Origin of the sequence: Caballeronia sp. LZ033, from assembly GCF_031451265.1 — a bacterium.
Taxonomy (GTDB): Bacteria; Pseudomonadota; Gammaproteobacteria; order Burkholderiales; family Burkholderiaceae; genus Caballeronia.
In genome coordinates this window covers 1,132,371-1,222,748 of record NZ_JARUXQ010000002.1, presented here as the reverse complement: position 1 = coordinate 1,222,748, position 90,378 = coordinate 1,132,371, and the positions used below count along the sequence as shown (strand labels likewise).

Here is a 90,378-nt window from a genome sequence, read left to right as displayed (position 1 = left end):
CAGCAGCGTGGTCTTGCCCGAGCCGCTCGGGCCCAGCAGCGTCAGGAACTCGCCCTGTGCGACGTCAAGATCGGTCGGCGCGAGCGCGACGAAGTCGCCATAACGCTTGCACAGACCGCTGATCTGGAGATTGATGGTTGCCATGCGGATCTCTTCCTTGATGAACGATGCCAGGCCTTAAGTGAGAATCCAGCGGTTGAAGCGCTCGAGCGCCACGCTTTGATTCTCCTGCCAGTACTTTGCATCGATATGCACGCCGGTCTTCATGTTGTCCGGGAACGTCGGGCAGTTCTTCGCCTGTTCCGGCTTCACGTAGTTAAAGGATTCCGGTTGCGTGAGACCCGCCGGGAAGTACTCGACGAGCGCGGCCTGACGCTTCGGGTCGCTGGCGAACTTGATGAACTCGCGGCAGGCATCGGCGTTCGGCGTGCCCTTCAGGATCGCCCAGTTGTCGCAGCCCCAGATGTTCTGGTTCCACACGATGCCCACCGGCGCGCCCGAGGCCATCGCCGATTGCGCACGCGAGGCCCACGTCGCGACCATCGCGACTTCGCCCGAGTTGAGCATCTGCTCGACTTGCGCGCCCGTCGTCCACCACACATCCACTTGCTTCGAGATCTTGTCGAGACTTGCAAACGCGCGATCGAAGTTGATCGGATAGACCTGGCTCGTCGATGCGCCATCGGCCATCATCGCTTCTTCCAGCGTATCGAACGGATACTTGCGGATCGAGCGGCGGCCCGGGAAGTCCTTCACGTTCCAGAGATCGGCCCACGAACTCGGCGCCTTGCGGCCCTTGAACGCATCGGTGCGATACGCGAGCACGGTCGAATAGACATTGGTGCCCACGCCATATGCCGACATGTATTGCTTGGGAATCTTGGCGATGGTCGGATCGGATTCGAGGCCGTGCTTCTCGAGATATTCCTTGCCACCCGAGGTCAGCAGAAGAATCGCGGGCTGGCTGATCTTCGCCATGTCCCACGCGTAGCTGCCTGCTTCGACCATGCTCTTGATCTGCGCGGTCGGCTCGGCATTCGCCTGCACGCCCACCACTTCGATGCCGGTCTTCTCGAAGAACGGCTTGTAGTACACCGCGCCGTACGCCTTGGTGTAGATACCACCGTCGTCACGCACGACGATGCGCTTGCTGGCCGCGCGCGAAGGCGTCCAGACAAACGGGAACGCGCCGGCCACGATGCCTGCGCCTACGGTCTTGATCGCCGAGCGGCGGGCGGGGTTGAGGATCGTTTTGTCGTTATCGTGCTTGGGCTTCATATAAGTCTCCTGCGGTAAGCGAGGGGCGGTGGTGGCTTGATGAGGGGTGGATCAGAGCGGCGCGGCGGGAAAGAGACGCCCCGGGTTCATGAGGTTCGCGGGATCGAGCGCGCTTTTCACGGCACGCATGATCGACAGTTCGGCGGCGGACTTGTAGTGCGCCATTTCCGGCAAGCCCGTCTGGCCGACGCCATGTTCCGCGCTGAACGTGCCGCCGAGCGCATGCGCGGCATCGTTCACTGCACGGCGCACGGCAGCGCCCGCGGCGGCCTGGTCGGGCAGCGCGCGCCAGGCATCGAAGGTGTACATCGGCACCAGATGGATATTGCCGTCGCCCATATGGCCGACGATCACGATGCCGATCCCGGCGTCGAGCGCGAGCACCGCTTGCGTAGCCTGCTCGATGAACGCGGGCACCGCCGACAACGGCACCGCGCAATCCGTGGTCAGCCCGATGCCGGCCTTCTTGTTGGCTTCCGTCACGCTGTGCCGCACTTCCCACAGTGCAGCGCGCTGACGGTCGCTGCTCGCGATGATCGCGTCTTCGAGCAAGCCCGCTTCGGCCGCTTCTTCCAGCGTGGCCTGCAACACGCTTTCCATGTCGGATGCGCCCTGCGTGTCGCCCAGCTCGACCAGCACGTGCCAGTCGTGCGCGCCTTCGAGCGGTGCGCGGCGATCCATCACGTGCTCGACGACCAACTGCAATTGCCGTGCGTTCATCAGTTCGAACGCCGAGAGGCGCGAGCCGCAGTTGGCCTGGAACATCCCGAGAATCGTCAGCGCGGCTTGCGGGTCGGTCGGCGCAAACCAGGCGAGCGCGTGATGCGTCGGCAGCGGATGCAGCTTGAGGGTCGCCGCCGTGATGATGCCGAGCGCGCCTTCCGCGCCAATGAAAAGATGCTTGAGATCGAGGCCGGTATTGTCCTTGCGCAGCCCGCGCAGGCCGTTCCAGATGGTGCCGTCGGCCATGACCACTTCGAGGCCGAGGACGTTCTCGCGCGTATTGCCATAGCGCAGCACGCTGGTGCCGCCGGCGTTCGTCGAGAGCGTGCCGCCGATCTGGCACGATCCCTCCGCGCCGAGACTCACGGGATAGAGTCGCGCGACATCGGCGGCTGCATCCTGCACGGTCTTGAGCACGCAGCCCGCTTCCACTTCCATCGAACCGTTCGCGGCATCGATGCTGCGAATGCGGCGCATGCGCGCCAGGCTGACGATGACAGGCGGTACGCCGTGCGTCGCCGGCACCGAGCCGCCGCACAGGCTGGTGTTGCCGCCTTGTGCGAGCAAGGGCACGCCCGCCGCTGCGCACAGGCGCACGACACCCGCGACCTGCTCCGTCGATGACGGCTGCACCACGCACAGCGCCGCACCGCGAAAACGCCCGCGGAAGTCCTCGACGAAACCGCTCATGTCCTCCGCCACGGCGATGACCGCATCATCACCCAGCAGACTGCGCAAACGGCCGATCAACTCAGATTCATCAAACAAGGCAAGCTCCATTGGGGCAAGGGTTCCACCCGTCGTTTGAGGCAAGAATAGGAGCACCAAAATTGAAATAAAATCACAGTGATCGAATAGCGATTACTTTGGTCATGCTGCAACGCATTTTTGCTTAAGTTCAAGGACTTGCGAACTTAAAAACTTATTGCAAAGCCTTAGGCCGGAAAGCGCCGGGGCATTGGGTCCGGTCCGCGTTTCGTCGTACACTCGCGCATCCGCCATCACTACCAGCTCGCGCCCGTGCGCATCGCGATGACCTTCGACCCAGCACTCAACGGCAGACAGCGCGCACTGCTCGATCGTGTCGCGCGAGATGGCTTCGCGACCATCGAAGACCTCGCCGCGCATTTCCAGGTGACGCCGCAAACCATTCGGCGCGACGTCAACTGGCTTTCGGAACAGAACCTCCTGCGCCGCTATCACGGTGGCGCGAGCACGCTGACCAGTTCGGAGAACACGGCCTACACCGCGCGCCAGCAGATGTATCTGGAGGAGAAGCAGCGCATCGCGCGACGCGTGGCTGCGGAGATCCCGAATCAGGCGACGCTCTTCATCAACCTCGGCACGACCACCGAAGAAGTGGCGCGCGCGTTGTGCCAGCACACGGGTCTGCGCGTCATCACGAACAACCTGAACGTCGCGAACATCCTCGCGGACGGGTCGGACGCCGAGGTGCTGGTGGCGGGCGGCCAGGTGCGCGCGCGCGACAAGGGCGTGGTGGGCGAGCAGGCGGTCGACTTCATTCGCATGTTCAAGGTCGACTTCGGGATCATCGGCATTTCGAGCATCGAGGAAGACGGCACGCTGCGCGACTTCGATATCGCCGAGGTGCGCGTGGCGCAGGCGATCATCGAGCAGTCACGCACCGTATTCCTCGCCGCCGATCATTCGAAGTTCGGGCGCGCCGCACTGGTCAAGCTCGGGCATCTGTCGCAGATCGACGCGCTCTTCACCGACGCCCCGCCACCCGACTGGATAGCCGACACGCTGGCCGCCGCGGACATCGCCGTGCGCGTGGCGCACTGAATCCCGGTCGTTCAGACGTCCTGTATCGGCGAGCCGTCCTTGTGCACGAAGCGGCCGTCCGCGTTGGCGCTCATCATGTCGATGTCGGAACAGGTCGTGAGATCTTCATGGACGCGGCTGCCGACTTCCAGATACACCGCTACCGCGTTTGAGCGGTTGATCAGGTGATGACCGTTTCCGGTGCCCTTCGGAAAGGCCGCGCACTCACCCGCGCGCAACACGGTTTCGCCTTCGTCTTCGATCAGCACGAGTTCGCCTTCGAGCACCTGCACGAACTCGTCCTCGTGCGAATGCCAGTGCCGCTGGCTCGACCATCCGCCCGGCGGCAGGTGCATCAGGTTCACGCCGAAGTCGCGCAGGCCGCCTGCGTCGCCGAGACGCTGACGCGTGCGCGTGGCGCACGGCGCGGCGAAGGGCTTCGGATAACCCGATCCCGCGATCTTCGGAACAGCGGCGATATCGACCTTGGGCATGCTGGCTCCTTGCTTGCGCACAGGTTGAAGAGCATCGCTCAAAGAGCGGCGCATGTGCAACCACGGCTTGCCATCGGCGGCATGCTGGGTTGCAATGACGGGCCCGGCTTCAACCCTCCACCAACAAGGACGCGAACATGATGCAGGATCAACGGCGCTGGCTCACTATCGGCGGTCCGGTCGTGTTCCTGCTGCTCTGGTCGGCGGGCTTTCCGATTGCCAGGACCGGCCTGCACTACGCCTCGCCGCTGACGTTCCTCTCCATTCGCTTCGCACTGAGCGTAGGCGTGCTGCTCGCGGTCTGCGCGATCAAGCGTCCGCGCTGGCCCGCCGATGCGCGCGGCTGGCGGCATCTCATCATCGTCGGCTTTCTCGTGCAGGTGATGTACTTCGGCCTCAGCTATCTCTCGATGACCGCGGGCATCGCCACCTCGGTGCTCGCGCTGATCGTCTCGTTGCAGCCGATCCTCGTCGGCGTGCTCGCTCCGAAGCTGGTCGGCGAACGCATCGGCGCGCGCCGCTGGGTGGGCCTGCTGCTGGGTCTCGCTGGCGCGACCGGCGTGATCCTCGCGCGCGGGCCCTTGCAGGCATCGTCGCTCGGGCCGGTACTGCTGGCAGTGGGCGCGCTGATCGGCATCACGGGCGCGATGCTCTACGAGAAGCGGCTCGGCACCGCGCAGGATCCGCTCACGTCGAATCTCGTGCAGTACAGCGTCGGCTTCGTGTTCTGCGCGCCCATGGCGCTGTGCTTCGAGCACACGCAAGTTCACTGGACGCCCACGCTCATGGCGACGCTCGCGTATCTCGTGATCGGCAACTCGCTGATCGCCATCACGCTGCTGCTTGCGATGACGCGCGCGGGCAAGGTCTCGCAAGTGGCGTCGCTGTTCTTCTTCGTGCCGCCCGCCGCCGCCGTGATGTCGTATCTGATGCTCGGCGAAGTGCTGCCGGTGAGCGCATGGTGGGCGATGGGCATCGCGGTGCTGGGCGTGGCGATCGCTACATGGCGACCGCGCGCATAGCGTCTTGCGCATGAAATCGAGGCGTTGCCCACTCTGTGAGAATGCCCGATGAATAGCATGACTATATGCCTTCAATGGCCGGGAAAACGCTAATCGCACGCGTCGAAAGTGCTGCATATAGTTTGTCTATTGAAGCCGACGCGCGGCATTTCGCTTTTCCCAATTACTAGTTCAAACACGCCGCGTTTTCGCACAATCCTCTCGCGCACTGCCTGCCACGTCATGGTCTCTGGCGGCATCTTTCATCCGTGAAAGATGCCCGCTCATGACGTGCCGCTGAAACCCTGTATCTGAAAGCGATCGACGATCAGTCGACTCATCGACTCACGAAGAACAGACCGGAGGAAGACATGGCGCAGAATCGGGACGACGACACGAAAGACGGCAGCGGCTTCATCAATTCGAGCCGGCGCGGGCTCATGCAAGGCGCGGGGCTCGGCGCCGCGCTCTCGCTGCTCGGCGGCGTGGCAGGCACCGGCGCGCTGATCTCCAGCGCGCAGGCCGCCGAAGCCGCGTTTCCGCAGCACAAGAAATGGAAGATCGTGTTCGTCAATCACGTGACGACCAACCCGTTCTTCGTGCCGACGCAATACGGCATTCAGGACGCATGCTCGATGTTCGGCATGGACTATCAGTGGACCGGCTCCGCCACGTCCGATGCCGGTGAAATGGTGCGTGCAGTGAACTCCGCCATCGCCGCGAAAGCTGACGCGATCGCCGTGCCCATCGTCGATCCGAACGCCTTCGACAAGCCCATCCAGGCCGCGCTCGACGCCGGCATTCCTGTCTTCGCCTATAACGCGGATGCACCACGCGGCAAGGTCAATCCGCGTCTCGCGTATATCGGCCAGGACCTGTATCAGTCGGGCTATCAGATGGGCGAGCGCATCGCGGGCATGATCGACAGCGGCATGGTCGCGCTGTTCATCGCGACGCCGGGTCAGCTCAACATTCAGCCGCGTCTCGACGGCGCCAGCGACGCCATCAAGAAGTCCGGCAAGAAGATCGACATCCAGACCGTGGCCACGGGCGCGACCGTCAACGAGGAACTCTCGAAGATCAAGGCGTTCTATCTCGGCCACCAGGACCTGAAAGGCATGTTCGCCGTCGATGCAGGCAGCACCCAGGGCGTCGCCCAGGTAATGAAGGAATCGAACCTGCCATCGAAGGGCGTGCATGGCGGCGGCTTCGATCTGTTGCCGCAGACCATCCAGCTCATTCACGAAGGCTTCCTCGATTTCACCATCGACCAGCAGCCTTATGTGCAGGGTTTCTATACGGTCATGGAAGCGTTCCTGTTCCTCGCTTCGGGCGGGCTGGTCGGGCCGGCGAACATCAATACGGGTCTCAAGTTCGTGACGAAGGACACCGTCGAGCCGTACCTCAATACGTCGACGCGTTATGAAGGCAAGACCACCAAGCCGGAAATCGTGCCGATGAAAGGCGCAATCAAGTCCTGATGAACACGATGAACCAACCTGGCAACGCAGCGACACCCGCGCGGATTGCAGCCCCGCGCGGGGCATGGATGTCGCACTGGGCGCCCGAGCTGCGCATCCTGCTGGTGGCCGTGCTGCTCTCGGCTTACTTTCAGTTCGTCAATCACGACTTCCTGCTCAGCGGTCCGAGTCTCGTCAACCTGTCGCAGTTCATCGCGCCGGTGGCGATCATCGCGTTCGGCGAAATCATGCTGATGATCGGCGGCGACATCGATCTGTCAGCGGGCATGGTGTTCGCCTTCGCGCCCTTCATGATGGTGTTCGCCAACGACGCCGGCGCGCCGATGTGGCTCGCGGTGATCGCGGGACTCGTCGCGGCGGCGATCATCGGCTTCGTCAACGGCGCCGTGACGGTGTTCCTGCGCCTGCCTTCGTTCGTGACCACGCTCGGCACGCTGTTCCTCATCAACGGCATCACGCTCACCGTGTCGCGTGGCACGCCGGTCGCGACACCGGGCACGCCCACGTTCGCCAACGTAATGGGCGCCTGGGGCTACAGCGAGATCATCTGGACCGTGGCGATCGCCGTCGTCATGCATACGCTGCTGCGCCACACGCGCTGGGGCCTGCATACGCAGGCGTCGGGCGCGAATGCGCTGGGCGCGAGCGAGGCCGGCATTCATGTGAACAGGCTGCGGCTCGGTAACTTCGTGCTCGCCGCCGTGCTCGCGGGCTTCACCGGTATCCTCGAAGGCTTTCGCATCACCTCCATCGATCCGCAAGCCGGCGGCAACCAGATCATGTTCCTCGCGGTGGCGGCGGCGGTGATCGGCGGCACGCCGCTGACGGGCGGTTCGGGCACGATCGTGGGCGGCCTGCTCGGCGCCGCGGTGCTCGGCATCCTGAGCGACGGCTTCACGCTGATCGGCATCAACGCGTTCACCTTCAACATCATTCTCGGCGCCGCGATCCTCGCCGCGATGATCTTCAATATTCACGTCGGGCGCATTCGCCGCAAGGGAGCGCGATGATGTCGGAAGTGCAAGCGGCTCCCACTGATCTCGCGTTGCGTGGCGATCGTATCGTCAAGCGTTTCGGTGCAGTGACGGCGCTCGACGGCGTGTCGCTCACACTCGGCAAGGGCGAGATTCTCGGCATTCTCGGCGACAACGGCGCGGGCAAGTCCACGCTCGTCAAGATCCTCACGGGCTTTCATCAGCAGACCGAGGGCGCGCTGCACGTGCATGGCGAGGAGACGCTGCTCAAGTCCGTCGATCATGCGCGTTCGCTCGGCATCGAATGCGTGTATCAGGATCTCGCGCTGGCGAACTCGCTGTCCATCTATCACAACATGTTCCTCAACCGAGAGATCGTGCGGCGCGGACCCTTCCGTCTCGTCGATCACAAGCAGATGCGCGAACGCGCGGCGCAACTGCTCGACGATATCGGCGTGCATGTGCCTTCTGTTGACCTGCCGGTGGAGCGGCTCTCGGGCGGACAGCGCCAGGCCATCGCGGTGGCGCGCGCCGTGAATTCGAACGCGAGGATCCTGCTGCTCGACGAACCGCTCGCCGCGATGGGCGCACGCGAGGCCGCGCTCATCATCGACCTGGTGATGCGTTTGAAGGAGAAAGGCGGCCTCTCGATCATCATGATCATGCACAACTATGCGCAGACGCTCGACATCGCGGATCGCATCATGTTGATGCAGCGCGGACGCGTGACCTACGAGCAGCGCAGCGCGAACACGTCGGTGGCGGAGCTGATGGATATCGTGAGACGGGAATACCGGGCGATGCGCGCGACCACCGCGCATTGAGCGTCATCGACGTTTGAGCCAGTCGCGGTGAGCTGGCGGGACCAACATGGATTACCGCAATCCCAAGCAACGCAAGAGCATGCACGGACGCATCGTGCAGGAACTCGGCATGCAGATCGTGAGCGGGGTCTTTGCGCCCGGCCAGCGTCTGCCCGCCGAGCCCGCGCTCTGCGAAAGCTATGGCGTGAGCCGCCCCGTGCTGCGCGAGGCGACACGCGTGCTGGTCGCCAAGGGACTGGTGGTGTCGAAGCCGCGGGTGGGCAGCGTCGTGCGGCCTCGCGACGAGTGGCACATGCTCGATCCCGACGTGCTCGTGTGGACCATCAGCCGTCTTCCCGAAGGCGAGTTCTTCCGCTCGCTGATGACCGTGCGGCAGGTCATCGAGCCTGCCGCCGCCGCGCTCGCGGCGATCTCCGCTTCCGAGGAGGACATTGCGCGCATCAGCGCGGCCTTCGATCGCATGGAACGCGCACAAACCGCCGATGAACTGCTGGTGCCCGACCTCGAGTTTCATCGCGCGATCATGACGGCGACGCACAACGACATGCTCGCCTATATCGGCAACATGCTGTCGCTCGCGCTCAGCGAGTCGATCAAGCTGACGAGCCGCCATCCGAACACGCACGCGCTGTCATTGCCGCGACACAAGGCAATCTTTACGGCCATCGCCAACCGCGATGCGCTCGGTGCGCGGCAGGCCAGCGTCGTCCAGCTCGACAATGCCCGCGCCGACGCCAACTCGATCCTCGGCGGCGCCGCACTCGAATCCGCAGGGCCTTTCACACGTTAGGCGCTCGCGGGTTCATCGCGTGTCATTCCACGTGATACGCGTCTCAAGTTCATTTCCCTCTCGCCGTAAACCCTGACTAAGACCGGCCGCTGCTGCACGGTCTCCATCCTGCCCCTCCCTTCCCGCACTTTCTCTCGTGGAACGGCCATTGGGGTCTTGCGACGAGCACTCCACACCGTCGAGCGCCACCTCTCCGGCGCGAGATGAAGGTCCATCATCGGTCCGTCCGTTTTTACGGACGACTCGCGGAACGCGCACCTGGTTCGTGGAAATAAAAAACTGACCATCGGGTAGTGCGTTTCACATGACGAACTTTGAATCTCTTCGTTCCTCGGGCTTCCGCTTTTCGCGCGTGCGCGGAGTTGCAATGTCCGCCGCTACGCTCGCGATGAGCGTGATGCTCGCCGCATGCGGCGGCGGCGGTGGCGGCGGTGGCGGTGGCGACAATGCAGGCACGGCATCCGCCGCGAGTCCGACAGCGAGTGCCGCAGCGAGCGGCACGTCGACGTCGGCCCAGGCTTCGACTGCGAACGCATCGGCGACTGGCGGTACGTCCGGCGCGAGCACGTCCACCAGCGGCGCCGCCGTGGCTCCCACGAATGCGGCCGCCGCGACCAGTCCGGTCGTCACCACGCCGGTGCCCGTCACCAGCAACGACACGTCGACCAGCCCGGCCTCACCGTCGAGCCCTGCATCGACGGCGACGCCTGCGTCATCCCCCCCCGGCGAGGTCACGTCGCCTACCAATCCCGTGTCCACTCCGAGGCGCTTCTATGGCGTGAACGGACACAACAACGAAGGCGGCGCCTACGACATCTCCAGCCCCGCCGTGCAACTGGCGCAGTTGCAGGATCTGGGCGTCAAGTACTATCGCAACGAGGTGTACAGCCCGGGCACCGCGAGCAAGCTCGCGAACATCGCCGCGATGATGGACGCGGGCGGCGTGACCGTCTATCCCGTCCTGCTGATGGACTACAGACTCTTCGCCAACGAGACGCAGGCCTATAACGCCGGCTTTGCACTCGGCCAGCAGACCGCGACCTCGCGCCGCTATCCCTATTACGAAGTGACCAACGAGATCGAAGCCGAAGCGCTGAACGGCAATGTCGACGGCGTCTATCCGCAGCAATACGACACCGGCACGTTCAGGATCGTGCGCGGCATCATCCGCGGCATGATTGCGGGCATCAAGTCGGTGGATACGTCGGGCAAGATCATCCTGGGCGGCGGCACGTGGCTGCACTACGGCTTCGCGCAGATGCTCGCGGCCGGCATGGAACCCGATGGCAGCATCAGTCATCCGACGGTCGACTGGGACATCACCGCGTGGCACTGGTACTCGGAGCAAGGCGACATCACGAACGCATGCGGCGGCACCGGATGCCATAACGTATTGCAGGCCCTCAAGGCCTTCGGCAAGCCCATCTGGCTCAACGAGATCGGCGTGCGTCCGAACTACGGTTCCGATCAGGCGATTGCCGCCTACCTGACCGGCAACACGATGATGGCGCAGTTCGTGGCGCTTGCATCGACGTACGATATTGAATCGATCCAGACTTACGAGCTCTACGACGACCCCGTCGGCGGCGAAGGCAACTACGGCCTGCTCAAGAACGACGGCGTCACGCCGAAAGCCGCTTACTCGGCCTACAAGAACTTCGTCGCCACGCATCCGATGTGAGTCGTCTGCATGTCCGGATGCGCTAGAGGACGGCGATCCAGGCGAGCAGCGTGACGATCGAGAACAGCGTGGTCATCGAGATGACCGCGCCCACGACATGCTTTTCGATGTCGTATTCCACCGCGAGCACATATGCACTCTTCGCGGTAGGCACGGCCGCGCACACCACGGCCGCGACGGTCGCGGTGTGACCGAGGCCGGCCGCGAGACAAAGCGCATAGACGACCAGCGGCACGACCGCGAGCTTCAGGGCCGTGAGACAAGCGTAGCAGCCGAGCCGCTCGCGCAGTTCGCCGATGGTCAGATCCAGTCCGATGGCGAACAGCGCGCAAGGCGTCAGCGCTTCGCCGAGAATCGTCAGGAAGGCATCGACCGGCGCGGGCAACCGGACGCCGATGATCGACCAGAGCAAGCCGACGAGCGTCGCGAGGATCACGGGGTTGGTCGCGATCTGGCGGATCAGTGGAGCCGCGCGCAGAGTGTGTGAGCTATCGCGACGGCCCAGTTCGAGCAGCACGACCAGCATCGGAAACATGATGGCGCCGACGAACACGGTGGCCACCGCCGCTGCGAGCACGCCCGGCTGTCCATAGAGGGTCTTGAGTATCGGCAGCGCGACGAAACCCGTGTTGGTCATGGCCACCGCGGCGGCGAGCATGGCGCTCGTGCTCAGGTTCATGCGCGCGGGCCACGCGATGCGCGCGCCCGACATCATGGCCGCGAAGCAGAGCATCGAGCCGCCGCCGAATGCCGCGAGGAAGCGCCATTCGAGCAGCGAGTGCAGCGGCTCTTTCGCGATCGTCACGAAGACCAGTGCGGGCATCGCCACGTAATACGCGAAGCGCATCAGCGCGGCCGCCAGCGTGCGCGGCATGTAGCCGGAAGCGCCTGCCAGCCATCCCGTGACGATGATCGCGAAGATCGGAAGAATCATTCCGGCGAGATGCATGGCGGCTCCGACAAGGAAGGCGGACCTGCCCGCAGGCGCATGATGCCTTGCGGTGATTCGCCGCCATTATCGAAAAAAAGCCGCCTGCACCTTGCCGTGTTGCGCAATCACCGGTTTCCAGGCTTCACTGACCGCTGTAGATGTTGCAGCTCAGTCCGACGACGCATGCCTGATTCGTGCTCGGCGTCCACGCATCGCGCGAGGCGCCGCTGGCCTTGCTCGTCGACATCGTTCCGCCATAGCTCATATCGGACATGCTATTGCTTTGCGTGGTCTGCTGTTGCGCGGCGCCAGAATCCGGCGCCATCTGCATGTCCTGCGCGAAAACCGCAGCGCTCATCGCGAGTGCGCCCGCCGCCGCAGCGGCGTAGAGGAAGCTTGCTTTCATTGCCGTCACCTCATTGATCAAATCATCACATTCGGAGCCGCAAGCTTGCGACGGGCTTGCAGCCTGACCTTGCACGGCCGCGTCGAGCGGACTTCTTGTTTCATGCGTATGAGAGAACGCATTCATACGCTATACCGTCGGACGGTGAATTCAATTCCCGATCCGCCCGATTCATGACTGGCATGCACGACGTCGGGGGTGGGCGAGGGCTCGTTTAAGCAGACGATGAGTCGCACACGAAGCGCTGTCCGGCCGGCGCGCTTACGAAGCTTGCGACCGACTTTGCTATATTGGATTTCCCGCTCTGGAGTTGCTTGCAATGCGCGTCGGCAGACCTGTCAAACCGCTTCCTCACCCGGACTGCGACTATTGCGGCGCGCCCGCGACGCTCGCTCGCATGGGCGACGAGCCGTATCCCTATCGCGACGATCACGGACCGCTCTGGATCTGCGTGCCGTGCCAGGCATGGATCGGCATTTTCGCGCGCAGCACGCGCCATGTTCCGCTGGGCAGGCTCGCGGATGCGCAGCTGCGCGATCTGAAGACGAAGCTGCATGCGGCGCTTGAACCGCTCGTGCAGGCGAAGGTGCGACGCGATGGCTGCAACGTGTTCGAGGCGCGTTCGAAGGGCATGAAGTGGCTCGCGCAGGCGATCGATGTCGAGCCGGACAAGTGCAGCATCCATACGCTCGATGCGGAACAGTGCGAACGTGCTATTGCCATCGTCGAGGCATTCGAAAAAGAGCGCGGCAACCACCCTTCAGATTCTGCGGACGACGATCGTTAACCTGAAAACGATCAACCATCGGTCTTCGCATGTCACGCACCCTTCCCTTCCAGCGCTCGCCGCAAGCGACGCGCGCACGTCTCGGCAAAGCTCAGTTGCTTCCTATCCCGCGCGCCGTCGCCGACGAGCTCGCGCTCGGCGCACACATGGCGCTGGCTGCCTTGCGCTCGGGATCGCAAGATATCGCGCCCGCGCAGAGCATCACCGAGGCCATGCTTCTGGCGAAGTTTCTCGCGGAAGCGGGACATGGAGATTTCTCGCAGGAAGAGTTGATCCTTGCTGATCAGACTATGGCCTCTGTTTTCGATGATGGGCGTAAGTCGGGGCATTGGACGTTGCCCGCTGAGGGATTCGAGCGTCTTGCCGCGATCGTGTCTCTCTATGATCACCAGTTGCGTCGCGCCACACTGGGTGCGCTTTCGGTTGCTAGCGAGCGGCTGGAGCGGTGCAAGGCGGGGGAGCCATATCAGGTGGTTCAGCCTGCGCAGGCGCGCGGGGCAGTGGGGGTTTGAGGTTTTTTGGATCTGTTTAGCGGGTTCGATGCGCTTGAACGGAGTCAGGCCGGTCACTCTTTGTGCAGCTTGTCAGCCGTTGTGGGATTGCTGCCGGTTGAGTTGGCTCCTTTCGGTTTCCGTGCGCGATGAGTCGATCAGGTATCTATTGGTTCGACTTCGCGGTGGGTCGCATGTTGGGCGTGATCCAATGCGGCTCGGTGTGGGCGGTTGGCGAGTGTGAGCTTTGCCGCGATGCGGTCGGTGCGGTCGGTGCGCGGAGAGCTAGTTGGCCACTCGGCCGATCGTTTATGGTTTGGGCTCAAGTGTCTGGTTGAGCCTGGCCAGGTTGCTGGGACGCGCCACGTGTTCGCGTGTTACAGCGTGACGCTGAGAATCTACATACCAGACGCTCTTCTTGTCTTTCAGCAAAGGTCGCATAGCGTCGACGTTTTGCGTAGATACATTTCCAGTCATCCAAACCTCCGGCGCTGGACCACCATCATTACACTGGTTGTATCGTTTGATACGCTTCAGGTCAGTACCAGGCGCTCAACTACGCTTCTTGCCGCCATTAAGCGTTGTCCTCGGTCACTAGCTTGACACTCACGTGTTTTTCCGTGAAACAAGTTCAGGAATACTTTGTATCCTATTGATTTATATAGCTTTAATTGGATTCTAGTTTCTTCTTGAATGTTTCACGCGCGAACCGGTTGAATTGGATTAAGCCGGCCTTGCGGATCAGCGCGGAATGCGGATGGATTGGCTCGTTTCGTCGATTCCGGCCCGCAATACCTAGAGTCTTCTTTTTTGCCGCATCAAGCTCGGCACGAGCGATTGGGCTGCGTCGGCATTCTTGCGAATTCGGTTGAGCGACTAGCGCTCTCCTGCTGTTTGGCGTAAGGGCGTAGACTTGCTGGATTGGACCCGGACGTATGCTGCGCGTTGACTTTGAACATGGCCTGTCGTGCCAGTCCCGAGAGCGCGGACCGCTCGAATTCAGGACGCGTAATCCAAATCAGGTGCAGCATTTCAATGCGATGCTTGGTACGGAACTATAGGGCCTGACTATTTACCCCTTGGTCGGTGTCACGTCCGCGCATCAGCGGGCGAGAATAGGGTGCGTCAGATTGCGCCTGTACCGAGCCGCAGACATACTGATTTGCGTGTGGTTCTCACGCAACCCATCCGATAGGCAGATTCATAGCTAAGGCAACGCACCCCAGCCGCTTATCCGCTCCAAGGTGCTCAGACAAATGGGCGCTATCGCTGCAACTCAAAGTGAATCACCGCGCAACGCTTTTCAGCGGTTGATCAAAGCGTGAAGTATCGTTTCCGCAGCACGCTTGCTTATCGATTCAAACTTGGCAACCTTCAGGTCTTCTTTAACTCCTCGAGCGCCCTCGTCCGCGAGTCCTACGTATCTCGCTGCTGGTAAAAGTTTGGCGCCTTCATATCCCTGGACGCGCCGTTTCGCAGAATTTGGCTCTGCTGAATCCATTCGGATCTAATACAGGACGCTCCGAGCATCCGAATTCGGACACTGTTGGTTGGCGACTATGGCCTCGCATAGAGATCCAGCAGCCTTCCTCTTCGCCTTGTCCATCTAGGTCTTTTGCTGGTGTCCGAATTCGGACACTGGCACCCGCTCGCATCGGATGCGTTTCTCGCTTTTTGCAACTTGTGAACCGCGATCGTCCTCGGCCATGAAATAGAGCTAGCTCGCGCTATCTGTTCACGGTATCGTCTGTTCGCAGCGGTCGATTGCACACATCTGTCCGTCAAACCTAAGCGCCATCCAGACTTAGAAGGCTACGAGGCTCGGGACCTTTCCCCCCTAACAACCACTGATCGACAACCATCTGACGTTGTCCGAATTCGGACACTCGGTCGTGAAGCGTCTCGAAGGCGAATAACAAACCCGCCGAAGCGGGCTTTGATCATTCGAGCCGGGGCAGAGCTTTGGAGCGTCGTGGCCAATGTGTTGGCCCAATAGCGACTGCACACCCGCACTGTCCGAATTCGGACACTTAATCCTCAAACCTCTCTTGAAGACCGCCGCATCACCACTCCCTAAGACCGTCCGAATTCGGACACGCCACCGCAAAGCGTCTCGCATCCCCAATAAAAAACCCGCCGAAGCGGGTTTTGATCATTCCGATTGGATGGAAAACATCTTCCCTATGTGTTCCCTCAGCTGATTTTCCTGCTCCTCCGTAACCACACCCGCTTTGAACTTAAAAGTAAGGCCCTTGACGTCCTTCGTAATACTGCCCGCCTGAACCTTACCTGCGAAAATCTTGAGGATGCTTCTGCCGCCGGCGTCGCTTGTCGGATTTCCCCGCGTAGCTTGAGCATTCATGCTCGCTGCAACCTTCGTCTGTACCAGATCTCCAGACACAACCTGCGGCCACAGTTCCTGAAGTGCCTTCAACCCCTGCTCACCAGTCTTCTTGAGCGCGTTCGCGATATCCTGCGCCGACGACGCGCCCAGCACCGATGGCTTGAGATCCAGATCACGCTTCACGAAATCGGGCAAGGCGTCATACGCAAGGAAGCGATACAAGTCGCTCCTCGAGATTCCCATCGCCTCCGCAAGCCTTGTTCGATTGGGGAATTCCGACTCCGCTCGACGAATCGCAATCGCAATTTCATAGTCGGAGAGATCGTCACGAGTGACATTCTCCATGAGCGCCAACGCAGCCATGTCCTGATCCGTGCACTCGATTACCACCGCACGAACCGTTTCGCGATTGATCAGCTTGTGCGCTCGCCAGCGTCGTTCGCCTGCTACCAGCTGGAACGAGTCACCAACGCGACGAACCGTAACAGCCTGCAGCAGTCCCACTTCGCTAATCGAGCGAGCGAGTTCCGAAAGCTTTGCTTCACTGAACTGGCGTCGGGGTTGCCACGGGTTGGGCACAATCTCATCGACGCGAATTTCTGTTTCAACGCCTCGAGCTTCCAGCTCCTGAATCCGCAACTGTGCCGCAGCCAATGCGCTCGTAATCCCAGGCATCGTCTGCGGACCACGATTCGTCTTATCCTTTTTAGCCTCTCCCTTGAAGTCCGCAGGCTTCGGCAGATTGGCCGTCTTGGCCATGAGTTGTTCGCGTATGTTATTGCTCATGCCGACTCCTTCCAGGATTTCACAAACATGTCGTCCAGCCACTTGGCGTACTGCATCATCGGTTGCCGGACACGCTGAAGCGACTTTGCCGTCGAGTGTGTGCTGACCACGTCCAGTGCCGTCGAAAAAGACAATGCGCCGCCGCTCATGACGGAACTCGAGGGAATCTCGAACGGATCGAGCCATCGGCCATATGCGCTTTGCGCCCACTGTCGAACCACTGGCGCCGACGACGTCTTCCCATAATCCACCTTCGACAACAGGATGGAGATAAAGTCATAGACCTTGTCTTCCTCGTAGGGAAGGAAGTCCTCAGCGACATCCGAGAAGAGACGCCAGAACGCCAATGAGCTGATGAAGTCGAGGTTCTCGGGAATCATCGGCATGAGCAACGCGTCGGCGGCCAAAAGCGCGTTCAAGTTCATATATGACAGCGACGGCGACGTGTCGATCAAAATATAGTCGTACTGCGATCGAAGCGGTTCGAGGCCTTCGCGAAGCACAGCCCAGAAGCGATACCCTTGAATCGTCTTCTGCCGCGCAGGCAACAGGAACTCAGCTCCGTAGAGGAAAGTGTGGCCCGGTATGATGTCGAGTCCGTCCCAGTACGTCGATTGAACGCTGGCGCCGAGACCGCCTTCCACGTTCTGGTCATATATATAGGGCAGCACGGTGTCGTCGCCCGAAATCTCTTTCTCAGCGTAGAGTCCGCACAATTCCGAAGCCGATGCCTGCGGATCAAGATCGACGAGCAGCACCTTGCGTCCGAGCAGCGTCAGCGCCTGTGCGAGGCAAACGGTCGTCGTCGTCTTCGCCGATCCGCCTTTCAACTGAGCGGTCGTCAACACCTTGCCCCGGAATGCGCCATCGCCTTCGTCGAGACGCGTCTGATAGATATCAGAGGCCATCTTCACCCACATACGAACTTCCGGCAGCGTAAACGTTCGGCTCCGGCCCGTCCCATTCAATGTGCCCGCGGGCAACCCGCCTTCTCCCTTCGTCACGAGATATTGAATCTGCTGCCGCGTCAGATTGCACATCTCGGCCAGTTCGCTGATCGTGTAGTAGGGCGCCACTTTCCTCGGCCGGGGCGCCAGGATTTGCTCTCGCAGGTTGTCCGAGAAGGGTTCCAGGTTGTCTGCGAACTCCGCGACTTCGCGGAGTGTGACCTTGCGGTCTTCCATCGGTAGCGTGCCAACGTTAGCCATTCTGCGCTTTCTCCATGTATTGACGTCGAAGCGCAGAATACACGAATATGCGTAAACGAGGTTGTAGCGCCGCGAGATTTCAGGATTTTCCAATCCCGAACCGCCTTAAACCCTTGATTTCACTGGTGCTGCGCGTCCGATCCGGCCGCATTCAGCACCCGGAAACGGCCCTCCGTACGTATCAAATTCGCCGCATTAAGCAACCCGAAACAGTATCCGCACAAAAACCACCCCGGGGGCGGTTTTTGTGCACGGCTGTCCGAAGCTCAAATAATGATCAATTTCATAGGCTTAGCACACGTACCTCACATCAAACCTGATGATCGCCGCCTGTGTTCGTTCGGTTATTTTGTAAACCTTAAACTCGCAAACCTACAAACAGAGGGCAGTAAACCCTTTCAAATCAAGCGACCGCCCTGTGGATAGGGACGGTTTTTGTGATCAGCAGGGCGGTTTTTGTGCTGGTGTAAACGCATTTTGGGCAACCCTGGGCGATTTTTGTGTCGACCGGGGCGGAAATTGTGCGCAACGGATGCTCGCCGGGGTGTTTTTTGTGTCGCTCCGAACGAATCCGGGTTGGACCGCCACGGGGCGGTTTTTGTGTTGACACCTCTTGCTCGCCTGATAGAGTGCCCGTGGACCGCAGTCGACAAACGCATGGAAAACCGAGAACTCACCGTTACCCCTCAGCAACTGGCGCTGGACATCTACGAAGACATGTCCGCCCAAGGCTCGGCTATCTCCGAGTCGACGAGGGACATCGGTTTCCTGCGCAACAACATCTTCACGCGTGTCGGCGGGCTCGGCATCGCCGCGCGCCGCGTGCTGGACGCCGCTTACTTCATCGTCGCGACCAAGGCGCCGGAAGAGTTGATCGACGACAAGGTCTACACCTTTTCGGCCGACATCAACTACTTCAAGTGGCTGATGCGCTACGACAGCCGCAATCACAGCCACCTCATCACACAGATGCGCGCTGCGGCCCGGGCTCGCGTCGAAATCATGACGGCCCCGTCGATCGAGGAAATCACCGAAAAGGATTCGTGGGGCACCATCAGTCTGCTGGGCGATTGCTACATCGAACGCAACGTCGTGTGCATTCTGCTGGCCGGACGCGTCATCAAGTACCTCATCAGCCCCTACAAGGCTCATTGGCTCAGCTTGCGGGCCTCGACGGCCTTCTCGCTGTCGCTGTCCCGCGCCATTTACGACCGCCTGATTCCCTGCGAGGGTCACGGCGTGACCGAATGGTTCGCCTACGAAGAGGTACTCGAATGGCCGGGCAAAGTCGGCGAATCGCGCAAAGAGGTGAAGGAGTTCAAGAAGCGCTTCCTGGAACCCGCCATCGACCAGCTGAACGAGGTGTCGGATTTCGATGTCAGCTGGGAGCCCAACGCCGAGCGCGTACCGCCGGAGAAGCTCAAGATCCGTTTTCGCTTCACGAAGAAGCAGGGCGCGGATGCCGCGCGCGCCGGCATCCAGGACTCGATGTACCTCCTGCTGCACAACGAATTCGCCTTCGATACCCCTGACTTCGAGCGTCTCGCCAAGCAGCGCGACCTCTGGACCGACGAGCGCCTCGAGCAGGCGATCGAATACACGCGCTACAAGCTCAACGAAGGCAAGGTGACGGTGAGTCCGCGCGGCTACCTGTTCAAGGCGCTGGAGGGGAATTACCGGATCGGCGAAGCGGATCGCAAGATGGCGGCCGTCAAGGCTCGTCAGCTCGAGGACGATCGCAAGGATCGCCGTTCGCGCGATGCCGCGCAGGCCAAGCTCGAAGCCAGCATCCAGGTGCAGAACGACACGGCGAAAGCCAAGATGAGCGAGGAGGTCCGCGCGGGCCGCGAATACTTCGAGTCCGCCGATACCCCGTTGCGCCGCGATCTGTGCCACGCGTTCCTGAGCCAGCTGATTCCGCAGCGCCTGATCGAGAAGCAGGGGCTGTCGCGCGATGCGCTGAATGCCGACAACATCCTCACCGTGAACCGCGTGGTGTGCGATGCATTCTGCTCGCACGTGTTCGCGAAGATGAAGAAGGCGCGTCCGAGCCGTTGAAACGCGCCGGGCCGTGCGTCCCCACTACCGGCCATCCAATGGCTTCTGAAGCGCCGCCAGCACCGCGCCGACCACGAGCACCAGCGCCGAATACACCAGTCCTCGCGTGAGCCCTGCGCTGTCCGAGATCTTGCCGATCACCACCGGCCCGACGATCTGCCCGAACGCGAACACGATGGTAAAGGCGTTGATGCCGCGCGCCCACTGGGCGGACGGGAGGTTGTGCCGCACGAATGCCGTCGTCGACGCCACGGCGGACAGGAAGGTCGCGCCGAACAGGGCGCCCGAGACGAAAGCCGCGAGCGGATGCACGATCATCGCGGGAACGAGCGTCGCGACGGCGAGCAGCGCGTTGAGGATCGCGAGCGCCTGGCCGCCGCGCATGCGATCGAGCAGCGTGGACCACATGCGCGCCGAGAAAACCGTCGCCACGCCGAGCAGCACATAGAAGCTGCTCACGACCGGCGCACTCATGCCTGCATTGCGCAGCAACGCGACGATGAAGGTCATGTAGCCGATATAGCCGATGCCGAAGCACGCATACCCCGACAGCGCGAGCGCGAAACGGCGCCGCTGCACGGGAGCGCTTTGCGCCGCGTGCGTCGCATGGCGTGCCGTCGACGCGGACTGCGCGCTATCTATCCGCCGCGCGGCCGACGCCGCCACCACTGAAAACACCGCGCAGCCGACGGCCAGCGCGAACCACGCGTAGCGCCAGCCGTGCAGGGTGGGCAGGACGGTGAACGGCACGAGGATCGACGAGATGACGATGCCCCAGCCGGTGCCGCCGTAGTAGATCCCGATGACGAGTCCGGCGTCGCGCGGCGAGAGCGAGGCGAGCCGGGCCGCCAGTATACCGCCGCTCACGAAGATGAGTGCGCTGCCGATGCCGGTCGCCACGCGCAGCGCGAGCAGCGCGCGGGTGCCGGTCACGGCGCCGCTCGCCGCCATCAGCACGACCGTGGCGATGCAGCCCGCGACGAACAGCGAGCGCGAGGTGAAGCGCGTCGACCATCGGGAGAAGGCGAGTGCCCCGAGCAGGTAGCCGAACGCGTTCGCGGTGTTCATCGCGCCGGCCTGGGCGAAATTCCACGCCAGATCCTGGCGCATCGGCGGCAGCAGCAAGGCGTAGGAGAAGCGCGCGAGGCCAAGCGCGATCGCGCTGCCGAGCGATAACGCGATCGCGAGCTTCAATGCCTGCACGCGTTCCACTTCGCGCTCTTCATCGCGCGCGTCATTACGCTGGCTCACCCTCTGTCGTCCTCTTGTCGTTTTGCGCCCGCCGTATGGTATCGCGTCGAATGGTCACACTGCTTACACGAGCGATGGCTAAGCTTCGCGACGCTGCGTCGATCGGCGCGCCTCTGCCGGAGAACCCGATGTCGTTCGTGCCAGGCCGCTGCATGGCGGCGGGAGTCGTCGTATTACTGTGCGCAATCGTTTGCGGATGCAGCCGTCCGGACGCGGATGCCGCGCGTCCGGCGCCGTCGTCCACTTCCACTGCGCTCGACAATCCGGCGCCCGCCCCGACCGACACCAGCGAGCTTCAGGACTGGGCCAGACAGGCTACCGGCAGCACCTCCGTCCGCCCGGCGCAGGCAGGCAGCGCGCAGGCATCGTCGGACGCGCTTGCGACCCCCGTGATTCATACGGTGGATTGACCTTTCTCCTCACCCTCCCCGCCTACCGATGAAAAACAAGAACCGTCGTGACTTCCTGCGCGCGTCCGCCGAAGCGGCCGGCGCGGCCGCCGCGCTGAACGTGATGCCGCTCGGCATCCGCCAGGCCCTGGCGATCCCCGCCAACAACCGCCATGGCTCGATCGAGGATATCGAGCACATCGTCGTCCTGATGCAGGAGAACCGCTCGTTCGATCATTACTTCGGCACGCTGCGCGGCGTGCGTGGCTATGGCGACAAGAGCGCGGTCACCTTGCCGAACGGCAAGCCCGTCTTCCATCAGCCGACGACAGCGGGCGCGGGCGAGCTGCTGCCGTTCCATCCGGCCGCGGCCAACCTCGGGCTGCAGTTCCTGCAGGGCTTGCCGCACGACTGGGTGACCGGACACGCCGCTTTCAATGGCGGCCTGTACGACCAGTGGGTGCCCGCCAAGGGCACGACGACCATGGCGTACCTGCAACGCAACGACATCCCGTTCCACTACCAGCTCGCGGACGCCTTCACGATCTGCGACGCCTATCACTGCTCGATCAACTCATCGACGGATCCGAACCGCTACTACATGTGGACCGGCTACGTCGGCAACGACGGCACCGGTGGCGGCCCCGTCGTCGATAACGCGGAAGCGGGCTACGGCTGGTCGACGTTCCCCGAAGTGCTGGAACGCGCGGGCATCTCGTGGAAGGTCTATCAGGACATCGGCACCGGTCTCGACGCGAAGAACAGCTGGGGCTGGACCGACGACGCCTACATCGGCAACTACGGCGACAACTCGCTGCTTTACTTCACGCAGTATCAGAACGCGCAGCCGGGCAGCCCGCTGTACGAAAAGGCCCGGCGCGGCACGAACGCCGCCGCCGGCGACGACTACTTCACGCTGCTGAAGCGCGACGTCGCGAACGGCACGCTGCCGCAGGTCTCGTGGATCGTCGCGCCGGAGGCGTTCTCCGAGCATCCCGAATGGCCGGCGAACTATGGCGCGTGGTACGTCGATCAGGTCCTGCAGGCGCTGACGTCGAATCCGGAGATCTGGAGCAAGACGGCGCTGCTCATCAATTACGATGAAAACGACGGTTTCTTCGATCACGTCGTGCCGCCGTTTCCGCCGGCGTCGAGCGCCAATGGCCTTTCCACCGTCGATACCACCAACGAGATCTTTCCCGGCAGCTCGAGCTACGCGACCGGACCGTACGGACTCGGCGCGCGGGTGCCGATGCTGGTCGTGTCGCCGTGGTCGCGCGGCGGCTGGGTGTGCTCGGAGACCTTCGACCACACGTCGGTGATCCGCTTCATCCAGAAGCGCTTCGGGCGCGCGCACGGTCTCGCCGAACCGAACATCTCGCCGTGGCGCCGCGCGATCTGCGGCGATCTCACGTCCGCCTTCGACTTCCGCCGCCCGAACGCCAATCTGCCGACACTGCCCGCCACGACCGCCTACGCGCCGCCCGACAAGCTGCGTCACACGCCGTATCAGCCGGTGCCGCCCGATGCCCAGACCGTTCCGCAGCAGGAGCCGGGCGTGCGTCCGGCGCGCGCGCTGCCGTACGAGCTGTTTGTGCGCGCGAAGACGCACGCGTCGAAAGATGCCGTTTCGTTCGATTTCATCAATACCGGCAGCGCGGGCGCCGTCTTCCTGCTCTACCAGAACGCCAGCACGACGGCCCCGCGCTCGTACACCGTGGAAGCGCGCAAGCGCCTCGCGGACCGCGTCGCGGCGGAGACGGACGGCAGCTTCGATTTCGTCGTGCATGGCCCGAACGGCTTTGTGCGCCGCATTGCGGGCACGGTCGGGAAAGCGCATTCATGGTGGTCGGGCGAGCAGGCCCAACCGGATGTCGCTGAAGCTTACGACGTCGCCAACGGCAACCTGCAACTGCGGCTCGAGAACCGCGGAACGGCTGCGTGCACGTTCAGCGTCAGCAACGCCTACGCGCCGACGAAGACCGTCACGCGGCGCGTACGCGGCGGCGATACGGCGCAGGTCTACCTCGATCTGCGCGACGCGCACGGCTGGTACGACGTCGAAATCAAGGTCGATACCGACGCCAAGTTCCTCCGCCGACTGGCCGGCCACGTCGAAACAGGCCAGGACAGCATGAGCGATCCCGCGCTCGGCACGTGACCTCCGCCGCGGCGCATCCGCCGCGGTGACTCCCGGATCGTGCGTCCGTCGCCGGGCGCGCGACCGTCTCCATTTCCCCGTTTTCCGGAACTCTTCCGCTCCAATCCGTTCGGAACCACCTGGTTGCGCGCGCCGTCCGCGCTTGTCTGTCCCGCTGCGACGCGCTGGAACGCACGTCGCCGGGCGGGGGATGCCCGGATGGCCGAATGCCCGGCGGACGAAGAAAATCGATTTCGCGCCACCGCTCGAAGCTGAGAATCGTTTCGACGGCGAGGTAGGTAACGGAAAGCCGGCGCGTCGGGCCGCACCATCATGCCAACAATGAATGCAGGTGCAAACGGAGACGGGGATGAGAGTACGAGCAACTGTGCTGCTGGTTCGACACCAGGCGGTGCTTCTGGTCCGGGAACACGGCGGCCCGTGGCTGCTGCCGGGCGGGCCGGTGGGATTGAACGAGCTGGCGCTGGTCGCGGCGGTGCGGGCGCTGCATGAGGATACGGGGGTCGAGGCGAGCGCGGCCGCGTTCCTGTTCCAGCAAGTGTCCGCGCATCACCTGCATCATGTTTTCCGCGTCGCGATTCCGGACGACATGCATCCGCGCGCCGCGATGGGCGGCGGCATCGACGACGTGCTGTGGGTCGCGCCCGCCCAGCTCAACCAGGTCGCCATGACGCCCGGTACGCGGGCGATCCTGAGCCGGGCGACGGGAATCGGCATCGATCCCGCCGAAGCGCTGCACGGCCACGACGATCCGGGCGCGCGCATCGACAGGCGGCGGCGCTAACGGCGCGCGCCGCCTTATTGTGGCGCCGACGCGGCCGCTGGCTCCGGCAGGATCGGCGGCATGGTGGTGAAGACGGGCGGCTGCGTCTGCGGCTGCGGCGGCGCTTCGGTCACTTCGGCCTCCGGCTCGGCTGGCGCGCGCTTCACGCGGACGGATTTCTGCGGCGCAGTCTGTTTCGTCGCGCTCGGCTTCGGCTCTTTCGTGAAGGTCTGCGCTATCCACGCGCGCAGGCGCGTCACCGTGGTTTCCCACAGCCCCGGCGTTTCCTGCGTGTCGAAGCGGGCGCGCGCGTCGATCAGACGCGCGCGCAGCGCGCGCTGCATGAAATCGCCGACGATTGGCAACGCACTGTGCGCGCCTTGCCCCCAGTAGTCGCTGCGCAGCGTGACGCGGCTGTCGTTGAAGCCGACCCACGCGCCCGCCACCAGTTGCGGCTGCATCAGGATGAACCAGCCGTCGGCGTTGTCCTGCGTCGTGCCGGTCTTGCCCGCGACATCGCCGCGAATCCCGAAGCGCGTGCGGATGGTCGTGCCCGTGCCGCGATTGATGACGTCGCGCATCACGTCGACGAGCTTGCGGGTCGCATCGACCGAGAGCGCGCGCTCGGGTGCGTTCTCGAACTGCGCGAGCACCTCGCCGTCCTTGTTCTCGATGCGCGTGACGAGCAGCGGCTCGATATAACTGCCGTCGTTCGCGATCGTGCCGTACGCCGACACCATCTCCTTGAGCGTGACCGGACTTGTGCCGAGCGCAAGCGACGGCACGACGTCCAGATGACTCTCGCGCACGCCCATGTCGCGCGCGAGCCCCGCGACGCGTCCCGGCCCGACCGATTCCATCAGCTGCGCGGTGATGCGGTTCTTCGAATATGCGATGCCGTCGCGCAGGCTGACCGCCTTGCCGCTCGGCGGGGCATCGTCGGTCGGACGCCAGGTTTCGTTGCTGTTGACCGGAATCTCGACGGCCTGATCGACGATAGTGTCGGTCGGCTTCGCGCCGTGTTCGAACGCCGCGCCATAGACGAAGGGCTTGAAGGTCGAGCCGGGCTGGCGGCGGGCCTGCGCGACGTGATCGAACGGATCCTGCGCGAGAGCGCGGCTGCCGACCCAGGCCTTGATCTGGCCATTGCGCGGATCGAGCGCGACAAAGCCGGCCTGCACGCGCGTCTTGCTCTCGCACAGCGACTGCATGAAGCCGCGGTCCGCGCCGAGCTTCGCGAGGGCGTCGGCGTCGTTCATGCCGCCGTCACGCGCCGCGCGGTACTCGCCCGTTTCGCGGATGAACGCGTGCGCGAGATCCGCGTTCGCCTTCGCGCAGCCGCCGCGCGTGCCCCACGCCGCGTTGGCGATCGACTGCAACTGGTTGCCCTGCAACACGAGCGCGCTGGTCGCCATGGTCTGGAGACGCGAGTCGATGGTCGTGCGCACGACGAGGCCGTCGGAATAGATGTTGTAGTCGTTGTCGTCGGCCCACGCGATCAGCCACTTGCGCAGCTGTTGCGCGAAATGCGGCGCGCGGCCGGGCTCTTCGGTCTGGCGTTCGAAGTCGATGCGCAACGGCCGCTTGACGAGCGTGTCGAGCTTCGCGGCCGGCAGATGGCCGAACTTCACCATCTGGCCGAGCACGATGTTGCGCCGGTCGAGCGCGCGCTCGGGATTGATCACCGGGTTGTAATAGCTGTTGCCCTTCAGCATGCCGATGAGCGTCGCGCTCTGGAGGGCGTCGAGTTCGCCCGCCGACTTGCCGAAATACGTGCGCGCGGCCATCTCGATCCCGTACGCGTTGTAGAGGAACGGCACGGTGTTGAGATAGGTTTCGAGGATTTCGTCCTTCGAATAGACGGCTTCGATCTTGAACGCGGTGATGGCTTCCTTCAGCTTGCGCGTGAGCGTCTGCGAGCGGCCGATCTCCTCCGGAAACAGATTGCGCGCGAGCTGCTGCGTGAGCGTCGAGCCGCCTTGCCGGTCGCCCTTCAGCGTATGCAGCGCGGCGGATGCCGTGCGCTTGAAGTCGATGCCGTGATGCGTGTAGAAGCGCCGGTCTTCGGTCGCGATGAGCGCGTCGACGACCTGCGGCGAAACGGACTTGAGGCTCACCCATTCGCGATGCGTGGGCTTGAATTCGGCGAGCAGCTTGCCATCGGCGGAATAGACCTGCGCAGGCTGATCCACCTTGGCGCGGCGCAGGTCGCGGATGCCGGGCGTGAACGGAATCAGCACCAGGACGTACAGCACGAATAGCGCGGGCAGAAGCAGCAATGTACGCGGCCGCAGATGCGGACGCAGCCGAGGCAGCAGGCGGGCCTGCAACTGGCCGACAAGCTGGCCGAGAAGCGCCCGGGCCAGGGCTTTGAGATCAGACGCGGTCACGACGAAACGGGTTGCTCAGACAAGAAAACCCTGAATCCTAGCGTAATTTTTCAGCAGGCTGACCGTCGGGCGCGTGGTCGGCTCATGCCGGCCTCGTGCCGGCGGTCTCACCGATGGGAAATGCCGTGGTCGAAAGAATCTCGCGCAACACGACGAAAGTGCGAATCTGCCGCACGCCCGGCAGATAAAGCAGCTTCTCGGCATGCAGGCGGTTGAAGCTGTCGCTGTCGCGCGTGCGGATCAGCATGAAGAAGTCGAACTCTCCGGTCACGACGTGACACTCCATGCAGCCGGGCACCTTCTGCGCGGCTTTCTCGAAGGCATCGAAGGAGTCGGGCGTGGAGCGGTCGAGGATCACGCCGATCACCACCAGCATGCCGGCGTCCAGCGCCTTCGGATCGAGCAGCGCGACCGTGGCGCGGATCAGCCCCGCTTCGCGCAGCCGTTCGACGCGCCGCAAACATGCGGGCGGACTCAGATTGACCTTTTCAGCCAGGGCGACATTCGAGATCGATGCGTCGCGCTGCAATTGCCGCAGGATGGCGCGATCGACCCGGTCGGTCTGATGCGCCGTCAGAAGGGCGTTTGCGGGGGGCGGGATTTTTTTCATTGCGTTTGAAGTCGCTTAAACACCGTAAAAGTTTGCCATGACGGAAATTGGTGAATGAACGTTAGGAAAAAGCGAATTCTTTTGCAACCCATCCACTGCGAGGATTCTCTAGCATTGTTTCAAGGCAACGCTTCACGCGCGTCGGCCAGAATTCCATCATCAGGAGGATGCTCACCATGAACCTGCAACGTTTTCCCCGCTATCCGCTCACCTTCGGACCGTCGCCCATCCAGCCGCTCAAGCGCCTCTCCGCGCATCTGGGCGGCAAGGTCGAGCTCTACGCCAAGCGCGAAGACTGCAACAGCGGACTGGCGTTCGGCGGCAACAAGACCCGCAAGCTCGAATACCTGATTCCGGAAGCGCTCGCCGAGGGCTGCGACACGCTGGTGTCGATCGGCGGCGTGCAGTCCAACCAGACACGTCAGGTGGCGGCGGTCGCGGCGCATCTCGGCATGAAGTGCGTGCTCGTGCAGGAAAACTGGGTCAACTACTCGGATGCGGTCTACGACCGCGTCGGCAATATCCAGATGTCGCGGATGATGGGCGCGGACGTGCGTCTCGTCGCCGATGGTTTCGACATCGGCATCCGCAAAAGCTGGCAGGAGGCGATGGAAAGCGTGCGCGCCGCCGGCGGCAAACCGTTCCCGGTGCCGGCGGGCTGCTCGGAGCATCCGCTGGGCGGACTGGGTTTCGTCGGCTTCGCGGAAGAAGTGCGCGCGCAGGAAGCGGAACTCGGCTTCAAGTTCGACTACATCGTCGTGTGTTCGGTCACGGGCAGCACGCAGGCCGGCATGGTCGTCGGCTTCGCGGCGGACGGTCGGGCGCGGCGCGTGATCGGCATCGATGCGTCGGCGAAACCCGAACAGACGCACGAGCAGATCCTGCGCATCGCGAAGCACACCGCCGAACTCGTCGACCTGGGCCAGGATCTCACGCGCGAGGACGTCATCCTCGATACGCGCTTCGGCGGCCCCGAATACGGCTTGCCGAACGACGGCACACTCGAAGCCATCCGCCTGTGCGCGCGGCTCGAAGGCGTGCTGACCGATCCCGTCTACGAAGGAAAGTCAATGGACGGCATGATCCAGATGGTGCGCAACGGCGAATTCCCCGAGGGCTCGAAGGTGCTGTACGCGCACCTCGGCGGCGTGCCGGCGCTCAACGCTTACAGCTATCTGTTCCGCAACGGCTGAGTCGCGCTACGGCGCGGTTTCGCTGAAGGCATGGCGGAAGGCGTCGAAGAGGGCGGCGATGCGTTCGCTGGTATCGGCGTCGAAGACCGGAATGCGCGAGCCGAGCATGTGGTCGAGCAGCGGCGGCGCGGGGTCGTCCACGCGCAGGATGGCGAGCAGTTGCGCTCGCACATCGCCGGTCGCGAGCGCCGCCGTATCGCGGCCCAGCAGCGCCGCGCCGGCGATGTCGGGATCGTGGCCGTGACGCTCGACGAGATCGAAGGCATCGGAGTAAAGACGGTCGAGCTGGGCGGCCTGGGCGTAGCGCGCCATCAGGAACAACAGGTCGATGGCGTCCTTGCGGTCGGACGCGTGCCGGTCCTGCCAGGCGACGATCTTCAGCATCGCCTGCGCGGGCAGCGACGCCACCGGCACGATCAGATCCGCGGCAATGCGCACGGGCAGCGCGGCTTCGAGCGCCTGCCGGAAGCCCGCGACATTCATTCGCACCGACTGATCCGGCGGCCACGCAATCTCGCCGTGTTCGTCCTGCACGCCGCCGAAGGGCACGATGTCGAGCCAGGTGCGCTCGCCGGTATGCGGCGCGCTGAAGTCGAGTCGATGCGCCGAGCGTTTCGGCGCGTGAAAATGACCCGAGGCGATCAGCGTGCTGCGCAGCGCGTCGTGGCTGGTCCAGCTCTGGATCGAGATGCCGATGTCCACGTCAGCAGTGGCGCGGATGGCTTCGATGTCGTGCACATGCGTCAGCAACAGGTCTCGCGCGCTCGCGCCGCCGACGAACCACGCAATGCCCGTGGCCCGCGACGCCGCGACGACTTCGCGCAGCATCGCCGCGACCGGTGCGGCGAGCGGACGATGCGGCAGCAGTTCAAGCGGCAAGGTAGCGTTCACGCAGCATCCTGGCGGTTTCGAGATTGCGCGGATCGCCGCTCGCCATCAGATCGGCATAGACGAGCAGCGGGGCGACCACGTTCGGCGGCAGTCCCTCCACAGGTGCAAGCTTGACCGGCGCGCGCAGGAACTCGACGTTGCCGGCGGGATCCGGACGCAGCCGCGCCTTCATGAGCCACTCGCGCGGCACGGTCTCCGCGCAGTATGCCGTGACGCTTGCCGGCTTCAGATACTCGGTCAGGATGGCGGCCGCGGGTTCACCGCCGAACTGGCATTGGCCGGGGAGTTCGGGGACATCGCGCCACCAGTCGTTCGAATCGGCACGATAGCGTCCCAGCACGAGCGATTCGCGCAATTGCCGCGGATAGAGTGTGACCCATTCGTCGATCAGCCGTTCGCGATCCGCGAAACGCAGGCCGCCGCCGTCCGGACGTTCGATCAGATCGCGATGTTCGAGCAGCGCACGCACCGCGTTCTGCACGGTGCCGTGACTGACGCCCGCGGTCTGCGCGATATCGCGATAGGCGCGCTCCAGCAGGGAAGGATCGACGAGCAAGGCGAGCGTGACGCGCAGGGTGGATCGGGTCCAGGTTCTGGCGCGGCGCGTCCGGCTTTCGGCGACACGCGGGCGCCCCGAAACGATCACGACGCAATTGCCTTCGATGAGACTGGCGTTGCCGGCGAGATCGAGCGCATCGATATCGAGTTCCCGGCATGCCTGGATCATGTTCGGCGAAAGATGGGTGGTGACGAGCGTCAGCCTTTCAGTGTGCGCCGCGGCGGCGACCGTAAGGGCGCTGAACCGGTCGACGGTTTCGCGCACGACCACAAGTCGCCTGAAGCGCATGGCGCCGGCGCGAAATTCGATGGCGGCATCCTGCGGGCTGCCCCTGGGCGTTTTCACGCGGCGCGCCACCAGCCCGGTGGCGTTGCTGAACGCCGCCGCCGCTGCATCCGCCATGTGCTCGAGATGTTCTCGTCGAGGCTCGACACGCGCTGCCATGGAAGGTCCATTTGTCCAATTTTCAGCAGTGTACACGAAACGTGGACAGACGAAAAAATTGGACAGAGGCACTGCAGCGCGTACGGGAGACGTCAGAGATAACTACAGATGTAGTCGAGCGTTTCAGTGACGTCGATGTCGAAGCGGCTCTTGCCCGGCACCGAGAACGACTCGCCCGCGCCATAGGTTTGCCAATCCTCGCTGCCGTCCAGGCGAATGCGGCAGGAGCCGGCTTGAACTTCCATCAGTTCCGGGGCGTCGGTGCCGAAGTTGAGCTGGCCCGGGAGAATCACGCCGAGCGTCTTTTTCGTGCCGTCCGCGAAGAGGACGGTGTGCGATACGCACTTGCCGTCGAAGTAGACGTTGGCGCGTTTGATAACGGAAACCTGGTCGAATTGCGTTGCAGCCGTCATGGCGAAAATCCTCGAAGTCCAACGGGATAAGAATGAAGCACGCAGCATGCATTCGTGCGGTCCGCCATCTTACAGGCTTGCGCCATGTCGGCAGCAATCCTCCGATGAGACTCCTTGATTCGATCTTTGCGGAATGAATGTCCGCTTTGTCGGGCTGGGCAGGAACGCGATCTTCGAATGGAAATCCGCCTTCCCCGTTGTCCGGCTTCATTACGAATGGGCGTGATCGGCTAATAAAGAAAACTCGAAAAACCTCTGACAAAACATGCCTGCCCAAGAATGTGCGCGCTCGCACATTGTTAAGCTTCTTGTCCGAATAGCATTCTTTCCGACGGATAAAAGCGAGAGGGTAATTACATACCGAACGTGCGGTTCAAAAGGTTAGTAAACCGTAACAACGATTGTTCGGACGTAATAATCGCACGATGGAATCGACTGAAGTTTGATCGTCGGTGCGGCTTGCGACGATTCGAGTCAGCGCTTCCATCGAATCAAGAAATCCGATCTTCAGATCAATAACTCAGGATTCCGAACGTGAGAGAGAGGGCCATAAAACCATCGCCACTGCCCGGCGGCGCAAGCGTCGGGAAAGAGTCGCGAACCCTGCCCGCGGTGGCAGGATCGAGCCATTGCGTATCGTCGCCATGCGTTGCGACGATACATCCCGAAAGCCATGCGTCGCACGCCTCCAATCTGTTCGTTGCTGCCGGGCGGCGTTCAAACTGTCGCCGAAAACTGGGTGTCAGGAAGAAGCGCATTCACGGTGTGATCAGCAGGCTATCAATGCCTGGATAAGCTTCACCCACGGAAAGAAAAAGCTTTATTTCCAGACGTCGCTTACAGCTTCGTCGCGGACATATCGATCGTCTTTCCATCCAGAAACAGTGTTTGCCCAATCCGTATCCGGAGATGAGCTTCTTCGGCCTGGCCGATAACGCTCACTCAAAGAGATTCAGTTTTCCTATGGAATGGCAAGTCAGCAATCAGTCAGCTTGATGTCAATTTATCGATCTCAACAATAGACAGATGAATAGTGGAAAACCCAATGTCTTCACTAACGAATATGCAGGAAAACGAAATTCTTCCAACTCAGACAAATGAAAGAAATATCTGTGTGCGCTATCCCACAGTCCAGTATGGGGCGCGCCATGCAGTATCGAATAAAGGCTCCTCCGGAACCGTGATCCTCTATTCGCGTGATTTTACGTTTGCCAGTCGCCCGTGTGGTCCAAAGGGCTCGCGGGCATTATGTGCATCGAAAGCCGTACGTGTTCCGCGGGACGTGTAGCTCGTCGCCGAAAACCGAAACACGTTCTTAATTATTAATTCGGAACCCGAACTGGAAGGTTGGAGGGAAACAGATACAGGCCGTTCAGCAACCCCGCGATTTCTGAAAATAAGTTTTCACCGAATGCGAGGAACGCATGAAAGTTGCCATCGTTCATGATTGGCTCGTCGTTTCCGGCGGTGCCGAAAAAGTGCTGGAGCAGATTGTCAATTGCTTTCCCAAGGCCGATATCTTTACGATCGTCGACTTTCTGAAGGATAGAACCTGTCTGAACGGACGTCCGGTTCGTGCGTCATTCATCCAGAAACTGCCTTTTGCGCGCCGGCAGTACCGCAACTACCTGCCGCTCATGCCGATTGCAATCGAACAGCTGGACCTATCCAGCTATGATCTGGTGATATCGAGTTCTTATGCGGTTGCCAAAGGCGTGATCACCGGACCGAATCAGCTTCATGTGAGTTACGTCCATTCGCCAATACGTTACGCATGGGATCTCCAGCACCAGTATCTGAAAGAAGCCGGCATCAGCAAAGGATTGAAATCCGCGGTCGCGCGCGTATTGCTGCATTACGTTCGCGGTTGGGATGCCCGCACGGCTAATGCAATCGATCACGTCATTGCCAATTCAGGATTTGTCGCGAGGCGAATTCGAAAATTCTATGGACGCGATGCGACGGTGATTTATCCACCGGTCGATGTAAGTCATCTTCCGATGCGGCAAGACAAGGAAGATTTCTACGTCACGGCGTCGCGCTTCGTGCCTTACAAGCGTATCGATCTCATCGTCAAGGCGTTTTCCGAAACACCTGAACGGCGCCTGATTGTCATTGGCGACGGGCCTGAAATGCGCAAAGTGAAAGCGCTTGCGGGTCCCAATGTGCAATTGCTTGGCTACCAGCCTTTCGAGGTCTTGAAAGATCATCTTCAGCGAGCGCGGGCGTTCGTGTTTGCTGCTGAAGAAGATTTCGGCATTTCCGTGGTGGAAGCGCAGGCGTGTGGCACGCCCGTCATCGCGTATGGCAAGGGCGGCGCGCTGGAATCGGTGATTCCGTTGCCGGAGGATCGGCCAACGGGGGTGTTCTTCCCTGAGCAGACGTGGGAGTCGTTGCGCGGTGCCGTGGATTTCTTCGAATGCAATTCGCATTTGTTCAAGCCGGCAAATTGCCGGCACAACGCCGAGCGATTCAGCGCGGAGCAATTCAGGGCGCTGTTCCAGGCGTTCGTGACGACGCGTCTTGCACAGTTTCAGGCGGACCTGCAGGGATGCCGCCGTAACAACCGCACTCTGCTGAACGAACCGATTGTGCTTTCGGAACCGGAAATTACACCGCAAGTGTCACATCTGATCGGGTAAAACCATCGGAGCAGGGCAGGTGCAGGAGACCAAGTGCAGCGCCAGCGCAGACTCATTCAAATCGAGCGCATAAAAAACGGTTGGATCGAAACAATCGAACCCAGCCGCTTCGGTAGTGCAGTTCCCTCCTTTGTCAGTTCAAACCCAAGACGGCCAGACCTGGCCGAACAGTCGGACGTTCCTTTCTCGCGCCCTCCGCGATTCAGTTTTCTCTCCCCGCAGTGCGGATCTCTCCGAACGATCGGATTAAATTGCATTTTTTTCAGCTATTTCTTCATTCCCAAGGCCGGGTATGAATTACCTCTTAATGCTGAAACAATAAAAGCTGATCGGTATAAAAAGGTTATGTCTTTACATAGTACAAAAAGCAAAAAGCACAAAGTTCGGAAGCGGTCTCGGCCTGAAAACCTGAAATCAACTGCTGATATGAGAAATAAAGATAACTAAGTAGTGAAGGGTACGAAGCGCTAAGCGGAAGGCTACGGACGTCGTCCAGAGCCTTGCCGGGAGCGCTTCAGAAGGGTTTCAACCAAGCCGGAACGAACCTTCCGGCGGCATGTGATAACATCTGAAGAATACCTATGGAGGCCTAATAAAGGGGCCGGGTCGCCCTAAATAGCACGGGCTAACCACTACTTATAATATTATTACAGGTCTTATCATAAGTTACAGCCGGATACATCTCGGTTACGGACTGTAACGGCCAATGGTCAGTATTATTCGGACACCTGCCGTTGTCTTGGCGACTGTATTCGAACGTGTTGGGCACGTTGAACGCCCCGATGCGACATGGGACACGACTAACGCAGTCCCTGATCGTCGCGCCGAATCCTTCTCCATAGCGGATGGCATCGCAAACGTTTGCGCTGCCGGCTTCCCGCCAGGTTCGTAGGCCGGTCGCCGCGCGAACGGTCTTCCTTCGCAGGTCATGCGGTTCTTGATCTTTATCGGGGCACGACTCCCGAGGGTCTCGTTCGCGCGCTGTTTTCAATCCGATAATTGGTCATACGTAATCTCATGAGAAAGCCCGCACTACTCCTCTCATCGCTTGCCATTTCCTCCGTTGTCCTGACCTTGGCCGCATGTGGCGGCGGTTCCGATACCACCGGCCCCGACGCAGTCGCCAACGCCGCCGATTCGCCGGCAGCCGTGCAGAATCGCGCCCGCAACCACAGCACGACCAAGAGCACCCAGGCAACCGGAACCAATGCCACGCCTTCGGCCGTCACCTGCTCGACGGGCACCCGATCGACGTTCTACGGCATCAACGGCCACCTGAACATGGGCGGCGCTTATTCGAAAAGCAGCTTCGCCACCCAGATTGCGCAAGTGCAGGATCTCGGTTTTGCACTTTACCGTAACGACGTCATCGATCAATGGGGCGCCAACAACGTCGCTGCGTTTGCAAAGCAGGCCAAAGCCACTTCCGGCCCTTGCGTGACGATTTACCCGACGATCGGACCGAATAACTCGGACTGGGGCAGCAACGAAACCGATGCCTATAACCGCGCCTATGCACTCGGCAAGGCGAGCGCAACCGCGATGAAGGGCTCGGTACCCGTCTATGAAGTCGGTAATGAAATGGAAAACGCGGCGCTGGTCGGCAATGGCGACGGCAACAAGCCTTCCGACTACGACAACACGTGGTTTTCCAAGGGCCGTGGCGTGATTAACGGCACGATCGACGGCATTCGCTCGGTCGATACCACTACGCCGATTATCCTCAGCTCGATCAGCTGGCTGCACTTTGGCTTCGACGACATGCTTCTCGGCGGCACGGGTCCGGATGGCTCGAGCGGCCACCAGATTCCGAAGGTCGACGCAGTCGCGTTCCACTGGTATTCGGACATGGGCGATATTGAAAATGCCTGCGGCGGCACGGGTTGCTATAACGCCCTGCAGAAAATGGCTTCGTATGGAAAGCCGATCTGGCTGACGGAATACGGCGCACGTCCGGAAATGGGTTCGCAGAGCACGATTGCTTCGTATATCGTCGGCAACAAGATGCTGGGCGATTTCGCCACGCTGGCCGCGAAATACAACATCCAGAGCACGGAGTTGTATCAGCTGTATGACGACGCATCGAATGGCGGCGACGGCAATTACGGCGTGATCCAGGACGACGGCAAGACCCAGAAGACCAGCTACGCCAAGGTCAAGGCGTTCATCGCCGCGAACCCGAAGTAAGTTCTAATCGCGCACCGTTCCCTGAGAAAATGCGGCGTGCCCATGCGCGCCGCAGAGAATGATAAAAAGGGAACGGCTGCTTGTCTGCGCAGCCAGGCCACTACCTCCGAACCACCGGATTTTCAATCAGTACATCAACTGAATGAAAAGCTCATCCTCATTGACGGTTCAATCAAAAATCCGGTAATCGTTTCGTCGTAAGTTATGGCGCCGACGGGGTCCGTGCGTTTCGCAACATACGGACTCCATAAGTTGCGCGATGCTTTCGGATGCAATCGTTTGACGAATCGTCTCATGCGTATCGCCCGGCTCATCGAACGATACGTTCAATCTGTTCCCATTCCGGCATGACATTGCATTAAGGCAGTTTCGATGTCATCGGCCGGTGCTTCGATTGCGGCATTCCCGTGCCGCGCGCATGTTGGTTTCGCAAGCTTCGCTCATCCGCAGGCGACTCGCCGAGCGGGATAACTGTTTCGAAAGGCCGTGTGAACAGGAAAAGACGAACATGGAACAGCGAAGAATCGACGTTGGGCCCGCCTTGATGCGCGCAGGAGATGAAACATGGGCGGCCGCCGCCGAGTTGTCGCGGCTGATTACGGATAACCTCAAAGTCGTCATTCTCATCATTGCCACGGCGGTCGCAGGCGCGGCAATTTACGCCTTCCTCGCCACGCCGACGTATTCCGCGGATGCCGTCCTGCAAGTGGATATGCCCAATCCCAACGGGCTCGGCGTCACGCCGCAATCGCAACAGCAGGCACAGGTGCTCCAGGGAACCCTGCCGACCGACGCCGAGATGCAGATCATCCAGAGCCGCAAGGTGCTCGGCCCGGTGCTGGATGAATACAGGCTGTTCGTTTCGGTGACGCCGAAGAAGATGCCGGTGTTGGGCACCATCACGGAGAAATTCGCGACGCCCGGTACACCCTTGCCCGCTTTCTTCGGTCTGGACTCGTATGCGTGGGGCGGGGAGCACGTGGCGATCGATACGCTCGACGTGCCACCCAAGCTCGAAGACAAGCCGATGATGTTCGCGGCGCTCGAGCACAATCGCTATCGCCTGCAGGATGCGGCGGGCCGTGTGCTGGTGGAAGGCGAGGTGGGCAAGCAGGCCACCGGCAACGGCGTCACGATGCTGGTGACGAGCCTTGATGCGCGGCCCGACACGCGGTTCACGGTCGTGCGCTACAACGAGCTCAACGCCATCGAGCGTTTCTCGCGCCAGTTGCGCGTGACTGAACTGGGCAAGGCTACGGGCGTGGTGCAGATTTCGTATGAGACGAGCGATCCGACGCTGGCCGCTGAAGTCACGAATGCCATCGCGCAGACCTATATCACCTTGCATATCGCGCAGCGTCGGGAGGAAGCCAGCCGGATGCGCGCGTTCGTCGACAGCGAACTGCCGCGCATGCGCGATGAACTGAAGAATGCCGAAGCGGAGCTGAGTCAGTACAAGATCACCGCCGGGTCGATGCAGCCCAGCACCGAATACGCTTCTTATCTTCAGGCATCGATCGACCTGGACCGGCAGATTGCCACGCTCGGCGTCCAGCGTGCGGAACTGCTGAACCACTATGTGCCGGACGCGCGTGAAGTCCGCACCGTCGACAAGCAGATCGAGTTGCTCAAGGCCGCGAAGCAGAAGTTCGAAGCGCGCTTCACCAACCTGCCGACCTCGGAACGCAGGTCCGCGGACCTGACGCGCTCCATGAAGGTTGCCGAAGAGATCTACGTCGCGATGTTGAACAAGTCGAACGAGCTGGCCGTGACGCAGGCCGGCACGATCGGCAACGTGCATATCATCGACAGTGCGCTGCGGCCTTCCGTGCCCATCAAGCCGAAGCGTGCGTTGATCATCCTGATGGCCGCGGTGCTCGGCACGGTTGTCGCGCTGATCTTCCTGTTCGTGCGCCGGCAGGTCTCGTCGGGTGTCGAAGATCCGGATCTCGTCGAACGGCGCCTGCATCTGCCGGTATTCGGCACGGTGCTGTTCAGCAACGAGCAGGCGCGCGTGAACAAGGGCGGCAGCCCGGTTCCGCTGCTTGCGTCGAATGTCATGCCGCGCAGCCACGACGTTCAGACCATGGCCAGCGAGCTCTTCGCGAGACTCAAGTCCACGCCTCGCGAGCCCGTGACCGAGGACGCGGCTGCCGCTTCCGATGCGCGCGAAGCCGCGAAGCGTTTCGTGCTGGCGATGCAGTGGCCCGATGACCTCTCGCTGGAAGGCTTGCGCAATGTGCGCACCGCGCTGCAATTCGACATCAGCGATGCGCCCAACAACATCCTCATCATGACGGGCGCGACGCCCGGCACGGGGAAGAGCTTTGTATCGGCGAATCTCGCAGTGCTCCAGGCCGAGACCGGCAAGCGCGTGTTGCTGATCGACGCCGATCTGCGGCGCGGCCATCTTGCCGCGCGCTTCGGTCAGGAGAAGACCAGCGGCATGGCGGAATTGCTGGCGGGAAAGATAGAGTGGGATGAGGCGATCCGCCCGGTCGGCGTGAACAACCTGTCCTTCATTCCGGCCGGCGAGTATCCGTGCAATCCGTCGGAGTTGCTGTCGACGCCGCGCATGCTGGAGTTGCTCAAGCTCTTCAGCTCGACCTACGACCTCGTCATCGTCGATACGCCGCCCATTCTCGCGGCCACCGATGCGAGCATCATTGCCGCTCACGCCGGTTCGACCGTGCTCGTGATTCGTCCGTCCGTGCAGACCCAGCGCGAGTTGCAGGAGACGCTCAAGCGCCTGGACCGTACGGGTGCGCGGGTGGTCGGTGCGATCTTCAATGCGATGCCGCGCCGTCGCAGCGAGAAGCGCAGTTATGACTATGTGAGCTCGTACGCGGCGGCCACGCCGGGGCGCGCGAAGTAACGCCAGGCAAGGGAGCCCGCATCGTGGCTCCCTGCAATGCAAGCGGCGAGAACGTCTTCAGCGCCTGACGGCGGCGATTGCGCTCGTCATCTGAGTCACATATCGATCGAGGGAGAAGTGCCGCTGTGCGTCGTCGCGCGCGCGCTCGGCGAGCCGTTGCCCGAACTCCGGCGCGGCGCGAATCACGCGGATGGCTTCGACCAGCGCTGCGGGATCGCCGGGCTTGACCAGCCAGCCGTTCTCCAGATGCCGGATGATTTCCACGACACCGCCCGCCGCCGACGCAACCACGGGCCGTCCCGCCGCCATGCCTTCCACTATGACGCGGCCGAACGGCTCCGGTTCGGTCGATGTATGGAGGATCACATCCATGGCCTGCATCCAAGAAGGCATGTCGTGCTGGAAGTTCGCGAAGTGCACTCGATTCGCGACGCCCAAACGTTGCGCGAGTTGCTTGAGACGCGCTTCATACGCGTCTTCGCCGAACAGCGCCGCGCCCACCAGCACGAGATTGACTTCGGGCAGACGCGGAAGCGCTTCGATGGCTATGTGCTGACCTTTCCAGGGCGCGAGGCGTCCGAACAAGCCTGCAAGCCACGCATCGCGCGGCAGTCCGAGCCGCTCGCGCAGCGCGCCGATATCGCCGGCATCGGTTTGCGCGAAAGCCGAGGTATCGATGCCGTTGTGCACGATGGTGATGTCATCGGCGCGCAGTCCCGTCAGCGCCACGAGCGCGTCCGCGCTGGCGCGTGAATTGGCGATGATGCTGTCGACGGCATGACGCGCGATCCACTTGACGAGCATCCGCTGCACGCGCCCGAAGTGATCCGCCGACACGATGTCATGCAGATACCAGACCACCGGCCGCCGATGCAGGCGCGCCCCGAGCGCACCGAGCACGAGCGCTTTCTGCGTATTGAGAAACAGCACGTCGTGACGGCGCGCCACCTGCGCGATCGAGCGGATCTGCGCGAGGATGGCCGGCAGCGCGCGGATCCAGCCGAGGCGCATGGCTTCCCGGTCGATGCCCGAGACACGTTCGTTGCAGAGCGTCTGCACGCGCACGCCGGCCGCTTCCAGCCGGTTGCGAAACGGCCCCTCGGCAAGCAGCACGACCTCGCCACGCGAAGCACAGGCGGCGGCCAGTGGCAACAAGGCGAACTCCGCGCCGCCCAGTTCGCCGGCCTGATCCACGAACAGCACGGTCCGCGTGCGAGTGTCTTCCGGTGCGGCATCCCGTGCCGTGGGCACAAGGGGAAGGGCTAGTCGATCGAGTTCGGGCGTGTTCATGTTCGTGGCTCGAAGGGTCGGGAGGGCGCGTGCAATACGGCTTCTAAGAAGGTCATCGGCCGGGCATGTCGTGGCCATCGGCGAAGTGCGCGGCTTCCTTCATCGATGGCGTCCGGTGCAGCGCCGCTGCCCCCGCATAGATCTGCATGTATTCGTTGCATACGCGCTGAGCGGAGAAGGCATCGAGGTTCTGCGCTGCGCGCAGTTGCCATGTGCGGCGGCTCTCGTCGTCCAGCAACAGCCGCTCGACGGCGCCCGCCAAGCCGATGCGATCCGAGACCGGAACCATGATGCCGGCCGCGCCTTGATCGAGCGTTTCGGGTATGCCGCCGACGTTCGTCGCCACGATCGCGCAACCGGCCTCGCGCGCTTCCATGATGGCAAGCGACGAAGTCTCGCTGTGCGAAGGCAGCACGAACACGTCGGCCTGGGCGAGATAAGGCCGGGGATCCGCGATATAGCCGAGGAAATGCGCGCTGTCCTTCACGCCGAGTTCCAGCGCGAGCGCTTCGAGCTTCGCGCGGTCCGGCCCATCGCCAACGATATAGAGCTGTGCTTGCTCGACACGCGACTTCAGATGCCGGAACGCGTGCAACAAGTCATGAATGCCCTTGCGTTCATACAATCCCGACACGGTGACGAGGTTCGGCCGATGCAAGGCTGGCACCGGCACGGTCGCGCCTTCACGCTCGAAGCGCGGCGCACCGATGATGCCGTTGCGCACCACGCACAGCCGCGCTTCGGGAATGCCGCGCTGTGCCATCGAGCGGGCCACGGCCTCGCTCACGGCAACCACGCGATCGCCCAGTCCCATCAGGTTCGACGCGCGCTGGAATTCGTTGTGGATCGTCGTGACGAAGGTGTACGGCGTGCGCCCCCGGCCGATGCGCGCCAGTACCGCGCCCGTCATCATGTGCGCGTGGACCACGTCGGGACTCTTCTCCGCTCTCACCCTGCTTCAGCCCCTCAGCATGGCCGGCCCGCGCCTCGGCCGCGGACTTTGCGGCAGCGTCAGATGTCGCACGCCGTGTCGTTCGAGAAGCGCCTCGAAGCTCCCGCCGGAAGACGCCACGGCAACCTGATGCCCCGCCTTCGACTGGAGGCAGGCAAGGTCCACCATCACGTTCACGATGCCGTTGCCGATCTTCTCGGCATGATTCGCCAGGTGCACGATCTTCATTGCATTCGACCTCACGTTTGCGGAATGACCGCTCAGGCACTGCGCTTCATGCTCAGCTTCATGAGTACGCCGAGCACCATGTCGCGCAGCGTGGACGACTTGTAGAGCGAGAAGCCGGCGTTGGCCGCGAGCATGAGCAGGCCCGTTGCGGCGAGCAGCGCAAGGCTGCCCACGGTGTTGGCGAGAACCAGGCTCAGGACGAGGAAGACGAGTTGCGAAAGCATGTCGGGCACGACGCGTTTCGCGCCGACACGCGAGAGGAAAATCAGAATCCCGTAATCGACGAAGCCGCGTATGACCACGGTCACGCACGCGCCGATAAGACCGAAGCTCGATATGGCGATCCACAGGCAACCGACGAAGAACGGCACTTCGATCAGCCCGAGCCGCACGAGGGTCGCGGCGTTCGCCTGCGCCTGCACGAGCACGCGAAGCACGTTGGATTGCCCGACGATCCACGCCGCGAGCACCAGTGTGCGTCCGGCGGGCGACGACACGGCCGACAGGTCATGGCCGATCCACACGTCGAGAAACGGCCCGAGAGCGAAGATCGCGACGATGCCGATCGGCGTGAACAGCGCAGTGAGGAAGCTGAGCGAGTTCTGCACGATCTCGTCGGCGTGTGCGCGCTCGCAGGCGACGAGGCGGGGAAACAGCGTGCGCGTCAGCGAAAGCGGCAGCAGGCTGAGCCGTGAGACCAGGTTCTGCGGCACGGAATAGTAGGTGACGTAGCGCGCGCCCATCACCATGCCGAGGATCACCGTGTCGAGCGTTTCCATGATCGTCGCGATCACGGTGGTGAGCATGATCCAGCCGCCATAGCCGAACAGGTTGCGGATCGTCGACAGGCGCGGGCCCAGCACGCGTTTGATGTGCAGCACGCGCACGGCGGCCACGCCCAGCGCTACGAGCGTGCAGAGCCTGACCAGCGTGATGGTGGCGAGCACGGCGGGCAGGCTGGGACGCGTCAGCAGGACCACGGCAATGGGCAACAACTGCTCGACGAAGGTGCCGACCGTCTGGCTCGTGTTGAGAATCCCGAAGCGCTGCGCGCCTGAAATGGAGGCGACGAATACCGCCGAGAGATTGGCGACCGGAATGCAGAGCGCGAGCCACGGCAACGAATCGTGAAGTTCGCCCTGCAAGGCCGGCGGCAGCGACGTCATGTGATGCACATACAGCAGGGCGGCGCCGTAGATGATCGCGGCGCCCGCGATCCCCGTGCAGAGATTGGTCCACACCGCGCTCCAGAAGACGCGGTCGATGGGAAGCTCGTTATTCGACAGATGCGCGCGGGAGATGCGGTTTTCCGTCGCGATGCCCATGCCGAGATCGAGCATGGCGAAATAGGCGATATACACGCCGACGAGCGCAATGATGCCGTAGCGCTCGAGCCCCAGCAGCCTGATGTAAGTCGGAACCGTGACCAGCGAAACGAAGGTCGGCAGAATCAGTCCCGTGAAATTGATGGCGAAGTTACGAAAGATGGCTTTGTCCATCGCGTCTCCGTGGTACTTCGTCGTAGCCCGAATGCCCGCAATCAGCGTCGGGACGAGCCGCTCTGGCAGCCGGTCGAAAAGACAGCGTAGATAAAGTGATTCGTCAGCGCATTCGCTTCGCATAAAAATACTTGGCAATGCTACGTGAGCGACTTTTGGGCTTATGTGCGAGTTCGTACGAAGCGCCGGGAATAGAAAAACAACGTGCAAAGCATGCCGGTTTATTTCTTATGCATTTAATTGCGGAATGGCTTTGTCTGAATAATATGAATGCATTCAAGGCTTATCGAAAATTACTGAAACCAGATGGATTCCTGAGCAACGCGCCGTCTTTACATGTCCGCGTGAAACGGGAAATGAGTCGGTGCGAAAACGTACATAGAACCTCTGCTGAATCGCTGTACCCTTAGCCCGCGCAGCCCCGTTCATCGACACGACTCGACTTCACATTCGCTCGCCGGAACGAGGACATGAACCCTACGATCAATCGCTATTTCACCGTCTGGGCGCTGTTCATCCCGATATCGTCGGTGCTGGTGATTCCGTCCATTCAGGGAACCGTTCCAGGTTTCCTGTTCAGCTTTCTTTCTCCGCTCGTCGTGATGCTGGCGGGAGCAAACCTGCGCGCGCGCTATATCACGACGCTGGCCATGGCCTTTCTGTTATGGCTGTTCTTCTTCTCGGGCAGCCAGCTCGCCGACATGATGGTGGATTACACCATTCGCTTCAAAGGTGTGGTGCTGGTCAATCCGCTCGATCGATCGTTCGTGTTGCGCAATTCGCTCTTCACGCAATCGCTCTATCTGATGGTGATCGTGTTGTTCGGTGTTTTCGTCTCTCTCTTCTACGACAGAAGCTGGGATAAACCCTTTATCGCCGGCGGCGTGGTGATGGCCTTGTTCGGCCTGTATGAATTCGTGTACTTCCTTATCTTCGGCGTGTCCGGCGACGTCATCAGCAACCGGGGCTTCGGCTCCGATCTCGGCACCAACGACGTGATGTCGATCGCCTTCCAGACCGTGGACCTCGCGGGACACACGTTCGCCCGCATCAAGAGCCTGACCGGCGAACCGTCCATGTACGTGTTCTCGATCTTTCCCTATTGGGTGTATGCGCGCACCGTGTCCCGCTCGCCGTGGCCCGCCCGCATCATCGGGCTGTCGCTGGTCCTGACCGTGTCGACGACGGCGCTCGTCGGTCTCCTGTGCTTCGCGGCGGTCAAGGCATCGCGCATGAGGATCGATGTCCTGCGCGTCCTGCTTTCGCTGCTGATTCTCGTGCTGCTGTGCTACGTGTTCCGCAACTACATCGGCGACTTCTTCGAGCACGGCATCATCGACAAGGTGAATGGCCGCAACGACTCCGGCGCCGAACGCTTCGGCAACTTCATGGCGAGCATCGAGTTCTGGGCGTCACTTCCGCTTGCCAATCAGATTGTCGGCGTGGGCTTCGGCTATATCCGCTCCACCGACATGGCGTCCACGCTGCTGGTCAACAATGGCATTCTTGGCGTCGCGCTCTTCAGCTGGCTGTTCCTTTATCCCGCCTTCAGGCTCGACAGCTCCGAACGGTCGCAGGCGCTGCGCATCTCGCTGATTGCCGTCTTCGTGATGATGATGATGTCGGTTCCCGAGTTCGCTTACCTCGCGCCCTGGGCGTTCGTCGGCATGGCGTATCACAGGCTGCGCGAATACCGGATCGCGGGAACGTCCTTCGACAAGAGCCCGCCTCAGGCCGCGCCGCCCGTCGTGGCCCGGCACGCCGGGCAGGGATCGCGCTCATGAGGAGGGCGGTGGCAGGCTGGCGGAACGTGGTGCTGCGCGTGATCGCGGCATGGATGTGCGCGCTCGTCGCCCTGAGCGCGCAGGCGGCGGACGCCGATATCAGCTTCACCGTGCAGAACCCCGTCCAGGGCTTGCTCAGCCAGGGGGCGGGCAAGAAGAGCATCCGGTTGGCCATCGACGGCAATCAGGCGCTGACCGGCACGCACCTGGCGCTGAGCCTGCGTGGCTATCAGGAAGATGGCGTGCCGGTGCTGACGCCCATTGCATCGTGGCGGCAGATGGTGGGAAGCGTGCTGCTGTCCGCCGTGGTGACCGTGCAGGCCGATCTGCCCGCGGTGGGCTTCTATCAGCTGGACGTGCAACTGCTTTCACCGAATGGCGCCACGCTCGCGCGTCGGCAGATCAATCTCGCCGCGCTGCCGCACCGGACCACGCTGGGTCCGGCGGACTTCGGCGTGGGCGCGAACTTCGACCAGGGCGACAACGCGCCGGCCACGCTGCTGTCCATCATCAAGTCGGCCGGCTTCTCGTGGATTCGCGGCGAGCTGACGTGGGACACCATCGAGAAAAAGCCCGGTGTGTTCATGTTTCCTGCGCAATTCGATGAGTCGATGAAACTCGCGCATGAAATGGGGCTGACCACGCTCGTGCTGCTGGACTACGGCAATCCGGTCGCTTACCCCGAGCTGTTCAAGGAGAAGCTCAGCTTCCCGATGACCGCCGCCGCACGCGATGCGTTTGCCCGTTATGCCGATGCCATGGTCAAGCGCTACAAGGGGAAGGTCAATTACTGGGAAGTCTGGAACGAGCCGCGCCTGATCCTGATCGGCTACTCGCCTTATGTGGAGTTGCTGAAGCGCGTCTATCCGGTCATCAAGCAGGCGGATCGGCAGGCGGGCGTGATTGCCTGCGGAGGCGAATGGGGCGGCGTTCCCGTCGATGCCTGCTTCAACGCGATCCGCGCAGCCGGCGCCATCGACTACAACGACGGCTTCAGCATTCATCCTTATATGTATCCGGCCGCGCCCGAGGTGGGCTTCGACGGGGACAAGTCGCCGGTCAAGCCCGTCAGCATGATGACCATCTGGCCTTATCTGAGCGGTCTGACGGCGAAGAACCGTCCCAGCGACGGCCGGCGCCTGCAGGTGTGGGTGACGGAAATCGGCTGGCCGAGCGCGCCGGTGTCGAAGCAGCAGAACGAGACGAAGCAGGCCGCGTACTTTCTCCGCACCTATCTTCTGACGCGCCGCTTCAACACGGCGCGAGGGGTCTGCTGGTACGACCTGGTGGACGACGGCACCGACCCCGACGACCGGGAAAACAACTTCGGCCTGGTGCGCGCCGATCTCTCGCCGAAGCCGGCGTTCGCCGCTGCCGCCGTGTGGTCTGCGACGCTGGGCGATCGCGCCTGGAGCAAGGCATGGGTCGATAGCGCCGACATCAAGGTCTATCAATATGGTGGCGGCACCGGCAACGACAGCCCGGTGATCAGCGGATGGTCGGTGGCGAAGCGCGACTCGGTGCATCTGGCGCTGCCGGCGGGCGATTACGTGCAACGCAACTGGGACGGCCGCGAGACGGCGGTCACGGTCGCGGACAAAGGCCTCGACTGGCCGGTCGGGCCCTTGCCGCGCTATCTGTTGCCGAAGCAGCCGCAACAGCCAGGACATCAGGACCAGGAACAGAAGCATCGACCCGCATTGATGAGCGAGGAGAACAGGCGATGAACCCGAAGAGGATGGTGCGCGAGCTGATGGCGCGTTCGCTGTTATGGAGCGGCGCGTGCGCGATGGTGCGGAGGACGTTCTGGCGCGACAAGGTCGCGATCCTGCTGTATCACGACCCGAGTCCGGAATCGCTGGACCGGCATCTCAGCTATCTCGCGACGATCTGCGAGATCATCCCGCTGGCGGAGATCGACCGGCCGTCGAACGGCAGGCCGCGCGCGGTCATCACCATCGACGACGGCAATGCGGGCAACGCGAAGCTGCTGCCCGTGTTCAGGAAACACAACGTGCGCCCGACGATCTTCGTGTGCAGCGGCGTGGTGGCGAATCAGCGGCAATTCTGGTGGCAGCACGAGGGCGCGGCGCGCGAGGGCGTCGCGCGGCTCAGGCGGCTGTCGAATGCGGAACGCCTGTCGCGGCTGCGCGCACATGGCTTCTCGCCGCTCGCGGAAGGCCATGCAAGCGCATTGACGGCGGAAGACATCGCCGCGATGAAACCGTGGGTGGACTTCCAGTCGCATACGCGCTTTCACCCGGTGCTGCCGTGCTGCGACGACGCCGAATGCGAGGTCGAGATCAGCGCGGCCCGTCAGGAAGTCGAACGCCTGGTGGGCGCGGACTGCCTGCACTTCGCGTATCCGAACGGACGCTACGGCAAGCGCGAGATCGCGTATTTGCGGGCGGCGGGGTATCGGACGGCGCGAACCTGCGATGTCGGCTGGAACGATCAGCGGACCGACCGCTTTTCGCTGAAGGCCATCCCGGTGGACGACGAAGCGTCGATTCCATGGTTCGCCGCCAAGCTCTCGGGCATCCCGCTGTTCCTGCGCTACATGGCGAGCGGCAGCTTCAACGGCAAGATGCCGCAGATGTGACGGGTGAAGTGAAGGCGCGCGTCACTCGCGCGCCTTCCAGACAGCACTCAGCGCGTTGATTTGCACAGCGCCATCATCGAGACGCCGCCCAGGACGTCGGCGACCAGCGCCGCGCTGATCATCGAGAGCGCGAGCCGGGGCGCCACGGCGAGCGCTGAACGCACCGTCACGCCCGTCTTGAGCCGCTGCATGAAGGCCAGGGGCAATTGATCGTCGATGATCCCAAAGCCGCTGTCTTCGAGCGTGGCCCGCGCGCTGCGCGTCGAGAAGTAGTGCAGGTGGCCCACGGACTTGCGCAGGTCCAGGTAACCGCGCGTCAGCAACGAGGCGACGTTCATGTCCAGCGGGATATTGAACAGCCAGTAGTTCGCCTTGGGACGCGCCGTGCGCAGGAAGCCAAGATAGTCGTCGACGTGCTCGAAGACATCGAACATGATGCCCAGGTCGACGTGCTGATCGATGTCCTGGAGCTCGGTCACGCGAAACTCCAGATTGGGGTGGCGGAATTCGTTCTTCGCGTCGGCGATCGACTGCGGCGAGATGTCGATGCCCAGCGTCGGCACCTTGTATTCCTGCGCCAGCAGGGCGGTTCCTTTGCCGCCGCCACATCCTACGTCCAGGATGGACTCCGGCTTGATGCCGTTCTTGCTCAGGATCCGCACGGCATTGCTGAACTTGTACTCCGCGTCCTGATCGTGCGAGGACTTGTTGCCGGTCCAATACTCTCCGCTTTCATAGAAGTTCGCATTCGACATTCCAGTCTCCAGACGTTCCGCTTGCGCGGGAAGCTGTTTGATCGAGGGACAGCGATCGACGCACGGTCGACCGGCGCGGGGAGGATGAATGAAAGTGCCGGTCGAGCATGCCTCCCGCTTTCGACGCCGTCCGTGCGCCATCGAACGGAGTTCTGGTCGGAGGATATGCGTGGCGGTAAATCTGCCGGAAAGCGCGTCCAGCAAGGCGCTGCGGGCCATCGGTGCAAGTGTCGGTCCGCCTGAAACACGCAATCGTGTACGCAATGCAACATTTTTTGACGAACCTTGCGTTCGGTGTGAGCGGCCGGTGGCTCCGTGCACGAAACGAAATGAAATCCGCCCGGGCCCCGCCGCACAAGGCTCCCGGAACTCAGTGCGGCGACGCAGTCGGAATCTCCCCTCCAAACGGTATCCACGAATGCAACGTTTTTCGCAAAACGCTTGTTACGTCGTGAAAGGGGCTCCGGCATTCGCAATCGAGCCCGGCGGCAATTCTTGCCGGTGCCTTGATCCACCGCCTGACGGGCCATTCAGCAGACGAAAACGTTAGCGCGTTGCGGGGGTCTGTGCGCTTACGGTATGAACGTCACTGTTCACGTCTGAATCATTTTTGTTCGGCCCCTGTTCGCGCATTCGGGCGTCGGGACGCAAACACACACAGACCCCATACAGAACGTGGCCTGGCACACCTCTCGCTAATGTATGACCAAGCACGAAGGCCGCCGCGATCCAAAACCACAAGAAGCAGCGGCGGCCAAGTGCAACGGGGCTGGTCACAGCGGCTTCGACGATCGACACAGAATTGATCGCGAAGCCGCTGGGGGCCAGAAAAAAATCAGGCGCAAAGAAGCGCACAGAGAAAAGAGCATAAGAACATGTTGACACTTCAATCGGATCTGCACGGCAATCACCTGTTGGGCGCGCTTCCGGCGCAAGAATGGCAGGCCATCGCGCCGCATCTCGAACTCGTCCAGTTGCGCACCGAGCAACTCCTCTGCGACTCGGGCCAGCGCATTCATCACGTGTATTTCCCGACGACGGCAATCATCTCGCTGCTCCACACGATGGAAGACGGCGGTTCGGTCGAAGTCGCGGCAGTCGGACGCGAAGGCATGTCCGGCGTGCCGGTCCTGACCGGCGGCGACACGATGCCGACGCGCGTGCAGGTCCAGTGCTCCGGCTTCGCGTATCGCATGAGCGCGGGCGCACTGCGCGAGCACTTCGGCCGCTCCGACTTCCTGCGCCGCGTGATGCTGCTGTATATGCAAGCCCTCCTGACGCAAGTCGCACAGACGGCTGCGTGCAATCGTCACCACTCGCTGTCGAAGCAACTGTGCCGCTGGCTCCTGATCCAGACGGACCGCACCCCGTCGGACCAGCTGCGCGTGACGCAACAGATGATCGCGGACATGCTCGGCGTGCGTCGCGAAGGCGTGACCGAAGCCGCCGGCAAGCTGCATGACGCGGGCCTGATTCATCACAGCCGCGGCTGCATCAAGGTGCTGGACCGCGCGGGCCTGGAAGAGCGTGCGTGCGAATGCTACGGCATCGTCAAGCGCGAATTCGACCGGATGCTGCCGCGTCGTCAGGTCGAAGCGCTGGTGTAAGCATGAGAGACCGTGACGGAGCGGCGCAGGCCGCTCGCGTCATCGGTGGATGAAGCGGATCCGTCCGTCGTAGGGCATTGAAGCCGGCAAAGAAGCAAGCGCGCCCCGCTCAGTTCACTTCCCAAGATTCTCCATCGTCGCCGTGCCGTCGGGCCCTTCGCCTGCGCGTGCCGTCGCGCCGCGCGTAGCGGGCATGCCGCCCTTGAGCCACAGGTACAGTTCGCGCAGCGCTCGCACGATGCCGTGGCCGATCACGCCCCACGCCGAGTTGCCGATCTGCATCGACCACGCATAGCTGCGGTTGCCACGGCCCCAGTAGGTCTTGAAGCGCTCCGAGCCGACGCCGAAGTCGATGTCGTAGTGCTGCTCCAGCGCCCACTTCACCGCGTGTTCCCACGCCACCGCGCCGGCGCCGAACTTGCCGTAGGCCGGATCGAAACTGGCGATCACCGCGTTGGCGAGCGGATTGCCGTGACTCATGATGGATACGGCAATCGGCTGGTCGCCGAGCATGACGGCAATCAGACGCGCAGGCGGTTCGCCCGTGGGAAAGCCGCCGGGCTTGGTCAGCGTCGCCATCAGGTAGGTCTGGTAATGCGACGAGAACAGCCACACGCCCTGCTTGCCGGTGCGCTCGCCCCACTGGCGCTTCCACGCGAGCATCGCGCGCACGCATTGATCGATCGTGCTTACATCGGACGGCTCGATCATCCGCACGCGCAAGTCACCTTCCTTCGCGAGACGCCGTTCCAGCTGCCCGGGCTTCTTGCCGTTCATGGTGCCGAGCGATCGGCAGTACGTGGCCCAGTCGGTTTCGTCGCGCAGCTGCGCGACCCATGACTCGTGGCGCGAACGTCCCAGCACGTGCCGTTCGCGCAGCGCGATGCGATGCAGCTCGGAACCTTCGTTCACATACGGCAGATGCACGAAGTCCGCCTTGCATTTCGCGCAGGCGAGGCGCCACGCCGCTTCGATCATGCCCGCTGCGCGCGGTCCGTCCTCGACGAGCACGCTGGTGTAGTCGGCGGCATCCGGGCTGAGCGGCAGCAAATAGGTCCAGAGAAAGCGCCGCCACGAAACGAGCGGCCAGACGAGCCGCAGTTCGCCGTTCTCGCGCAGCACGATGCAATGCAACTTCCTTCCCTGAGCAGCGGCGACGTGCCGCCAGGCGAGCAGGCAGATGTCGAAGCGCTGGAAATACCGTCCGTTTGCCTTGAGCCAGAGCGCATTCCATTCGCGTTCGAGCGCGAGGAAACCCTGTTCGTCGCAAACCACTTCAAGTCGTGTTTGGTCGTGATGGTCGTTCATTGAATCCCCGAGACCCGATGCGCGGGCGCGACTGCGCCCGTCACGGATGCTCCGGCGGCGGACGTCTCGCTCGCGTCCTTTCCGCCAGTTCATGCCTTTTACGAATTTACTCGGGGTGACGGCGACTTGTCGGCCAACTATCAGTGCTTTTCACGCAGAAAGCGAAAGATAATGGCATTTTGTCTTCGGAATAAACGAATTTACGCAATTATTCGTAAGCTTTTGTTTTTCTCTGCGTAATGCGTTGGTAAAGAGCGATGTCGCATGCCGTCAGGCGCCGGCATGCGCACCGCGCAGATGAATGCCGAGCGCGCGCCGTGCGCTCAATGCGAGCAACACACAGGACAGCGCGTTGAAGAGGAACAGCCCGCTCGGGCCGACGACCGTCATCAGCGACGACGCCAGCGCCGGGCCCGCCATGCCGCCGAACGAGAACAGCGCGAGCAGCGTCGCGGAAATGGCCACCCGATGATGCGGCTCGGTCCGGTCCTGCACGTGCGACACGATCAGGCCGTACTGCGTGAAAGTGACCGCTACATAGGCGAGTGTCGCGCACCAGGTGACCACGCGCACGTCGATGCAGAACAGCACGAGGCTCAGCGTCGCCGAGATCGATGCGGTGATGTACACCAGGCGACGCCGGTCGAAGCGATCGGAGAGGCGGCCCATCGGCCATTGCGGCACGAGTGCGCCAATCAATGCAACGCCCATGAAGGTCGCGAGCTCGCTCGTCGAGAAGCCGGCGCGTTGGAGGTAGACCGGCATCATCGCGTAGAAGGCGCTGTAGATGAAACCCGCGAGCACGCAGCCCGGCACGGCGAGCGGCGCGGCGGCCATCATGTCGCGCACGCTTTCCCGCCAGGTTCGCGCCGGTACGCGGTGCAGGGATTCGTCGGCAACCTTGACGGGCCAGCCTTCGAGCAGCGTCACCGGCATCACGGCCGCCGCGAACAGCGCGGCCGCGATCGAGAATTGCTGGCCGCCCATGCCCGCGCCGAAGTTCAGCAGGAACTGCCCGCTGCCCACCGCGAGATAGTTGATGGCCGCATACGTGCCGAAGACCTGTCCGCGCTTCTCGTTCTCGACCGTACCGTTGAGCCAGCTTTCGATCGACACATACAGGCCCATGAAGGCGAAGCCGGTCAGCAGGCGCACGAGCGCGAGCGTCCACGGCGATTGCGCGGCGCCGAACGCGAGCGCGAGGATCGATGCCGCCGCCGAGTACGCGACGAACGTCCGGTGCTGTCCGATGCGGTCGATGAGCCTGCGGTTGACCATCGCGCCGAGGATGAAGCCGGCGTAGTAACACGACTGAACCAGACCGATCACGATGGTCGGATAGCCGGACTGCATGATGCGCAACGGAATCAGCGTCTGGAACAGGCCGTTGCCGACGATCAGCAGCGCGTAGCTGATGAGCAGCCCCGCAAGCGCGCGATAGCTGCTGCCCGCGCCGGGCGGATGCACATGCGGTGCGGCCTCGGGAGGCGCGGGTGCGGCGGGCGGCGTCTGCCGGCCAAACAGCGCGGCTTCGGTGAGCGGCCCGGTGCGCGTGACGGCGGGCGCTTCCGGTTCCTGGCTCGTGTCGTTCTGTGCTGCGCTTTCTGCTTCGCTTGCTGCCTCTTCCTGTGTTCCGTGCGGCGGCTCTGCGGCATCGCCCGCCGGATCTCGTGCGATTGCGTCTTCAGCTTTTGACATGACACCCTTGAAGTTCGCTATCGGGCGGCCCTCGTCTTCGGGTGACAGGACTCGCCCGCGCTTGCTCGTGCTTGCTCGTTGTTGCTATTAAGCGCTCAGACAAGAATGGTAACCGGCTCCGCCGCTGTCGATGGCGTCATTTGCTTCTTGTTACCGTGGGCGGTTTCTGTACCCCACTGTATCCGCCCGATCCGCCGACACAGTGCGTTGCACGCGCCGCGCGTCTCGACACACGGCGGATACGTACGGCGCTTCAAATGATCCCTCGCCGAATAGACCTGACAACGAGAGGAAAAGATCATGAAGGACCGCATCGATAACCGCCGCCGCCGTCTGCTCGGCACCGCCGTCGCCGGCATCGGCTTGCTTGAGATGGGGCTGAGCGGGCTCGTCGAGGCGGCGGAAGCGCGGAACGCTCCCGCACCCGCGTTGCCGGAAAGCTTCACGCACCTGAAGCATATCGAGACCCCGACGCTCAGCATCGCCTATGCCGAAGCGGGGCCGCGCAACGGGCCGGTCGTGATCCTGCTGCACGGCTGGCCGTACGACATCCACAGCTACGCCGAAGTCACGCCGATGCTGACCGCGGCGGGCTATCGGGTCGTCGTGCCGTATCTGCGCGGCTATGGCCCGACGCGCTTCCTGTCCGCCGATACCCCGCGCAACGGCCAGCAGGCCGTGCTCGCGCGCGATGTGATCGAGATGATGGATGCGCTCTCGATCGAGCATGCGGTGCTGGGCGGTTTCGACTGGGGCGCGCGCACGGTGAACATCGTCGCGGCGCTGTGGCCGGGGCGCGTCAAGGCGATGGTCTCCGTGAGCGGCTATCTGATCGGCAGCCAGCAGGCGAACCAGGCGCCACTGCCGCCGCAGGCCGAGCTGTCGTGGTGGTATCAGTTTTACTTCGCGACCGAACGCGGCCGCGCGGGCTACGACGCGAACCGGAACGATTTCAACCGGCTGATCTGGCAGACGGCGTCGCCGCAATGGCACTTCGACGACGCGACCTACGCGCGTTCAGCCGCGGCGTTCGGCAATCCGGATCACGTGGACATCGTGATTCACAACTATCGCTGGCGGCTCGGGCTGGCGCACGGCGAGCCGCAATACGACGCGCTCGAGGCGCAACTCGCGAAGGGGCCGTCCATCGGCGTGCCGGTCATCACGCTGGAAGGCGATGCCAACGGTGCGCCGCATCCCGCGCCGGCAGACTATGCGAAGAAGTTCACGGGGAAGTACAAGCATCGGACGATCACGGGCGGAATCGGGCATAACCTGCCGCAGGAAGCGCCGCGCGCCTTCGCCGATGCGGTGATCGACGTCGCTCGCATGTAACGGCCGTTCAAAGCCCGAGACACACCGCGCCCGCGGCGACCACCACGCAGGCGATCCAGCGCCGCGCGTCGACGTTCTCGCGCAGGAACACACGGCCGATCAGCGCCGCGAACACGACGCTGGTTTCGCGCAATGCGGACACGGCGCCCATCGCGCCCGACTGCATCGCCCAGATGACGATGCCGTACGCGGCAATCGAGACAAGCCCGCCCGCAATCGACGAGACGACCGACATCGGCGCGGCGAAGACGGGCTTCCAGATGGCATCGGCGCCGCGTCGCACGACGAAGATCAGCGGCATGAACCAGTAGAAGAGGAACATCCACGCCGTGTAGGCGAACGGCTGATCGCCCGAGAGCCGCACGCCGATGCCGTCGATCACGGTATAGACCGCGATGGTCACGCCGGTGGTCAGCGCCGCGAGCGCGCCCGCGCGCGAGACGTGCCGCCCGCGCAGCGCGAGCGCCATGATGCCGGCCGAGATCAGCGCGATGCCGAGCACGCGAAGCGCGCCGATGCCCTCATGCGCGAACAGCGCCGCGCCCAGGGTGACGAGCAGCGGCGACGAGCCGCGCGCGATGGGATACGCCTGCGCGAGATCGCCGCGCCGGTACGAACGCACGAGGCTCACGTTGTAGACCACGTGCACGAATCCCGACGCGATCACATACGGCCACGCTGCCGGGGCCGGCAACGGCAGCCACACCACCGCGACGAGCGATACCGCGCCGATGGCGATGCTCATCCAGGTCATCGAGAAGAAGCGGTCGCGATTGCCGTGCAACATCGCGTTCCAGCTTGCATGGAGCAGGGCGGCGAGCAGGACGACGCCGCCGGTATAACTGAGCATGAGCGTGCTTTCGGGCTGTGATTGGCGTATTCAAGAGAATAACTATCTTGTAAGCCGCTCACAAACCACTTATCTTCGGATGTCGCGTCAGAAAATCTCTCCTGAAGATGAACCGGACCTTGCCGCCGTTGAATGCGTTGCGTGCCTTCGAAGCCGCCGGACGGCTCGGCAGTTTCAAGCAGGCCGCCGCCGAACTCCACGTCACGCAAGGCGCGGTGAGCCAGCAAGTGCGTTTGCTGGAGGCGTGGCTCGGCGCGCCGCTGTTCGAGCGCCATAACCGGCGCGTTGCGCTGACGCCCGCCGCCGAGGCCTATCTCGCGCAGATCGGACCGCTGTTCGATCAGCTGTCGCAGGCCACCGCCCGCTATGGACTGTCCGAAGCCGTGAGCCGCACGCTCAGCGTGAATGCGCCCGCAACCTTCGTGCTGCGCTGGCTGGTGCCGCGACTCGAAGACTTCCGCCGCGCGCATCCGGATGTCGAAGTGAGGGTGGAGACGTCGAACGAACCGGTCGAGGCGCTGAAGGAGAGTCACGACATCGTGATACGCGGTGGTCCGGACACCTTCTACGGCTATGCGATGCAGCCGTTCCTCGCCGAAGAGCGCCTGCCGGTGTGCAGTCCGGCGCTGTTGCGCCGCGTGCCGCTGCGGGTTCCGCAGGATCTGGAACGGCACACGCTGCTGCACGCGTCGAGTCTGCCGCGCGTGTGGCCCGACTGGCTCGCGAAAGCCGAAGTGCCGACGCTGCGTCCGGCCGCCGTCATGAGCTTCGACCATTTCTATCTGACCTTGCAGGCGGCCGTCGACGGCATGGGCATCGCGATGGGTCCCACGGCGCTCGTCTCCGACGATCTCGCGTCGGGCCGGCTGATCGCACCGTTCGACGCGCCGCGCTTGCCGTCGCGTACGTACTGCACGTATGTCGCGGAAGGCCGTCAGGACGAACGGCTGATCGTGCTGTTCCGTTCGTGGCTGGAACGCGAGGGCGACGCGTGCGCGCGGGAACAGACGGCGCGTTAGCCGTAGCGCTTCACCGCGCGCCAGAACGCGGGCCACGGTTGACGCGGACCGTCGCAGACGTAAATGTCGCGCTGGCGCATCGAGCTGTTTGTAATGCCCAGCGGCGTGTCCGCATGCCCGGCGATCCGGCACGCGACGAGTTCGCGTTGTACGAAATCATCCGGCACACCGACGACGATCAGCGGTTGCGGCGGCGGATCGCCGTAGCCGCGAAACCAGTTCGTATTGGTGCCGGAGATTGCCGGCGGCAGGCCGTCGCGCGCGCCATAGAGTCTGAGCGCGGCGACCTGGGCCGAATCGGCGGCGAGAATGCCCGCGTTTGCGCGCTGCCCGGCGGGCAGCGCATCGCGGACGCGCACGACGGCTTGCGCAAGTTCCGGCCAGCCGAGCTCCTCGTTGAAGTTGCCGCCGTTGAGGCGGTCGGCGCTGCGCCACCATGCCGACCCCAACGGCGCGACCGGCAGCACGGGCGCCGCGCCCAGCACGCCGCCGAGCGCGAGCAGCGTCCACACGCACATGCCGGCGATGTGTGCCCGCCGCGCGTCCAGGGCGGCCAACGCGCGCTCGCCGCAGACGGCGCCGGCGGCGAGCAGCATCGGATAGGCGGGCGCCATGTAGTAGTCGCGGCCGTGCGCGACCATGAACAGGACGAGCGGCACGACGAACATCCAGCCGATTGCGCGGAAACGCATGCTGTCCGCGCCGAACAGCACGCTGTAGAGCCCGGCGAGCCACAACGGAAGCGTGAACGGGCTTGCCGCGATCCACAACTGGCCGGACAGGAAGCCTGCGGTGCGGCCCCGCGCGACATCGCGTTGATGGATGCTTTGCAGGAAGTCGAGCGAGATGAAGTCATGCTCGATCTGCCAGACGAGATGCGGCAGCACGATTACCCCCGCGAGCGCCACGCCGCTCCACAGCCACGGACTGCGCAGATGCCGCCGCGCGGGCGTGAGCAGCACGCCGGCGACGATGCCCGCCGCGAGAAACGACATCGTGTACTTGGTCAGCAAGCCGAGCCCGACCGCGATGCCGACGCCGATGAACCCGCGCGGATCATCGGACGACAGCACGCGCAACAAACAGTACGCCGCCGCCACCCAGCACAGGTAGTCGAGGCTGACGTACTGGAACAGGCTGCCCGCATTCAGGGCGACGCTGCTGATTGCGGCGGCGACCGCGGCCACGGTCTGAGCGAAGCGGGTTCCGCCCATGTGCCGCGCCATCAGTCCGGTGAGCACGAGCGCCACGCTCATCGCGAGCGAGGAAAAGACTCGCAGCCCGACGAGCGACGGCCCGAACAGCGTTGTGCCCACATGCGCGAGGAACGGCATGACCGGCGGCACGCCGACATAACCCCACGCGAGCGCGCGGGCGTCTTCGAGCGTCGACAATTCGTCGCGATGAAAGCCGTAGCGGCCGTTGGTGAAGGCGTGCAGCAGAAACAGCGCAATGCCCAGCAGCATCAGCACGACGAAGTCGCCGCTTGCGCCGGGCTTGCCACGCGCGCGTTCCATCGGCCGACGCGCCTCAGCGCACCAGAAACCCGTAGGCCAGCGGATCGCGTTCGTCGATGATCCAGTTCGCGAAGCCGCAGATATACGCCTCGCCTTCGATCTCCGGAATGACCGCCGGAATGTCGTGCACCATGGTCTCCTTCAGCACGCGCCCCTTGAACACGGTCCCGACGATCGACTCGTTCACCAGCGTTTCATCCGCGCCGAGCTGTCCGCGCAGATAGAGCTGCGCGACGCGCCCGCCCGTGCCGGAGCCGGTCGGCGAACGGTCCACTTCGCGGTCCGCGAACACGCAGCAGTTGGCTTGAGTGGAGCCGGGATGACGCGGCGCATTGGCGATGATCGTGCCGTAGATGTGATTGATCTCCGGAATGTCCGGATGCGCGAGCGGAAACGCCTGGTTGGCCGCTGCCTTCACCTCCGCGCCGAAACGGATCAGCTGCTCCACCGATGACTCGCGCACCGGCAGGTCGTGCGGCGCGCCATCGGTGTAGAAGTAGAACGCGCCGCCGTACGCGATGTCGCCCGTGACCGTGCCGAAGCTCGGCGTGTCCACGGTCACGTCGCGCTTCCAGATGAAGGACGGCACGTTCACGAAACGCACGGAGCCTGCGTGATCGCCATCCCACTTCACGAACGCTTCGATGAAGCCGCACGGCGCATCGATGCCCACGCGCGTCTCCGGGCTCGTGCGCTGCACCCAGCCCAGTTCGACCGCCGCGGTCGCCAGCGCGATGACACCGTGTCCGCAGTGATCGCTATAGCCTTCGTTGTGCAGGAAGATGATGCCGAAGTCCGCTTCCGGCGATACCGGTTCGGTCAGATAGCCGCCGTACATGTCCGCATGGCCGCGCGGTTCGAACATCAGCGCGCGGCGGATGTCGTCGGCGTGTTCCTTCAGCCAGGCGCGGCGCTGCACGATGGTGTCGCCGGGCAGACGCGGCAGGCCGCTCGTGACGATGCGGAACGGCTCGCCGCCGGTATGGACTTCGACGGTCGAAATGGATCGGGAGAGTTTCATTGCGTTGTGCGGTGAGACTTATTGTGCATAGGGAACGGGCAGGCCATTGCGGATCATGTAGACCGTGGTAGGCGCGCCCTGCAGGTCGCCGCTGGCGTCGAACGAATAGGTGCCCGCGACGCCCTTGTACTTCTCCTTCGCCAGTTGCGCGATGAGCTTCGCCTTGTCGGTGGTGGTGCCGGCCTTGACCATGGCGTCGGCGAGCATCTTCACGCCGTCGTAGTAATTGACGCCGTAGACCTGCGTGTCCGTGTGATAGGCATCCTGGTACTTCTTCAGGAAGGCGCGGCCTTCCGGCGTCTTGTCCAGCGCCACGCCGCCCTGCGCGCAATAGACGATGGACGCCGCCTCGCCCGCGACCTTGCCCATGTCGGCGGAACAGATGCCGTCGCCGCCCAGCAGCTTCGCGCGAATGCCGCGCTGCTTCATCTGCTTGGCCATCGGCGCGCCTTGCGACGCATAGCCGCCGAAGAAGATCACATCGGGATTCTTCGACTTGATCGCCGTGAGAATGCCGAGAAAATCGGTGGCCTGTGAATTGGTGAACTGCTGGTCGACGATCTTGATGCCATTCGCCTTCGCCACCTTCTCGAACTGCTCGGCGACGCCCTGGCCGTACGCGGTGCGGTCGTCGATGATCGCGGCGGTCTTCGCCTTCAGCGTCTTCGCGGCGAACTCGCCCATGGTGCCGCCGAGTTGCTCGTCGCTGGCGCCGATGCGGAAGATGTTCTTGAAGCCCTGCTTCGTCAGCGCCGGGTTCGACGCCACCGGCAGCAGCGGGATGCCCGCCGTGCTGTAGACGCGCGAGGCCGGAATTGCGACGCCCGAGTTATACGGCCCGAGCACGGCGAGCACGTTGTGATCGGCAAGATTCTGCGCCACCTGCACGCCAACTTTCGGGTCGGCCTGGTCGTCCTGCGAATCCAGCTTGAAGGTCACGCTCTTGCCGCCGATGCTGATGTTCGCCTTGTTCAGTTCGTCGATGGCGAGCCGCGCGCCGTTCTCGTTGTCCTTGCCGTTCGGCGCCTGCGGGCCGGTGAGCGGCGCGGAGTGGCCGAACGTGACGACCTCCTGCGCGGCGGCGGACGCGGCCACGGAGAAAACGGATACGGCAGCCAGGGCAAGGACGGGATAGCGCATGGACTCGTCTCCAGACGGTTTCGAAGGAACACCAATGTAGTGCAGATGGATGGGGCTCTCAAGCAGTTAAAAATTCGACCGGTCGTTCTGGTAAGGTCACGAAGCCCGCTTGCGCACGTGCAGCAGAATCTGCTGCGGCACGGGCCACGAACCGCACAAGCTGCGGTTGCAGCGAGCAACATCGGCTCCGGCTGCCGCCACGTCTCACTACACTGACTGCTCCACCCCTCGCCATCAGACAGGAGCGACCGTGAAACTCACCGACTTCGACACCCTCACTTTCGACTGCTACGGCACGCTGATCGACTGGGAAAGCGGCATCTTCGAAGGGCTGCGTCCGCTGCTCGAACGCGTGAAGCCTTCGTTGACGCGCGATCAGGTGCTGGAAGCGCACGCGCGGCATGAATCCGCGCAGCAAAAGTACACGCCGGCGAAGCGTTATCAGGATCTGCTGCCCATCGTGTACAAGCGTCTGGCCGAGGAATGGGGCGTGCCGCATACGCACGAGGAATGCATCGCGTATGGCCGTTCCATTCGGCACTGGCCGGCCTTCGCGGATTCGGCGGAAGCACTCCAGTATCTGAAGCAGCATTACAAGCTCGTGATCCTGTCCAACGTGGACAACGAGAGCTTTACGCACAGCAACACGAAGCTGCAAGTGACGTTCGATGCGATCATCACGGCGGAAGACGTCGGTTCGTACAAGCCGTCGCCGCGAAATTTCGAGTACCTGATCGAGAAGCTGGGCGAGCGCGGCATCGCCAAGGAGAAGATTCTCCATACCGCCGAAAGCCTGTTCCACGATCACAAGCCGGCCAATGCATTCGGTCTGACGTCGTGCTGGATTTATCGGCGGCATGCGCAGCCGGGCTTCGGCGCAACCATGGATCCGGGCGCGCAGCCGACTATCGCGTTCCGCTTCAACAGCATGGCGGAACTCGCGCAGGCGCATCGCGAAGCGTTGGCTCAGTCATGAGGAGAAAGGTGTGCGGCTCACCGAATTCAAGGCACTGACGTTCGATTGCTACGGCACGCTGATCGACTGGGAAGCCGGCATCGCCGCCGGGCTGGCGAAGCTGGCGGCGCGGCTTCCCGTCATGCTCACGCGCGATCAGATTCTGGAAGCGCATGCGCGTCACGAATCGAAGCAGCAGTTGCTCACGCCCGATCTCGCCTACAACCGCTTGCTGGAAATCGTGTACAAGCGCGTGGCGGAAGAATGGGAGGTCGGCTATGCGTGGGACGAGGCCATCGCTTATGGCGCGTCGGTCGGCGACTGGCCCGCGTTTCCGGACTCGGCCAGCACGCTTCAGTATCTGAAGAAGTATTTCAGGCTGGTCATCGTCTCGAACGTGGACAATGCAAGCTTCGAGGCGAGCAAGCGCAAGCTCGGTGTCGAGTTCGACGCCATCGTGACCGCCGAGGACGTGGGTTCCTACAAGCCGGCGCGCCGCAACTTCGACTATCTGTTCGACGTGCTGGCCCGGCTCGGCGTGGACAAGCGGGAAACGCTGCACGTGGCGGACAGCAATTATCATGATCTGCTTCCGGCGGAGGAATACGGCATGCATGGCTGCTGGATTCACCGGCGCTTCGAGCAGCGCGGCTTCGGCGCGACCGTGAAGACGCTCACGGAACCCGCCGTCGACTTCAAGTTCACGAGCATGGCGCAACTCGTCACGGCGCATCACGCCGAGCTCGCCGAAGGCTGACGCAGCCGCGTGGCCTCCATCGATCCCGCACGACATGAACCACCGACAGAAGCTGGACCGCATCGACATCAGGATCCTGGCCGAACTGCAAAAGAACGGCAACATCACGAACGCGAATCTCGCGAGCGTGGTCGGGCTGTCGGCGAGTCCGTGTCTGCAACGCGTGCGGCGGCTCGAAGCGGCGGGCATCATTTCGGGCTATGGCGCGCATCTCGATCTGACGCGCGTCACGAGCACGGTGACGGTCTTCACCGAGATCATGCTGCACGATCACCGCCGTGAAGACTTCGTGCGCTTCGAGGCCAATCTGCGCGATGTCGAGGAAGTCACGGAGTGCCATCTCGTCAGCGGCGGCTATGACTACCTGCTCAAGTTTCTCGTCAAGGATATCGGTCACTATCAGGAGGTGATCGAGAAGCTCGTCGACCGGAACGTGGGCATCGAGAAATACTTCAGTTATATCGTCATTCGCTCGCCGTTCGTCAGGCATACGGTGCCGCTGGCGTCGCTGCTCGCCGACGACGAGCGCTGAGCGCGCCCCCGAGCTTTCAAAACGCCGGACGGCATCCTATTCTGAAGTTCTTTGACAGGAGCAAGCCATGGCGAAGATGAAGGCAGTGCAGGTGGCGCAAGCGAATGGTCCGCTCGAAGTCGTCGAACGCGACGTGCCAGAACCGCCGGAAGGCCATGTGCTCATCAAGGTTCAGGCGTGCGGCATCTGTCATAGCGATTCGCTGACGAAAGAAGGGCTGTGGCCCGGACTCCAGTTTCCGCGCGTGCCGGGACACGAGATCGCGGGCGTGATCGAGAAACTCGGCGCGGGCGTCGAAGGATGGCAGCAGGGGCAGCGCATCGGCGTGGGCTGGCACGGCGGACACTGCGGTCATTGCGAGCATTGCCGCCATGGCGACTTCGTGCTTTGCCAGAAGGCGCTCGTGCCCGGCATCAGCTATGACGGCGGCTATGCCGACTACATGGTGGCGCCGCAGGAAGCGCTGGCGCGCATGCCCGACGATCTCGCCGACGTCGATGCCGCGCCGCTCCTCTGCGCCGGCATCACCACCTTCAATGCGCTGCGCAACAGCGGCGCGCGCGCCGGCGATGTGGTCGCGGTGCTGGGCATCGGCGGGCTGGGGCATCTGGGCGTGCAGTTCGCGCGCAAGATGGGCTTCGAGACCGTGGCGATCGCGCGCGGTCAGGACAAGGCGCCGCTGGCGAAGGAACTGGGCGCGCATCACTACATCGACAGCGAAGCGCAGAACGTCGCCGATGAACTGAAGGCGCTGGGCGGCGCGCGCGTGATCCTGGCGACAGCGACGAGCGGCCGCGCGATGAATGCGGCCATCGGCGGGCTCGGACTGAACGGCAAGATGATCATGGTGGGCATCTCCGACGAACCGGTCGAGGTGCCGATCACGCAGTTCATCATGGGGCGCAACTCGGTGCAGGGCTGGCCGTCAGGCACCGCGGCGGATTCGCAGGAGACGCTCGCGTTCAGCGCGCTGTCCGGCGTGAAGCCGATGATCGAGGAATATCCGCTGTCGCGCGCGGCCGAAGCCTATGACCGCATGATGAGTGGCAAGGCGCGCTTCAGGGTGGTGCTCACGCCGGGCAAGTGAGCCGGTAGCGCGTCTGTCTACGGGTTCAGGTGGCGAGCGGCGCGACCGTCGCGTTGGGCAGCGCGAGCAGCTGTTGCGGCGACAGCAGCAGCTTCGCCTCGCGCACGCCCGCGCCCATGACCACGCGCGCGCGCTCCATGACGGCGGCTTCCACCAGCACGAGCCATGAGGCCGGCACGCCGAACGCGGTGATGCCGCCATACTCCATGCCGGAGTGTTCGGTGGCCACTTCGCGCGACGCGAACGAGATACGCTGCGCGCCGAGTGCGCGCTTGACCGCGCCGTTCACGTCGAGCCGCTTCGAAGCCAGCGTGACGATCGCCGCGTATTGTTCGCCGCCATCCTTCTTGTAGCGCACGACGATGGTGTTCGCGCAATCCTCCAGGTCGATGCCGAAGCGCTCGCTGCATGCGGCGGTGTCGGAGGCGTCGTCGGGAACGCGGAACACGGTGATGTCGGTGCCGTGCAGCGTGGCAAGCACGCTGGCGGGGAGCGTCGCCGCGATGTCAGCGGCGGACATGTGGTCGAGATTGAGCGCGTAGTCGTCTTGGGGCGTGTTCATGGGCGGTCAAGCAGGCGTGTGGGACCCAAAAGGTTCTCAGGGTAACCGATGCGCGTCCGCGACGCTTCTAAGCTACTTGCCGCGTGCGCCGTTGCGCTTCTCGCCGAGAATCTTGACGATGACCTTGGTAGGCGAACTGGTGGCGAGCCGCGCGATTTCGTCGACATGCACCCAGCGGCAACGCGCGATCTCATTGCTGGCCCGTGCCTTAGCGCTCTTCGAGATGTCGCAGAAGAACACGTGGTGATGTTTCTGGTCGCCGCGATAGTTGAACAGATGTTTGGCCGACTTGCCCGACAGGCGGGTTTCTTCCTTCAGCTCGCGGAGCGCGGCATCCGAAAGGTCTTCGCCGCGCTTGAGGATGCCGCCGGGCAGCGCCCATTTGGATTCGCGCCGCGCGACCAGCAGAATGCGTTTGCCTCTTCGGCAGACGACCGTGGCTCGTTTCCTCAAATTCGCTCCGATGTTTTTGTTCTCGCGTTACCGTTGGCAGGGTATCGCCCTGTCGGGCAGCAGCTAGTGTACCCAAGGCGAATTTTCTTGTGGAGCACCTTGCACGATCTTTTGCACCGATAGCCGTGTTCGGCGCTGCATGACCCTTCCTTGAACGTAGAAGCCGTCGACCCAAAGAAAAGCCCCGGCGGATGCGCTCGGCCGGGGCAAGTTTTTTACGTCTACCGGTACGTCTGTGACACCTGCTGTTTTTGTGTTGTGACTGCTGTTACTGCTATCACTGCTATTGCTGCGACTTCTAAACGGCACATTTCCCGACAACGCCACTCCATCTGCTGCAACCACTCCGGTACTTCTGCGACTACGACACCTGCTGCAACCGGTAAGAAAGTTGAGGGTAAGCCGGTTTGCTCAGTGAATATCGCTTCGCTTTTGCTGGCGCGGTGCGTTGCGCCATGTAAAGAAGTGTACGCAGCCATGCGCAATTCAATTGCCCGAAGAAGCGTCGCTTTCGGCTTCTGTCCAGTGAATTCGCGGACGCCTTCGGGCACGCTTAAAGACGCAAGACAGGGACACGGTTTGTCCACGGTCGAACGCTACACTGGGTTTCACTCAAGCCCTGCATGGACCATGACCGAACCGTTACATCAAACCTGTGAGCCGCCGCAAGACGCGCGGGCGCTGGTGCTGAACTGGATCAGACGAGCCCGCGAATCGCAGATCCGTCACTACACGATGGCCGACCGTCTGACCGCAAGCGGCAGGAAGCTCGGACTGGCTGTCATCGGCATCACGACCGCTACGGGCACATCGGCTTTTCTCTCGCTCGTCGCTACCGCCATCTCGCCGCAGTTGCGCATCGTGATCGGGCTGACGAGTATCGGCGCCGCCGTGCTCGCGTCCTTGCAGACCTTTCTGCGCTACAGCGAGCGCGCCGAATTGCACCGGCGCGCGGGGGCGCAATACGGCGCCGTAAGACGCCGCCTGGAAGCGATCCACGCAGCGGATCCCTATCTGCACGACATGCGCGACATCGAAGGCGTGCGCGACGAACTCGATCAGATTGCGCAGAATGCGCCACATTTGCCGCGCGGGATCGTCGCGCGCGGATAAGCCTTACAGCAAGCGCACAGCGGCCTTCATGCGCCGCTTCTGCTCCTTCTTGAGCGAGCGCAGCGCTTTCTGTGCGGCCGCGCCATCCGGCAGCGCGTCGAGATGCTGTTCCAGCAGCGCGCGACTTGCGACGACATCGTTCAACGCCCCGAAGCGCTTCTGCATCCGCTTGAGGCCCTTCAGCGTCTTGCGTTGCTTGCCGCCGAGAAGCGGCTCGAAGAACTCGACCAGATAGCGTACCTTTTTGCCAGCCTTGCGTACATCGTGCAGCTGCGCGTAGTCCTTGCCCTTCGCCTTCGCGGCCGAGCGTATGCGTTTGCTCAGTTGTTTTTCCGCAGCCGTCACGCGCTTCCGGGCGAACTGGGTCAGCGGCGTGCGTTGCGCCGCCGTATTGAGTTCGCGGTTCGCCTCGCTCAGCGACTCGTGCAGCATCTGCTTGAGCTTCGCGTGCGAGAGCGTATCGCGGCTTTTTGCGGCAGTTGCGCTGCGTTGTTCGCGGAAGGCATCGAGCAAGGGCGCGCTGCTTTTCTTGTCGACGAGTTCGATCAGGATGTCCCAGTCGCGCGTATTGCCTGCCGCGCTGGCCAGATACTTCAGGAGGGCGCGCTGCTGGTCGTCGAAATCCTTCTTCAGAATCGGTCGATACGCCCACAGCAAGGTGCGCAGCCTCCGCAGTGCAACACGCAGCTTGTGCAGTTCCTCGGCGTCCGTGCTGTCTTCGAGCACCGTGGCCTGCGCGGACGCTTCGCCGATCAGCGGATTGGCATAAGTGGAGAAGCTCGATTCCGCTAACGCGCCATTGTTTCCCTTTTTCATGTCGGTGTCCCTAGTCTTGCGGAATGGAGATAAGGGCAAGAAACGTACCGAACGTTGCAGACAATGACATAGCAACAAACAGGGTGCCGCAGGACCGCGCCGCGCCAGGATGTCGGCTCGACTCCCCGCTAAAAGAGGTTCAGCCATGTTGCCGCTTCTGCCGCTTCACGCACTTTTCGCCCCGCGCGGCGATGGTGTCAAGCCTGAACTGCTCGTGTTGCTCGTCCGTCCGGCCGAAGCGGACGCCGGTCTCAGCGTCCCCCTTGAAGAGAACGACGTAACCGGCGTGGAGGATCAACGCCCGCGCCGCTTCTCCAGCACGATGGTTTCGAAAAGCGCGTAGTCCGCCGTGGGCGTCTTGTCCGCGCCGGGGGCGTGATAGTAGTTGATCGTGATGGAAGTGCGGCCGCCGTGCTCGCCCGGATCGTGATCGAACACGGCAATGCCATAGCCCGTGCCGGTGTCACGCTGCGCCGACCAGATCGCGTCCTCGACGGCATCCGCGACAGGCCGCACGAACGTGCCCGCCGTCGTGCCGGGTACGGGCCGGTTCGGCTTCGTGAAGACCTGCGCCTGCGGCAGGCCGGTACCTGTATCAGTGCCGTAGACATCGAGCGGCGCGCTGGTGCCGCCGCCGCCGAGAATCAGATGCACCGTGCCGTGCGAGGTATCGATCGGATCGTTGGCGCGCGGCGAGCCGTGTACGGGACGCGGCTGCAGCGTATCGACGCGTTCGCCCGTCACGGCGTCACGGCCCGCGTGATGATTGCAGCCGCGCACCGGATGGCTGCGTTCATAGTCGTGATCGTGGCCGCACAGCACGAGATCGACGCCATAGCGGTCGAACAGCGGCAGCCACGCTTCGCGGATGCCCTTGTCGGAGCCGTTGCCCGTCTTCGACGAACTAAGCGCGTCCTGATGCATCTGCACGATGATCCAGTCGATGCCGTCGTCATGCGAGGCTTCGCGCAAGGTCTTTTCGAGCCAGCGGCTCTGCTCGCCCTGGCTGTAGCCGCGCACATAGAACGAGGTGCCGGGGGCGATCGGCGGATTGCCGGTGCTCGCGGCGGGCACCAGCGGATTGGGTCCGGCCACGAAGGCGGCGCCGTCCTGATAGACGACGTCGTCGGAATCGAGCGAGATGAACAGCACCGAACTCACGCGGAAGCTATACCAGCGGCCCGGAAAACGCGTGCCGTTGTCAGGCAGCGTGTAGCGCGTCAGATACGAGTCGAAGCCCTGCCGGCCGTTGTGAAACTCGATCTCGTGATTGCCCGGACACGGCATCCACGGACGGTTCGCGGCCGAGGTCTGCGCGTTGTTGCCGAAGTCGCGCCACACGTCGGGCTGGCTCGCGGGGTTGAGGTTGGCGTAGCAGAGGTCGCCGTTGAGCAGATGGAACAGCGGCTCGAAGCGCTCCACCGCCTGCACCGCGAAGCGGCTCTGCGGCGACGACAGCACCCAGTTCGTGTTCGGCGTCGCCAGGTCGCCGTAGCTGGTGAAGCGGAACGCGTGCCGTCCGCGCGGCGCCGTGCGGAAGCTCGACGTGAAGGGCTGGCCGGCGTTGCTGTCGTTGTCGGCGGTGACTTCGTAGTGGTATTGAGTATCCGGACGCAGGTCGCGCAGCCGCGCATGATAAGTACACACGATCTCGCCGTTGAGGCCATCCGTGTAAGTGCGCTGCACGGCATGGATCATGTGGGCGTGGCCATCGTCCGATTGCAGCCGCACGCGCGGCGCAGTGGCCTGTGCGAGCGACGCCCAGTTGATGACCACCTCGCTCGACGGATCCTCGCCCCAAGTGAGGTGGATCTGTTCGGGCGTGCCGTCCGGCGTGTCCGTCGTTGCCGTAGCAGAGCGGCTCATTGCGCCTGCTGCGGTGGCGAGGCCGGAGGCGCCCGCGAACTTCAGGAAGCCGCGGCGCGAGGCGAGCGGTGCGGAGTCTTGCGGGTTCTTCGTGACCATGTGCGTATGTCTCGTCGTGGGGAAGATTCGCCGTGTCACGAGACATTATTGTCATCGGCATGACCGTGCCGTGACACTGCACGAGTTCATCCGTGCATCGAACGGAACGCTGTCATACGCGCGCGCTCCAATGAAAGCGGACCACTTCAGGAGTCATGCTCATGGCACGCAACGAATACGTTCTCTTCAAGGGCAAGGTCACGCTCGGCGTTCCCTTTCTGCAGGGTTACAAAGGCGATCCGCATTATGTGATCGTCAGCGAGGATCAGGAGGGCAATGAGTTCCGCATCGTCACCAACGTGAAGTCGGACAGCACGCTGACCGGCCCCGAAGGTTACTTCGTGCTGTATCAGTGGAATCAGTATTTCGAGCATCCGATGACCGCGGATCTCGAGAAGGTCGCGGCAGGCGTGTCCACGTCGAACTTCCCGAAGCTGGACTACGTGCACGATACGAAACTCGTCGACCTGAGTGCGATGCGACCCATCGCGCTCGACGAGGAAGGCGAGCACAACGACATCAACGAGTTGCTCAACGAGATGTTGCAGCTCGACATGTCGGGCGACGGCGTGCCCTATGTGTATCCGACGCCGACGTATAAAGACAACCGGCGCGGCTGGAAGCCGACGAAGGACGTCACGGTGTACGGCTTCGGCTTCCTGTTCGAACCGGACAAGGACGGCCTTCACGAAACGCACATGAACCAGGGCAATCCGAAGCCCGCGAAAGGCAGCAAGGTCAGGGACCACTCGAACGAGAACGGCGTCTTCCAGGACGGCGCCGTGATGGTGGAAGTGGACGGCAAGTTCCAGGCGTTGTTCGTCGCGTTCCAGACGCAGCTCGTGCCCACCGACAATCGCGGCTACCCGATCCCCGGCACATCGCATCCGATCCTGGGCTAGCTAAGCGGCATCCAGGGTTCGCGCGTAGGACTTCAGGTACTTCATGCCGGTATCGCACATGATGGTGACGATGTGCGCATCCGGCCCGAGACGCTCGGCCACGCGCAAGGCCGCCGTGACGTTCGCGCCGGTCGAGGTGCCGCAGAACAGCCCTTCCTCGGCGGCGAGGCGAAAGGCCATGGCGCGGGCGTCATCGGTGGAGACGCGTTCGAGTTCGTCCGCGATGCCGTCATGCCACAGCGGCACGACATAACCCGCGCCAATGCCGTCGATCTTGTGCGCGCCGCTCGGGCCGCCCGACAGCACGGCGGACTCCGCCGGCTCTACGCCAACCACGCGCACGCGGGCGTCATGGCCGCGCAAGGTCGCCGAGATGCCGCGCAGTGAGGCGGACGTGCCCACGCTCTGCACGAAGGCGTCGATGCGGCCTTCTGTCTGCCGCCAGATTTCGTCGCCCATCTTCGTGTACGCGTGAAGCTGGTCCGTATTCTCCATCTGCGCAGTGATGTACGCGCCGGTTCCTTCCGCGATGCGATGCGCCTCGCGGATCATGTCGCGCGTGAGCTTCTCCGTCTGCTTGCCGTTTTCGCTCGGGACGATGGTCAGCCGCGCGCCGAGCAGCCGCATGTGATCGAGCTTCTCCTTCGAAAACGCGTCCGAGCTTACGAGATGCAGCGGATGTTGTTTCACCGCGCACACCAGCGCGAGCGACACGCCGGTGCTGCCGCCGGTGTATTCGACCACCGCGCCGCCGGGCTTCAGACGGCCGTCGCGCTCGGGCGCGTCGATCATCGCCAGCGCGATGCGGTCCTTCATGCTGCCGGTCGGATTCTGGCTTTCCAGTTTCAGCGAAATGCGCGCGCCATTGGACGGCACGACGCGGCGCAGCGTCAGCAGCGCGGTGTTGCCGATGGTGTCGAGAACGGAAAGCGGAGCGAGGTTCATGTGCGTGCCGGGGTCGGTGAGATCGAGCTGGAATACTTCGCAGTCTAGACGTCCGGGCACGCGCGGAATATAGTCGCAAATGACATTATCGACATCATTTGCGACATGCGACTTTCCATCCTGGCGCTCGATGGCGTGTTCGATACCGGACTGGCCGCGCTGCTGGACACGCTCGGCACGGCCAACGAGCTGGCCGCTGCGCAGGGCAGCACGGCTGCTCCATTCGAGTTCAACCTGGTCGGCGTGCGGCGGCGCGTGCGCACGGCGCTGGGCTTTTCGACACAGCCCGAACCGGTCGCCGAAGTGCGCCAGCCGGACTGGGTCGTGCTGCCCGCGCTCAACGCCAAGCAGCCCGAGCCGCTGCTCGCCGCACTGGCGCGCCCTGACGTGCGCGAAGCGATCGGCCATCTGCGCGGCTGGCATGCGCAAGGCATCGGCGTTGCCGCAGCGTGTACCGGCACCTTCGTGCTCGCGGAGGCGGGCTTGCTGGATCACGGCTTGGCCACGACGACCTGGTCGCTCGCGCCCGCGTTCCGGCAGCGCTTTCCGGCAGTCGATCTGGACGATTCGCGCATGGTGGTCGCGTCGCGGCGCGTCGTGACGGCCGGTTCCGCGATGGGTCATCTCGACCTCGCGCTGTGGCTCGTGCGGCAGGCCAGTCCCGAACTGGCCACGATGGTCGCGCGTTTCCTGCTGATCGACCAGCGCGCGTCGCAGGCGCATTACATCGTGCCGGATTACGTCGCGCACGCGGACCCGCTGATCGCGCGTTTCGAACGCTGGTCGCGCGAGCACCTTTCGGCGGGCTTCTCGCTCAATGACGCGGCGAGCGCGCTGTGCGTCGGGCCGCGCACCTTGCAGCGGCGCACGGAGGCGGTGCTCGGCAAGTCGCCGCTGGCGTTCTTTCAGGATTTGCGGATCGAGCGCGCGCGGCAGCTCGTGTCGGCGGGATGCGATCTGGAGAAGATCGCGAGCGAGGTGGGGTATGCGGATTCCGCGACCCTGCGCACCTTGCTGCGCCGCAAGCTCGGACACGGCGTAAGGGAGATGCGCGCGGATCGGCGCTGAAGGCGCGCATGGCGGCGCGCCTCCAGGCGTTACATCATTCGAGCTCGACGCCCTTCAGCTCGGGAATGAGCGTGAGAGTCGCGATGACATCGACGATATAGATGCACGCCAGCGCGGCGATCGCGATGCCGAACGAGTAGTAGCTCGCCACCGCGCCGATCGCCAGCGGTCCGAAGCCGCCCACGGCCCGCCCGATGCTCCACAGCACGTTCTGCGCGGTGCCGCGTGCATGCGTCGGATAGAGCTCGGCCATCAGTGCGCCGTAGCCGCCCATCATGCCGTTCACGAAGATGCCCACCACCATGCCGCCGATCAGCAGCGCCTCCGGCGTGGTCATGCGCGAGTAGATGAACACCATCACGAGCGCGCCGATCTGGTACATGACGAAGGTCGGCTTGCGGCCGATCTTGTCCGCCAGCTGCCCGAAGATCCAGATGCCGACGAGCATGCCGAGGATCGACGCCGCCGTCCACGTCGCCGACTTCGCGAGCGTGAAGCCGAAGGCCTTCGTCAGATAGCCGGGCATCCAGATGATGAGGCCGTAGTAGCCGAAGTTCTGCACCGAGCACATGATGATCATGCCGATGCTGCGGCGCGTGGTCTCGCGGTCGCGGAACAGCGTCTTGAGCGGGAACTCGTGGCGCTTGCGGGCGGCCTTCTCGATGAAGATCTCGGACTCGCCAATCGCCTTGCGGATCACGAAGGACAGCACGGCGGGCGCGAGGCCGACGAGAAACATGCCGCGCCAGCCGATATGCGGCAGCAGGATCGGCGTCACGATGGCGGCGATCAGCACGCCGATCTGCCAGCCCATGCCCACGTACGACGAGACGCGGCCGCGCTTTTCAGCCGGCCAGGCTTCGATGGCGAGCGCCATGCCGATGCCGAACTCGCCGCCCAGCCCGAGGCCCGCGATGAAGCGGTACGCGAGCAGGTCGTGATAGCCCTGCGCGAATGCGCACAGCCCGGTGAACACGGCGAACAGCAGGATCGTGTAGGTCAGCACGCGCACGCGGCCGAGATAGTCGCTCAGAATGCCGAAGCCGATGCCGCCCGCGACGCCGCCGACCAGCGTCCACGTCACGAGCGAGCCGGCCTGCGCCGAGGTGAGGCCGAGGTCCGCCGAAATCAGGCTCAGCATGAAGCCGAGGATCAGCAGGTCGAAGCCGTCCATCGCGTAGCCGGAAATGGACGCGACCAGCGCGCGGATGTGCGGCGGCCCGAAGATCGACTTCGGCGGGGCGCTGCGCGCGCCCTCGGCCGTGTGGTCGAGAGGTTGGTTCATGAGTGGTCTCCTCGTGGACGCATCAGTTGATTGCGTCGGGATCGTGCGGCAGCGGCTCGCCTGCGCCGGTGCGCTCGACGATCAGCCCGTAGTGTTCCGGCCGGCGATGCTTCGCGAAGTTGAAGACGTGTTCGCGGAAGGTGTCGCCGAGTGCGAGATCGATGTTCGCGAAGATCACTTCGTCTTCCTCGCTCACGCTCTGCGCGGCAATCTCGCCCGACGGCGCGACGATCACCGAGCCGCCGATCATGTGGAAGCCGTCTTCCTTCCCGCACTTCGCGGCGGCGCCGATCCACATCGCGTTCTGATAGGCGCTCGCCTGCAGCGAGACAAGATGCGTGTGCATGCGCAGATGCACCGGCTCCGGCCAGTGGATGTTCAGCGACGGCGTGTTGTAGCCGAGCACGCCGAGTTCCGCGCCTTGCAGCGACATCGCGCGCCAGGTTTCCGGCCAGCGGCGGTCGTTGCAGATGCACATGCCGAGCTTCGCGCCCATCGTCTCGACCACCGGGAAGCCCGTGTTGCCCACTTCGAAGAACTTCTTCTCCAGATGCTGGAAGGGGGCGTCCGGCTTGTGATCCGAATGGCCCGGCAGGTGCGTCTTGCGATACTTCGACACGATCTTGCCGTTGTCATCGACGATGATCGCCGTGTTGAAGCACTCGCCCTTCGCGGTCAGTTCCGCATAGCCGAGATAGAAGCCGATGCCTGCGTTGCGCGCGGCGTCGAAGAGCGGTTGCACGTCCGGGTTCGGCATCGAGCGCTCGAAGAAGCGTTCGATGGCCGCTTCCTCGCTCATCCAGTAGCGCGGGAAGAACGTGGTCAGCGCCAGTTCCGGGAACACGACGAACTTCGCGCTGCGGGCCCTGGCCTCGTTCAGCATCTCGACCAGGCGCTTGACGACGGCCTGATGGTCGTCGGCGAGATGGACCGGGCCCATTTGCGCGACCGCGAGACCGATTTTGCGTGACTTGCTCATGACTTCCTGTTTCCTTGTGTGATGCGGTTTCAGTGCTTGTCGGTGTAGCCGAAGCCGGCGTGGCCTTCGGCGTTGCCGTCGGCGAGTGCGCGGAAGAACTGGCCGCGCGCCGAGACTTCCCGTTCGTTCTGGAAGGGCAGCGGCGTCGAGCGCGGAACAAAGCGGCCGCTGCCGGGCTGTGCATGCAGCACGCCGGCATCGACGATCACGCGTCCCGCGCTGATCACGGTGCGCGGCCAGCCGGTCACCGTCATGCCTTCATACGGCGTGTAGCCAACGCGGTCATGCAGCGCCGGGGCCGTCAGCGTGACTTGATGCTGCGGGTCCCACACGGCGATGTCCGCGTCCGCGCCCGCCTGCACGAGGCCCTTGCGCGGCGCGATGCCGTACATGCGCGCGTGATTCGTCGCGCTCAATGCGACGAACTCGGGCAGCGTCATGCGGCCCTTGACGAAGCCTTCCGAGAACAGCAGCGGCAGGCGCGCTTCCAGGCCGGGCATGCCGTTGGCCATCTGCTTGAAGGTGGTGGCGTCGCCGTGCGGCAGCTTGCCGGTTTCATCGAAACGATACGGCGCGTGATCCGACGACACGGTTTGCAGCACGCCGTCCTTCAACGCCGTCCACAGCGCTTCCTGTGCGTCTGCGTCGCGCAGCGGCGGGCTGCAGCAATACTTCGCGCCTTCCACGCCGGGCAGGTCCATCGCGTCTTCGGTCAGCAGCAGGTAGTGCGGACAGGTTTCGCCGTACACCTGCGCGCCCATGCGCCGCGCCGCGCCGATGGTCGCGAGTGCGTCGCGCGCGGACACGTGCACGATCAGCACGGGCACGTCGAACAGCTTCGAGAGCTGGATCACGCGGTTCGTCGCTTCGGCCTCGGCCAGCGCCACGTGGCTCGTCGCGTGATATTTCGGCGCGCTGCGGCCGTTTTCCAGCAGCTTCTGCGAGACCCAGCGGATCACGTCGTTGTTCTCGGCGTGCACCATCACGAGCGCGCGTTCGCGGGCGGCGAGCGCGAGCACGTCGAGCATCTGATAGTCGTCGATCTTGAGCTGCTCATAGGTCATGTAGACCTTGAACGACGTGATGCCCTTGCGGATCTGCTCGACGAGATCTTCCTGCAGCGTCTTCTTGTCCGTCTCGGAGACGATCAGGTGATAGCTCCAGTCGATGACCGACTTCGCCGTTGCGAGCGCCGCGTACTCTTCCGCCACCTGCTTGAGCGAATGTCCGCGATGCTGCGCGGCGAAGGGCACGATCATCGTCGTGCCGCCGAACGCCGCGCCGACGCTTGCGGAGTACCAGTCGTCGGCGCCCATGATGCCCATGCCCGAGCGCTGCTCGACGTGGCAATGCGTATCGATGCCGCCCGGAAGCACGTACTTGCCGGTGGCGTCGATGTCGCGCTTGCCGGCGGGCAGGCCGCGCGCCACTTCGACGATCCGGTCGCCGACAATGCCGACATCCGCCTCGAAAACCGCTTCGTCGGAGGCGACGCGGCCGTTGCGTATCGTGAGATCAAACTGCTGCATGAACTGTCATCCGCTTGAAAATTCAGGGTTGCGCGGCAAGTTGCGCGCTGTCCGCGCGCGCCGCGAGCCACCAGTCGACGCAGGCGCGCGCGAGCGCGTCGGTCGGGTCGATCGCATGATAGGCGGCGCCGGCCAGCGCCACCGGGATTTCCGTGCAGGCGAGCAGCAGCGCATCGGCGCCGCGCGTGACCAGCGCGTCCGCCGCAGCGGACAAGAGCGCGCGGGCGTCGTCGAGCCGGCCGGCCTTCACTGCCGCAATGCCCGCCGATACATACATCGCCTGCATCGCCTCGTCCGGTTCAATGGCATCGATGCCGCGCGCCGCCAACTGATCGTGATAGATGCGCGCCTTGAGCGTCGCGGCCGTCGCCAGGATGCCCACGCGGCGCGCCCGCGGATAGCGGCGCGTCAGCGCAGCCAGCGCCGCTTCGCCGATATGCAGCACAGGCAGCGTGCTCGCTTCCGTCAGCCGCTGATGCCACACGTGCGCGGTATTGCACGGAATCGCGATCGCCGCGCAGCCCGCGCGTTCCAGCGTGCGCAGGCCGTCGAGCAGATGTGGCCAGGGCGCGTCCGAACCGGCGAGGAACGCCGTGCTGCGGTCGGGCACTTGCGGCACGTTGTGGACGATGACCGGCATGTGTTCCTGATCGGACGCGGCGGGCGTCGCCTGGATCAGCTTGACGAGGAAATCCGCCGTGGCGAGCGGGCCCATGCCGCCGAGCACGCCCAGTCGCGGCAGCGGCGCTGCGATGTCATTCATGCGTCACCCCGCTCGCGGCACACCGCGAAGGCCAGAGCGGCGGCGCTCGAACACGGATCGATCACCGGCACGCCGAGCGCCGCTTCGAGTCCGGCGCGCAAGGGCGTCATGCCGGCGCAGCCGAGCACGATGGCGTCCGCGCCGTCCGTTTCGCATAGGGCACGGCCGGTCGCGATCAGCTTGTCGAGCGCCAGTGCACGGTTGCCCGATTCCTCGACGCTCAGTCCGACCGCACGTTCGCCCGCCACCGCCGCACCGATGCGGGCAGCATGATACGCCCGCCAGTGGCGCGGCATGCCGCGCGTGCTGGCCGCGATCACGCCGACGCGCGAGCCGAGTGAAAGCGCGCTCGCCATGGCCGCCGCACCGATGCCGATCACCGGCCGGCGCGTGATTTCGCGGGCGGCGTGCAGGCCCGGATCGCTGAAGCAGGCGATGACGAAAGCCGCCGCGTGCGCGTCGTGCTGCTCGACGAAATTCGCGACCGCGACGGCCGCGCGGTCCGCATCCCGCTGGGTCACGATGCCGCCCGGCACGGCGTGCAGCGTGTCGAACGCGACGGGCGCGTCGTCGCCGGCGCGCAGGGCGCGGACGGTCCGCTCGATGTCGCGCGTGACGTCGGCGAGACCATTCGGATTCAGGAAATAGATGGGAGCTGACATGACTCGGCGCCAAGAAAACGTGAATAGACCAACTTGATTCGCACGATATCAACGGGGCTCCGCGCTGTGAAATAGTCCAAATTTGGTATCCCATAGACGCAATGCATGGCTGCGTGGCGGGCGCGTTAAACTGCCGGGCCAACGCCACGCCGATGCTCACGAGAAATGAACTACGACGACGCCTCTCCCCATTCCCGCACGATGAGCATGCGTCAGATCGAGGTCTTCCGCGCGATCATGATGACCGGCTCCATCAGCGAGGCGGCGCGCTCGCTGTACGTGGCGCAGCCGTCGGTGAGCCGTGTGCTGCAAGTGACCGAGCGACGGCTCGGCTTCCTGCTGTTCGAGCGCACGCGCGGACGCCTGTATCCGACGCCGGAAGCCAAGCGCATCTTCGAAGAGGTGATGCGCGCGTATGAAGGCATCGAACGGGTGGACGATCTCGTGCGCGCGCTCTCGGACGGTTCGAGCGGCAAGCTCAACGTCGTATGCAGCCCGAGTCTGGGCGTGCATCTGGTCCCGCTCGCCATCGCGCGCTTTCATGCCGAGTTCCGCAAACTGCCCGTTTCGTTCGAGCCGCTCACCCACAATCACCTCGTGCCGCGCGTGCTGTTCGGCAAGGGCACGATCGGCGTGTCGATGTTCGAGGTTCAGCATCCGAACATCGTCACCGTGCCGATGGAAAGCGGCCAGGTGCTGTGCGTCGCGCGCAAGGGCACGCTCGGGAAGCGGCGCGCGCTCGAGCCGAAGCAGATCGCGGCGCTGCCGTGGATCGACTATGAACACGACACGCCGCTCGGGCGCATTGTCGGCACGGTCTTCAGCGACGAGCGCAGGCCGGAGCCGGTCGTGCGCGTGCGCTCGGCCATCAGCGCCTGCACGCTCGCCAGGGAAGGCGTGGGCGTGGCGATCGTGGATCCGTTCTGTATCGACGACGCCATGCGCGACGCGCTCGATGTCGTGCCCCTGCGCGCGGAGGGCTCGCACCGGCTGACGGCGAGCCTCGTGTATTCGCATGTCGAGCCGCTCTCGAACGCGGCGCGGCGCTTCGTCGAGATCCTGGACGCGGTGCTGAAGCAGCACCTGGCGCCGCGCCGCGCGCCGAAATCCGGCTGAAGCCCGCCCGAGGCATCTTCACGGACGGCTCGGGCACCGTTTCATGCGACAATCTAGCCCGCAAGAAATACAGGCAATGGGTTCTGGAGATACACATGACCACCCGAGCGGACGAGATTTTGACGACGCTTGAGCGCGAAATCCTGTCGGGGCAACTGCCGCCCGGGTCGCGGCTGGAAGAAACAGAGCTTTCCGAGCGATTCGAATGTTCCCGCACGCCGATCCGCGAGGCGCTGCGGCAACTGGCGTCGGAAGCGCTGATCACGATGCGGCCGCGCCAGCCCGCGATGGTGGCGGCGCTCTCGGCCCGCAAGCTGCTCGAAATGTTCCAGGTCATGGCCGAACTCGAAGGCCTGTGCGCGCGCCTCGCCGCGCGCCGGGCAACGCCGCAGCAGATCCAGCGCCTGCGCGACACGCAAGCGGAACTGCGCGAGACGCTCGATTCGAACCACGTCGATGCGTTCTACGAGATCAACCGGCGCTTCCACGAGATCGTCTACGAGGCGAGCCAGAACGAGTTTCTCGCCGACCAGACGCGCGGCCTGCGCAACCGGGTGTCGATCTACCGCAAGATGGTCACGCAGAAGGTGCGCCGGCGGCTCGATACCGTCGATGAGCACGAGCAGGTGATCGGCGCCATCGAACGCGGTGACGGCGATGCCGCCGACAAAGCCATGTCCGCGCACGTCAATCTGCTGGGCGAACAGATGCTGGATTTCATCGCGTTGTTTCCGGAGCCTGCCGAGCTGGCCGAATAGGGCGTCATTGAGGAACCGGCGGCACGAGGTAGTTTCTACCGACCGGTTCTCGAGCCATTTCCGGCAAACTTGTCATCTGTCGGTGCTTCGCCGATACTCGGCAGTCCGCCCACGTTTTCCTTTTGTCGATTTAGACGGTATTTGCTCATGAGCACAATTCTCGAAAGTGTCCCCGTTGGCCAGAAGGTCGGCATTGCATTCTCCGGCGGTCTCGATACCAGCGCCGCGCTTCACTGGATGAAGCAGAAAGGCGCCGTGCCGTACGCGTACACCGCGAATCTCGGCCAGCCCGACGAGGACGACTACGATTCGATCCCGCGCCGCGCGACCGAATATGGCGCCGCCGGTGCGCGCCTGATCGACTGCCGTGCACAACTGGTTTCCGAAGGCATCGCCGCGCTGCAAAGCGGCGCGTTCCACGTCTCGACGGCGGGCGTCACCTACTTCAACACCACGCCGCTCGGCCGCGCCGTGACGGGCACGATGCTGGTCGCCGCGATGAAGGAAGACGGCGTCAACATCTGGGGCGACGGCTCCACGTACAAGGGCAACGATATCGAGCGCTTCTACCGCTACGGTCTGCTCGTGAACCCGGATCTCAAGATCTACAAGCCGTGGCTGGATCAGCAGTTCATCGACGAACTCGGCGGCCGCTCCGAGATGTCGGAGTTCATGCGCCAGTCGGGCTTCGCGTACAAGATGTCGGCGGAGAAGGCCTATTCCACGGATTCGAACCTGCTCGGCGCCACGCACGAAGCGAAGGATCTGGAAAGCCTGGAAAGCGGCATCCGCATCGTCAACCCGATCATGGGCGTGGCGTTCTGGCGCGATGACGTGAAGGTGGACCGCGAGGAAGTCACCATTCGCTTCGAAGAAGGCCAGCCGGTCGCGCTGAATGGCAAGACCTTCCCGAATGCCGTGGAACTGCTGCTGGAAGCGAACCGCATCGGCGGCCGTCATGGTCTCGGCATGAGCGACCAGATCGAGAACCGCATCATCGAGGCGAAGAGCCGCGGCATCTATGAAGCGCCGGGACTAGCGCTGCTGTACATCGCGTATGAGCGGCTCGTGACGGGCATCCATAACGAAGACACCATCGAGCAGTATCGCGAGAATGGCCGCCGTCTCGGCCGTCTGCTGTATCAGGGCCGCTGGTTCGATCCGCAAGCCATCATGCTGCGCGAAACGGCGCAACGCTGGGTCGCGCGCGCAATCACCGGCGAAGTGACGGTGGAATTGCGTCGCGGTAACGACTACTCGCTGCTCAGCACGAGGTCCCCGAACCTCACGTATCAGCCGGAACGCCTCTCGATGGAAAAGGTTGCGTCGACCTTCTCGCCGCGTGACCGCATCGGCCAGTTGACGATGCGCAATCTCGACATCACCGACACGCGCGACAAGCTGCGCATCTACTCGCAGGTTGGCTTGCTGACGCCGGGCGAAGCCTCGGCGCTGCCGCAGCTGAAGAGCGAAGAGTAAGTTTTGCTGCCGCCGCAACGGCGGCAGCGGTAAGCGCAGACATACGGCCATCGGTCTTCGGACCGGTGGCCGTTTTTTTTTAGCCGATGCGCCGCGTGTCACGCACCTGTCACGCCCAGAACCAATAATCCCCGCGCCCGAACACATAAAAGTCAGACCAGACGGGCGGTCGCTACAAGCGGCCTGTATTGCAACGACACGGGGATTCACAGATGACCATCAGGCAGCGTATTGCCTTGCTCGTCGTGCTCATGCTTTTGGCACTGGCGGCAATCGGCGGCTATGCCGTCAAGCGGACTCACGGCAGCGCAAGCGAAGTGCATCAGGTGACGCAAGGTGTGGTGCCAAGCGCGCTCGCCTCCGCGGATCTCGCCGCGCAAGTCAAGGACGTACAGATCGCGACGATGACGCTGGTCTATGCACCGGACGCACAGATAGCCGCGCAGGCGCGCGAGCTGTTGACCGAACGCGAGCGCACCTTGAAAGCGGCGCTCGACGTGCAGGAGCGCGCCGCGCACAGCACCGCGCAAAAGGGCCTCGTCGTGCAGGCGCGCGAGAGCCTCGCGAACTACTTCGACGCCATCAAGCAAACCGAGCAGATGCAGGCAGAAGGCAAGAGCGCCTTCGCGCAGGCTTTCCTGTTCGCGAACGTCGCGCAGTACAAGGACGAGCTTCAGGGCATTGTCGAGACGCTGCGCATCGAGAAGAACCGCGAGAAGGACGCGGCCATCGGCACGCTGAACGACGCGCTCGCCACGACGAGCGTCATCATCGCCGCGGCCACGGGTATTGCCGTGCTGATTCTGGTGGGCATCAGCGTGCTGCTCTACCGGCAGATCTCGCTGCCGCTCAGCCGCATGCAGATCATGATGAGCGAGATTGCATCGAGTCAGGACTTCACGCGCCGCGTGCCGGTGGAACGCATGGACGAGATCGGCCATTCGATCGTCGCGTTCAACGGCATGATCGAGAAGATCCAGGAAAGCTCGCAGCAACTGAAGCAGCGCACCGCCGACATCCTGGCGATGTTGCAAAACATGCCGCAAGGCATTCTCACCGTGGTGCCGGGCGCGACGATCCATCCCGAGTATTCGGCGTTCCTCGAAGCAATCTTCGAGACGGATCAGCTTGCCGGCCTGCGCGTGATGGATACGGTGTTCGGCGCTACGGATCTTGGCAGCGATACGCTGGATCAGCAGGGCGCGGCCATCGATGCCTGTCTCGGCGAAGACATCATGAACTTCGACTTCAACCGGCATCTGCTCGCCGATGAGATCGTCAAGGACATGGGCGACGGCCGCAAGAAGGTGCTCGACCTGAGCTGGTCCGCCATCACGAACGAGGAAGGCGTGATCGTGCGCCTCATGCTGTGCGTGCGCGACGTCACCGAACTCAAGGCGCTGGCCGCCGAAGCCGGAGAGCAGCGGCGCAGGCTCGACATGATCGGCGAGGTGCTCGCCATCAGCCAGGAGAAGTTCGAGCGCTTCATGCAGAGCGCGGCGAGCTTCGTCGGCGAGAACGAGCGCATCATTCGCGAACACGACATTCCGAGCAAGGAAGCGGTCGCGCAACTGTTCCGCAACATGCATACGGTGAAGGGCAACGCGCGCACGTATAGCCTGCAGCATCTGACGAGCGTGGTGCACGACACCGAGCAGCGCTACGACGCGCTCCGCCAGGACAGCGGCGACACGCTCTGGATTCGCGACGAGCTGATCGCCGACCTGGAGCGCGTGCGCGCGGCGCTGCAAAGCTATGCGACGGTCAATGAAGTGAGCCTGGGACGCAAGACATCGGCGGGACAGGTCGGGATCGATCGCGAGTTCATCCAGAAGAACATCGAGCTGCTCGAAGCCGCCGATACCAACGACGCCGAGGCGCTCGCCGCCGTGCGCGCTTCGCTGCATCGCATGTTGCGGGTGCTCGATACGGAAAGCATCGGCGATGCGCTCGATGGGCCGATCGGCTCGCTGCCTTCGCTTGCGAAGGAACTCGGCAAGCCTGCGCCGCGCGTGAGCGTGACCGATCACGGCTGCCGTATCGGCGGCGAACTGGCGGGCCGTCTCGCCAATGTATTCACGCATCTTTTGCGCAACAGCATCGATCACGGCATCGAAACGGCGGAAGAACGGATGGCGCAAGGCAAGCCGGCGGCGGGCTCGATTCATGTCGATGCACGCATGCACGGCGATGATCTGCGCATCACGCTTGGCGACGATGGCCGCGGTCTTGCGCTGCACAAGATCCGCGAGCACGCGCTGCGGCGCGGCTGGCTGGATGCCGCGACGATTCCCGCCGACGAAGCCCTCGCCGAACTCGTGTTCCGCCCGGGATTCTCGACCGCGCAGAACGTGACGGAAGTGTCGGGACGCGGTGTCGGCATGGATGCGGTGCGGGCGTTCGTCGAGCGGGAAGGTGGCCGTATCGAGATGCAGTTCATTGATGAAGGTCACGGCGCTGCGTTTCGCGCCTTCCGGACGGTCGTGTGGCTGCCGGCGAGCGTGGTGATCAAGGAAGAAGCCGGCTTCGATGCCGTGATTGGATAACAGAAGGTGATGGTGATGGAGTACAAATGGATGGCGGCCTGCGTGGGCGTGATGTTCGTCGTGAGCGTGATGCTCTGGGCGCACAAGATGAGCAAGAGGCATCTGGGCATTCAGCTGCAACAGGACAGCGCGTTTCGCGAGCGGATCAGTGCGATCGAAAACGCCTGCCGCGATGAACTGGCGGCAAGCCGCAAGCGCATCGACGAACTGACGCAACAGGCGACTTCGCTGCAAGCCGCGCTCGACCGCGCGCATGCCGAACGCGACGACCTGCACGACACGCTGACGGCAGCACGAGCGCACGCGGGCGAGCGCCTGCAACAGGCGAGCCGTATCGCCGATGAAGCCGCGCGCCTCAGGGTGCTCACGCTCACGTTCGAGCGCTGGCACGAGCAGATGATCTCGCTGATGGCGCAGAACCGCGACATGCATTCGAAGAACCAGGAGCTTTCGGCAATCGTGCAGCACGTGCTGATCGTGTCGCTCAATGCGTCGATCGAGGCGGCGCGCGCGGGTTCGGCGGGACGCGGGTTCTCGATTGTCGCGAGTGAAGTGCGGTCGCTGGCTTCGCGGTCGCAGGAGTTGTCGAAGAGCTATCGCGACAGCCTGCTGCGCAACGACCTGACCACCGCCGCCACGTTCCAGGACATCCAGGCGGGCGGCAAGATGATCACGGCGTCGCTCGGCAGCGTGGAAATGCTCGCGGGCCGGTTCCGCACGGAGATGGAACAGGTGGCCGCATGATTTCGGAAGAGGCACGGCGCAGTATCGGGCAGATTGTGGAGCAGGCCGTGTGTGCGCGATTGCGCGCGCGAGACGATGCGCCGATGGAGATCACGGAAGCAGACGAGCAGCAGCATCGCGCGACGTTGCCGCAGCATGCATTGGTGTTGACGATCTCGTCACTCACGTTTCGCCTGCTCTTCGTGCTGCACTTCAGCGACGACGACGCCACCCGCGCCTGCTATCCCGGCCTGAATCGCGGGCACGCGCTGGCGGACGTGCTGATGGAGCACGTCAACCTGTGTTGCGGCTCGATCAACCAGCAACTGGTCGCGCATTTCCCGGATCTGGGCATGTCGACGCCGTTTGCGCTGAGCAGCCGCTGCATCGACTTCATCGAAGAGCTCAAGCCGGATCATGTCTGGCGCTATGCCCTGCGTCCGGGCGGCGAAGCGCATCTGGCGGTCACGGCGTGCGTCTGCGCGCAGGCGCCCGTGGACTTCGCGGCAAGCGCCATGGAGGAACAGAGCGAGGGCGAACTCGAACTGTTCTGAACACGCGCGGGACTGTGTCAATGGCAATGAAGCGCCTCGGGCGCAAGGAATGAGAAAGATGGCAAAGGTATTGGTAGTGGATGATTCGAGCACGGTACGCGATGAGGTGGCCGGCTTTCTGAAGAGCAGCGGACTGGATGTGGCGACTGCGGTGGACGGCAAGGACGGCCTGGCGAAACTGCGGGCGGATGCGGGCATCCGTTTGATCATCAGCGACGTGAACATGCCGAACATGGACGGCCTGACGATGGTCGAGAAGATTCGCGGTGAACTCGCGAACCAGACGGTCAACATCATCATGCTGACGACGGAAAGCAGCCCGGCCATGAAGGAGCGGGGCAAGGCGGCGGGCGTGAAGGGCTGGATCGTGAAGCCGTTCAAGGGCGATGCGGTGATCGCCACGTTCCGCAAGCTGGCTTCATAGCGAAGTGAAGCGGGCGGTGTGAGGGACCGCGCTTTCTGGGAGAATCGATTTCTTCTCTCTACGCGGCGTCACGTCACTCAGGCTATGGGTCCACAACTCGACATCGATCTGCTGCGCAACTTCGTCGCCATTGCCGAATCTGGCGTGATGAGCCGCGCGGCCGGCGAGGTCGGGCGCACGCAGGCCGCATTGAGCCAGCAGATCAAGCGGCTGGAACTGATCGTCGAGAAACCGCTGCTCGTACGCGGCGCGCGTGGTGTCACGCTGACCGTGCACGGCGAGCGACTGCTCGTGCATGCACGCAGGATTCTGCGTACGCACGATGACGCCGTGGCCGAACTCATCGGCGAAAGTTTGTCCGGATCGTTGCGGCTCGGTTGCCCCGAAGATTACTCGCAAGTCTTCGTCCCGCCGATTCTCCAGGGATTCGCGATGCAGCATCCGCAGGTGCTGATCGAAGTGGTCTGCGCGCCGACCGTGCGCCTGCTGCATCTGCTCGATCAGCATGACCTCGATCTGGCCATCGTCTCCGTGCCGGACAGTGCGCGCAGCGATCAATTCCTGCGCCGCGAATCGTTCGTGTGGGTCGGCAGCGGCGAAAGCGACGCGATGAATCACGACCCCTTGCAACTCGCGCTCTCCGAGCCGGGCACGCTGGATCATCAGGCGGCCATTACGAGTCTTGAGCGCATCGGCCGGAAATATCGTATTGCTTATGCAAGCGCCAGTCTCGCGGGACTGACAGCGGTGGTGCGTTCGGGACAGGCTATCGCGGTGCTCACGCAGCATGCCGTGCCGCCTGATCTCGTGACCTTGGCCGTATCGAACAGCCTGCCTGCATTGCCTTCCGTAGGCATTGTGGTGCAGCGGGGCCGTGGGCCTTCGTCCCGGTTGCTCGACCGCTTCGAAGGGCACGTCAAATCCGTATTGCCGCTGCTCTGACCCAGCGCGTCCGGGCAGCGCGTATGCCCGGTCATTCTTCTCCATCCCCGAATGGTGCCTTCTTGGTTTGAAGGATTCTGCCGTCGCAATCAATCCGGCAACATGGATTCAGTTGCGCTGCAGACATAACCCTGAGAGCCTCCATAGCATTCTGACGAATGCAGCGTTGTGATGTCCTTCCAACAGGAGATTCGATCATGACTTCGATTCCAGTCGTTCGCTACCAGTCCGAAAACATCGACGGCCTCAACGTGTTCTATCGCGAAGCCGGTCCGAAGGATGCGCCCGTGGTACTGCTGCTGCATGGCTTTCCCACTTCGTCGCATATGTTCCGCAACCTCATTCCGGTACTCGCCGGAACGTATCGCGTGATCGCGCCGGACTATCCCGGCTTTGGTCAAAGCGATGCGCCGGACCACAAGACCTTCAAGTACGGCTTCCAGGCCTTTGCCGATATCGTCGATACCTTGCTGGCGCGGCTTGGCGTCGAGCGCTTTGCCATGTATGTGATGGACTATGGCGCGCCGGTGGGTTATCGGCTCGCGCTGAAGAATCCGGCGCGTGTGACGGGCCTGATCGTGCAGAACGGCAATGCGTATGAAGAAGGACTGCGTGAGTTCTGGAATCCGATCAAGGCTTACTGGAACGACAACTCGGCGAAGAATCGCGAAGCGCTGCACGGTCTCGTGACGCTCGATATCACCAGGTTCCAGTACACCGACGGCGTCTCGGACGTGTCCCGTATCAGCCCCGACAACTGGGTTCACGATCAGGCTCTGCTCGACCGTCCGGGCAACCGCGACATCCAGATGGACCTGTTCCTCGACTATGGCACGAACGTGCCGCTCTATCCGCAGTTCCAGGCGTTCTTCCGTGAACACCGGCCGCCGACGATCATTGTCTGGGGCAAGAACGACAAGATCTTCCCGGAAGAAGGCGCGCATCCGTATCTGCGCGATCTGCCCGCTGCGGAAGTGCACATTCTGGACACGGGACACTTCGCGCTGGAAGACAAGCTCGATGAAATCGGTCCGCTGCTGCTCGGCTTTCTTGATCGCACGATTGGCGCGCAGAAGGCCTGATTGAACTGAGTCATTAGCGAGTCTGTGAGGGCAAATCAGGGTAATCCCTGATTTGCCCTTTATTTTTGTTCCCGTCACTGTAAACGGATGTTGTTGACGAAGTACATTTTCAACATTCATTCGTTCAAGGTGACTTTGCTTGAGTTCAACGATCATCCAGGGCGTCAGCGCCCGCGCGCTTGCCGAGGCCTATGCCGAGGGCAGCGCCGATCCCGTCGAGGTCGCGCAACAGGCGCTGTCGGCCGCGCGCGGGGCCAATAGCGCATTCATCTCCTTCGATGAAACCCGCACGCTCGACGAAGCGCGCGCCTCAGCGCAGCGCTGGCGCGACAAGCGTCCGGCCAGCGCGCTCGATGGCGTGCCGGTCGCGTGGAAGGATCTCTTCGATATCAGCGGCAGCGTCACGACGGCCGCTTCCGCGCTGTATCGCGACCGCGCGCCCGCCACGGCCGACGCGCCGCTCGTCGCGGCCAGCGTGCGGGCGGGACTGGTCGGCATCGGCAAGACCAATCTCAGCGAGTTCGCGTATTCCGGGCTCGGCCTGAATCCGCATTACGGCACGCCATTCAATCCGGCCTACGAGGGCGCGCATCGCGTGCCGGGCGGATCGTCGTCGGGCAGCGCGATTGCGGTCGCGATGGGCGTCGTGCCGATCGCCATCGGCACCGATACGGCCGGCTCCATTCGTGTGCCGGCGGCGCTGAACGGCATCGTCGGATATCGGGCGAGCCGGGCGCGCTATCCGCAGGCAGGCGTGACCGGCCTGTCGCGCTCAGCCGACACGCTCGGGCCGCTCGCGCGCACCGTCGCAGACTGCGCAGCGTTCGATGCCGCCGTGCGCGGGCAACCCGCCATCGCAACGCCGGCGGATGTGCGCGGACAACGCTTCATCGTGCCGTCGGGATGGCAGACGCGTTTCGCGGTGACGGACAGCGTCGCGAACAACTTCATGCGCTTCGTTGCGATGCTCGTGCGGGCCGGCGCCTACATCGACGAAATCCCGCTCGCGGCATTCGACGAAACCTGCGAACTGCTGAAGACACGCGGCTGGTTCGGTTCGCTCGAAGCGTTCGAGCTTTATCGACCGGTGCTCGATTCCGCCGATGCCGAGCGTATCGATCAACGCGTGCGTACGCGCCTCGAACTGAGCCGCGACGTGCCGCCTTCACGTCTTGCCGAACTGCTCGATGCACGCGCGCCGTTGATCGCGCGCCTGCGCGAAGAACTCGCAGACGCGACCATGCTGCTGCCGACCGTGCCGCACGTCGCGCCTGAAGTCGCGCCGCTGGAACGCGATCCCGACCTGTTCGCGGAGGTCAATCTCGCGACGCTCTCGATGACGATGCCCGGCAGTTATCTCGACACGCCCGCGTTCGCGATGCCGACAGGCGTCGACGAACAGGGACTTTCCACCAGCGTGCAGTTGATGCGCGCGCAAAACGACGACGACGCGCTGATCGGCGTTGCACTGGCCGTCGAGCAGACGGTCGCACTGAACTGAATTGCTCAAGGAGAACGGTATGGCCAAGGAAATACTCGTTGCATTCGGCATCGACGTGGATGCGGTGGCCGGATGGCTCGGCTCGTATGGCGGAGAAGATTCGCCCGACGACATCTCGCGCGGCTTGTTCGCGGGCGAGGTCGGCTCGATGCGGCTTTTGAAGCTGTTCGAGCGCGAGAAGATCAGAACGACCTGGTTCATCCCCGGGCACTCGATTGAAACCTTCCCGGAGCAGATGAAGGCGGTTGCGGATGCGGGACATGAGATCGGCATTCATGGCTACAGCCATGAGAATCCGATTGCGATGACGCCCGAGCAAGAAGAGGCGGTGCTCGACCGCAGCATCGAACTGGTGACGCAACTGAGCGGCAAGCGGCCGACCGGTTACGTGGCGCCGTGGTGGGAGTTCAGCAACGTCACGAACGAACTGCTCGTGAAGAAAGGCATCAAGTACGACCACAGCCTGATGCACAACGACTATCACCCGTACTACGTGCGCGTCGGCGACTCGTGGACGAAGATCGATTACAGCAAGCATCCGGACACGTGGATGAAGCCGTTGCAACGCGGTCACGAAACGGATCTCGTCGAGATTCCGGCCAACTGGTATCTCGACGACCTGCCGCCGATGATGTTCATCAAGAAGGCGCCGAACAGCCATGGCTTCGTGAACCCGCGGCATCTGGAAGAGATGTGGCGCGACCAGTTCGACTGGGTGTATCGCGAGCATGACTATGCGGTGTTCCCGGTGACGATTCATCCGGACGTGTCGGGCCGTGCGCAGGTGCTGCTGATGCTCGAACGATTGATCGCGCATTTCCGCAAGCATGAAGGCGTGCGCTTCTGCACGTGCGACGAGATTGCCGACGACTTCCTGCGGCGCAGCCCACGCAAGTCCTGACCCTCACCGACCCAAGGCCCCGACCCATGAACTCCTCTCCCTTGCGCGAAGGCGCGACGATGGACGGCCAAGCGCCGTCCGCTTCATCCGGATTCAAACTCGAGACGATCCTGCCGGCCGACGTGAAGCGCGCGACCATCGTCGCGTTCTTCGCGTGGGTGTTCGCCGTGTATGACTTCATCCTGTTCGGGACGCTGTTGCCGGAGATCGGCAAGCACTACAACTGGGATGCTGCCGCGCAGGCGGAGATTGCCACGCTCGTGGCGATCGGTACGGCGGTAATTGCGTTTGCGATCGGGCCGTTACTCGATCGCCTGGGCCGCAAGGCGGGCCTGCTGTGGACCGTGGCGGGCGCCGCGGTCTGCTCGGGACTCACGGTGGTGGGCGGCGCGATGGGACAGGTTCCGCTCGTGCTGATCCGCTCGCTTTCCGGCTTGGGTTATGCGGAGGAAACGGTCAACGCAACCTATCTCAACGAACTGTATTCGGCCGCCAACGATCCGAAACTCAACGCCCGCAAGGGCTTCATCTATAGCCTCGTGCAGGGCGGCTGGCCGATTGGCGCGCTGATCGCATCGGGGCTGACGGCGCTGCTGCTGCCGCGCATCGGCTGGCAAGGCTGCTTCGTGTTTGCGACGTTTCCGGCCATCGTCATTTTCTTCATGACGCGACGGCTGAAGGAAAGCCCGCAGTTCCTGCTGCACAAGCGCATCAAGCAATTGCGCGAAGCAGGGCAGGACAGCGAGGCGCGCGGACTGGCAAGCGCCCATGCGGTGGATTACGAAGAACATAGCCGCGCGGGACTTGCGGAAGCGTTTCGCGGTAGTGCACTACGCGCGACGCTCGTGCTCGGCGGCGGCATCCTGCTGAACTGGTCGGCGATCCAGGTCTTCAGCGTGCTCGGCACGACGGTGCTCACGCGCGTGCATGGCGTGTCGTTCGAGAACTCGTTGCTGATTCTCGTGCTGTCGAATGTTATTGGTTATTGCGGTTATCTGAGCCATGGCTTTATCGGCGACAAGATTGGCCGGCGCAATACGCTGGCGATCGGCTGGATGCTCGGCGGACTGGCGTTCGCGGGCATGTTGTTCGGGCCGAGCAGCTCGGCGGTGGTCGTCGCGTTGTATAGCCTCGGGCTGTTCTTCCTGATCGGACCGTATTCGGCGGCGCTGTTCTTTATCGGCGAAAGCTATCCGACTGCGATTCGCGGCACGGGCAGCTCGATTGTTCATGCGATGGGTCCGATCGGCGCAATTCTCGCGGGCGTCGGCGTCACGTCGATGCTCAATCATGGCGGCGACTGGCTGCATGCGGCGCTGTGGTTCGGCGCGGTGCCGTGCTTCCTGTCCGGCGTGCTCATTCTGTTCGCGCGGCATGTCGATCCCGCCGACGTCAAATAACCTGGAGGTCTTCGTGAAAGTTGCATTGGTGACAGGCGCGGCAAGCGGTATTGGGCAAGCGCTGGCGGTGGCGTATGCGGAACAGGGCGTGGCGGTGGTGGGCGGATACTTTCCGGGTGATCCGCACGATCCGCAGGCCACCGCGCATGCCGTGGAAGCGGCGGGCGGGCAATGCCTGATGCATGCGGTGGACGTGACCTCGGCGGATGAAGTCGAGGCCTTTGCGCAGGCGGCGATGGCGCGCTTTGGGCGCATCGATTACGCGGTGGCGAATGCGGGCTTGCTGAGGGCATCGCCGTTGACGGACATGAGCGACGACCAGTGGCATCAGATGCTCGATGTCGACTTGTCCGGCGTCATGCGCACCTTTCGTGCGGCGGCGCGCCACATGACGGACGGCGGCGCGATGGTGGCGATTTCATCGATTGCGGGTGGCGTGTACGGCTGGGAAGATCACACGCATTACTCGGCGGCAAAGGCAGGCGTGCCGGGCTTGTGCCGGGCGGTAGCGATGGAACTCGCGCCGCGCAATATCCGCTGCAATGCGGTGATACCGGGGTTGATCGAAACGCCGCAATCGCTCGATGCCGTCAATTCGCTCGGACCCGATGGCTTGCGCGAGGCGGCGAAGGGCATTCCGCTGAAGCGTGTGGGCGCGCCGCGCGAGATAGCAACCTTGATCCGCTTTCTCACGAGCGATGACGCTTCGTACATCACGGGCCAGTCGATCATCGCGGACGGCGGCTTGACTGTGCGCTGGCCGGGCTGAACACAACGTGGAGGCATGAATCATATGGGATCGACCTTTTCACTCGATGGCCGTCGCGCGGTGGTGACGGGCGCGGCGAGCGGCATCGGCGCGGCGATTGCGAAAGCGTATGCGGAAGCGGGCGCGCGTCTCGTGCTGGCGGACCTCAACGCGGCGCGTCTCGCCGCGCAAGCCGATTTATGCCGTGCGCAGGGCGTGCGTGTCGAGACCATTGCCGCCGATGTGGGCGACGAAGCGGGCGCGCATGGCATTGTGGACCGGTGCATCGAAGCGTTCGGCGGCATCGATATTCTCGTCAACAACGCGGGCATGTTGACGCAGGCGCGTTGCGTCGATCTCAGCGCGTCGATGTGGGACGAGATGATGCGCGTGGATCTGCGCAGCGTGTTTTTGTG

At 63.3% G+C, this 90,378-nt stretch carries 80 protein-coding genes (1 of these 80 cut by a window edge); 44 read left to right on the top strand and 36 right to left on the bottom strand.

All coding sequences use genetic code 11. From position 1 onward, the window contains the following. The 3 genes from QCE62_RS21300 to QCE62_RS21290 all read right to left on the bottom strand — a co-directional run. On the bottom strand, window positions 1-144 hold a 144-nt coding region (locus tag QCE62_RS21300; RefSeq protein ID WP_409017891.1), incomplete at its 3' end, for an ATP-binding cassette domain-containing protein. A gap of 33 nt (window positions 145-177) precedes the next feature. Next, window positions 178-1,278, bottom strand: coding sequence for an ABC transporter substrate-binding protein (locus tag QCE62_RS21295; protein ID WP_309922833.1), 1,101 nt, complete (start codon window positions 1,276-1,278; stop codon window positions 178-180). A 51-nt stretch (window positions 1,279-1,329) separates the two neighbouring features. Beyond that, window positions 1,330-2,691, bottom strand: coding sequence for an FAD-binding oxidoreductase (locus QCE62_RS21290; protein WP_409017890.1), 1,362 nt, complete (start codon window positions 2,689-2,691; stop codon window positions 1,330-1,332). Between the two features lie 342 nt (window positions 2,692-3,033). Between QCE62_RS21290 and QCE62_RS21285 the strand changes: the two genes are divergently transcribed. Beyond that, on the top strand, window positions 3,034-3,807 hold the full coding sequence (locus QCE62_RS21285) for a DeoR family transcriptional regulator (RefSeq protein ID WP_309922828.1): 774 nt from the start codon (window positions 3,034-3,036) through the stop codon (window positions 3,805-3,807). Between the two features lie 11 nt (window positions 3,808-3,818). On the opposite strand, the gene QCE62_RS21280 is transcribed toward QCE62_RS21285, so the two are convergent. Next, complete coding sequence (locus QCE62_RS21280) at window positions 3,819-4,280, bottom strand: cupin domain-containing protein (protein ID WP_309922826.1); 462 nt, start codon at window positions 4,278-4,280, stop codon at window positions 3,819-3,821. A 137-nt stretch (window positions 4,281-4,417) separates the two neighbouring features. Here QCE62_RS21280 and QCE62_RS21275 point away from each other — a divergent pair, with 137 nt between their 5' ends. The 5 genes from QCE62_RS21275 to QCE62_RS21255 all read left to right on the top strand — a co-directional run bounded on the left by QCE62_RS21275 (window position 4,418) and on the right by QCE62_RS21255 (window position 9,350). Continuing rightward, window positions 4,418-5,302: a DMT family transporter gene (locus tag QCE62_RS21275; RefSeq protein ID WP_309922824.1), complete on the top strand. Its 885-nt coding sequence runs from the start codon at window positions 4,418-4,420 to the stop codon at window positions 5,300-5,302. Between the two features lie 350 nt (window positions 5,303-5,652). After that, complete coding sequence (locus tag QCE62_RS21270) at window positions 5,653-6,762, top strand: sugar ABC transporter substrate-binding protein (RefSeq protein ID WP_309922822.1); 1,110 nt, start codon at window positions 5,653-5,655, stop codon at window positions 6,760-6,762. After that, the gene (locus QCE62_RS21265; protein ID WP_309922820.1) at window positions 6,762-7,772 is read left to right on the top strand and encodes an ABC transporter permease; all 1,011 of its coding nucleotides are present in this window, start codon (window positions 6,762-6,764) and stop codon (window positions 7,770-7,772) included. The genes QCE62_RS21270 and QCE62_RS21265 overlap by 1 nt, the downstream gene beginning before the upstream one ends. Continuing rightward, on the top strand, window positions 7,769-8,560 hold the full coding sequence (locus QCE62_RS21260; RefSeq protein ID WP_309922819.1) for an ATP-binding cassette domain-containing protein: 792 nt from the start codon (window positions 7,769-7,771) through the stop codon (window positions 8,558-8,560). Before QCE62_RS21265 ends, QCE62_RS21260 begins: the two co-directional genes overlap by 4 nt. A gap of 46 nt (window positions 8,561-8,606) precedes the next feature. Next, a complete protein-coding gene (locus QCE62_RS21255; RefSeq protein WP_309922817.1) occupies window positions 8,607-9,350 on the top strand; it encodes a FadR/GntR family transcriptional regulator in 744 nt (247 codons plus the stop codon). A 300-nt stretch (window positions 9,351-9,650) separates the two neighbouring features. Here QCE62_RS21255 and QCE62_RS21250 read toward each other — a convergent pair whose 3' ends face one another. Beyond that, entirely contained in the window at window positions 9,651-10,109 is a 459-nt protein-coding gene (locus tag QCE62_RS21250; RefSeq protein ID WP_309922815.1) for a hypothetical protein, read from the bottom strand. Between QCE62_RS21250 and QCE62_RS21245 the strand changes: the two genes are divergently transcribed. After that, the gene (locus tag QCE62_RS21245; RefSeq protein ID WP_309922813.1) at window positions 10,102-11,031 is read left to right on the top strand and encodes a lipopolysaccharide biosynthesis protein; all 930 of its coding nucleotides are present in this window, start codon (window positions 10,102-10,104) and stop codon (window positions 11,029-11,031) included. The two genes, QCE62_RS21250 and QCE62_RS21245, sit on opposite strands and share 8 nt — an antisense overlap. A gap of 22 nt (window positions 11,032-11,053) precedes the next feature. On the opposite strand, the gene QCE62_RS21240 is transcribed toward QCE62_RS21245, so the two are convergent. Both QCE62_RS21240 and QCE62_RS21235 read right to left on the bottom strand, forming a co-directional pair. After that, window positions 11,054-11,980: an AEC family transporter gene (locus QCE62_RS21240; RefSeq protein WP_309922811.1), complete on the bottom strand. Its 927-nt coding sequence runs from the start codon at window positions 11,978-11,980 to the stop codon at window positions 11,054-11,056. Between the two features lie 124 nt (window positions 11,981-12,104). Further along, a complete protein-coding gene (locus QCE62_RS21235; RefSeq protein WP_309922809.1) occupies window positions 12,105-12,368 on the bottom strand; it encodes a hypothetical protein in 264 nt (87 codons plus the stop codon). 319 nt (window positions 12,369-12,687) lie between these two features. Here QCE62_RS21235 and QCE62_RS21230 point away from each other — a divergent pair, with 319 nt between their 5' ends. Next, complete coding sequence (locus QCE62_RS21230) at window positions 12,688-13,155, top strand: zinc-finger-containing protein (protein ID WP_309922807.1); 468 nt, start codon at window positions 12,688-12,690, stop codon at window positions 13,153-13,155. 29 nt (window positions 13,156-13,184) lie between these two features. Continuing rightward, the gene (locus QCE62_RS21225) at window positions 13,185-13,667 is read left to right on the top strand and encodes a hypothetical protein (RefSeq protein WP_309922805.1); all 483 of its coding nucleotides are present in this window, start codon (window positions 13,185-13,187) and stop codon (window positions 13,665-13,667) included. Between the two features lie 2,131 nt (window positions 13,668-15,798). On the opposite strand, the gene QCE62_RS21220 is transcribed toward QCE62_RS21225, so the two are convergent. Continuing rightward, the gene (locus QCE62_RS21220) at window positions 15,799-16,776 is read right to left on the bottom strand and encodes a ParB/RepB/Spo0J family partition protein (protein ID WP_309922803.1); all 978 of its coding nucleotides are present in this window, start codon (window positions 16,774-16,776) and stop codon (window positions 15,799-15,801) included. Then, window positions 16,773-17,984 (bottom strand): AAA family ATPase, encoded by a 1,212-nt coding sequence (locus tag QCE62_RS21215; RefSeq protein WP_309922917.1) that lies wholly within the window; start codon window positions 17,982-17,984, stop codon window positions 16,773-16,775. Before QCE62_RS21215 ends, QCE62_RS21220 begins: the two co-directional genes overlap by 4 nt. A 657-nt stretch (window positions 17,985-18,641) precedes the next feature. Between QCE62_RS21215 and QCE62_RS21210 the strand changes: the two genes are divergently transcribed. Beyond that, window positions 18,642-20,042: a replication initiation protein gene (locus QCE62_RS21210; protein WP_309815294.1), complete on the top strand. Its 1,401-nt coding sequence runs from the start codon at window positions 18,642-18,644 to the stop codon at window positions 20,040-20,042. A 24-nt stretch (window positions 20,043-20,066) separates the two neighbouring features. Here QCE62_RS21210 and QCE62_RS21205 read toward each other — a convergent pair whose 3' ends face one another. Continuing rightward, the gene (locus QCE62_RS21205; RefSeq protein WP_309922801.1) at window positions 20,067-21,293 is read right to left on the bottom strand and encodes a YbfB/YjiJ family MFS transporter; all 1,227 of its coding nucleotides are present in this window, start codon (window positions 21,291-21,293) and stop codon (window positions 20,067-20,069) included. Window positions 21,294-21,367: 74 nt separating this feature from the next. On the opposite strand from QCE62_RS21205, the gene QCE62_RS21200 reads away from it, so the two are divergent. The 3 genes from QCE62_RS21200 to QCE62_RS21190 all read left to right on the top strand — a co-directional run bounded on the left by QCE62_RS21200 (window position 21,368) and on the right by QCE62_RS21190 (window position 24,627). Continuing rightward, entirely contained in the window at window positions 21,368-21,703 is a 336-nt protein-coding gene (locus QCE62_RS21200; RefSeq protein WP_309922799.1) for a hypothetical protein, read from the top strand. A 28-nt stretch (window positions 21,704-21,731) separates the two neighbouring features. Then, window positions 21,732-23,843, top strand: a complete 2,112-nt coding sequence (locus QCE62_RS21195) for a phosphocholine-specific phospholipase C (RefSeq protein WP_309922797.1) — start codon at window positions 21,732-21,734, stop codon at window positions 23,841-23,843. Between the two features lie 349 nt (window positions 23,844-24,192). Continuing rightward, window positions 24,193-24,627: an NUDIX domain-containing protein gene (locus QCE62_RS21190; RefSeq protein WP_309922795.1), complete on the top strand. Its 435-nt coding sequence runs from the start codon at window positions 24,193-24,195 to the stop codon at window positions 24,625-24,627. Between the two features lie 14 nt (window positions 24,628-24,641). On the opposite strand, the gene QCE62_RS21185 is transcribed toward QCE62_RS21190, so the two are convergent. Together QCE62_RS21185 and QCE62_RS21180 are read right to left on the bottom strand one after the other, a co-directional pair. Then, window positions 24,642-26,996, bottom strand: a complete 2,355-nt coding sequence (locus QCE62_RS21185; RefSeq protein WP_309922794.1) for a transglycosylase domain-containing protein — start codon at window positions 26,994-26,996, stop codon at window positions 24,642-24,644. 82 nt (window positions 26,997-27,078) lie between these two features. After that, window positions 27,079-27,606 carry an Lrp/AsnC family transcriptional regulator gene (locus tag QCE62_RS21180; RefSeq protein ID WP_309922792.1) on the bottom strand — a complete coding sequence of 176 codons (528 nt, stop codon included), beginning with the start codon at window positions 27,604-27,606 and terminating at the stop codon, window positions 27,079-27,081. 176 nt (window positions 27,607-27,782) lie between these two features. On the opposite strand from QCE62_RS21180, the gene QCE62_RS21175 reads away from it, so the two are divergent. Further along, window positions 27,783-28,799, top strand: coding sequence for a 1-aminocyclopropane-1-carboxylate deaminase (locus QCE62_RS21175; protein ID WP_309922790.1), 1,017 nt, complete (start codon window positions 27,783-27,785; stop codon window positions 28,797-28,799). 6 nt (window positions 28,800-28,805) lie between these two features. On the opposite strand, the gene QCE62_RS21170 is transcribed toward QCE62_RS21175, so the two are convergent. The 3 genes from QCE62_RS21170 to QCE62_RS21160 form a co-directional block, all read right to left on the bottom strand. Further along, the gene (locus QCE62_RS21170) at window positions 28,806-29,690 is read right to left on the bottom strand and encodes a nucleotidyl transferase AbiEii/AbiGii toxin family protein (protein WP_309922788.1); all 885 of its coding nucleotides are present in this window, start codon (window positions 29,688-29,690) and stop codon (window positions 28,806-28,808) included. Beyond that, window positions 29,668-30,693, bottom strand: a complete 1,026-nt coding sequence (locus QCE62_RS21165) for a type IV toxin-antitoxin system AbiEi family antitoxin (RefSeq protein WP_309922787.1) — start codon at window positions 30,691-30,693, stop codon at window positions 29,668-29,670. Before QCE62_RS21165 ends, QCE62_RS21170 begins: the two co-directional genes overlap by 23 nt. Window positions 30,694-30,785: 92 nt before the next feature. Beyond that, window positions 30,786-31,106 carry a pyrimidine/purine nucleoside phosphorylase gene (locus QCE62_RS21160; RefSeq protein WP_309922785.1) on the bottom strand — a complete coding sequence of 107 codons (321 nt, stop codon included), beginning with the start codon at window positions 31,104-31,106 and terminating at the stop codon, window positions 30,786-30,788. Between the two features lie 1,424 nt (window positions 31,107-32,530). On the opposite strand from QCE62_RS21160, the gene QCE62_RS21155 reads away from it, so the two are divergent. The 3 genes from QCE62_RS21155 (at window position 32,531) to QCE62_RS21145 (ending at window position 38,810) form a co-directional block, all read left to right on the top strand. Beyond that, window positions 32,531-33,748 (top strand): glycosyltransferase family 4 protein, encoded by a 1,218-nt coding sequence (locus QCE62_RS21155; RefSeq protein WP_309922782.1) that lies wholly within the window; start codon window positions 32,531-32,533, stop codon window positions 33,746-33,748. Between the two features lie 1,017 nt (window positions 33,749-34,765). Beyond that, the gene (locus QCE62_RS21150; RefSeq protein ID WP_309922780.1) at window positions 34,766-35,935 is read left to right on the top strand and encodes a glycosyl hydrolase; all 1,170 of its coding nucleotides are present in this window, start codon (window positions 34,766-34,768) and stop codon (window positions 35,933-35,935) included. 508 nt (window positions 35,936-36,443) lie between these two features. Then, on the top strand, window positions 36,444-38,810 hold the full coding sequence (locus QCE62_RS21145) for a polysaccharide biosynthesis tyrosine autokinase (protein ID WP_309922778.1): 2,367 nt from the start codon (window positions 36,444-36,446) through the stop codon (window positions 38,808-38,810). Window positions 38,811-38,867: 57 nt separating this feature from the next. Here QCE62_RS21145 and QCE62_RS21140 read toward each other — a convergent pair whose 3' ends face one another. Genes QCE62_RS21140 through QCE62_RS21125 form a run of 4 tightly spaced genes read right to left on the bottom strand, consistent with a single transcriptional unit; the run spans window position 38,868 to window position 42,779 of the window. Next, window positions 38,868-40,100 (bottom strand): glycosyltransferase family 4 protein, encoded by a 1,233-nt coding sequence (locus tag QCE62_RS21140; RefSeq protein WP_309922776.1) that lies wholly within the window; start codon window positions 40,098-40,100, stop codon window positions 38,868-38,870. A 52-nt stretch (window positions 40,101-40,152) separates the two neighbouring features. Then, entirely contained in the window at window positions 40,153-41,052 is a 900-nt protein-coding gene (locus QCE62_RS21135; RefSeq protein ID WP_309922774.1) for a glycosyltransferase family 4 protein, read from the bottom strand. Window positions 41,053-41,058: 6 nt separating this feature from the next. Beyond that, the gene (locus QCE62_RS21130; protein ID WP_309922772.1) at window positions 41,059-41,280 is read right to left on the bottom strand and encodes a hypothetical protein; all 222 of its coding nucleotides are present in this window, start codon (window positions 41,278-41,280) and stop codon (window positions 41,059-41,061) included. 32 nt (window positions 41,281-41,312) lie between these two features. After that, entirely contained in the window at window positions 41,313-42,779 is a 1,467-nt protein-coding gene (locus QCE62_RS21125) for an oligosaccharide flippase family protein (protein WP_309922770.1), read from the bottom strand. Between the two features lie 470 nt (window positions 42,780-43,249). Here QCE62_RS21125 and QCE62_RS21120 point away from each other — a divergent pair, with 470 nt between their 5' ends. From QCE62_RS21120 to QCE62_RS21110, 3 genes are read left to right on the top strand one after another with little or no spacing between them, the layout of a single operon-like run. Next, complete coding sequence (locus tag QCE62_RS21120) at window positions 43,250-44,563, top strand: hypothetical protein (protein WP_309922768.1); 1,314 nt, start codon at window positions 43,250-43,252, stop codon at window positions 44,561-44,563. A gap of 8 nt (window positions 44,564-44,571) precedes the next feature. Beyond that, window positions 44,572-46,290 (top strand): cellulase family glycosylhydrolase, encoded by a 1,719-nt coding sequence (locus QCE62_RS21115; RefSeq protein WP_309922766.1) that lies wholly within the window; start codon window positions 44,572-44,574, stop codon window positions 46,288-46,290. Further along, complete coding sequence (locus QCE62_RS21110) at window positions 46,287-47,165, top strand: polysaccharide deacetylase family protein (RefSeq protein ID WP_309922764.1); 879 nt, start codon at window positions 46,287-46,289, stop codon at window positions 47,163-47,165. The genes QCE62_RS21115 and QCE62_RS21110 overlap by 4 nt, the downstream gene beginning before the upstream one ends. Window positions 47,166-47,212: 47 nt before the next feature. Here the strand turns inward: QCE62_RS21110 and QCE62_RS21105 are convergent, their stop codons facing one another. Continuing rightward, on the bottom strand, window positions 47,213-48,139 hold the full coding sequence (locus QCE62_RS21105) for a methyltransferase domain-containing protein (protein ID WP_309922762.1): 927 nt from the start codon (window positions 48,137-48,139) through the stop codon (window positions 47,213-47,215). A 656-nt stretch (window positions 48,140-48,795) separates the two neighbouring features. Between QCE62_RS21105 and QCE62_RS21100 the strand changes: the two genes are divergently transcribed. Then, a complete protein-coding gene (locus tag QCE62_RS21100) occupies window positions 48,796-49,527 on the top strand; it encodes a Crp/Fnr family transcriptional regulator (RefSeq protein ID WP_309815229.1) in 732 nt (243 codons plus the stop codon). Window positions 49,528-49,641: 114 nt separating this feature from the next. Here QCE62_RS21100 and QCE62_RS21095 read toward each other — a convergent pair whose 3' ends face one another. Next, window positions 49,642-50,835 (bottom strand): GNAT family N-acetyltransferase, encoded by a 1,194-nt coding sequence (locus tag QCE62_RS21095; protein ID WP_309922760.1) that lies wholly within the window; start codon window positions 50,833-50,835, stop codon window positions 49,642-49,644. 270 nt (window positions 50,836-51,105) lie between these two features. Continuing rightward, window positions 51,106-52,533: an MFS transporter gene (locus QCE62_RS21090; protein WP_309922757.1), complete on the bottom strand. Its 1,428-nt coding sequence runs from the start codon at window positions 52,531-52,533 to the stop codon at window positions 51,106-51,108. A 300-nt stretch (window positions 52,534-52,833) separates the two neighbouring features. Between QCE62_RS21090 and QCE62_RS21085 the strand changes: the two genes are divergently transcribed. Next, window positions 52,834-53,868, top strand: a complete 1,035-nt coding sequence (locus tag QCE62_RS21085) for an alpha/beta hydrolase (protein ID WP_309922755.1) — start codon at window positions 52,834-52,836, stop codon at window positions 53,866-53,868. Between the two features lie 7 nt (window positions 53,869-53,875). On the opposite strand, the gene QCE62_RS21080 is transcribed toward QCE62_RS21085, so the two are convergent. Beyond that, a complete protein-coding gene (locus QCE62_RS21080) occupies window positions 53,876-54,718 on the bottom strand; it encodes an EamA family transporter (protein WP_309922753.1) in 843 nt (280 codons plus the stop codon). Between the two features lie 107 nt (window positions 54,719-54,825). Between QCE62_RS21080 and gcvA the strand changes: the two genes are divergently transcribed. Next, a complete protein-coding gene (gcvA, locus tag QCE62_RS21075; protein ID WP_309922751.1) occupies window positions 54,826-55,737 on the top strand; it encodes a transcriptional regulator GcvA in 912 nt (303 codons plus the stop codon). On the opposite strand, the gene QCE62_RS21070 is transcribed toward gcvA, so the two are convergent. From QCE62_RS21070 to QCE62_RS21060, 3 genes are read right to left on the bottom strand one after another with little or no spacing between them, the layout of a single operon-like run. After that, window positions 55,734-57,254: a glycosyltransferase family 39 protein gene (locus QCE62_RS21070; protein WP_309922749.1), complete on the bottom strand. Its 1,521-nt coding sequence runs from the start codon at window positions 57,252-57,254 to the stop codon at window positions 55,734-55,736. The genes gcvA and QCE62_RS21070 overlap by 4 nt on opposite strands. 13 nt (window positions 57,255-57,267) lie before the next feature. Further along, entirely contained in the window at window positions 57,268-58,275 is a 1,008-nt protein-coding gene (gene lhpH, locus QCE62_RS21065) for a trans-3-hydroxy-L-proline dehydratase (RefSeq protein ID WP_309922747.1), read from the bottom strand. Window positions 58,276-58,293: 18 nt separating this feature from the next. Then, on the bottom strand, window positions 58,294-59,415 hold the full coding sequence (locus QCE62_RS21060; protein ID WP_309922745.1) for a branched-chain amino acid ABC transporter substrate-binding protein: 1,122 nt from the start codon (window positions 59,413-59,415) through the stop codon (window positions 58,294-58,296). A 250-nt stretch (window positions 59,416-59,665) separates the two neighbouring features. On the opposite strand from QCE62_RS21060, the gene QCE62_RS21055 reads away from it, so the two are divergent. The 4 genes from QCE62_RS21055 to QCE62_RS21040 all read left to right on the top strand — a co-directional run bounded on the left by QCE62_RS21055 (window position 59,666) and on the right by QCE62_RS21040 (window position 62,746). Further along, a complete protein-coding gene (locus QCE62_RS21055) occupies window positions 59,666-60,391 on the top strand; it encodes a haloacid dehalogenase type II (RefSeq protein WP_309922743.1) in 726 nt (241 codons plus the stop codon). Between the two features lie 10 nt (window positions 60,392-60,401). Continuing rightward, window positions 60,402-61,127, top strand: a complete 726-nt coding sequence (locus QCE62_RS21050) for a haloacid dehalogenase type II (protein WP_309922741.1) — start codon at window positions 60,402-60,404, stop codon at window positions 61,125-61,127. A gap of 34 nt (window positions 61,128-61,161) precedes the next feature. Then, the gene (locus tag QCE62_RS21045; RefSeq protein ID WP_309922739.1) at window positions 61,162-61,659 is read left to right on the top strand and encodes an Lrp/AsnC family transcriptional regulator; all 498 of its coding nucleotides are present in this window, start codon (window positions 61,162-61,164) and stop codon (window positions 61,657-61,659) included. A gap of 67 nt (window positions 61,660-61,726) precedes the next feature. After that, entirely contained in the window at window positions 61,727-62,746 is a 1,020-nt protein-coding gene (locus tag QCE62_RS21040) for an alcohol dehydrogenase (protein WP_309922735.1), read from the top strand. Window positions 62,747-62,771: 25 nt separating this feature from the next. On the opposite strand, the gene QCE62_RS21035 is transcribed toward QCE62_RS21040, so the two are convergent. Next, a complete protein-coding gene (locus QCE62_RS21035) occupies window positions 62,772-63,308 on the bottom strand; it encodes a YbaK/EbsC family protein (RefSeq protein WP_309922731.1) in 537 nt (178 codons plus the stop codon). A gap of 72 nt (window positions 63,309-63,380) precedes the next feature. Next, window positions 63,381-63,761 (bottom strand): NUDIX domain-containing protein, encoded by a 381-nt coding sequence (locus tag QCE62_RS21030; protein ID WP_309922728.1) that lies wholly within the window; start codon window positions 63,759-63,761, stop codon window positions 63,381-63,383. A 630-nt stretch (window positions 63,762-64,391) separates the two neighbouring features. Between QCE62_RS21030 and QCE62_RS21025 the strand changes: the two genes are divergently transcribed. Then, the gene (locus QCE62_RS21025) at window positions 64,392-64,874 is read left to right on the top strand and encodes an SLATT domain-containing protein (protein ID WP_309922726.1); all 483 of its coding nucleotides are present in this window, start codon (window positions 64,392-64,394) and stop codon (window positions 64,872-64,874) included. Between the two features lie 3 nt (window positions 64,875-64,877). Here the strand turns inward: QCE62_RS21025 and QCE62_RS21020 are convergent, their stop codons facing one another. Together QCE62_RS21020 and QCE62_RS21015 are read right to left on the bottom strand one after the other, a co-directional pair. After that, window positions 64,878-65,837 carry a CHAD domain-containing protein gene (locus QCE62_RS21020; RefSeq protein ID WP_309922723.1) on the bottom strand — a complete coding sequence of 320 codons (960 nt, stop codon included), beginning with the start codon at window positions 65,835-65,837 and terminating at the stop codon, window positions 64,878-64,880. A 147-nt stretch (window positions 65,838-65,984) separates the two neighbouring features. Next, complete coding sequence (locus QCE62_RS21015; RefSeq protein ID WP_309922720.1) at window positions 65,985-67,655, bottom strand: fibronectin type III domain-containing protein; 1,671 nt, start codon at window positions 67,653-67,655, stop codon at window positions 65,985-65,987. Window positions 67,656-67,816: 161 nt separating this feature from the next. Here QCE62_RS21015 and QCE62_RS21010 point away from each other — a divergent pair, with 161 nt between their 5' ends. Beyond that, on the top strand, window positions 67,817-68,557 hold the full coding sequence (locus tag QCE62_RS21010; RefSeq protein ID WP_309922718.1) for a DUF2278 family protein: 741 nt from the start codon (window positions 67,817-67,819) through the stop codon (window positions 68,555-68,557). On the opposite strand, the gene QCE62_RS21005 is transcribed toward QCE62_RS21010, so the two are convergent. Beyond that, window positions 68,558-69,502 (bottom strand): cysteine synthase family protein, encoded by a 945-nt coding sequence (locus tag QCE62_RS21005; RefSeq protein ID WP_309922715.1) that lies wholly within the window; start codon window positions 69,500-69,502, stop codon window positions 68,558-68,560. Window positions 69,503-69,607: 105 nt separating this feature from the next. Between QCE62_RS21005 and QCE62_RS21000 the strand changes: the two genes are divergently transcribed. Beyond that, the gene (locus QCE62_RS21000; RefSeq protein ID WP_309922713.1) at window positions 69,608-70,570 is read left to right on the top strand and encodes a helix-turn-helix domain-containing protein; all 963 of its coding nucleotides are present in this window, start codon (window positions 69,608-69,610) and stop codon (window positions 70,568-70,570) included. Window positions 70,571-70,604: 34 nt separating this feature from the next. On the opposite strand, the gene QCE62_RS20995 is transcribed toward QCE62_RS21000, so the two are convergent. Genes QCE62_RS20995 through QCE62_RS20975 form a run of 5 tightly spaced genes read right to left on the bottom strand, consistent with a single transcriptional unit; the run spans window position 70,605 to window position 75,788 of the window. Continuing rightward, complete coding sequence (locus tag QCE62_RS20995; protein ID WP_309922710.1) at window positions 70,605-71,855, bottom strand: MFS transporter; 1,251 nt, start codon at window positions 71,853-71,855, stop codon at window positions 70,605-70,607. A 22-nt stretch (window positions 71,856-71,877) separates the two neighbouring features. Further along, window positions 71,878-72,834 carry an N-carbamoyl-D-amino-acid hydrolase gene (locus QCE62_RS20990; protein ID WP_309922707.1) on the bottom strand — a complete coding sequence of 319 codons (957 nt, stop codon included), beginning with the start codon at window positions 72,832-72,834 and terminating at the stop codon, window positions 71,878-71,880. Between the two features lie 29 nt (window positions 72,835-72,863). Next, window positions 72,864-74,363 carry a dihydropyrimidinase gene (hydA, locus tag QCE62_RS20985; RefSeq protein WP_309922703.1) on the bottom strand — a complete coding sequence of 500 codons (1,500 nt, stop codon included), beginning with the start codon at window positions 74,361-74,363 and terminating at the stop codon, window positions 72,864-72,866. A 22-nt stretch (window positions 74,364-74,385) separates the two neighbouring features. Further along, window positions 74,386-75,126, bottom strand: a complete 741-nt coding sequence (locus tag QCE62_RS20980; RefSeq protein WP_309922700.1) for an amino acid racemase — start codon at window positions 75,124-75,126, stop codon at window positions 74,386-74,388. Continuing rightward, window positions 75,123-75,788, bottom strand: coding sequence for an aspartate/glutamate racemase family protein (locus QCE62_RS20975; protein WP_309922697.1), 666 nt, complete (start codon window positions 75,786-75,788; stop codon window positions 75,123-75,125). Before QCE62_RS20975 ends, QCE62_RS20980 begins: the two co-directional genes overlap by 4 nt. Window positions 75,789-75,953: 165 nt before the next feature. Between QCE62_RS20975 and QCE62_RS20970 the strand changes: the two genes are divergently transcribed. The 14 genes from QCE62_RS20970 to QCE62_RS20905 all read left to right on the top strand — a co-directional run. Then, the gene (locus tag QCE62_RS20970) at window positions 75,954-76,904 is read left to right on the top strand and encodes a LysR substrate-binding domain-containing protein (RefSeq protein ID WP_309922693.1); all 951 of its coding nucleotides are present in this window, start codon (window positions 75,954-75,956) and stop codon (window positions 76,902-76,904) included. 95 nt (window positions 76,905-76,999) lie between these two features. Beyond that, window positions 77,000-77,662 carry a GntR family transcriptional regulator gene (locus QCE62_RS20965; protein ID WP_309815137.1) on the top strand — a complete coding sequence of 221 codons (663 nt, stop codon included), beginning with the start codon at window positions 77,000-77,002 and terminating at the stop codon, window positions 77,660-77,662. Between the two features lie 147 nt (window positions 77,663-77,809). Continuing rightward, the gene (gene argG, locus QCE62_RS20960; protein WP_309922691.1) at window positions 77,810-79,141 is read left to right on the top strand and encodes an argininosuccinate synthase; all 1,332 of its coding nucleotides are present in this window, start codon (window positions 77,810-77,812) and stop codon (window positions 79,139-79,141) included. Between the two features lie 212 nt (window positions 79,142-79,353). Next, entirely contained in the window at window positions 79,354-81,687 is a 2,334-nt protein-coding gene (locus QCE62_RS20955) for an ATP-binding protein (protein ID WP_309922688.1), read from the top strand. Window positions 81,688-81,696: 9 nt separating this feature from the next. Then, window positions 81,697-82,431, top strand: coding sequence for a methyl-accepting chemotaxis protein (locus tag QCE62_RS20950; protein ID WP_404987417.1), 735 nt, complete (start codon window positions 81,697-81,699; stop codon window positions 82,429-82,431). After that, window positions 82,428-82,964, top strand: a complete 537-nt coding sequence (locus tag QCE62_RS20945) for a hypothetical protein (protein WP_309922685.1) — start codon at window positions 82,428-82,430, stop codon at window positions 82,962-82,964. Before QCE62_RS20950 ends, QCE62_RS20945 begins: the two co-directional genes overlap by 4 nt. Window positions 82,965-83,022: 58 nt before the next feature. Beyond that, window positions 83,023-83,388: a response regulator gene (locus tag QCE62_RS20940; protein ID WP_309922682.1), complete on the top strand. Its 366-nt coding sequence runs from the start codon at window positions 83,023-83,025 to the stop codon at window positions 83,386-83,388. Between the two features lie 84 nt (window positions 83,389-83,472). Then, a complete protein-coding gene (locus QCE62_RS20935; RefSeq protein ID WP_309922680.1) occupies window positions 83,473-84,330 on the top strand; it encodes a LysR family transcriptional regulator in 858 nt (285 codons plus the stop codon). Between the two features lie 197 nt (window positions 84,331-84,527). After that, a complete protein-coding gene (locus QCE62_RS20930; protein ID WP_309922678.1) occupies window positions 84,528-85,412 on the top strand; it encodes an alpha/beta hydrolase in 885 nt (294 codons plus the stop codon). A gap of 139 nt (window positions 85,413-85,551) precedes the next feature. After that, a complete protein-coding gene (locus tag QCE62_RS20925) occupies window positions 85,552-86,913 on the top strand; it encodes an amidase (protein ID WP_309922675.1) in 1,362 nt (453 codons plus the stop codon). A 19-nt stretch (window positions 86,914-86,932) separates the two neighbouring features. Beyond that, window positions 86,933-87,814: a polysaccharide deacetylase gene (locus tag QCE62_RS20920; protein ID WP_309815111.1), complete on the top strand. Its 882-nt coding sequence runs from the start codon at window positions 86,933-86,935 to the stop codon at window positions 87,812-87,814. 26 nt (window positions 87,815-87,840) lie between these two features. Next, window positions 87,841-89,214, top strand: coding sequence for an MFS transporter (locus QCE62_RS20915; RefSeq protein ID WP_309922672.1), 1,374 nt, complete (start codon window positions 87,841-87,843; stop codon window positions 89,212-89,214). Window positions 89,215-89,227: 13 nt separating this feature from the next. Beyond that, entirely contained in the window at window positions 89,228-89,983 is a 756-nt protein-coding gene (locus QCE62_RS20910) for an SDR family NAD(P)-dependent oxidoreductase (RefSeq protein ID WP_309922670.1), read from the top strand. Between the two features lie 24 nt (window positions 89,984-90,007). Then, window positions 90,008-90,378, top strand: the 5' portion of a protein-coding gene (locus QCE62_RS20905; RefSeq protein ID WP_309922915.1) for an SDR family NAD(P)-dependent oxidoreductase. It continues 388 nt past the right edge of the window; 371 of the gene's 759 nt are visible here — the first part of the coding sequence; its start codon is at window positions 90,008-90,010; its stop codon lies beyond the right edge, outside the window.

What these genes read in the sequence shown, in the direction of transcription:
- QCE62_RS21195 (WP_309922797.1), top strand. Translation starts at nt 21,732, where the DNA reads ATGAAAAACAAGAACCGTCGTGACTTCCTGCGCGCGTCCGCCGAAGCG.
- QCE62_RS21040 (WP_309922735.1), top strand. Translation starts at nt 61,727, where the DNA reads ATGGCGAAGATGAAGGCAGTGCAGGTGGCGCAAGCGAATGGTCCGCTC.
- lhpH (WP_309922747.1), bottom strand. Translation starts at nt 58,275, where the DNA reads ATGAAACTCTCCCGATCCATTTCGACCGTCGAAGTCCATACCGGCGGC.
- QCE62_RS21260 (WP_309922819.1), top strand. Translation starts at nt 7,769, where the DNA reads ATGATGTCGGAAGTGCAAGCGGCTCCCACTGATCTCGCGTTGCGTGGC.
- QCE62_RS20950 (WP_404987417.1), top strand. Translation starts at nt 81,697, where the DNA reads ATGGTGATGGAGTACAAATGGATGGCGGCCTGCGTGGGCGTGATGTTC.
- QCE62_RS21130 (WP_309922772.1), bottom strand. Translation starts at nt 41,280, where the DNA reads ATGAAGATCGTGCACCTGGCGAATCATGCCGAGAAGATCGGCAACGGC.
- QCE62_RS21285 (WP_309922828.1), top strand. Translation starts at nt 3,034, where the DNA reads ATGACCTTCGACCCAGCACTCAACGGCAGACAGCGCGCACTGCTCGAT.
- QCE62_RS21155 (WP_309922782.1), top strand. Translation starts at nt 32,531, where the DNA reads ATGAAAGTTGCCATCGTTCATGATTGGCTCGTCGTTTCCGGCGGTGCC.
- QCE62_RS21235 (WP_309922809.1), bottom strand. Translation starts at nt 12,368, where the DNA reads ATGAAAGCAAGCTTCCTCTACGCCGCTGCGGCGGCGGGCGCACTCGCG.
- QCE62_RS21090 (WP_309922757.1), bottom strand. Translation starts at nt 52,533, where the DNA reads ATGTCAAAAGCTGAAGACGCAATCGCACGAGATCCGGCGGGCGATGCC.
- QCE62_RS21280 (WP_309922826.1), bottom strand. Translation starts at nt 4,280, where the DNA reads ATGCCCAAGGTCGATATCGCCGCTGTTCCGAAGATCGCGGGATCGGGT.
- QCE62_RS20920 (WP_309815111.1), top strand. Translation starts at nt 86,933, where the DNA reads ATGGCCAAGGAAATACTCGTTGCATTCGGCATCGACGTGGATGCGGTG.
- QCE62_RS21085 (WP_309922755.1), top strand. Translation starts at nt 52,834, where the DNA reads ATGAAGGACCGCATCGATAACCGCCGCCGCCGTCTGCTCGGCACCGCC.
- QCE62_RS21010 (WP_309922718.1), top strand. Translation starts at nt 67,817, where the DNA reads ATGGCACGCAACGAATACGTTCTCTTCAAGGGCAAGGTCACGCTCGGC.
- QCE62_RS21265 (WP_309922820.1), top strand. Translation starts at nt 6,762, where the DNA reads ATGAACACGATGAACCAACCTGGCAACGCAGCGACACCCGCGCGGATT.
- QCE62_RS21230 (WP_309922807.1), top strand. Translation starts at nt 12,688, where the DNA reads ATGCGCGTCGGCAGACCTGTCAAACCGCTTCCTCACCCGGACTGCGAC.
- QCE62_RS21145 (WP_309922778.1), top strand. Translation starts at nt 36,444, where the DNA reads ATGGAACAGCGAAGAATCGACGTTGGGCCCGCCTTGATGCGCGCAGGA.
- QCE62_RS21080 (WP_309922753.1), bottom strand. Translation starts at nt 54,718, where the DNA reads ATGCTCAGTTATACCGGCGGCGTCGTCCTGCTCGCCGCCCTGCTCCAT.
- QCE62_RS21190 (WP_309922795.1), top strand. Translation starts at nt 24,193, where the DNA reads ATGAGAGTACGAGCAACTGTGCTGCTGGTTCGACACCAGGCGGTGCTT.
- argG (WP_309922691.1), top strand. Translation starts at nt 77,810, where the DNA reads ATGAGCACAATTCTCGAAAGTGTCCCCGTTGGCCAGAAGGTCGGCATT.
- QCE62_RS21240 (WP_309922811.1), bottom strand. Translation starts at nt 11,980, where the DNA reads ATGCATCTCGCCGGAATGATTCTTCCGATCTTCGCGATCATCGTCACG.
- QCE62_RS21105 (WP_309922762.1), bottom strand. Translation starts at nt 48,139, where the DNA reads ATGGCCCGCAGCGCCTTGCTGGACGCGCTTTCCGGCAGATTTACCGCC.
- QCE62_RS20915 (WP_309922672.1), top strand. Translation starts at nt 87,841, where the DNA reads ATGAACTCCTCTCCCTTGCGCGAAGGCGCGACGATGGACGGCCAAGCG.
- QCE62_RS20945 (WP_309922685.1), top strand. Translation starts at nt 82,428, where the DNA reads ATGATTTCGGAAGAGGCACGGCGCAGTATCGGGCAGATTGTGGAGCAG.
- QCE62_RS21005 (WP_309922715.1), bottom strand. Translation starts at nt 69,502, where the DNA reads ATGAACCTCGCTCCGCTTTCCGTTCTCGACACCATCGGCAACACCGCG.
- QCE62_RS21035 (WP_309922731.1), bottom strand. Translation starts at nt 63,308, where the DNA reads ATGAACACGCCCCAAGACGACTACGCGCTCAATCTCGACCACATGTCC.
- QCE62_RS21020 (WP_309922723.1), bottom strand. Translation starts at nt 65,837, where the DNA reads ATGGCTGAACCTCTTTTAGCGGGGAGTCGAGCCGACATCCTGGCGCGG.
- QCE62_RS21125 (WP_309922770.1), bottom strand. Translation starts at nt 42,779, where the DNA reads ATGGACAAAGCCATCTTTCGTAACTTCGCCATCAATTTCACGGGACTG.
- QCE62_RS20940 (WP_309922682.1), top strand. Translation starts at nt 83,023, where the DNA reads ATGGCAAAGGTATTGGTAGTGGATGATTCGAGCACGGTACGCGATGAG.
- QCE62_RS21255 (WP_309922817.1), top strand. Translation starts at nt 8,607, where the DNA reads ATGGATTACCGCAATCCCAAGCAACGCAAGAGCATGCACGGACGCATC.
- QCE62_RS20995 (WP_309922710.1), bottom strand. Translation starts at nt 71,855, where the DNA reads ATGAACCAACCTCTCGACCACACGGCCGAGGGCGCGCGCAGCGCCCCG.
- QCE62_RS20970 (WP_309922693.1), top strand. Translation starts at nt 75,954, where the DNA reads ATGAACTACGACGACGCCTCTCCCCATTCCCGCACGATGAGCATGCGT.
- QCE62_RS20955 (WP_309922688.1), top strand. Translation starts at nt 79,354, where the DNA reads ATGACCATCAGGCAGCGTATTGCCTTGCTCGTCGTGCTCATGCTTTTG.
- QCE62_RS20990 (WP_309922707.1), bottom strand. Translation starts at nt 72,834, where the DNA reads ATGAGCAAGTCACGCAAAATCGGTCTCGCGGTCGCGCAAATGGGCCCG.
- QCE62_RS21290 (WP_409017890.1), bottom strand. Translation starts at nt 2,691, where the DNA reads ATGAGCGGTTTCGTCGAGGACTTCCGCGGGCGTTTTCGCGGTGCGGCG.
- QCE62_RS21220 (WP_309922803.1), bottom strand. Translation starts at nt 16,776, where the DNA reads ATGAGCAATAACATACGCGAACAACTCATGGCCAAGACGGCCAATCTG.
- QCE62_RS21070 (WP_309922749.1), bottom strand. Translation starts at nt 57,254, where the DNA reads ATGGAACGCGCGCGTGGCAAGCCCGGCGCAAGCGGCGACTTCGTCGTG.
- QCE62_RS21110 (WP_309922764.1), top strand. Translation starts at nt 46,287, where the DNA reads ATGAACCCGAAGAGGATGGTGCGCGAGCTGATGGCGCGTTCGCTGTTA.
- QCE62_RS21095 (WP_309922760.1), bottom strand. Translation starts at nt 50,835, where the DNA reads ATGAACGACCATCACGACCAAACACGACTTGAAGTGGTTTGCGACGAA.
- QCE62_RS21025 (WP_309922726.1), top strand. Translation starts at nt 64,392, where the DNA reads ATGACCGAACCGTTACATCAAACCTGTGAGCCGCCGCAAGACGCGCGG.
- QCE62_RS21215 (WP_309922917.1), bottom strand. Translation starts at nt 17,984, where the DNA reads ATGGCTAACGTTGGCACGCTACCGATGGAAGACCGCAAGGTCACACTC.
- QCE62_RS21175 (WP_309922790.1), top strand. Translation starts at nt 27,783, where the DNA reads ATGAACCTGCAACGTTTTCCCCGCTATCCGCTCACCTTCGGACCGTCG.
- QCE62_RS20930 (WP_309922678.1), top strand. Translation starts at nt 84,528, where the DNA reads ATGACTTCGATTCCAGTCGTTCGCTACCAGTCCGAAAACATCGACGGC.
- QCE62_RS21165 (WP_309922787.1), bottom strand. Translation starts at nt 30,693, where the DNA reads ATGGCAGCGCGTGTCGAGCCTCGACGAGAACATCTCGAGCACATGGCG.
- QCE62_RS21100 (WP_309815229.1), top strand. Translation starts at nt 48,796, where the DNA reads ATGTTGACACTTCAATCGGATCTGCACGGCAATCACCTGTTGGGCGCG.
- QCE62_RS21150 (WP_309922780.1), top strand. Translation starts at nt 34,766, where the DNA reads ATGAGAAAGCCCGCACTACTCCTCTCATCGCTTGCCATTTCCTCCGTT.
- QCE62_RS21120 (WP_309922768.1), top strand. Translation starts at nt 43,250, where the DNA reads ATGAACCCTACGATCAATCGCTATTTCACCGTCTGGGCGCTGTTCATC.
- QCE62_RS21015 (WP_309922720.1), bottom strand. Translation starts at nt 67,655, where the DNA reads ATGGTCACGAAGAACCCGCAAGACTCCGCACCGCTCGCCTCGCGCCGC.
- hydA (WP_309922703.1), bottom strand. Translation starts at nt 74,363, where the DNA reads ATGCAGCAGTTTGATCTCACGATACGCAACGGCCGCGTCGCCTCCGAC.
- gcvA (WP_309922751.1), top strand. Translation starts at nt 54,826, where the DNA reads ATGAACCGGACCTTGCCGCCGTTGAATGCGTTGCGTGCCTTCGAAGCC.
- QCE62_RS21180 (WP_309922792.1), bottom strand. Translation starts at nt 27,606, where the DNA reads ATGAAAAAAATCCCGCCCCCCGCAAACGCCCTTCTGACGGCGCATCAG.
- QCE62_RS21140 (WP_309922776.1), bottom strand. Translation starts at nt 40,100, where the DNA reads ATGAACACGCCCGAACTCGATCGACTAGCCCTTCCCCTTGTGCCCACG.
- QCE62_RS21295 (WP_309922833.1), bottom strand. Translation starts at nt 1,278, where the DNA reads ATGAAGCCCAAGCACGATAACGACAAAACGATCCTCAACCCCGCCCGC.
- QCE62_RS21225 (WP_309922805.1), top strand. Translation starts at nt 13,185, where the DNA reads ATGTCACGCACCCTTCCCTTCCAGCGCTCGCCGCAAGCGACGCGCGCA.
- QCE62_RS20975 (WP_309922697.1), bottom strand. Translation starts at nt 75,788, where the DNA reads ATGTCAGCTCCCATCTATTTCCTGAATCCGAATGGTCTCGCCGACGTC.
- QCE62_RS20965 (WP_309815137.1), top strand. Translation starts at nt 77,000, where the DNA reads ATGACCACCCGAGCGGACGAGATTTTGACGACGCTTGAGCGCGAAATC.
- QCE62_RS21275 (WP_309922824.1), top strand. Translation starts at nt 4,418, where the DNA reads ATGATGCAGGATCAACGGCGCTGGCTCACTATCGGCGGTCCGGTCGTG.
- QCE62_RS21270 (WP_309922822.1), top strand. Translation starts at nt 5,653, where the DNA reads ATGGCGCAGAATCGGGACGACGACACGAAAGACGGCAGCGGCTTCATC.
- QCE62_RS21060 (WP_309922745.1), bottom strand. Translation starts at nt 59,415, where the DNA reads ATGCGCTATCCCGTCCTTGCCCTGGCTGCCGTATCCGTTTTCTCCGTG.
- QCE62_RS21045 (WP_309922739.1), top strand. Translation starts at nt 61,162, where the DNA reads ATGAACCACCGACAGAAGCTGGACCGCATCGACATCAGGATCCTGGCC.
- QCE62_RS21000 (WP_309922713.1), top strand. Translation starts at nt 69,608, where the DNA reads ATGCGACTTTCCATCCTGGCGCTCGATGGCGTGTTCGATACCGGACTG.
- QCE62_RS21160 (WP_309922785.1), bottom strand. Translation starts at nt 31,106, where the DNA reads ATGACGGCTGCAACGCAATTCGACCAGGTTTCCGTTATCAAACGCGCC.
- QCE62_RS21210 (WP_309815294.1), top strand. Translation starts at nt 18,642, where the DNA reads ATGGAAAACCGAGAACTCACCGTTACCCCTCAGCAACTGGCGCTGGAC.
- QCE62_RS20980 (WP_309922700.1), bottom strand. Translation starts at nt 75,126, where the DNA reads ATGAATGACATCGCAGCGCCGCTGCCGCGACTGGGCGTGCTCGGCGGC.
- QCE62_RS20935 (WP_309922680.1), top strand. Translation starts at nt 83,473, where the DNA reads ATGGGTCCACAACTCGACATCGATCTGCTGCGCAACTTCGTCGCCATT.
- QCE62_RS21200 (WP_309922799.1), top strand. Translation starts at nt 21,368, where the DNA reads ATGGCTAAGCTTCGCGACGCTGCGTCGATCGGCGCGCCTCTGCCGGAG.